The organism is Pseudomonas sp. LAMO17WK12:I5, assembly GCF_900215165.1.
Taxonomy (GTDB): Bacteria; Pseudomonadota; Gammaproteobacteria; order Pseudomonadales; family Pseudomonadaceae; genus Aquipseudomonas; species Aquipseudomonas putida_A.
The window spans coordinates 285,520-400,862 of sequence record NZ_OBDS01000007.1 but is presented as its reverse complement, the minus strand read 5'-3'; the positions used below and the strand labels follow the sequence as shown (position 1 = coordinate 400,862).

At 62.2% G+C, this 115,343-nt stretch carries 74 protein-coding genes (1 of these 74 running past the window's edge); 27 read left to right on the top strand and 47 right to left on the bottom strand.

The features are described from left to right. Positions 1-89: 89 nt before the first annotated feature. The 5 genes from CRO59_RS14945 to CRO59_RS14925 all read right to left on the bottom strand — a co-directional run bounded on the left by CRO59_RS14945 (position 90) and on the right by CRO59_RS14925 (position 4,538). Entirely contained in the window at positions 90-854 is a 765-nt protein-coding gene (locus CRO59_RS14945; RefSeq protein ID WP_097087854.1) for an ABC transporter permease, read from the bottom strand. Beyond that, positions 854-2,053: an ABC transporter substrate-binding protein gene (locus tag CRO59_RS14940; RefSeq protein WP_097087856.1), complete on the bottom strand. Its 1,200-nt coding sequence runs from the start codon at positions 2,051-2,053 to the stop codon at positions 854-856. Before CRO59_RS14940 ends, CRO59_RS14945 begins: the two co-directional genes overlap by 1 nt. Next, the gene (locus tag CRO59_RS14935) at positions 2,019-2,861 is read right to left on the bottom strand and encodes an ABC transporter ATP-binding protein (protein WP_097087857.1); all 843 of its coding nucleotides are present in this window, start codon (positions 2,859-2,861) and stop codon (positions 2,019-2,021) included. The genes CRO59_RS14940 and CRO59_RS14935 overlap by 35 nt, the downstream gene beginning before the upstream one ends. Next, positions 2,858-3,928: an acyl-CoA dehydrogenase family protein gene (locus CRO59_RS14930; RefSeq protein WP_097087859.1), complete on the bottom strand. Its 1,071-nt coding sequence runs from the start codon at positions 3,926-3,928 to the stop codon at positions 2,858-2,860. Before CRO59_RS14930 ends, CRO59_RS14935 begins: the two co-directional genes overlap by 4 nt. A gap of 64 nt (positions 3,929-3,992) precedes the next feature. Beyond that, on the bottom strand, positions 3,993-4,538 hold the full coding sequence (locus CRO59_RS14925) for a carboxymuconolactone decarboxylase family protein (protein ID WP_097087860.1): 546 nt from the start codon (positions 4,536-4,538) through the stop codon (positions 3,993-3,995). A gap of 103 nt (positions 4,539-4,641) precedes the next feature. Between CRO59_RS14925 and CRO59_RS14920 the strand changes: the two genes are divergently transcribed. The 3 genes from CRO59_RS14920 to CRO59_RS14915 all read left to right on the top strand — a co-directional run bounded on the left by CRO59_RS14920 (position 4,642) and on the right by CRO59_RS14915 (position 6,477). After that, on the top strand, positions 4,642-5,553 hold the full coding sequence (locus CRO59_RS14920) for an AraC family transcriptional regulator (RefSeq protein ID WP_097087862.1): 912 nt from the start codon (positions 4,642-4,644) through the stop codon (positions 5,551-5,553). Positions 5,554-5,671: 118 nt separating this feature from the next. Next, positions 5,672-5,833: a hypothetical protein gene (locus tag CRO59_RS28775; RefSeq protein WP_007966374.1), complete on the top strand. Its 162-nt coding sequence runs from the start codon at positions 5,672-5,674 to the stop codon at positions 5,831-5,833. 53 nt (positions 5,834-5,886) lie between these two features. Beyond that, positions 5,887-6,477: a helix-turn-helix domain-containing protein gene (locus CRO59_RS14915; protein ID WP_177325665.1), complete on the top strand. Its 591-nt coding sequence runs from the start codon at positions 5,887-5,889 to the stop codon at positions 6,475-6,477. A gap of 194 nt (positions 6,478-6,671) precedes the next feature. On the opposite strand, the gene CRO59_RS14910 is transcribed toward CRO59_RS14915, so the two are convergent. Further along, complete coding sequence (locus tag CRO59_RS14910; protein ID WP_007966376.1) at positions 6,672-7,181, bottom strand: hypothetical protein; 510 nt, start codon at positions 7,179-7,181, stop codon at positions 6,672-6,674. Between the two features lie 386 nt (positions 7,182-7,567). Here CRO59_RS14910 and CRO59_RS14905 point away from each other — a divergent pair, with 386 nt between their 5' ends. Continuing rightward, on the top strand, positions 7,568-8,029 hold the full coding sequence (locus tag CRO59_RS14905; protein WP_097087863.1) for a DUF3574 domain-containing protein: 462 nt from the start codon (positions 7,568-7,570) through the stop codon (positions 8,027-8,029). Here CRO59_RS14905 and CRO59_RS14900 read toward each other — a convergent pair. The 12 genes from CRO59_RS14900 to ycaC all read right to left on the bottom strand — a co-directional run bounded on the left by CRO59_RS14900 (position 8,026) and on the right by ycaC (position 22,366). Further along, positions 8,026-9,390 (bottom strand): APC family permease, encoded by a 1,365-nt coding sequence (locus CRO59_RS14900; RefSeq protein ID WP_097087865.1) that lies wholly within the window; start codon positions 9,388-9,390, stop codon positions 8,026-8,028. The genes CRO59_RS14905 and CRO59_RS14900 overlap by 4 nt on opposite strands. Before the next feature lie 41 nt (positions 9,391-9,431). After that, positions 9,432-11,819 (bottom strand): TonB-dependent siderophore receptor, encoded by a 2,388-nt coding sequence (locus CRO59_RS14895; RefSeq protein ID WP_097087867.1) that lies wholly within the window; start codon positions 11,817-11,819, stop codon positions 9,432-9,434. 809 nt (positions 11,820-12,628) lie between these two features. Next, positions 12,629-13,294 carry a sulfite oxidase-like oxidoreductase gene (locus CRO59_RS14890; protein ID WP_097087869.1) on the bottom strand — a complete coding sequence of 222 codons (666 nt, stop codon included), beginning with the start codon at positions 13,292-13,294 and terminating at the stop codon, positions 12,629-12,631. A 68-nt stretch (positions 13,295-13,362) separates the two neighbouring features. Then, positions 13,363-14,418 carry a substrate-binding domain-containing protein gene (locus CRO59_RS14885; protein ID WP_007966380.1) on the bottom strand — a complete coding sequence of 352 codons (1,056 nt, stop codon included), beginning with the start codon at positions 14,416-14,418 and terminating at the stop codon, positions 13,363-13,365. Positions 14,419-14,449: 31 nt separating this feature from the next. Beyond that, entirely contained in the window at positions 14,450-15,475 is a 1,026-nt protein-coding gene (locus tag CRO59_RS14880) for an ABC transporter permease (RefSeq protein WP_097087871.1), read from the bottom strand. Then, a complete protein-coding gene (locus CRO59_RS14875) occupies positions 15,468-17,018 on the bottom strand; it encodes a sugar ABC transporter ATP-binding protein (RefSeq protein WP_097087873.1) in 1,551 nt (516 codons plus the stop codon). The genes CRO59_RS14880 and CRO59_RS14875 overlap by 8 nt, the downstream gene beginning before the upstream one ends. An 8-nt stretch (positions 17,019-17,026) precedes the next feature. Continuing rightward, a complete protein-coding gene (locus tag CRO59_RS14870; protein ID WP_097087875.1) occupies positions 17,027-17,698 on the bottom strand; it encodes a methionine ABC transporter permease in 672 nt (223 codons plus the stop codon). After that, positions 17,695-18,495 carry a methionine ABC transporter ATP-binding protein gene (locus CRO59_RS14865; protein WP_097087877.1) on the bottom strand — a complete coding sequence of 267 codons (801 nt, stop codon included), beginning with the start codon at positions 18,493-18,495 and terminating at the stop codon, positions 17,695-17,697. Before CRO59_RS14865 ends, CRO59_RS14870 begins: the two co-directional genes overlap by 4 nt. Continuing rightward, positions 18,492-19,301: a MetQ/NlpA family ABC transporter substrate-binding protein gene (locus CRO59_RS14860; RefSeq protein WP_097087879.1), complete on the bottom strand. Its 810-nt coding sequence runs from the start codon at positions 19,299-19,301 to the stop codon at positions 18,492-18,494. Before CRO59_RS14860 ends, CRO59_RS14865 begins: the two co-directional genes overlap by 4 nt. A 27-nt stretch (positions 19,302-19,328) precedes the next feature. Beyond that, complete coding sequence (locus CRO59_RS14855; RefSeq protein ID WP_097087881.1) at positions 19,329-20,381, bottom strand: isopenicillin N synthase family oxygenase; 1,053 nt, start codon at positions 20,379-20,381, stop codon at positions 19,329-19,331. A 215-nt stretch (positions 20,382-20,596) separates the two neighbouring features. Then, entirely contained in the window at positions 20,597-21,532 is a 936-nt protein-coding gene (locus tag CRO59_RS14850; protein ID WP_097087882.1) for a Gfo/Idh/MocA family protein, read from the bottom strand. Between the two features lie 201 nt (positions 21,533-21,733). After that, positions 21,734-22,366, bottom strand: coding sequence for an isochorismate family cysteine hydrolase YcaC (gene ycaC, locus CRO59_RS14845; protein ID WP_007966399.1), 633 nt, complete (start codon positions 22,364-22,366; stop codon positions 21,734-21,736). A gap of 614 nt (positions 22,367-22,980) precedes the next feature. Here ycaC and CRO59_RS14840 point away from each other — a divergent pair. Further along, a complete protein-coding gene (locus CRO59_RS14840) occupies positions 22,981-23,739 on the top strand; it encodes a helix-turn-helix transcriptional regulator (RefSeq protein WP_097087884.1) in 759 nt (252 codons plus the stop codon). Between the two features lie 60 nt (positions 23,740-23,799). Here CRO59_RS14840 and CRO59_RS14835 read toward each other — a convergent pair whose 3' ends face one another. The 7 genes from CRO59_RS14835 to CRO59_RS14805 form a co-directional block, all read right to left on the bottom strand. Then, on the bottom strand, positions 23,800-24,159 hold the full coding sequence (locus CRO59_RS14835; protein ID WP_097087886.1) for a DUF6124 family protein: 360 nt from the start codon (positions 24,157-24,159) through the stop codon (positions 23,800-23,802). A 141-nt stretch (positions 24,160-24,300) separates the two neighbouring features. Beyond that, positions 24,301-24,672: a DUF6124 family protein gene (locus tag CRO59_RS14830; protein WP_097093093.1), complete on the bottom strand. Its 372-nt coding sequence runs from the start codon at positions 24,670-24,672 to the stop codon at positions 24,301-24,303. A 714-nt stretch (positions 24,673-25,386) separates the two neighbouring features. Then, positions 25,387-27,345 carry a MacB family efflux pump subunit gene (locus CRO59_RS14825; protein ID WP_097087890.1) on the bottom strand — a complete coding sequence of 653 codons (1,959 nt, stop codon included), beginning with the start codon at positions 27,343-27,345 and terminating at the stop codon, positions 25,387-25,389. A gap of 2 nt (positions 27,346-27,347) precedes the next feature. Beyond that, positions 27,348-28,496 carry a macrolide transporter subunit MacA gene (gene macA, locus CRO59_RS14820; protein WP_096797354.1) on the bottom strand — a complete coding sequence of 383 codons (1,149 nt, stop codon included), beginning with the start codon at positions 28,494-28,496 and terminating at the stop codon, positions 27,348-27,350. Between the two features lie 66 nt (positions 28,497-28,562). Beyond that, on the bottom strand, positions 28,563-46,385 hold the full coding sequence (locus CRO59_RS14815) for a non-ribosomal peptide synthase/polyketide synthase (RefSeq protein ID WP_097087892.1): 17,823 nt from the start codon (positions 46,383-46,385) through the stop codon (positions 28,563-28,565). Continuing rightward, complete coding sequence (locus CRO59_RS14810) at positions 46,382-59,395, bottom strand: non-ribosomal peptide synthetase (RefSeq protein WP_097087893.1); 13,014 nt, start codon at positions 59,393-59,395, stop codon at positions 46,382-46,384. The genes CRO59_RS14815 and CRO59_RS14810 overlap by 4 nt, the downstream gene beginning before the upstream one ends. Positions 59,396-59,663: 268 nt before the next feature. Next, positions 59,664-66,077, bottom strand: coding sequence for a non-ribosomal peptide synthetase (locus CRO59_RS14805; protein ID WP_097093092.1), 6,414 nt, complete (start codon positions 66,075-66,077; stop codon positions 59,664-59,666). Between the two features lie 488 nt (positions 66,078-66,565). Here CRO59_RS14805 and CRO59_RS14800 point away from each other — a divergent pair, with 488 nt between their 5' ends. The 4 genes from CRO59_RS14800 to CRO59_RS14785 all read left to right on the top strand — a co-directional run bounded on the left by CRO59_RS14800 (position 66,566) and on the right by CRO59_RS14785 (position 70,091). Continuing rightward, positions 66,566-67,360 carry a helix-turn-helix transcriptional regulator gene (locus CRO59_RS14800; RefSeq protein WP_097087896.1) on the top strand — a complete coding sequence of 265 codons (795 nt, stop codon included), beginning with the start codon at positions 66,566-66,568 and terminating at the stop codon, positions 67,358-67,360. 83 nt (positions 67,361-67,443) lie between these two features. Beyond that, entirely contained in the window at positions 67,444-68,850 is a 1,407-nt protein-coding gene (locus CRO59_RS14795) for an efflux transporter outer membrane subunit (RefSeq protein WP_097087898.1), read from the top strand. Between the two features lie 156 nt (positions 68,851-69,006). After that, positions 69,007-69,612: an SCO family protein gene (locus CRO59_RS14790; protein ID WP_047599796.1), complete on the top strand. Its 606-nt coding sequence runs from the start codon at positions 69,007-69,009 to the stop codon at positions 69,610-69,612. Further along, positions 69,612-70,091, top strand: a complete 480-nt coding sequence (locus tag CRO59_RS14785; protein ID WP_027613130.1) for a copper chaperone PCu(A)C — start codon at positions 69,612-69,614, stop codon at positions 70,089-70,091. The genes CRO59_RS14790 and CRO59_RS14785 overlap by 1 nt, the downstream gene beginning before the upstream one ends. A 69-nt stretch (positions 70,092-70,160) precedes the next feature. Here CRO59_RS14785 and CRO59_RS14780 read toward each other — a convergent pair whose 3' ends face one another. Together CRO59_RS14780 and CRO59_RS14775 are read right to left on the bottom strand one after the other, a co-directional pair. Further along, positions 70,161-70,655: a hypothetical protein gene (locus CRO59_RS14780; RefSeq protein ID WP_097087900.1), complete on the bottom strand. Its 495-nt coding sequence runs from the start codon at positions 70,653-70,655 to the stop codon at positions 70,161-70,163. Between the two features lie 127 nt (positions 70,656-70,782). Then, the gene (locus CRO59_RS14775) at positions 70,783-71,799 is read right to left on the bottom strand and encodes an ABC transporter substrate-binding protein (protein WP_097087902.1); all 1,017 of its coding nucleotides are present in this window, start codon (positions 71,797-71,799) and stop codon (positions 70,783-70,785) included. A 308-nt stretch (positions 71,800-72,107) separates the two neighbouring features. Here CRO59_RS14775 and CRO59_RS14770 point away from each other — a divergent pair, with 308 nt between their 5' ends. Continuing rightward, positions 72,108-74,339, top strand: a complete 2,232-nt coding sequence (locus CRO59_RS14770; protein ID WP_097087903.1) for an LTA synthase family protein — start codon at positions 72,108-72,110, stop codon at positions 74,337-74,339. 42 nt (positions 74,340-74,381) lie between these two features. On the opposite strand, the gene CRO59_RS14765 is transcribed toward CRO59_RS14770, so the two are convergent. Continuing rightward, on the bottom strand, positions 74,382-74,810 hold the full coding sequence (locus CRO59_RS14765) for a hypothetical protein (protein ID WP_097087905.1): 429 nt from the start codon (positions 74,808-74,810) through the stop codon (positions 74,382-74,384). A 289-nt stretch (positions 74,811-75,099) separates the two neighbouring features. Between CRO59_RS14765 and katG the strand changes: the two genes are divergently transcribed. Continuing rightward, on the top strand, positions 75,100-77,370 hold the full coding sequence (gene katG, locus CRO59_RS14760) for a catalase/peroxidase HPI (RefSeq protein ID WP_097087906.1): 2,271 nt from the start codon (positions 75,100-75,102) through the stop codon (positions 77,368-77,370). A 120-nt stretch (positions 77,371-77,490) separates the two neighbouring features. On the opposite strand, the gene pepN is transcribed toward katG, so the two are convergent. The 6 genes from pepN to CRO59_RS14730 are packed head-to-tail and all read right to left on the bottom strand — an operon-like array spanning position 77,491 to position 84,007. Then, positions 77,491-80,148 (bottom strand): aminopeptidase N, encoded by a 2,658-nt coding sequence (pepN, locus tag CRO59_RS14755; RefSeq protein ID WP_097087908.1) that lies wholly within the window; start codon positions 80,146-80,148, stop codon positions 77,491-77,493. Positions 80,149-80,158: 10 nt separating this feature from the next. Beyond that, positions 80,159-80,989: a DUF2797 domain-containing protein gene (locus tag CRO59_RS14750; protein ID WP_027613137.1), complete on the bottom strand. Its 831-nt coding sequence runs from the start codon at positions 80,987-80,989 to the stop codon at positions 80,159-80,161. Next, positions 80,986-81,246 (bottom strand): YeaC family protein, encoded by a 261-nt coding sequence (locus CRO59_RS14745; RefSeq protein ID WP_003224178.1) that lies wholly within the window; start codon positions 81,244-81,246, stop codon positions 80,986-80,988. The genes CRO59_RS14750 and CRO59_RS14745 overlap by 4 nt, the downstream gene beginning before the upstream one ends. Positions 81,247-81,279: 33 nt before the next feature. Then, positions 81,280-82,149: a rhomboid family intramembrane serine protease gene (locus CRO59_RS14740; protein WP_027613138.1), complete on the bottom strand. Its 870-nt coding sequence runs from the start codon at positions 82,147-82,149 to the stop codon at positions 81,280-81,282. Beyond that, positions 82,146-83,120: a metallophosphoesterase gene (locus CRO59_RS14735; protein ID WP_371917819.1), complete on the bottom strand. Its 975-nt coding sequence runs from the start codon at positions 83,118-83,120 to the stop codon at positions 82,146-82,148. The genes CRO59_RS14740 and CRO59_RS14735 overlap by 4 nt, the downstream gene beginning before the upstream one ends. After that, the gene (locus tag CRO59_RS14730) at positions 83,117-84,007 is read right to left on the bottom strand and encodes an NAD(+) kinase (RefSeq protein WP_003224174.1); all 891 of its coding nucleotides are present in this window, start codon (positions 84,005-84,007) and stop codon (positions 83,117-83,119) included. The genes CRO59_RS14735 and CRO59_RS14730 overlap by 4 nt, the downstream gene beginning before the upstream one ends. A 115-nt stretch (positions 84,008-84,122) precedes the next feature. Here CRO59_RS14730 and CRO59_RS14725 point away from each other — a divergent pair, with 115 nt between their 5' ends. Further along, positions 84,123-85,073, top strand: coding sequence for a DUF1853 family protein (locus tag CRO59_RS14725; protein ID WP_097087912.1), 951 nt, complete (start codon positions 84,123-84,125; stop codon positions 85,071-85,073). Between the two features lie 103 nt (positions 85,074-85,176). Here the strand turns inward: CRO59_RS14725 and CRO59_RS14720 are convergent, their stop codons facing one another. Next, positions 85,177-86,460 carry an arsenic transporter gene (locus tag CRO59_RS14720; RefSeq protein ID WP_097087915.1) on the bottom strand — a complete coding sequence of 428 codons (1,284 nt, stop codon included), beginning with the start codon at positions 86,458-86,460 and terminating at the stop codon, positions 85,177-85,179. 160 nt (positions 86,461-86,620) lie between these two features. Continuing rightward, positions 86,621-87,178, bottom strand: coding sequence for an NADPH-dependent FMN reductase (locus CRO59_RS14715; protein ID WP_027613142.1), 558 nt, complete (start codon positions 87,176-87,178; stop codon positions 86,621-86,623). A gap of 183 nt (positions 87,179-87,361) precedes the next feature. Here CRO59_RS14715 and CRO59_RS14710 point away from each other — a divergent pair, with 183 nt between their 5' ends. Together CRO59_RS14710 and CRO59_RS14705 are read left to right on the top strand one after the other, a co-directional pair. Then, positions 87,362-87,592: a hypothetical protein gene (locus CRO59_RS14710; protein ID WP_007965845.1), complete on the top strand. Its 231-nt coding sequence runs from the start codon at positions 87,362-87,364 to the stop codon at positions 87,590-87,592. 85 nt (positions 87,593-87,677) lie between these two features. Then, positions 87,678-88,571, top strand: coding sequence for a LysR substrate-binding domain-containing protein (locus CRO59_RS14705; RefSeq protein ID WP_097087916.1), 894 nt, complete (start codon positions 87,678-87,680; stop codon positions 88,569-88,571). Here the strand turns inward: CRO59_RS14705 and CRO59_RS14700 are convergent. The 5 genes from CRO59_RS14700 to CRO59_RS14680 form a co-directional block, all read right to left on the bottom strand. Next, positions 88,537-89,151 (bottom strand): GNAT family N-acetyltransferase, encoded by a 615-nt coding sequence (locus CRO59_RS14700; protein ID WP_097087917.1) that lies wholly within the window; start codon positions 89,149-89,151, stop codon positions 88,537-88,539. The two genes, CRO59_RS14705 and CRO59_RS14700, sit on opposite strands and share 35 nt — an antisense overlap. A gap of 14 nt (positions 89,152-89,165) precedes the next feature. After that, a complete protein-coding gene (locus CRO59_RS14695) occupies positions 89,166-91,421 on the bottom strand; it encodes an Orn/Lys/Arg decarboxylase N-terminal domain-containing protein (RefSeq protein WP_097087919.1) in 2,256 nt (751 codons plus the stop codon). A gap of 214 nt (positions 91,422-91,635) precedes the next feature. Beyond that, a complete protein-coding gene (gene dnaQ / locus CRO59_RS14690; protein WP_027613146.1) occupies positions 91,636-92,394 on the bottom strand; it encodes a DNA polymerase III subunit epsilon in 759 nt (252 codons plus the stop codon). 183 nt (positions 92,395-92,577) lie between these two features. Next, positions 92,578-93,039, bottom strand: a complete 462-nt coding sequence (gene rnhA, locus CRO59_RS14685; protein ID WP_003224162.1) for a ribonuclease HI — start codon at positions 93,037-93,039, stop codon at positions 92,578-92,580. Between the two features lie 91 nt (positions 93,040-93,130). Continuing rightward, positions 93,131-93,889, bottom strand: coding sequence for a methyltransferase domain-containing protein (locus CRO59_RS14680; protein WP_003224159.1), 759 nt, complete (start codon positions 93,887-93,889; stop codon positions 93,131-93,133). Between the two features lie 66 nt (positions 93,890-93,955). On the opposite strand from CRO59_RS14680, the gene gloB reads away from it, so the two are divergent. From gloB to fabI, 8 genes are all read left to right on the top strand, one after another. After that, on the top strand, positions 93,956-94,723 hold the full coding sequence (gloB, locus tag CRO59_RS14675; RefSeq protein ID WP_097088211.1) for a hydroxyacylglutathione hydrolase: 768 nt from the start codon (positions 93,956-93,958) through the stop codon (positions 94,721-94,723). 99 nt (positions 94,724-94,822) lie between these two features. Beyond that, on the top strand, positions 94,823-96,289 hold the full coding sequence (locus tag CRO59_RS14670; protein WP_007965321.1) for a LysM peptidoglycan-binding domain-containing protein: 1,467 nt from the start codon (positions 94,823-94,825) through the stop codon (positions 96,287-96,289). Between the two features lie 289 nt (positions 96,290-96,578). Beyond that, on the top strand, positions 96,579-98,411 hold the full coding sequence (locus CRO59_RS14665) for an extracellular solute-binding protein (RefSeq protein ID WP_097087921.1): 1,833 nt from the start codon (positions 96,579-96,581) through the stop codon (positions 98,409-98,411). Continuing rightward, on the top strand, positions 98,408-100,249 hold the full coding sequence (locus CRO59_RS14660; protein WP_097087923.1) for an extracellular solute-binding protein: 1,842 nt from the start codon (positions 98,408-98,410) through the stop codon (positions 100,247-100,249). The genes CRO59_RS14665 and CRO59_RS14660 overlap by 4 nt, the downstream gene beginning before the upstream one ends. Before the next feature lie 4 nt (positions 100,250-100,253). Next, positions 100,254-101,327, top strand: coding sequence for a microcin C ABC transporter permease YejB (locus CRO59_RS14655; protein ID WP_095139628.1), 1,074 nt, complete (start codon positions 100,254-100,256; stop codon positions 101,325-101,327). 1 nt (position 101,328) lies between these two features. Further along, positions 101,329-102,348: an ABC transporter permease gene (locus tag CRO59_RS14650; RefSeq protein ID WP_064587187.1), complete on the top strand. Its 1,020-nt coding sequence runs from the start codon at positions 101,329-101,331 to the stop codon at positions 102,346-102,348. A 1-nt stretch (position 102,349) separates the two neighbouring features. Further along, positions 102,350-103,960: an ABC transporter ATP-binding protein gene (locus tag CRO59_RS14645; protein WP_097087925.1), complete on the top strand. Its 1,611-nt coding sequence runs from the start codon at positions 102,350-102,352 to the stop codon at positions 103,958-103,960. Between the two features lie 19 nt (positions 103,961-103,979). Beyond that, positions 103,980-104,774, top strand: coding sequence for an enoyl-ACP reductase FabI (fabI, locus tag CRO59_RS14640; RefSeq protein WP_003202751.1), 795 nt, complete (start codon positions 103,980-103,982; stop codon positions 104,772-104,774). Between the two features lie 818 nt (positions 104,775-105,592). On the opposite strand, the gene CRO59_RS14635 is transcribed toward fabI, so the two are convergent. The 4 genes from CRO59_RS14635 to CRO59_RS14620 all read right to left on the bottom strand — a co-directional run bounded on the left by CRO59_RS14635 (position 105,593) and on the right by CRO59_RS14620 (position 109,832). Next, positions 105,593-106,558, bottom strand: coding sequence for a sensor domain-containing diguanylate cyclase (locus CRO59_RS14635; RefSeq protein WP_097087927.1), 966 nt, complete (start codon positions 106,556-106,558; stop codon positions 105,593-105,595). A gap of 61 nt (positions 106,559-106,619) precedes the next feature. After that, the gene (locus CRO59_RS14630) at positions 106,620-107,198 is read right to left on the bottom strand and encodes a hypothetical protein (protein WP_097087928.1); all 579 of its coding nucleotides are present in this window, start codon (positions 107,196-107,198) and stop codon (positions 106,620-106,622) included. Between the two features lies 1 nt (position 107,199). Next, the gene (locus CRO59_RS14625; protein WP_097087930.1) at positions 107,200-109,362 is read right to left on the bottom strand and encodes a xanthine dehydrogenase family protein molybdopterin-binding subunit; all 2,163 of its coding nucleotides are present in this window, start codon (positions 109,360-109,362) and stop codon (positions 107,200-107,202) included. A 14-nt stretch (positions 109,363-109,376) separates the two neighbouring features. Continuing rightward, positions 109,377-109,832: a (2Fe-2S)-binding protein gene (locus CRO59_RS14620; protein WP_007965305.1), complete on the bottom strand. Its 456-nt coding sequence runs from the start codon at positions 109,830-109,832 to the stop codon at positions 109,377-109,379. Between the two features lie 251 nt (positions 109,833-110,083). On the opposite strand from CRO59_RS14620, the gene CRO59_RS14615 reads away from it, so the two are divergent. Further along, positions 110,084-110,914 (top strand): alpha/beta fold hydrolase, encoded by an 831-nt coding sequence (locus CRO59_RS14615; protein ID WP_097087932.1) that lies wholly within the window; start codon positions 110,084-110,086, stop codon positions 110,912-110,914. 261 nt (positions 110,915-111,175) lie between these two features. On the opposite strand, the gene CRO59_RS14605 is transcribed toward CRO59_RS14615, so the two are convergent. Further along, positions 111,176-111,568, bottom strand: a complete 393-nt coding sequence (locus CRO59_RS14605; protein ID WP_097087936.1) for a GFA family protein — start codon at positions 111,566-111,568, stop codon at positions 111,176-111,178. 91 nt (positions 111,569-111,659) lie between these two features. On the opposite strand from CRO59_RS14605, the gene CRO59_RS14600 reads away from it, so the two are divergent. The 3 genes from CRO59_RS14600 to CRO59_RS14590 all read left to right on the top strand — a co-directional run bounded on the left by CRO59_RS14600 (position 111,660) and on the right by CRO59_RS14590 (position 113,899). Continuing rightward, on the top strand, positions 111,660-112,334 hold the full coding sequence (locus CRO59_RS14600; protein WP_097087937.1) for a bifunctional 2-polyprenyl-6-hydroxyphenol methylase/3-demethylubiquinol 3-O-methyltransferase UbiG: 675 nt from the start codon (positions 111,660-111,662) through the stop codon (positions 112,332-112,334). Positions 112,335-112,525: 191 nt separating this feature from the next. Continuing rightward, entirely contained in the window at positions 112,526-113,029 is a 504-nt protein-coding gene (locus CRO59_RS14595) for a VOC family protein (RefSeq protein WP_096795948.1), read from the top strand. Between the two features lie 36 nt (positions 113,030-113,065). Beyond that, on the top strand, positions 113,066-113,899 hold the full coding sequence (locus CRO59_RS14590) for an AraC family transcriptional regulator (RefSeq protein ID WP_097087938.1): 834 nt from the start codon (positions 113,066-113,068) through the stop codon (positions 113,897-113,899). 14 nt (positions 113,900-113,913) lie between these two features. Here the strand turns inward: CRO59_RS14590 and CRO59_RS14585 are convergent, their stop codons facing one another. Further along, positions 113,914-114,501: a LysE family translocator gene (locus CRO59_RS14585; protein WP_095139638.1), complete on the bottom strand. Its 588-nt coding sequence runs from the start codon at positions 114,499-114,501 to the stop codon at positions 113,914-113,916. A gap of 223 nt (positions 114,502-114,724) precedes the next feature. On the opposite strand from CRO59_RS14585, the gene CRO59_RS28665 reads away from it, so the two are divergent. Further along, a protein-coding gene (locus CRO59_RS28665) for a hypothetical protein (protein ID WP_159988116.1) crosses the window boundary here: on the top strand, positions 114,725-115,343 show its 5' portion. It continues 3,065 nt past the right edge of the window; only the first 619 of its 3,684 coding nucleotides appear in the window; it begins with the start codon at positions 114,725-114,727; its stop codon lies beyond the right edge, outside the window.

Here is a 115,343-nt window from a genome sequence, read left to right as displayed (position 1 = left end):
AGGAGTTGGCGACTGGCCGAGATCATTGTGGGAGCTGGCTTGCCAGCGATGGCGGTGTGTCAGTCAACGTGATGGTGGCGGGAAGAGGCTCATGCCGGCGCCCAACGCCGATGCAGCCAGCGCGCCAACGCATCCAGGGCAAAACCCAGTACGCCGATCAGCAGTACCATCGCCATCAGTTCCGAATACGCCAGACGATCACGCGTATCGAGGATGAAGTAGCCCAACCCGGCGCTGACGCCGAGCATCTCGCACGGCACCAGCACGATCCACAAAATGCCGATCGACAGCCGCACCCCGGTCAGCACATGGCCGAGCACGCCGGGCAGGATCACCTTGCGCAGGGTTTCCCAGCGGGTGGCGCTGAGGCTGCGGCTGAGTTGCAGCCAGCGCGGGTCGAGCTGACGCACGCCGGCCACGGTGTTGAGCAGGATCGGCCACACCGCGGCAAAGGTCAGCAGAAAGTAGATCGGCTGATCGCCAACGCCCATCAGCATCACCACCACCGGCATCCACGACAGCGGAGAAATCATCCGCAGAAACTGAAACGCCGGCGTGGTCGCCGCTTCCAGATGCCGGTAGCTGCCGATCATCAAGCCCAGTGGCACACCGATCAACAGCGCCAACAGCAGACCGACCAGAATCCGCTTCAGGCTGACCAGCACATGCTCGTACAGCTCCGGGCGCAGCAGCAGTTCGCCGAGGCTCGCCAGGGTTGCCTCGGGTGAAAAGCGCAGCGCCAGGCTGTCGTTGCCGCCGAACACGTGTACGCCCAGCCACCACAGCAGCAACAGGCCCAACAGTCCCGCCACACCCAACAAACCATGAACGGTCGAAGAAGATCGCTGACGCATCAGAGGCTGAACTCCTCGCTGCGTTCGAAGCTTTCCGGTAATCCGAATGCCTTCATCCCGCCGACTGTAGCAATGGCATTGCGCACGAAGCGATCGTCTACCAGATCCCGAGCGGTTTGCTGCGGATCGAGGTTGGCAAGGAAACCCTTGTCGCCCTCGATCAGCGTGTCCTTCAGACGTTTGACCAGTTCTTCGGTGTAGCTGGGGAACGGGTACGGCTGAAAATCGATGCGCTGCTCGTCCCAATGGCTGTGCTGGATCGCGCCGCTGGCCAGATACTGCTCGCGGTCGCTAGTGGCCGGCGACAGCACCCGGTCGAGCACCGGTTGCGCGTGCGGCGTGTAGCGATTGGCGCCGTCCTTGGACAACAGTTTCGCCGCCTCGGCGCGGTTGTCGCGGGTCCAGACCTGCGCCTTGACGATGGCGTTCACCACTTTCTGCGACCACTCGGGGCGGTTGTTCAGATCCTGCTCGTGCATGAACACCACGCAGCAGGCGTGATTGCGCCAGACGTCGCCGGTAAAGCGCTGCACGCGGCCAACCTTGAGTTCCTCGGCCAGGGCGTTGAACGGCTCGGCGACGATGTAGCCGGCAATGCGTTTGCTCGCCAGGGCTGGCGGCATGTCCGACGGCGGCAGCACCAGCAGATTGACCTCGTTCGGCGCCAGCACAGCACTCGCGGATTTGCTCACCGGCACCAGCCCGTGATCGCGGAACAGCTGCTGCACCACCACGTTATGAATCGAATACCAGAACGGAATCGCCACCGACTGCCCGCCAAGTTGCTTGACCTCGGTGATGCCCGGCGCCACGGTCAGGCCCGAGCCGCCGACGTGGTTCCACGCCACAACCTTGGCCGGCACCTTGCTGCCGTAACGCGCCCACACGGTCATCGGCGACAACAGGTGAATCACGTTGACCTGCCCGGAAATGAACGCCTCGATCACCTGTGCCCAACTGCGCAGCAGCACCGGGCGTTCGGCCTGAATCCCTTCGGCTTCGAACAGGCCATTGTTGTGCGCGACCAGCAGCGGCGTGGCGTCGGTGATCGGCAGATAACCGATGCGCACTGGCGCGTTCGGCTCGGCAGCGGCGCGCGCGCTGAGACTGTTGAGCAGCGGCAACGCGCCGCCAGCGGTCAGCAGCGCGCTGAGTTTGAGGAAGTCACGACGTGTGTGAGTGAAGTCGTCCAGGCACATGGTCAATCTCCGACATAGCGGGCACAGGTTGAGTAAGAGGATTGCGGCTCGCCCGCCGAAGGGTTTTGAGGATGTCGATGCGCAGCGCGCCCAGTTCCTCGACCAGCTCGGCACGCGGCTGAGGCAGGTCGATGCGCCACTCGCCGAGGATGTGCGCCGGGCTGTTACCCAGTAGCAGAATCCGCTCGGAAAGCAGCAGGGCTTCGTCGATGTCGTGGGTGATCAACACGGCGGCGGTGTGGTGCTCGGCAATCAGTTGCAGGAGCAACTGCTGCATGTCGGCGCGGGTGATTTCATCCAGCGCACCGAACGGTTCATCGAGCAACAGCACCTGCGGCTGCCGCGCCAGACAGCGGGCCAACGCGGTGCGCTGGGCCATGCCGCCGGACAACTGCGCCGGGTGCTGCTGACGTGCATGTTCGAGGCCGACCGCAGCAATGGCGTGGTCGATCCGCGCCTTGCGCTGCTCGGCCGTGAGATGCGGCTGGCGGGCGAAGTCGAGACCGAAGGCAACGTTGTTTTCCAGGGTCAGCCACGGCAACAGGCTCGGATCCTGAAACGCCACTGCGACCCGTGGATGCGCACCGGTCAGCGGTTCGCCAAGCAGGCTCACCCGCCCCTGTTGCGGTGCCTGCAAACCCGCCAGCACTCGCAGCAGACTGGATTTGCCGACACCGCTGGGGCCGAGAATGGTCACCACTTCACCGGGCTGCAATTGCAGGTCGAAGTGTTCCAGCACCGTGTGCCAGCCCTGCTCTCGCGGGTAGCCGAGGCTGATGCCCTGCGCTTCCAGCACCGGCGCCGTCATGCCGTCGCTTCCCGTTTCTGCCGCTGCAATTCGGCGCGCAGTTGCACCAGGCTTGGGGTGACAATCGGCACGAACGCCGACTCGCGCCAGCGCCGGGCGAAACCGCTGCCGTGCTCGGTCAGATAGGCCTTGCCGCCGCTGGATTGCAATTCCAGTTGCACGGCATTGGCGGCGGATTCGGCCAGCGCGATGCGGATCTGGAACAACGCGCCCGGCTGGGTCAGGAAACGCCCGTCGTGCAAACCTTGCTTAAGCGCATCGACGCTCTGCGCCAGTTGCTCGCGTTGTTCCTGCAACGGCTCCAGCAGAATCGAACGGCCGTCCTGCAAATGCCCTTCGACCTCGGCCAGCGCCCGTCGCGCCAGACCAATCGCCATGCCGCACTGCAAGCCAAGGAACGCCGGGCGCACCGCTGGCAGAAACTTGCGCGCATCGTCATGCAGCAGCCATTCGCGTCCGACCGCCACTTGCGCGAAATCGATCGCAGCGGTGTTGCTCGATTGCAGCCCCATCAGTTGCAGATCGGCGGAACGTTGTACGCCGGCAGCGTCATCGGCGATCGCCAGCACGAACGGCGAACCACCCTCCTTGTGCTCTATTGCCGCCGCCACCACGAAACCGCTTTGGCGCAGATTGGTCACCCAGTGCAGACGCCCGTTCAAGGTCCAGCCGTCTGCGGTATTGGCGGCACGCACTTGCAGGGCCTCGATGCCCGACAGGTATTTCATCGCGTTGGACAAACCGGTAGCCCCGGCCAGCTCTCCGCGGAGCAACGCCGGCAGCAGTTTTTCCCTCAGCGCCGCGTTGGGGCTGTGCAACAGATATTCGATGAAGGCCCGTTGGCCCCAGAACACAAACGCCGCCGCCAATGAATGGCTGGCGACGGCAGCCAGGGTTTCCACGGCATCACTGACGTGACCACCGCTGCCGCCCAGCGCCGGGCTGATGCCGACCCGTAGCACGCCGGCCTGCGCCAGTTGCGTCAGCACCTGTTGTGGATCGCCGTCGCCCGCATCCAGGGCCTGGGCGTTGTGTTCCAGCCATTGCGTCAATGCCTGATTGAGCATGTCGTTTCTCTCCTTGTAAGCAGCCGCATCAACCATAGACGATGCGGCCTGAAGCGCTGGCCGATTACGCGCGATACGGCGCCAGCTCGGGGTTGAGCGGCGTGTCGGCGAACACGTTGGCGAAGTTGCACAGGGTCGCCAGGCTGATGCCGAGGATCACTTCCAGCGCATTGCCTTCGGTGTAGCCGGCAGCCTTGAATTGGTTGAAGGTCTGGTCGCTGACCTTGCCCCGGGTGGCGATCACTTCGCGGGCAAACGCGGCCAGGGTTTCCAGTTTTTCCACGGGCAAGGTGGCTTTCTCACGCAGCGCACTGACCACTTCCGGCGGCAGTTTGGCCTTATTCAGCGCCACGGCGGTATGACCTGCGACACAGAAATCGCAACCATGGTTGGTCGCCGCAATCAGTTGCACCACTTCGCGCTCGGCAAGGCTGAGTTCGGACTTGCCATTGAGCGCCGATACCGTAACGTAGGTTTCCAGCGCGGCCGGGGCATTGGCCAGCACGGCCAGCAGGTTCGGAATGAATCCGGAGTTCTTCTGAGCGTTTTCCAGAAACGGTCTGGCGGCTTCGGGAGCGCTTTGCACGGTGTGAAGAGTGACGCGCGACATGGAGTGGACTCCTGTTGTTGAGTGTCCGGCCAGTCTGTTGGTTATAAAAATTTCGATCCATATTCTAAAGTAGCGATTACTTGCTCTTGAGTGTTTCCATTAGATGATTTCGTCCAGCCCCCTGGTTGATTGGTTATTAGAAAGCCTCGAACTCGATGCCAGCCTGTTTCACGTCGGGCGCTATTGCGGTGGCTGGCATGCAAGTACACACGAGCTGGCGCGCGCCAGTTTTCACTTGATCGTGCAGGGCAGCTGCTGGCTGCACATTGACGGGCAGGAGCAGTCGGTAGCGTTGAACGCCGGAGATGCGGTATTTCTGCTGCGCGATCTGAACTACCGCCTCTCCAGCGCCGAAGAGCCGGCCATCGCCCAAACGCTGCCGCGAAGGGCCATGACCGCGCTCGACAGTCAGGCACAGGATGGCGTCGGGCTGGTCTGCGGGTTCTTTCATTTCAAGTCCGGGCTGTCGTCGCTGATCACCGAAGGCCTGCCGGACTGGATCATCCTGCGCGCGGGCGATCCTTCTTCGAGCGCCGCGCGAGCCTTGTTCGAGTTGATCCTGCAAGAGTGCGAACGCTTGCCGGCGCCCTCCTCGGCGCTGCTCGAACGCTTGAGTCATCTGCTGTTTTTGTATGTGTTGCGCCAACAGATGGCCGACAACCAGAGCCTCGGCGGTCTCGTGGCTTTAGCGCGCAATCCGCAGTTCGCGCCGTTGCTGGACCAGTTGATCGAACAACCGCAATTACCGTGGTCGCTGGAGAGCATGGCGGCGAGTATCGGCCTGTCGCGCTCGGCGTTTTTCAAACGCTTCAACGAACTGGCCGGGCAATCGCCGGGGCAGGTATTGCTGGCGTTGCGCATTCGGCATGCCTGCCAGTTGCTGCGGGCCAATCACACGGTGGAACAGGTGTGCGCGGCCGTGGGCTATCAGTCGATCGCTGCATTTACCCGAGCGTTTGCCAAGTCGGTGGGGGTGCAACCGGGGGCTTATCGCAAGCAGCATGAGGGGCGCTGAGCGACGCCCTCGCCAAAGAACTTAAAAGCATTAATAAATACAAAATCATTATTTATCGTTATAAAAATTATTGCGTACTCTCTGAGTCAATCCCTCATTGATCACAGTGAAGTGCGCCATGAACCCGACTGCCAACCTGATCGACTTCGTCGCCTACCGCAAACGCCGCCAGGCCCAGCAAGCTGCTCGGGCCATGTGGGAAATGTATGCGCGCAACGCCGGTTACCAGGCCTTTCAGTGGGTGCAAGCCAGTCGTTCGACCGAGCCTCGCCAAGCGTGAACGCGCGTGATCCCTCGCGCTTTCTGGCGAGCGCCGACGAACCTGTGCTGGATCTGAACAGCCTCGAAGCACTGGAAGAAGACCCGATCTGCGAACGGGTCGCGCAGAATTTGCAACGCTTGCGCGCCAAACGGCATTTGTCGCTTGATGCACTGGCGCGTCAATGTGGTGTGAGTCGGGCAATGCTGGCGCAGATCGAGTCCGGGCGCAGCGTGCCGTCAATCAAGGTGCTGTGCAAAATCGCCAAGGGCTTGAAGGTGTCGGTGGCAGCGTTCCTCGAACATCGTGCCTTTGAGGGCGTGGCGGTGTTGTCGGCGAGCCAGAGCAAACGGCTGGTGAGTGCCAGCGGTGCTTTTGTCAGCCGTGCGCTGTTCCCGTTCGACGTGGCGCGGCAGTCGGAATTTTATGAACTGCGTTTGAGTCCATTGGGCGAGGATCTGTCCGAGGGCCATGGGCCGGGCGTACAGGAAAACCTGGTGGTGGCTCAAGGTGTGCTGGAAATCAGCGTCAATGACGAACGCTATTTGCTCTCCACCGGCGACTCGATTCTGTTTTACGCCGACCAACCCCACCGCTACCGCAACCCCGCGGACAGCGAGGCCGTGGCCTATCTGGTCGTGACCTACCCCGAACGCCTGGACTGACCGCCCCTTTGTGGGAGCGAGCCTGCTCGCGAAAAGGTCGGCACATTCAGCATTTGCGTTGCCTGACTCACCGCTATCGCCAGCAGGCTGGCTCCCACAGGGGTTTGTGGTGATGGCTGGATAAGTGTTGGTCAACAGAATGAAAAAGCCCCCGAGGCCTGAGGCCGTCGGGGGCATTTTTTGCGCTGCCGGGATCAGCAGGTGCAGCACATCATCGGCATGCCGTTACAGCTCATCATCATCGGCATGCTGCAGTCGTTCATCATTTTCATCATCAGAGCACAGCAGTTTTTCATCATGTCCATGCTCATGCCGGGCATCGGCATGATTTTGCACATCATGCAGTCAGCCATCATGGTGCATTCCATCACGCACTTCATCGATGGCATCGGCATGCCCATCATCGGCATCGGCATCATCATGTTCATCATCGGCATGGCCATGGCCGCCTGAGACATGCACATCATGCTCATGTTGCCGCAATGCATCATCATCGGCATGCCGCAGTCCATCATCATCTGCATCATTTCGCCGCTGTTCTTGAACATGGCCATGTCCATGCCGGCGGCAGGCATCATCTTGCACATCATGCCGTCGTCCATCATTTCGCAGCTCATGGTCGCCATCATCATCGGCATGCCGGTCATTGGCATCATCGGCATGTTGGCGTTCATTGGCATTTGCATCTGCATGGCGTTCATCATGGTGTAGCTCCCTGAGGATTTAAGAACTGGATGAAAAGTTGATGGCGCTGATTCTATGGACTGGAGCAACCGGAACAAGATGCCCATCGAACAGCAAAATCCGATGTTCAAACCGCTCAAGCGCAGCGTTCCGCGCGCGTTGAACTGTTGGAGCAGCAGAGTAGACGCCATGACAGAAAGAGCAAATGTACTGACAGCGAATCCGACATCATGGATATGTAAAACAACGCTATATAAATAACCGAAAGAAATTATCGGTCTAACACGGGCGATTATTTTTCTTATTCCATCAATCAATCAGAAAACCACTTTTTAATCTTTTATCGCTATTAACCTCGCCCCTTATAATTGCGCGTCTGCACTTAACTCATAAAAAGGGATGTTCCATGCAAAGACGCCTGTTACTGGCTGCAATATTTGTCGCTGTCGCCGGGTGCGCCAGTCCTCCTGCTATTTCGGTGCACACCAAAGACCCTGCCAGTTCGACCCTGCAAGGCGACGCCTCGCGCCCGGCGCAGGCGCAATGGATTCGCACCGAACTGTACTTCTCGGTGGGCACCGTGGATGGCAAGGACGGTGCAGTGAGCCCGACGCGCTGGCGCGAGTTTCTCGACAAGGAAGTGACGTCGCGGTTTCCCGACGGTTTCACCGTGTTCGATGCCTATGGGCAGTGGCGTGATCATGGGGCGAAGGAGCCGGAGAGGCTGAGCACCAAGGTGATTGTGATCCTGCACGAGAACAATCCGCAGAACGCCGGAAACATCGAGGCGATTCGTCTGGCGTACAAACGCATTACCGGGGACCTGTCGGTACTGCGTCTGTCGCAACCGGCCGACGTATCGTTCTAATCGCTGATCTGGCCGAGAGCTTGCCGAGGCGTCGACGCCAGGCGGCTCAATCCCGCCAGCAGCAGCGCGCCGACCAGCAACACGCCAATCCCCAGAAACGCGCCCCACCCCACCACCGTCACGCTCGAATAGAGCATGTACAGGCACAGTCCGAAAAACAGCAGCGGCACCAGAGGATACAATGGCACCCGGACCGGCCTCGGCACATCGGGAAAACGCCGGCGCAGGATGATCAGCGCCAGGCTGCTGAAGCTCAGAAACAACCAATACACTGGGGTCAGGTACTCGACCATGGTGTTGAAGCCGCTCTGGGTGAAACTGCCGAACAGCACCAGCAACAACGCCACCGCGCCCTCCGCCAGCAAGGCCTTGCGCGGCACGCCGTCGCGCTCGTGCCACTCACCGAAGCGACGCAACTGCGGCACATCGCGAGCCGCGGCATAGGTGGTGCGGGCGCCGACCAGCAAGGTCGAGTTGATAGTGGCGATGGCCGCGATGCCGACCATCAGCAGAATCAGCAGCACCCCCGGCGCGCCGAATGCATGGTTCAACAGTTCCACCGCCGGTGCATTGCTCGCCGCCAGTCCAGCGAATCCCAGGCCTCGCACAAACGCCCAGTTCAGCGCCAGATAAATCGCCATCAGCACCGTCAGCGCACCGAGCATGGCGATGAATATTCCGCGTCGGCCATCGCGCACTTCCGCCGACAAGGTCGCCGCATCGCTCCAGCCGCCGAACGCCAGAAACACAAAAATCATCGCCGCCGAAAACCCGGCCATACCGGTGTTTTCCGGCGTGACCGAAATGTTCGGTGGCGCTGCCTCAATCCCCTGCCACGCCAGCCACACACCGGCGCTGGCGATGCTCAGAAAGCCCAGCGCCAACAAGCCAACCAGCAAGGTCTGGGTGATGAAACCGATGTGCTTGCCAGTGAGATTGAGCAATACCAGCGCAGCGATGACTCCGCCAGCAAACAGGCCCGAGCCGTACCGACCGAGCGGCACCACGGCATTGACGTAATCGGCAAACATGAACGCCGACAAGGCGATCCAGCCGGTGTGCATCACCGAAAAGCGCGACCAGGCGAACAGGAAACCCATGCGCTCGCCATAGGCCGTGCGCAGAAAGTGATAGTCGCCGCCAGGATGTGGAAATGCCGTGGCCATTTCGGCAAAGCACAACGCCCCGGCCATCGACGCCAGGCCGCCGAGCACCCAGATCCAGTAGAACCAGGCAGGCCCGACGTTCAGCGCCACGGTCGGCGCGGTCTTGAGGATGTCGGTGGTGATCACCATGCCCAGCGTGATCAGCAACGCCTGCATTACCGGCAGGTGACGCTTGGGACCGTTGGAGTGATTCATGCAGAGTCCCGCAGAAGATCCGCCATCCATGGCGAATCGGCTCAGAAGCCGTAAGTGGCGCTGGCGTAGTAATAAGCGCCGTTGGTGCCGATCGGCGACAGCACGTCATACGGCAGGTTGCCGCCGTAATTGATCGCCGAGCCGGAGCGCTCCGGGTAGTTGTCGGTGAGGTTGTTGCCGCCCAGGGCGACGCTGAATTTCGGGGTGAATTTGTAGGTCACCTCGGCATCCAGTTGCCACACCGCGCCATAGGTCTGCTCCGGTTGCGAGTCGCCAAAGTCGAACACGCGAGTGGTCTCGCCCTGACGGGTCAGACGCCCGAGCAGGCCCCAGTGTTCGCTGGCCCAGTTGGCGCTGAACACGAAGCGATCCTTGGGCGCGGCGTCGGTCAGGGTGTTGGTTTCTTCAACGCCGACCAGTGCATCGTTGCCGATGCCCAACGCCGTCAGTTGCGATGGAGTGCCTTTGGTGCTGGTGACTTTGGTGTGGTTGTAGGTGTACGCGGTGGTCAGGCCCAGTTGCCCTTCGTATAGCGGCTGATGGTAGTTGAGCACCAGTTCGGCACCGTGGGTGCTGGTGTCGGCGGCGTTGGTGAAAAAGTTGACGTCATGGACCCCGGCCACGCCGAAGTTGTCGTTGATGTATTGCTCCATGGCGTCGCTGCCAATGCGCTGCGACAGGGTGATGCGGTCCTTGACGTCGATGCGGAACACATCGAGCGAAGCGTCGAAGCGTTCGTTGAGCTGGAAGGTCACGCCGAGGCTGAAGTTCTTCGAAGTCTCCGGATCGAGCTTCTCGGCCCCCAGCGCGCGGGCGATCGGATCGTTGACCGAAAGCACACGGATGTCGGTGAGTGTGCCGCCTTCACCAAAGTTGCTGGTGGTGTTCTGGAACCCGCTCTGCGCCAGCGACGGCGCGCGGAAGTTGTTCGACACCGCACCGCGCAGCGCCCACTGCTCGGTCAGTTTGTAGCGACCGCTGAGCTTGCCGGTGAGTTTGCTGCCGGCATCGTCGTAATGTTCCCAACGCGTGGCGGCGTCGACGAAGAAGCGCTCGGTGAGATCGCCCGACAACTCGGCGTAGGTAGCAAACACGTTGCGGTCCAGGTCCGACTCTTCGCTGGGGCGCAGACCGTTGGCACCGTCAGCGCCGGAGCCGATGTAGGAGGCCTCGTCACCGGCGTAGGTCAGGTAGTTTTCGTAGCGATATTCGCCGCCCAGCGCCAGCACGAACGAGCGTCCGCCCAAGCGCAGCTCGCGACTGAAATCGAGGTTGGTGGTGGTCTGGCGCAGCTCGTAATCGCCGGTGTCGAATTTCGTCGGCGAGTCCTCGCCGAGGCTGACGTTAAGGGTGCGGCGAGTGGAGCCGTCGAAGCGGTTACGGCCATGGGTAACGCTGCTGTCGAAGTCCCAGTCTTCGCCGATCATGCCTTTGAAACCGGCGGTGGCGGAGACGTCCTTGTTGTCGCCCAGCGACTGCGGCAGGTAGCCGTTGGGATAGAACTGCGGCTGCTCGTAGGGGTAGCGATAGAATTCGGCGCCGGTGGTGTGGCGCTGGTTGTAAGTGCCGAAGCTGTAGGCTTTGCCGCCGGCCAGCGGCAGCTCGCTGTTGAACCACAGGTTGACGTCCCGCGCCAGGCCGTCGCCCATCACGTAGTTGCGCTGGTCCGGGGTATCGGCAAAACCGTCGAAACCGGCGCGGTTGGTCGGGTTGCGATTTTTGTACTCGGTGCCGCCGCGAATGAACCCGCCCTCTTCTCCCAGGCGCGTGCCGATCTTCGCGGTGGTCACGCTGTTCTGGCCGTCGGTGGTGGTTCTGCCGATGGCGTCCTGATGGGTGTGAAACGCGCCGTAACTGGTGGACACTTCCCCGCCCTCGGGCGCGTCGTCGAGGATGATGTTGATCACCCCGGCAATCGCGTCGGAACCGTACTGCGCCCCGGCGCCGTCGCGCAGCACTTCGATGCGTTTGATCGCGCTGATGGGGATCGAGTTGAAGTCCACCGGCGCCGTACCGCGACCGATTTTCGACGAGTCGTTGACCACCGCCGAGGTGTGACGGCGCTTGCCGTTGACCAGCACCAGCACCTGATCCGGACTCATGCCGCGCAACTGTGCGGCGCGCACATGGTCGGCGCCACCGGAGTTGGACTGACGCGGCATGCTGAACGATGGCAGCAACGTTTGCAGCGCCTGGCCCAGCTCACCGTCGGCCGCGCCGGTGGACTTGAGATCGGCGGCGGTCAACACGTCAACCGGCACTGGAGAGTCGAGCACCGTACGCGCGGTGCCACGGGTGCCGGTGACCAGCACGGTACCCAGCCGTGTGTCATCGTCAACGCGGGTGGAAGTGTCTTCGGCTTGCGCCGGAACTTGCCAGATCGCACCGACCACCGCGATGGCCAGTAATGAACGGGAACGCTGATACATGGGACAGCTCCTTTATCGCAGCTAATACCCGGCCGTTGCCGACAATAAAGGGTCGGCAATCAATGCACGGCAATGTCTGCTGTAGTTTTAGAAATCAGGAAGGCGGTGAAGGCTGGTTAAACGTATTGAGTTGGTTAAGCGCAGAATCCCCAAAGTTAGTTATTTCCCCTTCAACACCGATGCTAGACGGGCTGAGGCTTGCCGTAAAAGAACCAATAACACTTAGGTTAGATCGGGCCGATTATTTGTTTTTAGAGCAACACAAGTGTTGCTGGACAAACACTTAAACCCTAACTAACACCCACTAATTCAAGATCAGACAAAGATCTTTTGTAGGAGTGAGCCTGCTCGCGATAGCTATCGTTCAGTCACCGAAAATATCGACTGGGCTGGCCCCTTCGCGAGCAAGCCCGCTCCCACAGGTTTGACTGGGTGAACACTGACTTCTCATCCACCACAGATCCAATGTAGGAGTGAGTCTGCTCGCGATAGCGGTGTATCAGCCACCAAATTAGTTGAATGTCCGGGCCCCATCGCGAGCAGGCTCACTCCTACAGGTTGATCGGGGTAAACGCATAGTTATCATCCATCACAGATCCAATGTAGGAGTGAGCCTGCTCGCGATAGCGGTATATCAGCCACCGAAGCAGTTGAATGTCCGGGCCCCATCGCGAGCAGGCTCACTCCTACAGGTTGATCGGGGTGAATACATTGCTTTCATCCACCGCAGATCCAATGTGGGAGCGGGCTTGCTCGCGAAGGGGCCAGTCCAGTCACCCGAGATGTTGACTGCAAACATGCGCAAACCTTTAGTCGAATTCCTTTTCCAGCCAGGCATCCTCGGCAATGTCCAGGGCCTGCGCACTGAAGCGTTGTTCCGCAAACGGGTCGGCGTGCAGGTGAAAGCCGTTGCGCTCCCAGAAGCCGGGTTGTTCTTCGTCGACAAACTCCAGACCGCGCAGCCATTTGGCGCTTTTCCAGAAGTAGCGCCCGGCGACCACCAGCCGCAGCGGCCAGCCGTGCTGGGCGGTCAAGGGTTGGCCGGCGTGATGGGTGGCGAGCAGGCTGTCCGGGTGCAGCAGGTCGTCGAGTGACAGGTTAGTCTGGTAGTCGTGATCGGCGTGGGCCATGACGAAACGTGAAGCGGGCTGGATCCCGAATGCGCTCAGCAGATCCTGCAGATGTACCCCGCTCCACTGCATGTCGAACTTCGACCAGCGTGTCACGCAATGAATGTCACATTGCAACTCGCGCTGCGGCAACCTTTGCAGGTCAGCAAAACTCAACTCGACGACACGCCCGACCTTGCCGAACAGGCGCAATGACCACGTTGCCAATTCATACTCCGGCACCGTGCCTTCGTGGAGGATCGGGAAGCGCTCCGTCAACACCTGCCCCGGCGGCAAGCGTTGACCGAGCGCCGGGTCAGCCTTAGGTGCGCGGCTGTTGCGCAAACGCATGGCTTTGTTGTGCATGTTCACTCCCAAGCGCGTCAGGATGCCTGCCGCGCATACAGCGCATCACCCGGTGATAACGGCTGCATTCAGTTCGCCACAGGAATCCACTCGGCCCGCGCCACATTGGCGGTATCGCCGAACGCCGGGAGTTTCTGCGCCAGGTCGCGGACGTTTTTCACGTCCAGATCGAGCAACTGTTGGCGTGTGATCAGGGTCGGTGGCACCAGCACTTGATGCCCAGGATTTTCGCCGGCAATCAACATCGCCAGACTGCGCACGCTGATCGCCCCCGCCACTTGCGGATTGACCGCGGCGGTCGCCGCCCAGGCGCTGTCAGGTTCTTTCATGATCTGGATGTCGGCGGTGGAGATGTCGGCGCTGTAGATCTTCACCTTGCGCCCCAGCCCGGCCTCGTCGACGGCGATCTTCGCGCCTTTGGCAAACTCGTCGAACGGCGCGAAGATCACGCTGATATCCGGATTGGCGCGCAACACCGCGCTGGCCTGATCCGCCACCGAGTTGGCAATCGGCGGGTTGAGCGTGCCGAAACGCGCCTTCTCGATGATGCCCGGATTGGCCTTTTTCACCTGACTCCAGATCTCGTCGCGGCGCTCCATCGGGGTGAAGCCGCTGATGTACACGTAACCGGCATCGAACCGCGTGCCGTTGTCCTTCACCGCCTGATCCAGCGCCAGTCGCGCCAGTGCATGGTGATCCTGCTCGACCTGAGTCACTTGCGGGCTGTTCAGATCGACGTCGAACGCCACCACCTTGATGCCTTTGGCGATCGCCCGGTCAATCGGTCCCTTGAGGGTTTCCGCCAGGCCCAGTTGCACGATGATCCCGTCGACGCCGAGGTCGATTGCCTGATCGATCATCTCGCCCTGACTCGCCGCTTGCTGGCGCGCATCGAACACCCGCAGATTGGCCCCCAGCGCCTCGGTCTGTTTCTCCACGCCGCGCAGGTACGCCTCGGGAAAGTCCCCGGAAAACAGATAGCCGACCAGCGCGATCTGCACCTGACCTTTATCGAACGGCGCCGGAGCACCTGGCAATGCCTTGGCCTGAGCGCTCAAAGCCAATGCCGAGAGCACCGCGCCGGCGAGGCAATGGCGTGCGAACTGCTTGATTGAACCGTGCATAGATCTTCCTTGCAGCGACAAATGAACCGGCTCAGCGCGCCCGATGCGCGAGGCCGAAGGTGAACATCAGGGCCAGCACCAGCACCAGTCCCTTGACGAAATCCTGCGCGTAATACGGCGCGTTGAGCATGGTCAGGCCATTGAGCAGCGACGCCACCAACAGTGCGCCGACCAACGTGCCGAACGCATTGGGCTTCTTCGCTCCGAGCACGGCAAAACCAATCAGCGCCGCGCCGAGGGCGTCGAGCACCAGACCGTTGCCGGAGCTGACATCACCCCGACCCAGGCGCGCCGCCAACAGCAACCCGCCAAGTGAAGCGAGCAATGCCGACAACACGTAAGCGAGCAACTTCAAGCGCTGTACCGGCGCGCCTGCCAATCGCGCCGCCTGCTCGTTGCCGCCAATCGCATAAAACAACCGGCCGATGCGCGTACGCTCGAGAAACAGCCACACCGCCAGCGCCACCAGCGCCGTGATCGACACCGGCACCGGCACCATGTCCCACAAGCGTCCGCGGCCGAGGGCGAGAAACGCCGTACTGAACGTGCCTTCGGTTTCCACTCCACTGGGCAAGGTCATGCCCACCGCAATCGAGCGTCCGCCCGTGGGAATCAGTTGCACGCCGATCACCAGAAACATGCTGCCCAGCGTCGCGAGAATGTCCGGCACCCGCAGCTTGACGATCAGCCAGCCATTGAGCAGCCCGACCAGTGCGCCACCGGCCAGACTGATCAGCACCGCCGGCACCGCGCCCCAACCGAGCACCACCATCACGTAACTGGAGATCATCAGGCTCATCGCCGCCACCGCACCAATCGACAGATCAAGTCCGCCGACGGCCATGGTCAGCGTCACGCCAAGGGCCAGCAGCGCGACGATCGACACCGACTGCAAGATGCTGAACAGATTGCCGACGCGCAAAAACGCCGGCTCCGCGACACTGAAAAACACCACGATCAGCGCCAGCAGCCACAACAGGCCGTAGCGGATCAGCGCTTGCAGCAGGCGCTCGGCGGGTGCCGTAGCGGACGACAACAATGAACTCGAATCAGGCACTCGCTCTGCTCCTTGGCGTGGCATGAAAGGGATTTTCGCTAGCGTCGCTGCCGGCCAGCGCAGCGACCAGGGTCGCGCGCTCAAGACCGGCGCGCGGGTATTCGGCGACCACGGCGTGATCGCGCACCAACAGAATCCGGTCGGCGATTTCCAAGGCTTCATCGACATCGGCGCAAATCACCAGGGTCGCGCGGCCGCCGGCACTGTCGCGCAGCAGTTGGCCGATCTCGCGGCGGGCGCGCACGTCGACCCCCTGAAACGGCTCGTCGAGGATCAACACCCGCCCTTCTCCGAGCAGCCAGCGGCCAAGCACGACCTTCTGTTGATTGCCGCCGGACAGCGCGCTCATCGGCACCTCGATGCCGGCGGTCTTGATCCCCAGCGCCGCGACTTGCGCCTCGACCGCTGCCGCTTCGGCGCGGTTGCGAATGAACCCGGCACGGGTGAAGCGCTGCAGAAACGGCAGCGTCAGGGTCCGGCGCAGGGAGAAATCCGCCACCAGCGACTGACTGGCGCGATCCTCCGCCGCGAGAAACACACCGCTGCGAATCGCCGCCCTTGGCGAACCCGGCAGCCAGTCCATGCCATCCAGTTGCAGGCTGCCGGCGACGGCTTTGCGCAAGCCGAACAGCACTTCGGCAATCTCACTTTTACCGGCGCCGAGCAGCCCGGTCAGCACCACCACTTCGCCTTGGTGCAGGTCGAAATCGAAGCGCCTGGAGCGTGGCAAAATCTGCAAACCTCGCGCACCCAATACTTTTTGCCCCACGCTGCCGGGCGTGTAGACATGCCCGTCCAGCGCCTGCCCGAGCATGGCGTGCACCGCCTCGGGCAACTGCCGCGCGCTGAACTCTCCGGCCAGTCGCCCATCGCGCAGGACAATGGCGCGATCCGCCACCCGTTGCAGATCGGACAAGCGATGAGAGATGTAAACAATCGCCACGCCACGGCTGCGCAGGGTGTCGATCAGGCCGAACAGCCGTTGCGCCTCGGTCTCCGACAAGGCTGCGGTCGGCTCATCGAGAATCAGCAGACGCGGCTGCAAGGCAAAGGCCCGCGCCAGCACCACCAACTGCCGTTCGGCCTGGCCCAGGTGTTCAATCGGCTGCTCCAGCGGCAACACCAGACCCAGCCCGGCGGCGATACTCGCGGCGCGTTCCAGCAAGCGTTGGCGATTGAGCCAGAAGTCCGCGTCGGGTTTGCACAGTTCATCGAGCAGCAGGTTCTCCGCCACGCTCAAACCGGGCGCAATGCCCTCGTTGATCTGCTGATGCACCGCGATAATCCCGACCCGACGTGCCGACAGCGGCGAGCTGAATTGCCGGGGCTGACCGTCGATGTAAATCTCGCCGCTATCGGCGCACTGGCTGCCGGCGAGAATCTTCACCAGCGTCGATTTGCCGGCACCGTTGGCACCGAGCAACGCCACCACTTCGGCGGGATGAATCTGCAGGCTGACGCGATCCAGTGCGCGGTTCGAGCCGAAGCTCTTGCTCAGATCACGCACTTGAATCAGCGGCGCGCGGGCCACGACGACACTCATAAAATTCCTTAACGTCGATGGGCCAGCGAACGCACCAGCCGGTCGCCCAGGCTCTGCACGCCCTGCACCAGAATGACCAGCACCACCACGGTGGCGACCATCACTTCATTGTTGAAACGCTGATAGCCGTAACGGATCGCCAAATCACCGAGGCCGCCACCGCCAATCACCCCGGCCATGGATGAAAAACCGATCAGCATCACCAGCGTCAGAGTGATCCCCGCCAGCAACGCGGGTAGCGCTTCGGGCAACAGCACTTTGAAAATCACATGACGGATGTCGCCGCCCATGGCGAGGATCGCTTCGATGCGGCCCTTGTCGACTTCGTCCAGCGCGTTCTCGACGATCCGCGCAAAAAACGGAAACGCGCCGATGGTGATCGGCACTACCGCAGCGGTGCTGCCGAGGGTGGTGCCGACCACCAGTCGGGTCAGCGGAATCAGCGCAATCAGCATCACCACAAAAGGCAGCGAGCGCCCCAGATTGACCAGCGAACCCAGCGCGGCATTGAGCCGTGGCAGCGGCCACAGTCCGTCGCGGCGACTGACAAACAGCAACACCCCGAGCGGCAAACCGATCAGCAGCGTGAACAGCCCTGCGAGCAAGACCATGTACAGGGTTTCGCCGGTGGCGTTGAACAGCAGTTGCAGGATTTCATTCCACTCGATGCTGCGGTTCATGACTGAGCCGCCCGCACGCCGTATTGCTTGAGGAAGCTGAGCCCGGGGATGTCGTGGCCCAGCGGCAGGCCGCAGGTCGGACGCAACGAAGTGCCGAGACTCGATTGCGCATCGGCGAGCAAACGCGGCACCGGGCCGGACTCGACCAGACGCCCGTCCGCCATCAACGCCGCGTGATCGCAGATCGACTTGACCACCTCCAGCTCATGGGTGATCAGCACGATGGTCACGCCCAATTGCCGGTTGATATCGCGCAGCAGGTCAAGAATCGACGCGGTGGTTTCCGGGTCCAGCGCGCTGGTAGCTTCGTCCGACAGCAGATACGCCGGCTCGGCGGCCAGGGCGCGGGCAATCCCCACCCGCTGTTTTTGCCCACCGGACAACTGCGAGGGAAAGGCTTGCGCCTTGTCAGTCAAACCGACCAGTTCCAGCAGTTCGCGCACCCGCACATGGCGCCACGGTTTGCCGACGTTGGCGATTTCCAGCGGCACGGCGATGTTGTCGAACACGGTACGCGAATGCAGCAGATTGAAGCCCTGGAAAATCATGCCGATGCGCTGCCGCTGGCGGCGCAGGTCGCTGGCGGACAGGGTCAGCAGGTCTACGCCGTCGATGAGAATTTGCCCGCTGTCCGGGCGTTCGAGCAGATTGAGACAACGCAACAGGGTCGACTTGCCTGCGCCGCTGCGCCCGAGAATGCCGTAGATCGCGCCGTCGGGAATACTCAGCGACACCTGATCCAGTGCTGGTGCCGGCGCCGACGGGTAGGTCTTGCTCAACTGCTCGACGACGATCATGGCTTGCCATCCTCCACCGGAATCACCGACCCCTTGAAGTTATCGGTGATGTATTTCGCCACTTGCGGCGAGGTCAGGTCTTTGGCCAGTTGCGCAATGCGCGGATCGTTCTGCAGTGTCGGCGTGGTCACCAGAATGTTGGCGTACGGATTGTGCTCGGCCTTCTCCAGCCCCAGCGCATCCTGGGCCGGCACCAGTCCGGCTTCCAGCGCGTAGTTGCCGTTGATCACCGCAAGGTCGACGTCGTCCAGGGCCCGAGGAATTTGCGGCGATTCGATTTCAAGGATCTTCAGCTGTTTCGGGTTCTCGGCGATGTCCTTGGGCGTGGCCTGATCGGCTGCCGGATCCTTGAAGCCGGGCTTGAGTTTGATCAGGCCGTTGTCCTGCAACAGGTACAGCGCACGGCTCAGGTTGGTGACGTTGTTGGGCACGGCGACGGTGCCTTTTTCCGGCACCTCGGCGAAGCTTTTGTGCCGGCGCGAATAGATGCCCAGCGGCTCGATATGCACCGTGGCGGCCACCGCGAGTTTCTGCCCCAGCGCTTGTTCCTGGGATTTCAGGTACGGCAGATGCTGGAAGTAATTGGCATCGACATCGCCATGCACCAACAGCTCGTTGGAGTTCACGCCGTTGGGAATCTCGATGACCTTGAGCTTGAGTTGCGGATCGATTGTCTGGATGTACGCGAGAATCTGCGCGTGGGGCACCGGGTCGGCAGCCACGCGCAACGGCTCCAGTGCCTGCGCGCCGAACGAAGTCACCAGCGCGCCGAGCACGGCCAGGGTCAAACCTGCTTTTTTCAACATGTGCGGAGTCCTTGAGCGAGTGATGAATCAGGCGTTGGCGGTTTTACGAGCCGGTGCGGCGGGCATCAGCGCGTCGGCATAGAAGCGCCGGGCGACGTCGGGGTGCGAACGCAACCGACCCTTGAGGTAGTTCCAGCCGACATCGCGAAACAACGGATTGAGCGGATCACTCGCCGGGCCACGCGCTTCGCGCAGCAGCGCAGTGGGCAACGGATACAGCGGCACCACGGCATCGAGTTGTGCGCCGAGGAAGAAGGCGATGGACAAGCGTTCGCTGCCTGCGGGCGGCGAAACCACGCGGTGTACCGTGGCGCGAAGATAACCGTTGGTGGCCAGCTCCAGCAGTTCGCCGATGTTCACCACCAGCGTGTTGTCGCGGGGCAGCGCATCGATCCAGCGCCCTTCCTCGACCTCCACTTGCAGACCGGCCTGCTGGTCTTGCAGCAGAAAGCTGAGGAACCCGGAATCCTTGTGCGCGCCGACGCCCTGCTGGCTCGCGTTGGCGGCCTGGCCTGGGTAGCGCATCAACTTGATGTGTTCGTTGGGTTTGTCGCCGTACAACTGATCGAACGCGTCCGCCCGCAGCGACAGGGCCTGGGCGAAGGCGCGCAGCAGGCGCAACGCCATGCGCGTCATCGCCTGTTGCCATTCGTGCAGCAGGGGTTTTAGTTCTGGCAGCGCCGCCGGCCATTGGTTGGGCCCCTGCAAGCGAGCCCACAACGGGCTGTCTGCGTCCAGCGGCAACGCTTCGCGCTCGGCCCCGAGATCGAACTGCTCACGCCAATCGGGTTGACCACGGGTGATCTCGGAAGCGGCACGGTTGTAACCGCGAAAATGCGGCGAACTGATCATGCCGACGGCGGTCTTTTCGTGCTCGGACAAGGCGAAGAACTGCCGGGCGTGATCCTGCACCTGCTTGAGCAGGTGGCTGTCGATGCCATGGCCAGTGAGATAGAAAAAGCCGACGTCACGCGCGGCGTGACGCAGGTTTTCAAGAAATTCATAACGCTGCTGCGCGGTGCCTTCGAACAACGAAAGGTCCAGCGTCGGCAGCGTGGTGATATCGAGGGTATGCGGCATGATTCACTCCCGTGTGAACCAAACCTGAAGAGCCTTTGATCGATTCAGCGTGTGCCGTCATGGCAATCGGGGGTCTATCGGTTTGATGCGTTTGATTCGTCGTGAGACAAAACTAAACGATCTTAAAAACCACGAACAAATACCCTTTTTGCATTAGCTTAGGCCTGACGCTCAAGTTCGCTGTCATCACGCGACAGCTCTCCCGCTTCAACTGATCAACGTGCCGGGTCATAAAACGGTTCGACTGCCACCCGGCTGCCGACAAAGAAACTGTCAGCCACCAGCCGCAGTGGCTGCAGATCGACGTCGCTGGCCCGATCGCCAATCAGTTGCTGAAAGTGCCGATACACCGCGGTGTACTCGCCCTCTTCCGATACCGCCTGGCGCACGCCGTCGATGCTCAGCAGCGCCCCGCCGTTATCCAGGCGCAGCACCCCTTCGGCGCAGCGAATCTCGATGCTCCAGAGTTCGTCGTGACCGTGGTCGAAATCGAACTCGGCCTGCACGTCGAGTCGGTTCGCGTCGGACATCTTGATCGACGCGGCAATCGGCGACTGGCAGTTTTCCGGTACGCGCAGTTCGGCGGCTTCGACAAACAATGGCTGCGCCAGCAAACGGGTGACTATCGATAAGGCATTGATGCCCGGATCGAAAACGCCCAGACCACCGGGTTGCCAGATCCACGTCTGCCCGGGATGCCACTTGCGCACGTCTTCCTTCCAGTCGATCTGCACGCTTTGCAGCGTGCGGCCGGCGAGCCAGTCGCGGGCGGCTTCGATACCGGGGGCGTAGCGCGAATGCCAGGCGAACAACGCACTGACACCCTGTTGCTGCGCTTGACTGACCAGGGCCAGCGCCTCACCCAGCGTGGCGCACGGCGGTTTTTCCACCAACACATGTTTGCCGGCGGCCAGCGCCTGCTGCACCAGTGCGAACCGACCTTGCGGCGGCGTACAAAACGCAATCGCATCCACCTCGGGGCCGTTCTCCAGCAACTCGCTCAACGAGTGAAAGTTCTCCACCCCGGCACAGGGTTTACCTTGCGTGGCGACCGCCACCAGACGAAATCCGGGATTGGCGTTGATCGCCGGAACATGTTGATCTTGGGCAATCTTGCCGTAGCCCACCAGACCGAGACGGATCGGTTGCATCAGTGACTCCTGTTTTTGTTTTGTTGTCGTCAGCGAGTGCGCAGATTAGCCGTAAACGTCAGGGAATACCCAGCTGAGTCTGATCAAAAAACCGCAGAAGCCAGCGCTCGGTTCATCGCGCCGGGTAGTAACGTTGATGCCGCGGCGCAAACAAAGAAAGCCTGCTTTTCAGGGCAGGCTTTCACGTTCACAACGCTGCAATCACTTCTGCTGCGCGGTCAACGCCGAGTAACTGTTCATCAGGTTCCGGTAGTTCGGAATCCGCTGCGACAGCAGATTGCCCAGCCCTTCGATGTCGTTGCGCCAGTCGCGGTGCAGCTCACAGGCGACCGAGAACCAGTTCATCATTTGTGCGCCGGCCTGGGTCATGCGGCTCCACGCGGCTTGCTGGACGGTGGTGTTGAAGGTGCCGGAGGCGTCGGTGACGACGAATACGTCAAAGCCTTCGGCCAGTGCCGACAGGGTCGGGAATGCGACGCAGACGTCGGTCACGACACCGGCGATGATGATCTGTTTGCGGCCGGTGGCCTTGATCGCCTTGACGAAGTCTTCGTTGTCCCAGGCGTTGATCTGGCCTGGGCGGGCGATGTACGGCGCGTCCGGGAACATTTCTTTCAGTTCCGGGACCAGCGGGCCGTTGGGGCCTTGTTCGAAACTGGTGGTGAGAATGGTCGGCAGGTTGAAGAATTTTGCCAGGTCGGCCAAGGCCAGGACGTTGTTCTTGAACTCGTTCGGCGAGAAGTCCTGAACCAGAGAAATCAGACCGGTCTGGTGGTCGACCAGCAGGACTACGGCGTCGTCTTTGTTCAGGCGGTTGTAGGTTGCAGTGCTCATGTTTGAATCCCTTTTCTTGGTTGAGGTAGTGGGCGTTGCGTTGAACATGGGCACAGATTACGGATACCGCCTGAACGGATAAATCGGTTGAAAAGCGTTTCACTGTCAACTCATAACGGACAATCCTGGCGACACAACACAGGCTTGCCAGCCTCCAACTCAATCCGCCTCGGGAATTGGTTTGGCGATCATCAAACTGTACGGTGCCCGGTTCAGGACCCTCTCCACCGTTGCGCCAATCAAGTTGAGGCCTTGCGGGTAGGCGGTGCCCCATAACTCTGTGGGAGCGGGCTTGCCCGCGAAGGGTTCATTCCAGGCAACATCTCAAATGGCTGACACACCGCTTTCGCGAGCAAGCCCGCTCCCACACTGGATCTCGGCAGGCCGTCATTCCTGAGTTCACCGCTCCCACAATGATCTCGACAAGCCGACAACCCTGGGTTCACCGCATAACCCTGTGGATGAAGTTATGAGCTAATAACACCTTCATTAAACCGTCTTTCAAACGTTGTACTAGGATAGGATCCACATCCTGACATTTGCGCCGACCAGGGAACATGCTCGACGCAGCTCAGGAATGGGACTGTTTCACCTGCAACTCATGGATGATGTTTATGAATTCACACCTGTTTCCCCACATCGGTAAAGTCATTGCGAGCACCGGCAGCCGGCACTTTCCGCGGATGCTGCATGACCTGATCCAGACACAACTGGCGGTCGACGCCACACACATTCGCCAGATGCGCGTCGAGCCGGTGGGCCGCCCCGCCCATCGCCACCCGCCGGAAACCGGCCAAGACTCGGCCCAGCAGGCTGAAACGGTATTCTGCGAACAGATTGCCGCACGCTCGAGCGAGCCAATGGAGCCGCCAGCCGGGGCCAGCGCCGACGCCTCACAATTGCACCTGACCCGGCGCAAGGACGGCTACCGCTACGTGATTTCGGTGTATCGCAACGACCAGTCGCAACGCTTCTCGGCTCAGGAGCAGAGTTTGTTGCAGGACATTTCTCCGGTGCTGTTGCCGATGGTGGAAAAACACATTCACGCCCTGCAACCCCAGCAGACCAACCCAGAAGACCCGTCGCCCGGCGCTGACGGCGCGCAACAGGGCCTGGAAAACCTGCGGCTGCGCTTCAACGAGCGTTTGCAGCAACTGGGCCTGAGGCTGTCCAATCGCGAAACCGAAGTGTGCATCGGCCTGCTCGCCGGGCGCACCGCGCCGGAACTGGCCGAGCAATTGCAGTTGAAGGTCAACACGGTGGAAAGCTATCTCAAGCGCGCCGCGATCAAACTGGGGATCAGCGGCCGGCATTCGTTGATGCGCTGGATGTATTCGCCGGAGGACACCAGCCACGCCACCAGCGCAGCCTGAGTCCGTAGCTGAACAAAAAACTGCCGCCCTCCCCGGGCGGCGGTTTTTTACATTGGGGGCCTAATCCTTCGGCACAACTCTATCCAGCGCCTGATTCACCGCCAACTCCCCCAGCATCACCACCTGCGCAATGCCCAACACCGTATTACGACTCGGCCCCTCCAGCGTCCCGGCGAAATCGCCGAGCATGACCGTGGCCGAGGCCAGGGATTCGCAGGCGTTGGCCAGCAGGGATTCGGTGTCGGTTTGTGGGTTGACCAGAAACATGCTGCTGGGGGTGTACGGCGTTGCCATGATGTTCGCGGGCGCGAGGTAATGGTCGAGGGCGCGTTCGGCGGCTTCGTGGAGCTTTCTGGAGTTGAGGGATTCGTAGGGTGATACCGACTCTGTGGCCGGCGGGTTGGGCTTGGGTTCGGGCATCAGCTGGAACTCCGATCGGGGCACTTTGAAAGGATTACTCACTGTAGGAGCTGCCGCAGGCTGCGATCTTTTGATCTTGATCTTGAAAAACAAAATCAAAAGATCGCAGCCTGCGGCAGCTCCTACACGGGGACCGGGCAGTTAGTTCGGCACGCGGCGGCCATCGAGTATCCGGTTGACCATCAGTTCACTGAGCATGATTACCTGATGCAGCATCAGCATCGCCCGGCGCTGCGAGTTGTCGACGGTGTCGCCGATATCTCGGGCCATGTCACTGGCGGCGGCTAAAGATTCGCAGGCTTCGACGAGCAAGGTTTCCTCGTCCACGGTGCGGTCGATGAGGAAGATTCTGTTGGATTTGCTTGAGGGTGTTAAAGGGATCGAGATCTTCAGTGCGCCGGGGTTGAGGTAGAAGTTGATGGCGCGGTCGGTGGCCGCTTTTATCTTCTGCGGGTCGAGGGCTGGGTCGTACGGGATTGAGGTGTCCGGGGGGTTGGGTGTGGCTTTGAACATGGATGAAGCTCCTGCTTAGCAAAAGTAAGGAGCCATCACTCTCGCTACCAAACGAGGGTGGCGGCCATACGCGGGTTGGTAGACCGGTCTAAGCAGGAAAACCCGGCGCTCCCGAAGGAGCCCCACGCATGGCCACCATAAAATCGAGCCCCTGAAAAGGGACTGCACACGGTGTCGCCATCACACTTAGAAACGGGCTACCAAACCCGATCACTGATTTTCAGTGACAGGGAAACGATATAGCCCGCCCCATAGCCGTGTAAGCCGGCGGATTCTGGCGTACGTGTAGGTAACGGCGCAAGGCGTTGTAGCCGTTATGGCGTAACGGGTCGTGTATTTTAAACGTGGTTGCGGCGATGCGTTTATGGTGCGTGTAGAGAACCGGGATTGCTCCTGTAGTTTTGATGTCGTCTGGCAGACCGCTTTCGCGAGCAAGCCCGCTCCCACAGTTGGATTGAGTGCATTCAGGTGGGAATTGGTCGGCTTGTAGGCCGTCATCGCTGGCGAGCCAGCTCCCACCATTTGATCGAGTGCACTCAGTCAGGGACTGGTCGACTGTGAGGCCGCTTTCGCGAGCAGGCTCGCTCCCACAGTTGGAATGAGTGCATTCAGTTGGGAGGGTGATCGGCTTGACGAAAAACAGGGACGGGTTCATGACCCGTCCCTTTCGATTTGTGCGCTTCAGGCACGAGCCCGGCCAATCAGCTTCGGCAATCAGTCCCGCGCCAGCGCCTCGATCGGATCGAGGCGCGATGCATTGCGCGCGGGGACGAAGCCGAAGACGATGCCGATCAGCGTCGAGCAGATCACCGCCGTCAGCACCGAGGCCATGGAGAACACCATCTCCCATTCCTTGATGAACAGCGAAAACAGATGGCCGATGGCATACGACAGGGAAATGCCGATGGCCCCACCAAGCAGGCAGACCATCACCGCCTCCACCAGAAACTGCTGACGAATGTCCGACTGGCGTGCGCCGACCGCCATTCGAATGCCGATCTCGCGGGTACGCTCGGTGACCGACACCAGCATGATGTTCATCACCCCGATGCCGCCGACCACCAGCGAAATCACCGCGATCAGCGACAGCAGCAAGGCCAGCGATCGGCTTGTTTTCTGCACGGTCTGCATCACGCTGTCGAGGTTGTTGGTGTAGAAGTCCTTGATGCCGTGGCGTTGCAGCATCAATTGGGTGACGTGATTTTCCACCACTTTGCTCGACTGGCCGTCCTTGATCCGTACGCTGATGCTGTCGAGAAAACGTTGGCCCAGAATACGGCCGGCGGCGGTTTCGTAGGGCACCCAGACGTTGAGGGTTTTGCCCGAGGCAAACAGGTTCTTGTTCTCGGCGGCCACGCCGATCACGGTGCATGGCAGGTTACCGATCAGGATCACCTGCCCCAGCGGATCGACGCCCTCGCCGAATAACCGATGCCGGGTGTTGAAGTCGATCACCACCACCTGCGCCTGACGCCGCGCGTCGCTCTCGCTGAAGGTGATGCCCGCCTCCAGTTTGATTCCGCGAACCTGGAAATACTGATCACTGACGCCATTGATCTGCGCGTCGAGGTCGATGTTGCGATAACGCAGAAGCATGCTGCGACCGACCACCGGGGTGGCGCTGTCGACGTAATACAGTTGATTCAGCGCGGTGACATCCGCCGGCACCAGTGTCTCGATCGAGGCGGCGCGCTTGTCGCCGAAACTGCTGCCGGAATAGATGTCGATGGTGTTGCTGCCGATCGCCGAAATATCCTTTAGCACGTAGTTTTTCGCGCCCTCGCCGATCGCCGAAATCGACACCACCGAGGTGATGCCGATGACAATCCCGAGCATGGTCAGCAAGGTGCGCATGCGGTGCGAAATCAGCGCCACCCAGGCCATGTTGAAGGCCTCCTTGAACAGCCCGAGGCTGGCGACCAAACGGCGTGTCGCCGGTGGTTTGGGCGGCACCTCCTCTTCGTCCGACAGTTGCCCGGTGTCGCGCTGATTGCGCCGGTCGCTGAGGATTTCACCGTCGCTGACTTCGATGATGCGTTCGGCGTTGGCCGCGACTTTCGGGTCGTGGGTCACCAGAATCACCGTGTGCCCGGCCGCGTGCAGCTCCAGCAGGATGCGCATCACTTCCTTGCCGCTGGCGGTGTCGAGGGCGCCGGTGGGTTCGTCGGCGAGAATCACTTCACCGCCATTCATCAAGGCCCGGGCGATACTCACCCGCTGCTGCTGACCGCCGGAGAGCTGACTCGGACGGTGCGTCAGGTGCCCATCGAGACCCAGTCGCGCCAGCAGCTCACGGGCGCGGGCGTGGCGTTGCGGCGCGGGGATGCCGGCGTAGATCGCTGGCATCTCGACGTTGTGCATCGCGCTCAGGTGCGGCAGCAAGTGATAGCGCTGGAAGATGAAACCGAAGTAATCGCGGCGCAGTTCGGCCAGCGCCTGATCGTCAAGGTCGCGGGTCTCTTGGCCGTTGATCTTGTAGCTGCCGGCGGTGGCGTAATCGAGGCAGCCGAGGATGTTCATCAGGGTTGATTTGCCGGAGCCGGAGGCGCCGATGATCGCCACCATTTCCCCGGCACTGATCGTCAGGTTGATGTTCTTCAGTGCGAGAAATTCACGGTCGCCGGCGGTAAAACTGCGGGTGATGCCGGTCAGTTGCAGTAACGGCTGCGTCATGCTCAAGCCCCCGCCACGGCGGGCAACGGATCACCGATCACCACCCGCTCGCCTTCGCTGAGGCCCTGATTGATCTGCACTTTGACGTTGTTGTTGATCCCGGTCTGCACGTTGCGCGACTGCGCCTGGCCCTTAGCGTCCAGCACCCGCACCGGAAAGCTGCCATCGGCGTTACGTGGCCCGAGCGCGGCCACCGGCACGGTCAGCACCGATTGCGCGGTATCGAGGACGATGCGCACTTGCGCGGTCATCGAGATGCGCAAGCGATGGTCGGGATTGGGCACCTCGAACAGCGCGTTATAGAACACTGCGGTGTTTTGCTTCGGGGTGCCGGCCGGCGGCGTTTCGAGGAAGTTCTGCGGCGCCGGCTCAGTGCCGCGCAGCTTGCCGTAATAGCGTTTGTCTTCGCCGAGAATGGTGAAATACACCTGCTGCCCCGGCGCGATATGAATCACGTCGGCTTCCGACACCTGGGCCTTGATGGTCATGGTGTCCAGATCCGCCAGTTTCAGCAGGATCGGCGCCAACTGGTTGGCGATCACGGTCTGGCCTTCCTGGGTGACGATGCCGACCACGTCGCCATCGATCGGCGCGACGATCCGCGTATACGCAAGGTTGACCTTGGCGGTGTCGATCTGGATGTGCGCACTTTTGATCTGCGCGTCCAGCGACAGCAGATTGGCCTGCTGCACCTCGTAGTCCGATTGCGCGGTTTCGAAGTCCTGACGCGAGATCGACGCGTCTTCCTGCAGGTTCTGATAGCGCTGGTAAATCGCTTTGGTCTGCTTGAGCTGGGCTTGCGTGGCGCGCTTTTGCGCCTGCAGGTTTTCCTCATCGACCTGCGCCTGACGCAGGGTGTTCTGCAGCACCAGCGGATCGATCTCGGCCAGCCACTGGCCCTTCTTCACCTTGTCGCCCACCTTGACCTTGAGCGACTTCAACTGCCCCGACACCTGGGCACCGACGTCCACCTGCTTGACGCCTTCCAGCAAACCGGTGGCGAGCACGGTGTTTTCGATATCCGAGCGTTCGACCGGGGCGGTCTGGTATTTCGGCGCTTCGGCCGGTGCCTGCACCGTGTACAGCACCAACCCGGCCACCGCCGCCAACGCCAACCCCATACCGACTTTGCGCAACTTCGACTTTTCCATAAATAACCACAAGTCCGTTCAGGGATGAACCCGGCCGGCGGCCGGGTCTTGATAGAACAACCATACTCAGGACAGCACTTCGCCGACCGCCAGCGCCAGACCGTCATGCCACCACGCGGCGAAACTGAAGACGTTGGGCGCCTTGAGAATCGTGAAGTGGTTGCCCGGCCCGTACCACACCGCCAGATCGCTGACCTGCCGCTGCCAGCCTTCAAGCACCGCCGCCTGTTCGCGCTGATTGCCCCACTCATCCAGCGTCGGGTCATCGACCAGCACCAGCCGCACCGGCCCGGTGTAGGCCAGACGCGGTTGATAGACCGTGCGCAAGGCGCTGGCGAATGTGCGTACCGGGCCGTGCATCGCGTCCGGCGCCGCGCGCTCCGACAACACCCCGGCGCGCACCATGCCTGCGTGCAGCAGACGCAGTTGCGTGGTGTCGTCGGCGTTGGCGAAGGTCGCAGGATCGATACCCAGCGATTTGCCACAGGACAACTGCAGGGTGTCAATCAGCCGTTGCAGCGCGGCAGTGGCCGTGTACGGCTTGCCCGCCGTGCCGTCACCGCCCGGTGCCTCGCTGTCGATCAACGTCAGCGAAGCCACCTCGCGCCCGGCCGCCTGCAACTGCGCAGCCATGGCATGCGCGACCCAGCCGCCGAACGAATGGCCGATCAGGTGCAGCGACCCTTGCGGGTGAATCTGCTCGATGGCCTGCAGGTAGAACGCGGCAGCGGCTTCGACCGCGCTGTGCGGCACACTGACGCCGTCCAGCCCGCGCGGTTGCAAGCCGATGATCGGCCATTCCGGGCCGATGGCCTCGGTCAGGTGAATGAACCCGGTGACACTGTCACCCGCCCCCGGCACACAGAAAATCGGCGCATGCCCCGGCTGCCCGGTCTGAATCGTCAGCAGCGGTTGATACAGTGCCGGTTCCGGCGTCACCAGGGTTTCCAGCGCCTGGGTGATGGCTTGGCCAAGCGCTTGGATGTGCGGGTGCTTCATCATGGTCCGGTGATCGCCGGGGATGTCGATGCAACGCAGCAAGCCAATGTTGAAGCGCTCTTCCCAGCCGCGCGTCGGGCTCGGCAATGACTGGCCTTCCATCAGTTCCTGGGCACGGAACAGGTGGATCGGCTGGCTCGCCGGGCTGACCCGGTAATGCGCCAGCGCCAGACGATGCGCCGCTTCGCGATCAAAGTAATGCCAGGCGTCCGCCGCGCTGACCGTCGCCAGCTCCGGATCGGTCAGTTGCTGCGCCTGACAGCGCTTGAACAGCTCGGGGAAATCCAGTTGTTCGACTTGCGCTTCCAGCGCTTGCACCGCCGCCAGCGCCGCCTCGCTTTCGGCACCCAGCATCAGCGAACGCCCTCGGCAATGGCCAAGTAACTGGCGCTTGTCGAGGCCCTCGCCGCTCCACATTGCCTTGTCCTGGGCGAGCGGGTTTGGCGCATAGCTGTCGAGCATGCCGATGAATTCCACCGGCTCATCGAGACCGAGCAATTGCTGCGCGACCTCATGCGCCAGCACCCCGCCGAACGACCAGCCCGCCAGCCGATACGGACCGTGAGGCTGTACCGCGCGGATGATCCCGACCATGCGCTGCGCCATGCACTCAAGCGTGCGCAATTGCGGCTGACCGAGCGTCACGCCAGGCAGGCCGTAAATCGGGAACTCGCCACCGATGTGCTGGGCCAGGGTCGGGAAGTACACGTCCCTGCCGCTGAATTCATGCAGCAGGAACAGCGGCGTACCGTGCGCCCCGGCACGCACCACGACCAGCCCGTCAGGCTGACTGAGCGCCTCGCCCTGACTGAGCAGCGCGGCGGCAGACTCGATGCTCGGATGCTGGAACAGCTCGGCCAGCGACAGTGGCAGCCCGGCCCGTTGCAGCAGATTGACCAGCTTCACCGCCAGCAACGAATGCCCACCGAGTTCAAAGAAGTTGTCGTGCCGTCCGACCTGTTCGACGCCAAGCACCTCGCCCCAGATCTGCGCCAGCGCGGTTTCGACTTCACCCTGTGGCGCCACGTATGGGCGGTTGATCACCGCGTCTGCACCCGGTTCCGGCAAGGCTTTGCGATCAATCTTGTCGTTTGGCGTCAGTGGCAACGCGTCGAGCAGCACAAACGCGCCCGGCACCATGTACTCCGGCAAACGCTCCAGCACATGGCTGCGCAAGGTTTCCAACGATGGCGCGTCGATGCCGGCGCGCAAGCTGTACCAGGCCACCAGACGCTCATCGCGCACCATCACCACCGCTTGGCGAACCGCCGGATGTTCGATCAGCCGCGCCTCGATTTCCCCCGGCTCCAGACGCAAGCCACGCAGCTTGATCTGGAAGTCATTACGGCCGAGGAATTCCAGTTCCCCATGATTGTTGTAGCGCGCCAGATCGCCAGTGCGGTACAGGCGATCCCCCGGCACAAACGGGCTGTCGATGAAGCGCTCGGCCTGCATCTCCGGCAAGCCGTGATAACCACGTGCCACGCCGACGCCGCCGATGTGCAACTCACCGCTGACGCCTTGCGGCACCGGTTGTCCGTACGCGTCGAGCACGTACAGGCGTGTATTGCTCAAGGCTGTACCGATTGGCACCACGTTGTCCGGCACCGGCATGTCCGGCTCCAGCGTCCAGCCCGTGCTGTCCACCGTGGTTTCAGTCGGGCCATAAACGTTGTGCAAACGCACCCACGGCAGGCGAGTACGCACTTGGCGGGCCAGCGCCGCGCTGAGTTCGCCACCGCCGTTGAGCACATCGGTCAGGCTGGTGCACTGCTCGACACCGTCCTGTTCGATGAACTGCTGCAACAGCGCCGGAACGAACTTGACCACCGTCACCTGCTGCTCGCGAATGGTCTGCACCACATACGCCGAATCGCGGTTGCCGTCCGGTCGCGCCAGTACCAGACGCATCCCGGAACACAGCGGCCAAAAGATCTCCCACACCGAGCTGTCGAAGCTGAACGGCGCCTTTTGCAGCAGCGCACCGTGCTCGGTCGGCGGGCTGAGCTGCGAACCCCAATGCACCATGTTGCAGGCGCTGCGATGCTCGATCATCACGCCTTTAGGCAACCCGGTGGAGCCCGAGGTGTAGATCATGTAAGCGAGGTTCGAGGCGCTGAGACCAGGCACCTGCAAATCATGTTCCGGCAGGTGCTGCCAGGTACTGCGGTCAAGGTCGATCACCATGGCGACCGCGTCATCGAACAGCCCGCGAGTAGCGGTCTGCACCAGCACCGCGGTCGGCGCACTGTCCTTGAGCATGTAGGCCAGACGCTCTACCGGATACCCTGGATCCAGCGGCACATAGGCACCACCGGCCTTGAGAATGCCGAGCAAACCAACGATCAGATCCAGCCCACGCTCGACGCAGATCGCCACCCGCGCATCCGGCTGCACACCGAGTTCGCGCAGATGCTGGGCCAAACGGTTAGCACGCTGATTGAGCTCGCGGTAGGTCAGGGTTCCTTGCGCGGATTGCAGCGCGACAGCGTCCGGTTTGCGCCGCACCTGCGCTTCGAACAAGCCATGCAACGGCTGCTCCAGCGGACAATCAACGGCGCTGGCATTGAAATCGACCAGCAAACGCTGCTGCTCCTGCGGTGCGAGCAACGGCACTCGCGCAAGCACGGCCTGATCGTCGTTGACCAGCGCCGCCAGCAGCCGCTGGAAGTAGCCGACAAAACGCTGCACCGTTGACTCATCGAACAAGGCCGTGGCGTAGCGCAATGAGCCGCGAATCCCGTCGGGCGAATCGCCGAGGCTCAGCGACAGATCGAATTTCACAAAATGGCTGTCGCCGGCCACGCCTTCCAGGGTCAGGTCGCCGAGGCTCAGGCTCGGGCCGTCGTTGTTGTCCCAACTGAGCATGGTCTGGAACAACGCGCTGTGCGACAGGCTGCGGACAGGCTTGCTGATGTCCACCACTTGCTCGAACGGCAGATCCTGATGCGCCTGAGCGTCCAGAGTCCGCGCCTTGACCCGCGCCAGCAGCGCCTCGCCGCTCGGTTCGCCCGAGGTGTCGATGCGCAGCGCCAGGGTGTTGACGAACATGCCGATCAGGCCTTCGATCTCGGCCCGGGTACGGTTGGCCACTGGCGAGCCGATCACCACGTCGCTCTGCCCGGACAACCGACTGAGCAACATCGCCCATGCGCTCATGATCACCATGTACGGCGTCACCGCGCGACGCTGACACAAGGCTTTCAAACCGGCGCTCAAGTGTTGATCGAGCAGCATGTCGACGCGGCTGCCGGAATAGTCCTGCTGTGGCGGACGCGGACGGTCGGTGGGCAGGGTCAGCAGGGCTGGCGCGCCGGCCAGCGTCTGCTGCCAGTAATCACTCTGACGCTGCAGCACCTCGCCACTGAGCCAGCGCCGTTGCCACACCGCGTAGTCGGTGTATTGCAGCGCCAGCGGCGGCAGCGGATCGTCTTCGCCACGGCTGAAGGCCTGATACAACGCCGCCAGCTCGCGGGTCAGCACGCCCATCGACCAGCCATCGGCGATGATGTGGTGCAGCGTCAGCAACAGCACATGATGGTCGTCGGCCAGACGCACCAGACGTCCGCGCAGCAGCGCATCGTGCTGCAGATTGAACGAGGCGCAGGCCTGTTCCTCGATCAGGCCGCGCAAGGCATTGTCAGCCTGTGGGTGTTGACGCAGGTCTTCTACCGCCAGCAACAGACCGCTCTCGGCCGGCAGGATCAGCACCTGCGGCTGATCGTCGATCTGGCGGAAGCGGCTGCGCAGGGTTTCGTGACGCGCAACGATGCGTGCCAGTGCCCGTTGCAGCGCGTCTTCATCCAGCCGACCGCGCAGGCGCAGACCGACCGGGATGTTGTAGGCGCTGTGGCCGCCGTCCATCTGCGCCAGGAACCACAGGCGTTGCTGGGCGAATGACAGCGGCAATAGCAGGTCGCGGGGCGCCGGCAAAATCTCCGGCAAGGTGCTGCGCCCCGCCCGGCTCAGCACTTCGGCGACAGCGGCCAGCTCGGGATTGGCGAACAACTCGGCGAGTGTCAGCTCGACGCCCAACTGCTGGCGCACCTGCGACAGCATGCGCATTGCCAGCAACGAGTGCCCGCCCAGTTCGAAGAAGTTGTCGTGACGACCGACCTGTTCGAGCTGCAACAAGCCAGCCCAGATCCGCGCCAAATGTTGTTCCAGCGCCGAGATCGGCGCGACATACACCCGACTGAGCATCGCTGCCTGCGTCGGCGCCGGCAGCGCCTTGCGGTCGACCTTGCCGTTGTTGTTCAACGGCAGGACATCCAGTTGCACCCAAGCGCTCGGCACCATGTATTCCGGCAGTCGCGCCAGCAACTGCGCATGCAGATCGGCGCTGTCCAGGCGCCCGGCGTGCGCGGTGTAGTAGGCCACCAGACGCGTGATGTCCTGACCATCGCGGCGCGCCAGCACCACGGCTTCCTTGATCCCCGGGCAGTTGAGCAGGCGGTTTTCGATTTCGCCCAACTCGATACGGAAACCGCGAATCTTCACCTGATCGTCATTGCGCCCGATGCAATCGAGCTGCCCCGGTGCCAGCCAGCGTGCGAGGTCGCCAGTGCGATACAGCAGCGCGCCCGGCTGCTCGCTGAACGGATCACGCAGGAACTTCTCGGCGGTCAGATCGGCGCGATTCAGATAACCCAGCGCCACGCCCTGCCCGCCGATGTACAACTCGCCGGTCACGCCCATCGGCACCGGTTGCTGATGCGCGTCGAGTACATAAACCTGCGTGTTGGAGATCGGCGCGCCAATCGGCACGCTCTCGGCGTTTTCCGCCACTTCACGCACTTCAAACGTCGTCGCGTAAGTGGTGGTTTCGGTCGGGCCGTAGCAATGCACGATGCGCAGCGCCGGCGCCTCGGCCAGCAGTCGACGAAACGCCGCCGGATCGCCACGCTCACCGCCACACAACAGAATGCGCAGGCCTTTCAGCGCCTGCGGAATCAACTGCACGTACTGATTGAACAGCGCGGTGGTGACGAACAGGATCGTCGCCCCGCTGGCGCTCAACTCATGGCCGAACGCGTTTGGATCAAGCAGGGTCTGGTGATCGATCACCACGACGCGCCCGCCGTTGAGCAGCGGCCCCCAGATGTCCATGGTGCTGGCGTCGAACGCCGGGTTGGAGGCGAAGACCACGCGGTCCTGCGCATTGAAATCGGCGTAGCCGTTGTTCAGCACCAGGCGGCCGATGGCGCGGTGCGGCACCATCACGCCTTTCGGGGCGCCGGTGGAGCCGGAGGTGTACATGATGTACGCCAGCGACTCCGAGGACTGCGCCAGATTCGGGTTGTGCGTCGGTTGGCCGCTGAGGGTCAAGCGGTCGAGGTCGATGCGTGGCGCGGCGTAGTCGATGACTTCACCGCTGAGGGTCAGCAACGCCGCTGCCTGACAGTCCTCGACCATGAACGCCTGCCGCTCGCTCGGCGCATTGATATCCAGCGGCACATAGGCCGCCGCGCACTTGGCAATCGCCAGCTGCGCCGCCAGCAATTCCAGCGAACGCGGCAACAGGATCGCCACGTGGTCGCCCGGCTGCACGCCTTGGCTGATCAAGTGATGCGCCAGACGGTTGGCCTGGGCGTTCAGCTCAAAATAGCTCAGCGAATGCTCGCCATGCACCGCCGCCACCGCCTTCGGATGCGCCGCTGCCTGCTGCTGGAAAATCCCGTGCACGGTCAGCGCTTGCGGGTATTCGCGCGCGGTGGCGTTGAACTCGTAGAGCAAGCGCTGACGCTCAGACTCGGCGAGCAATTGCACCCGCTCCAGCACCGTCTGCTCATCGTTGACCATCGCCGCCAGAAGGCGCTGCAGGTAGCCGACATAACGCTCGACGGTCGCTTGATCGAACAACGCCGTGGCGTATTCCAGCGATCCGCGAATCACCCCGTTGACCTCACCCAGGGTCAGGGTCAGGTCGAACTTGGCCACCCGCCCCGGCGCGGCCACCCCTTCAAGGCTCAGATCGCCCAGCGCCAGGTTCGGCCCGACGCTGCTGTCCCAGCTCAGCGTGCTCTGGAACAACGGGCTGTGCGCCAGACTGCGCGCTGGCCGGGTGATTTCCACCACTTGCTCGAACGGCAGATCCTGATGCGCCTGCGCCTCCAGCGTGCGCGCCTTGACCCGCGCCAGCAGCGTGGCCACGCTCGGCTCGCCCGAGGTGTCGATGCGCAGGGCCAGGGTGTTGACGAACATGCCGATCAGGCCTTCGATCTCGGCCCGGGTGCGGTTGGCCACCGGCGAGCCGATCACCACGTCGGACTGCCCGGACAGACGACTCAGCAACAGCGACCAGGCACTCATCAGGGTCATGAACAGAGTCACGCCGTGACGCTGACTCAAGGCTTTGAGCCCGGTGCTCAGATGCTCATCCAGGCGTACTTCGACGCTGCTGCCGGCGAAATCTTGCTGTACCGGACGCGGACGGTCGGTGGGCAGGGTCAGCAAGGCCGGCGCGCCGTCGAGGGTCTGCTGCCAGTAATCGCTCTGCCGCTGCAGCACTTCACCGCTGAGCCAGCGCCGCTGCCACACGGCGTAGTCGCCGTATTGCAGCGCCAGTGGTGGCAACGGATTCGGTTGCCCGTGACTGAAGGCTTGGTACAGCGCCATCAGCTCACGGGTCAGCACACCCATCGACCAGCCATCGGCGACGATGTGATGCACGGTCAGCAACAGCACATGATGATCGTCAGCCAGACGCAGCAGGCGTCCGCGAATCAAGGGATCGTGCTGCAGATCGAAGGCAGTCGCGGCTTCCTGCGCGAGCAGTGCCTGCACCGTGGCTTCGGCCTGTGGATCCTGGCGCAGGTCTTCCACCTGCAGCAGCAGGCCGCTATCGACCGGTGCAATCGTCACCTGCGCCTGATCGTCGACGCTGACGAAGCGGCTGCGCAGGGTTTCGTGCCGCGCAACGATCTGCGTCAGTGCGCGCTGCAAAGCTTCGACATCGAGCCGCCCGCGCAAGCGCAGGCCAAGCGGAATGTTGTACGCCGAGTTGCCGCCGTCCATTTGCGCGAGGAACCACAGGCGTTGCTGGGCGAAGGACAGCGTGCCGTCACGCGGCACCGCTACGATCTGCGGTTGGCTACTGACCTGCGCTACGCACAGGCATTCGGCGACCGCCGCCAGTACAGGGTTGGCGAACAGATCAGCCAGCACCAGCTCCAGTCCCAGTTGCTGACGCACCTGCGCGACCATGCGCATAGCCAGCAGTGAATGCCCGCCGAGTTCGAAGAAGTGATCATGGCGGCCAACCCGCTCGACCTGCAGCACCTCGGCCCAGATCTGCGCCAGCGCTGTTTCCAGCTCGTCTTGCGGCTCGATGTATTCGCGGGTGAATAGCGCAGTCAGGTCAGGTTTCAGCAATGCCTTGCGATCAACCTTGCCATTGGCGGTCAGGGGTAACGCGTCGAGCCGGACAAACGCCGCCGGCACCATGTACTCAGGCAATTGAGTGAGCAGGTGCGCGCGCAGATCAGCGACGCTCAGTGCTGCGCCCTGCTCGGTGTAATACGCCACCAACCGTGACTGACCGGGTTCGTCCTCGCGGGCCAGCAACACCGCATCCTGAACACCGGGGAGCTGATTGAGCCGGGTTTCGATCTCGCCCAACTCGATACGCACGCCGCGGATTTTCACCTGATCGTCGTTGCGCCCGAGGTATTCAAGCGTGCCGTCCTCGCGCCAGCGCGCAAGGTCACCGGTGCGGTACATACGTGCATTCGGCACGCTGCTGAACGGATCGCGCAGGAAGCGTTCGGCGGTCATCTGCGGACGGTTCAGGTAACCACGGGCCACGCCGGCACCTCCGACATACAACTCGCCGATCACCCCCAGCGGTACCGGGCGTTGCCGTGCGTCGAGCAGATACACCGTGGCATTGCTCACCGGTTTACCGATATGCAGCACCTCGCCCGCCGCAATCAGGCCCGAGGTAGCGACCACCGTAGCCTCGGTCGGGCCATAGTTGTTGATCACCCGGAACGGCTGGTTACGGTTGAACTGACGCAGTCGATCGCCGCCGATCAACAGGGTTTTCAGGGTTGGATGCGCCGGCTCCTGACTGAAGGCGTATTCGGCCACCGGGGTCGGCAGGAAGCTCACGTCCAGCGGCTGCGCACGCCACCAGGCAAGCAGTGCGTCGATGTCTTCGTTGCCTTCGTGACTCGGCGCCAGATGCAGCGTCGCTCCGCAGCACAATGCCGGCCAGACTTCCCAGGCCATGGCGTCGAAACCGAACCCGGCCAGGCTCGAGGTATGGCTGCCGGCGTGCAGATCGAAGGCCGCGCAGTGCCAGTCCACGAGATTGCTCAGCGTCTGGTGCTCGACCATCACGCCTTTTGGCAGACCGGTGGAGCCGGAGGTATAGATAACGTAAGCCAGGTGCTGCGGGGTCAGGGCCGGCAGCGACGGGTTGTCGATTGGCTCGTTTGGCCATTGGTGCAGATCAAGCTCGATCAGCGGCACCGTCAATGCCGGCAGGCGTTCACGCAGATCGCTTTGGCTCAGCACCACGACGGGCGCACTGTCTTGCAGCAGATAGCTCAGGCGCTCCGCCGGGTGCGCCGGATCCACCGGCACATAACCGGCGCCGGCCTTGAGAATCGCCACCAGCCCGACCAGCGTATCAAGGCCGCGTCGGGCGACGATGGCCACGCGATCGTCAGGCTGTACACCCGATGCAATCAGATGATGCGCCAGACTGTTGGCCTGCCGGTTCAACTCGGCATAGCTCAGCGAAGCATCGGCAAACACCGCCGCCAGCGCCTGCGGTCGCTCAAGCGCTTGCTGCTCGAAACGCTGGGCAATCGTCAGTCCCTGTGGGTAATTGGCGCGAGTCGCGTTGAAGCTGTGCAACAACTGCTCGCGCTCCGCGTCCGGCAGGATCGACAGGTGCTCGAAACCTTGATGCGGCGCGTGCTCCAGCGCATCCACCAGCCTGTGCAAGGCGCATTGCAGATAGTCGCAGGTGCGCTGTGCATCGATACCGGCACCGGCCAGTGCGGTCAGGCTGAAGTCTTCGCCGAGATCGTCGACACTGAGGGTCAGGCGATAGTTGCTGTGTTCTTCGGCCTCAAGCAATTGCATGCCTTGCCAGGCCGTTTGGGCCTCGGCAGAACCGCCACCCGCCGTGGCCCCGTGGCGATAATTGAACAACGTGCTGAACAATGGCGTGGTCGGCGCCATCGCGCTGCAATGCTGGATGCGCGCCAGTTGCGCGTGTTCGTGTTGCAGCAACTGGCTCAACCGTTGATGCGTCGCCAGTGCCGCGCCCTTGACGCTGTGCGCACGCAGATCGATGCGCAATGGCAAGGTGTTGATGAACACCCCGAGCGCCCGTTCCGCGCCCTCGCCGCCCTGCAAGCGACCAAGCAATACCGTGCCGAACACCACGTCATCGCGACCGGACAACTGCCCCAGCACCTGCGCCCACGCCAGGTGCATCAGGCACGCCGCGCTGACACCCAGACGCCGCGCCTGACTGCGCAGGTTGCGGCTCAGCGCGGTGTCGAGGCTCAACTGTGCCTGCGTGGCCAGCCCTTCCGGCGCCGGGTTCTGCCCGTAAGGCAAGGTTGGTTCGTCGACGTCACCGAGCATCTCGCGGAAGAACGCTTCGTGCTGCTGGTCACTCAAGCCGGACAGGGTGTGCGCCACATAATTGCGATACGGCACCGGTTCGGCCAGACGTTGCGGCTGGCCGCTGAGGAACGCCTGCATTTCGTGTTGCAGCACCTCCAGTGCCACATGGTCCATCACCAGGTGATGGAACAGCAACAACGCCACCACCCGCTGATTGGCTGAATCCCACGCGTGCACCACGCGCATCAGCGGCGCCTGATTGACGGCCATGCGGTACTGCGCAGCGTCGAAACGCCGGCGCAATTGCTCGAGTACATCGCCGTCCGTGCCATTCAGCTCCAGCGCTTCGCACGCCAGCGGCGCCTCACGCCAGACCACTTGCACGGGGTCTTGCAGCCCGTCCCAGAACAGCGAAGTGCGCAGGATGTCGTGGCGCTGGATTACGTTCTGCAAGGCTTGGGTGAAGCTGTTCAGGCGTTGCTCATCGGCAAACGCGAACTGCGCCTGCAACACATACGGATCGCCTTGGGCGGCGGACAGGTGATGAAAGAGGATGCCGGTCTGCAACGGCGCCAACGGGTAAATATCCTGCACGTTGGCCACGCCGCCGGGGATGCTGGCGACGATGCGGTCAATGCTCGGCTGGTCGAGCGCCACCAGTGGCAGCAGCTCGGGAGTGATGCGCATGCAGTCCGCCGGGATGAGGTTGGCCGGGACTTCGGCTTCCGGTTCACCGCCCACGGCAGCGGCCAGTGCGGCGAGGGTCGGCTGGTTGAACAGCACGCGAATGTCGGCGCTCAGGCCGGCACGGCGCATCCGCGCCACCAGATTCACCGCTAGCAGCGAGTGACCACCGAGTTCGAAGAAATGGTCGTGGCGCCCTACCCGCTCAACCTTGAGCAATTCAGCCCAGAGCTGCGCGAGCGCGGTTTCCACTTCGCCGACCGGGGCTTCGTATTCACGGGCGGTCTGCGCCGCCAGATCGGGGGCCGGCAGCGCCTTGCGGTCAAGTTTGCCGTTGGGGCTCAGCGGCAATGCTTCGAGATGCACGAACACGGCGGGCACCATGTAGTCCGGCAGGTTTTCCAGCAAGTGGCCGCGCAGTGTTTCAATTTCCAGCTGTGCGCCGGTGTAGTACGCGACCAAACGCTTGTCGCCCGGCACGTCTTCGCGGGCCAATACGGCGGCTTCCTGCACGCCATCGATCTGGGTCAGGCGTGCCTGGATTTCACCGAGTTCGATGCGCAGGCCACGGATCTTCACCTGATCATCGTTACGGCCCAGGTATTCGATATTGCCGTCCGGCAGATAGCGGGCGACGTCGCCGGTGCGGTACATCCGCCCATTGGCCTGGAACGGATCATTGAGGAAACGTTCGGCGTTCAGCTGCGGACGATTCAGATAACCGCGTGCGACCTGCACGCCACCGATGTACAGCTCGCCGACCACGCCGTGCGGCACCGGTTGTTGCTGGGCATCGAGAATGTACATGCGGGTGTTGGCGATCGGTTTGCCGATCGGCGTGTTGTCCGGGGTGCTTTCCAGCGGCCCGGCGCAATTCCACGCGGTTACGTCCACCGCGGCTTCGGTCGGGCCGTAGAGGTTGTGCAGTTCGCTGTCCGGCAGTTGCTGCTTGAAGCGCCGCACCACGCTGCCCGGCAACGCTTCGCCGCTGCACATGACTTGCCGCAGACTGCTGCAACGTGCGGTGTCGGCGTGAGCAAGGAAAACATCGAGCATCGACGGGACAAAGTGCAGCGTGGTGATGTGTTCGCGCTCGATGATTTCGCTGAGATACAACGGATCCTTGTGCCCCTCGGGCCGGGCCATGACCAGACGTGCACCAGTCATCAGCGGCCAGAAGAACTCCCACACCGAGACGTCGAAGCTGAACGGGGTTTTCTGCAACACCGTGTCGCTGGCGGTCAGTTGATAGGCGTCCTGCATCCACAGCAGGCGGTTGACCACCCCGCGATGTTCGTTGATCACGCCTTTTGGTTGGCCGGTGGAGCCGGAGGTGTAGATCACGTACGCGGTGTGATTCGGGGTCAGCTCATTGACATGCAGGTTTTCCGTTGGCAGCGACTGCCAGTGCGGCTGATCCAGGTCGATCACCGGCACCGAAACGTCACCGAGCAACGAGCGCGTCGTTCCCTGCACCAGCACCGCCAGCGGCGCGCTGTCTTCCAGCATGTAAGCCAGACGCTCCAGCGGATACGCCGGATCCAGCGGCACATAACCGCCGCCGGCCTTGAGGATCGCCAGCAGCCCGACCACCATGTCCAGACCGCGCTCGACGCAGAGCGCAACCCGCGCATCCGGCCCTACGCCCAATTCACGCAGGTGCCGTGCCAGTTGATTGGCCCGGGCATTGAGCTCGGCATAAGTCAGTTGCTGTTCATCAGCAACCACCGCGGGAGCCCAAGGCGTACGCGCTACTTGCGCTTCGAACAGACCATGAATGGTCTGCTTAAGGTCGTAATCGACGTCCGTGGCATTGAACTCGACCAGCAAACGCTGCTGTTCTTCCGGCGCCAGCAGCGGCGCCTGTTGCAGCAGCGCCTGATCGTTGGCGACCATCGCCTGCAACAGGCGCAGGAAGTAACCGACGAAGCGCTCGACCGTGCTCTGATCGAACAACGCTGTGGCGTATTCCAGCGATCCGCGAATGATGCCGTTGGACTCACTGAGGCTCAGCGAGAGATCGAACTTGGCGAAGTGGCTCGGCTCGGCCACGCCCTCCAGCGTCAGTTCGCCGAGGGCCAGCGCCGTGCTTTCGAGGCCATCCCAACTGAGCAAGGTCTGGAACAACGGGCTGTGGGCCAGGCTGCGCACGGGCCGGGTGATTTCCACCACTTGCTCGAACGGCAGATCCTGATGTGCCTGCGCTTGCAGGGTTTGCGCCTTGACCCGCGCCAGCAGCGCTTCGACGCTCAGCTCGCCCGAGGTGTCGATGCGCAGCGCCAGGGTGTTGACGAACATGCCGATCAGGCCTTCGATTTCGGCGCGGGTGCGGTTGGCCACTGGCGAACCGATCACCACTTCCGCCTGTCCGGACAAGCGGCTGAGCAGCATCGCCCAGGCACTCATCAGCGTCATGTACAGGGTCACGCCGTGGCGCTGGCCCAAGGCTTTGAGCCCGGCGCTCAAGCGTTCGTCGAGCACGACGGCAACGCTGCTGCCGGCATAGTCCTGCTGCGCCGGACGCGGCCGATCGGTCGGCAGCATCAACAGCGCCGGGGCGCCAGCGAGGGTCCGTTGCCAATATTCGCTCTGGCGTTGCAGCACCTCGCCGCTGAGCCAGCGCCGTTGCCACACCGCGTAGTCGGTGTATTGCAGCGCCAGCGGCGGCAGTGGATCCGGCTGGCCGTGACTGAACGCCTGATACAGCGCCATCAGTTCACGGGTCAAAACACCCATCGACCAACCGTCAGAGATGATGTGGTGCAGGGTCAGCAACAGCACATGGTGATCGTCGGCCAGGCGTACCAGTCGCCCGCGAATCAACGGATCGTCCTGCAAGTCGAACGGCCCGGAGGCTTCGCCCTGAATCAGCGCTTGCAAGGTTTCCTCGGGTTGCGGGTGCTGGCGCAAGTCCTCGACACGCAGCAGCAGACCGGTGTCCACCGGGGCAATCAGCACTTGCGCTTCGTCGTTGAATTGCGCAAAGCGACTGCGCAGGGTTTCGTGCCGGGCGACGATCCGTGCCAGTGCGCGTTGCAGCGCCGCGTCGTCGAGACGGCCACGCAGCCGCATCGCCACGGGAATGTTGTAGGCGGTGTTGGCGCCTTCCATTTGCGCGAGGAACCACAAGCGTTGCTGGGCGAACGACAGCGGCAACGCGCCGTCACGCGGTACCGACACGATCTGTGGTTGCGCACAGCGTCCGGCCTCGCTCAGCACTGCCGCGACCGCCGCCAGTTCGGCGTTGGCAAACAGATCGCTCAGCGCCAGCTCGACGCCCAGACGCTGGCGCACTTGCGAGACCATGCGCATCGCCAGCAACGAATGCCCGCCGAGTTCGAAAAAGTGATCCTGGCGCCCAACCCGCTCGACCTGCAGCACGTCGGCCCAGATCTGCGCCAGCGCGGTTTCCACCTCGCCTTCGGGCGCTGCGTACTCGCGAGTGAACAGCGCCGCCAGATCCGGCGCTGGCAAGGCCTTGCGGTCGACCTTGCCATTGGCGGTCAGCGGCAACGCGGCGAGTTTGACGAACGCGCTCGGCACCATGTATTCCGGCAAACGGCTGAGCAATTGCGTGCGCAACTCGCCCACCGGCAGCGCTTCGACCTGCGGCTGCTCGGTGAAGTAGGCCACCAGGCGCGGCTGGCCGGGTTGATCTTCGCGGGCCAGCAGCACCGCTTCCTGAATCCCCGGCAACTGGTTGAGGCAGGTTTCGATCTCGCCCAATTCGATGCGCACGCCACGGATTTTCACCTGATCGTCGTTGCGCCCCAGGTACTCGATGTTGCCGTCCTCGCGCCAGCGTGCAAGGTCGCCGGTGCGGTACATCCGCGCGTTCGGCGCGCGGCTGAACGGGTCACGCAGAAAGCGTTCGGCAGTCATGTCCGGGCGATTCAGGTAGCCACGGGCAACCCCGGCACCGCCGACGTACAGCTCACCGGCAACGCCAAGCGGCACCGGGCGCTGTTGTTCGTCGAGCAGGTACACCGTGGCATTGCTCAGCGGTTTACCGATGTGCAGCGCGTCGCCGCTTGCTACCCGCCCTGAGGTCGCGACCACTGTGGCCTCGGTCGGGCCGTAGTTGTTGATCACGTCGAAATGCTGGTTGCGATTGAACTGCCGCAAGCGGTCGCCGCCGATCAGCAGCGTGCGCAGGGTCGGGTGTTCGAGGTTCTGGCTGAAGGCGTATTCGGCCACCGGGGTCGGCAGGAAACTCACGTCCAGCGGCTGCGCGCACCACCACGCGAGCAAGGCATCGATGTCTTCGCCGCCCTCGTGAGTCGGCGCCAGATGCAGGGTCGCGCCCACGCACAGCGCCGGCCAGACTTCCCAGGCCATCGCATCGAAACCAAAGCCGGCGAGGCTTGAGGTGTGGCGCCCGGCGCAGAGGTCGAACGCCGTGCAGTGCCAGTCGACCAGATTGCTCAAGGTGTGATGCTCGACCATCACGCCTTTGGGCAAACCAGTGGAGCCGGAGGTGTAGATCACGTAGGCCAGGTTCGCGGTGCTCAGGCCCGGTACCTGCGGGTTTTGCGTAACCGTCAGCGGCCAGTTGCAGTGATCGAGGTCGAGCACCGGCACGTTTAGCGCCGGCAGTCGCTCGCGCAAATGACTTTGGGTCAGTACGGCGACTGGGGCGCTGTCGTCGAGCAGGTAGTTCAAACGCTCGGCCGGGTGCGCCGGATCAATCGGCACATAACCGGCGCCGGCCTTGAGGATCGCCACCAGTCCGACCAGGGTGTCCAGCCCACGGCGGGCGACGATCGCCACGCGGTCATCCGGTTTCACGCCCAGGCCGATCAGGTGATGCGCCAAAGCGTTGGCCTGACGGTTGAGTTCGGCGTAGGTCAAATGCGCATTGGCAAACACTGCCGCCAGCGCCTCAGGCCGCTCGGCCACCTGCGCCTCGAAACGTTGCTGGAGGGTCTGTGCCGTCGGGAAATCCACATGGGTGGCATTGAAGTCGAGCAGCACCTGCGCAAGCTCCGCCGCCGGCAGGATCGGCAGTTGATTGACCGGTGTCTGCGGCGCCTGCTCCAGCGCAAGCACGAGGTTTTCCAGCGCGCAGTGCAGGTAGTCGCAGATACGCTGCGGATCGGTCTGGGTGCTGGCCAGCAGGGTCAGGCTGAATGCATCACCGAGGTCATCGACACTCATCGTCAACGGATAGTTGCTGCGCTCTTCGGAGTGCAACGTGGAGATACCGTCCCACGCCGCGAGGGTTTCGGCACTGGCGGTGGCGACGTTGTGGCTGTGGCGATAATTGAGCAGTGTGCTGAACAGCGGCGTCGGCGCCACCACGTGACTGCAGCGCTGAGCCAGGGCCAGCGGTGCGTGTTCGTGCCGCATCAGCGTGGTCAGCCGGGCGTGGGTGGCGTTGACTGCCGCGCGCACATCCTGGCCGTCGATATTCACCCGCAACGGCAAGGTGTTGATGAAAATCCCCAGCGCCCGATCAATCGCTTCGGCGCCTTGCATACGACCCATCAGCACCGTGCCGAACACCACTTGCTGCTTGCCGGTCAGCGCGGCCAGCACCTGCGCCCAGCCGAGATGGAACAGGCTGGCGACACTCACGCCAAGGGTTCGCGCCTGCGCCCGCAGACGCTGGCCCAATAACGTTGGCACCGGCACGCTGAGTTCGACGATTTCACTGCCGTCACCCTGCACATCCTGCAGACCATAAGGCAGCGTCGGCTCGTCGATATCGCTGAGCATTTCGCGGAAAAACGCCTCGTGCTCGGCTTCGCTGACGCCCAGACGCGCCTGCGCCACGTAGTTGCGAAACGGCACCGGGCGCCCGAGCCGTTCACGCTGCCCGGTAAGGCAGGCGCGCATTTCGTGGCGCACCACGTCGAGGGCCGAGTGGTCGAGGGCCATGTGATGGAACAACAGCGTGGCGATCACCCGTTGCCCGGCCTCATCCCAGGCGTGGGCCAGACGCATCAGCGGCGCCTGGGTAACGTCGAGGCGGAAATGCCGGGCGTCGAAGCGCTCGTGCAGATACGCCAGCACGTCGCCATTTGCATCAGGCAACGTCACCTCTTCCACTGGCAGTTCGGCCCGGCGCCAGACCACCTGCACCGGCGCGTCCAGCCCTGCCCAATGCACAGCGGTGCGCAGAATGTCATGGCGATCGATCACGTTTTGCAGCGCTTGAGCGAACGCTTGAAAACGCTCGCGGCTGGCAAAGGCGAAATGCGACTGCATGACATACGGATCACCGTCACCGCCACTGACGTGGTGATACAGGATGCCTTCCTGCAACGGCGCCAGCGGGTAGATGTCCTGCACGTTGGCCGCGCCGCCGGGGGCTTGTGCGACGAGGTGGTCGATGGTCGCCTGGTCGAGTTCGACCAGCGTCAGCATCGCCGGGGTGATGCGCGTGGTGCCCGAGACGATGCCATTGGCCGGCACTTCGACCTGGCCATGCTTGCTGGCCGAGTACTGCCCGGCCTTGATCAGTTCGATCAGCGCCGGTTTGTGCTCGCGCAACAGCGCCAGCAACGCCGGGTCGTTCAACGCCTGTTTGTTGCCGTTGACCCGCAATTGGTCGTCCGCGACCGCCAGCTGAATATCTTTAGCCTTCAATGTGGCCAACAGTTCGATCACGTTCACAGGACGATCTCCATTCGTTCGGTAATTGCGGCGTAGCCGGCCAGGGTCGGATGTTCGAACAGCGACCTGACATCGGCTTCCATGCCTTCCTGACGCAGCCGGCCGATCAGACTGACCGCCAGCAGCGAGTGACCACCCAGTTCAAAGAAATGATCGTGGCGCCCTACCCGCTCGACGTTGAGCAACTCGGCCCAGAGCCGTGCGAGGGTGATTTCGACGTCGCCTACCGGGGCTTCGTATTCGCGCACCGGCAATGCCGCCTGATCCGGCGCCGGCAGCGCCTTGCGGTCGAGTTTGCCGTTGGGGCTCAGCGGCAGTGCATCGAGATGCACGAACAGCGCGGGCACCATGTAGTCCGGCAGGTTTTCCAGCAGATGACTGCGCAGCACGTCGATTTCCAGGCGTGCCCCGGTGTAGTACGCCACCAGACGCTTGTCGCCGGATGCATCTTCGCGGGCCAGTACGGCGGCCTCCTGAATGCTGTCGATCTGGGTCAAACGCGCCTGAATCTCGCCGAGTTCAATACGCAAGCCACGGATCTTCACCTGATCGTCGTTACGGCCCAGGTATTCAATGTTGCCGTCCGCGAGATAACGGGCGACGTCGCCGGTGCGGTACATCCGCCCGTTGCTCTGGAACGGGTCGTTGAGGAAGCGTTCGGCGTTCAGTTCCGGGCGATTCAGATAACCGCGCGCCACTTGTACGCCGCCGATGTACAGCTCGCCGACCACGCCGTGCGGCACCGGTTGTTGCTGGGCATCGAGTATGTACATCCGGGTGTTGGCGATCGGTTTGCCGATCGGCGTGTTGTCCGGGGTGCTTTCCAGCGGCCCGGCGCAATTCCACGCGGTCACGTCCACTGCCGCTTCGGTCGGGCCGTACAGGTTGTGCAATTGGCTGCCCGGCAGTTGCTGTTTGAAGCGCCGCACCACGCTGCCCGGCAAGGCTTCGCCGCTGCACATGACTTGCCGCAGACTGCTGCAACGTGCGGTGTCGGCGTGAGCAAGGAAAACATCGAGCATCGACGGTACGAAGTGCAGCGTGGTGATGTGTTCGCGTTCGATGATTTCGCTGAGATACAGCGGATCCTTGTGTCCCTCGGGCCGGGCCATGACTAATCGGGCGCCAGTCATCAACGGCCAGAAGAACTCCCAGACCGAGACGTCGAAGCTGAACGGGGTTTTCTGCAACACCGTGTCGGCAGAACTCAGTTGGTAAGCGTCCTGCATCCACAACAGGCGGTTGACTACCCCGCTATGTTCGTTGATCACGCCTTTCGGTTGGCCAGTGGAACCGGAGGTGTAGATCACGTACGCGGTGTGCTGCGGGGCCAGTTCGGCTATCGCAAGATTGTCTGGCGGCAGCGCTTGCCAATGCGGCTGATCCAGGTCGATCACCGGCACGCCAACGTCACCGAGTAACGAACGCGTGGTTCCCTGCACCAGCACCGCCAGCGGCGCGCTGTCCTCGAGCATGTAGGCCAGACGTTCCAGCGGATACGCCGGATCCAGCGGCACATAACCGCCACCGGCCTTGAGGATCGCCAGCAGCCCGACCACCATGTCCAGACCACGCTCGACGCAGATCGCCACCCGTGAGTCCGGCCCTACGCCCAATTCGCGCAGGTGCCGCGCCAGTTGATTGGCCCGGGCGTTGAGTTCGGCATAAGTCAGTGGCTGTTCATCAGCGGCCACCGCTGGTGCCCAAGGCGTGCGCGCCACTTGCGCCTCGAACAAGCCGTGAATGGTTTGATCGAGGTTGTAATCGACCTCCGTGGCGTTCAGGCCGAACAGCAACTGCTGGCGCTCGGCATCCGCCAGTACCGGCAGGCGATTCAACGCCTGCTGCGGTGTCTGTTCCAGCGCCTCGACCAGCCCCGCCAACGCCTGCTGCATGTAGCCACACACCCGCGCCGCGCCAATCCGCGAAGGGGTCATGGCCGTGAGATCAAAGCCCTGGCCCAGGTCATCGACGTTGACGCTCAGCGGATAGTTGGTGCGCTCCTCGCTGGACAGGTTTTCGATGCCTTGCCAGGCCAGGCGATTGGCCTGCAACTGTTCTGCGCTGACGCTGTGCCGGTAATTGAGCATCGCGCTGAACAGCGGCGACGGCGCGGCCACCCCGCTGCACCGCTGGGCCAATGCCAGTGACGCATGTTCATGGCCGAGCAATGCGGTCAGTTGCGCATGGGTGGCGCGCACCCCGGCACGCACCGAAACATCACCCAAATCTACCCGCAGCGGCAGCGTGTTGATGAACATTCCCAGACCGCGATCAGCGCCGGTACCGCCCTGCATCCGCCCCAGCAGCACGGTGCCGAACACCACGCGCTTATGTCCGGAAGTCGCCGCCAATACCTGGGCAAACGCCAGATGGAACAGGCTCGCGACGCTCACGCCCAGCTGCCGCGCCTGGCTGCGCAGGCGCCGCGCCAAGGCTTCGGGCACGCGCTGACGGACTTCTTCGATGTCATGGCCGTCACCGTGCACATCCAGCAGACCGAACGGCAGCGTCGGCTCATCGATCTCGCCGAGCATCGTGCGGAAGAACGCTTCATGCTCCTGCTCGCTGACGCCCAGCCGGGTCTGCGCCACGTAATTGCGATACGGCACGGCAGGGATCAGGGCTTCGCCGTGACCGAAGAGCAGCGCCTGCAGTTCCTGCTGCACCACTTCCAGCGCCGTGTGGTCCATGGCGATGTGATGGAACAGCAGCATGGCGACCACTCGATCATTGGCCGGGTCTTGTGCATACACCAGGCGAATCAACGGCGCCTGACTGAGGTCGATGCGGTAATGCCGCGCGTCGAAACGCTCATACAACTGCGCCAGAACATCACCGGCGGCCGGGTCGAGTGCGACTTCCTGCACCGGCAGTTGAGCTTCGCGCCAGACCACTTGCACCGGCGTCGACAACCCTTCCCAGACCACTCCGCTGCGCAGAATGTCGTGACGTGTCATGACCTGGCGCAGCGCGGCGGCAAAGGCGTGCAAGCGTTCAAGGCTGTCGAATGCCAGGCGCGATTGCAGCAGGTATGGATCGCCCTGCGCGGCGCTCAAGTGGTGATAAAGGATGCCTTCCTGCAACGGCGCCAGCGGATAAATGTCCTGCACATTGGCGGCACCGCCCGGCACCGTGGCCACGATACGCTCGATGCTGGCCTGATCCAGTTGCAGCAGGGTCAGCATGTCTGGAGTGATATGCGTGCAACCGAGTGGAATCAGGTTATCTGGCACCGCGACTTCGCGACCGCTGCCGACGGCGGCCGCCAGCGCGGCGAGGGTTGGCTGGCTGAACAGCACGCGCACGTCGGTGCTCAGGCCGAGCTGACGCATGCGCTCGATCAGGGTCACCGCCAGCAGCGAATGTCCGCCCAGTTCAAAGAAGTTGTCGTGCCGCCCAACCTGTTCGACCTGCAGCACCTCGGCCCAGACCTGCGCCAGCGCGGTTTCCACCGGCCCTTGCGGGGCTGCGTATTCGCGGCTGAGCCAGGCGTCCTGATCCGGTTCGGGCAAGGCCTTTCGGTCGAGTTTGCCGTTGGCGGTCAGCGGCAGCGCCGGCAGGCGCACGTACGCGGCGGGCACCAGTGCCTGCGGCAAACGTGCTTGCAGATGCTGGCGCAGCTCTTCGATATCGACCGCTGCGCGGGCAGTGAACCAGGCGATCAACCGCGCCTCGCGCACCAGCACCACCGCGTCCTGCACCGCCGGATGGCTGGTCAGTGCCGCTTCGATTTCCCCCAGTTCCACCCGCACGCCGCGCAGTTTGACCTGATCGTCGTTACGCCCCAGGTACTCGATATTGCCGTCGGCCAGCCAGCGCGCGAGGTCACCGGTGCGGTACATGCGCGGCTGCGGTTCGTCACTGAACGGGTCTTCGAGGAAGCGTTCGGCGGTCAGCTCGGGACGGTTCAGATAACCACGGGCCACACCCGCGCCACCGACGTACAGCTCGCCCGCCACGCCAACCGGCACCGGACGTTGTTGTTCGTCGAGCAGGTAAACCCGGGCGTTGCTGATGGGCCGACCGATATGCAGCAGCTGTCCGGTATTGATTTGCCCGGAGGTCGCGACCACCGTGGCCTCGGTCGGGCCGTAGTTGTTGATGACGTCGAACGTCTGCCCACGCGAGAACTGCCGCAACTTGTCGCCACCGATCAATAGCGTGCGCAAGGTCGGGTGACCCAACTCACGACTGAAGGCGTATTCGGCAATCGGCGTCGGCAGGAAGCTCACTTGCAACGGCTGCGCGCGCCACCAGTCGAGCAGGTCATCGAGGTGTTCGTTGCTGATCGACGGCGGCGGCAGGTGCAGGGTCGCGCCGACACACAGCGCCGGCCAGACCTCCCAGGCCATCGCGTCGAAACCGCAACCGGCGACGCTGGCGGTGTGGCTGCCGGCGCGCAGGTCGAACGCCTCGCAGTGCCAGTGCACAAGGTTTTCCAGGGTCGCGTGTTCGACCATCACGCCTTTCGGCTGGCCGGTCGAACCCGAGGTGTAGATCACGTAGGCCAGATGCGCCGGGCTCAGTGTTGGCAGTTGCGGATTGCTGTCCGGCAGATGCTGCCAGGTGTCATTGTCCAGATCGATCACCGGCACCCGGCCCAGCAGCTCGCGGGTCGATCCCTGCGCCAGCACCGCCACCGGATCGCTGTCCTGCAACAGGTAGACAATGCGTTCGGCCGGGTACGCCGGATCGACCGGCACATAACCGGCGCCGGCCTTGAGAATCGCCAGCAGCGCCACCAGCATCTGCGGGCTGCGTTGCAGGCACACGGCAATCCGGTCGTCCGGTTGCACGCCGAGGCCGAGCAAGTGATGGGCCAGGCGATTGGCCTGCTGATTGAGCTGCGCGTAGGTCAGTTGCTGCGTGCCCTGCACCACCGCCAGTGCCTGTGGCTGCTGCTCGGCCTGCACTTGCACCAGCGCCTGAATCGTTGCACCGCGCGGATACGCAGCCGCAGTCGGGTTGAAACCGACCACCAGGCGTTCGTATTCCTCGACCGAAAGAATCGGCAAGCGGTTGAGCGGACGTTGCGGCGCCTGTTCCAGTGCGTGCACCAGATGCTCCAGCGCGGTGTGCATGTAGCCGCAGATCCGTTGCGCGCCGATCTGCGCCAACGCCAGCACGGACAGGGAAAAGTCTTCGCCGAGATCGTCGACGCTGAGGGTCAGCGGATAGTTGCTGCGCTCTTCGCCGCCGAGCAATTGCACGCCTTCCCAGATGCCCTGACCGTCACGCGGCTGCGCTTCGGCAGCGGTATGCCGGTAGTTGAGCAAGGCGCTGAACAGCGGCGCCCCGGACACCGCGCTGCAACGCTGGGCCAGCGCCAATGGCGCGTGTTCATGGGCCAGCAACGCGGTCAGCCGTGCGTGGGTAGTCTTGACCGCAGCGCGCACGCCTTCGCTGACATCCACCCGCAGCGGCAAGGTATTGATGAACACGCCGAGGGTCCGATCCGCGCCTTCACCGCCCTGCAAACGACCCAACAGCACCGTGCCGAACACCACGTCGCGGCGGTTGGCAAGCACGCCCAGCACCTGCGCCCAGGCCAGATGCATCAGGCTCGCCGGGCTGAGACCCAACTGCCGCGCCTGTTCCCGCAGGCGCAGGGTCAACCCGGCATCGACGGCTTGCTGCGCCTCCTCGATGTCGCCGCCATCGCCTTGCACATCGTGCAGGCCGAACGGCAGGGTCGGTTCATCGATATCGCCGAGCATGTCGCGGAAGAACGTTTCGTGCTCCTGCTCGCTGGCGCCCAGACGCGCCTGCGCCACGTAGTTGCGGTACGGCATCGGCGTGCCGAGGCTGTCGGCTTGGTTGAACATGAACGCGCGCATCTCTTGGCCCACCACCTCCATGGCGGTGTGGTCGAGAATCAGGTGCTGGAACAGGATGATCGCCACCACCCGTTGCTGCGCCGGGTCTTCGGCGTAGACGATGCGCATCAGCGGCGCCTGGCTCAGGTCGAGGCGGTTGTGCCGGGCATCGAAGCGCGCGTGCAACTGGTCAAGAACGTCGCCCTGCGCCGGGTCCAGCGGCACCGCCTGCACCACCAGCGGCGCCTGACGCCAGACCACTTGCTGCGGACTCGCCAGCCCTTCCCAGACCACACTGGTGCGCAGAATGTCGTGACGCGCGATGACCTGCTGCAAGGCTTGGCCGAAGGTGCGCAGGCGCTCGACGCTGTCGAAGATCAGCCGCGATTGCAGCAGGTACGGATCGCCCTGCTCGGCGCTCAAGTGGTGGTAAAGAATGCCTTCCTGCAGCGGTGCCAGCGGATAGATGTCCTGCACGTTGGTAGCCCCGCCCGGCACGGTGGCGACGATGCGCTCGATGCTGGCCTGATCGAGTTCAGTCAGGCTGAGCATGTCCGGGGTGATGTGCGTGCAGCCCGGCGGAATGCGGTTGGCCGGCACCTCGATTTCGCGACCGCTGCCCACAGCGGCGGCCAGTGCGGCCAGGGTCGGCTGATTGAACAGCACGCGCACGTCGGCCGCGAGGTCGATCTGGCGCATGCGTTCGATCAGGCTCACCGCCAACAGCGAATGCCCGCCCAATTCGAAGAAGTTGTCGTGGCGCCCGACCCGCTCGACTTTCAGCACGTCGATCCAGATCTGAGCCAACGCGGTTTCCAGCGCACCCTGTGGCGCTTCATATTCGCGGCTTAGCCACGCGCCGTGCTCCGGCTCAGGCAAGGCCTTGCGATCAATCTTGCCGTTGGCGGTCAACGGCAATGCGTCCAGCCGCACGTATGCCGACGGCAACAGCGCATCCGGCAAGCGAGCCTGCAAATGCGTGTGCAACTGTTGAATATCGACCGCCGTGCGCTCGGTGAACCACGCAATCAGCCGCCCGTCGCGGACCAGCACCACCGCTTCCTGCAGCGCAGCGTGGCTGCCGAGCGCGGCTTCGATTTCACCGAGTTCGATACGCACGCCACGCAATTTGACCTGATCGTCGTTGCGCCCCAGGTACTCGATGTTGCCGTCGGCCAGCCAACGCGCCTGATCGCCGGTGCGGTACATGCGCGCCTGCGGCTCGTCGCTGAACGGATCGAAGAGGAACTGCGCCGCGCTAAGCTCGGGGCGATTCAGATAACCGCGCGCCACGCCGGCCCCGCCAACATACAACTCGCCCGCCACGCCCACCGGCACCGGACGCTGCTCGGCGTCCAGCACATAGATTTTGGCGTTGGCAATCGGCCGGCCGATATGCAACGGCTGGTCAAGCTCTACCCGCCCCGAGGTGGCGACCACCGTGGCTTCGGTCGGGCCATAGTTGTTGATCACGTCGAAGGTTTGCGCACGACTGAACTGACGCAGTCGGTCGCCGCCGATCAGCAGCGTGCGCAAGGTCGGGTGCTGCAACTGCCGGCTGAACGCGTATTCGGCCACCGGCGTCGGCAAGAAGCTGACCTGCAACGGCTGCGCGCACCACCAGTCGAGCAACTCGTCGAGGTGCTCGTTGCGGATCGACGGCGGCGGCAGGTGCAAGGTCGCGCCGACACACAGTGCCGGCCAGACTTCCCAGGCCATCGCATCGAAACCAAAGCCGGCGACGCTCGCGGTCTGGCTGCCGGCCTGCAAGTCGAAAGCTTCGGCGTGCCAGTGCACAAGGTTTTCCAGGGTCGCATGCTCGACCATCACCCCTTTAGGTTGGCCAGTGGAGCCGGAGGTGTAGATCACGTAAGCCAAGTGGTTCGGCGTCAATGCCGGCACCTGGGGATTGGCATCCGATAGGTGCTGCCAGAGGTCGTTGTCCAGATCGATGACCGGCACGCCACCGAGCAGATCGCGAGTCGATGCCTGCGCCACGACCGCCACCGGGGCGCAGTCCTGCAACAGGTAGGCGATGCGTTCCGCCGGATACGCCGGATCGACCGGCACATAACCGGCGCCGGCCTTGAGGATCGCCAGCAGCGCGACCAGCATGTCCGGACTGCGCCGGGCACACAGGGCGACCCGGTCATCGGGCTGCACCCCAAGGCTGATCAGGTGATGCGCCAGACGATTGGCCCGCTGATTAAGTTCGCCATAGCTCAACTGCTGCGTACCTTGCACCGCCGCCAGGGCTTCTGGGTGCGCGGCCGCCCGGGCCTCGAACAAACGCTGCACGGTTTGTGCCGGCGGGAAGTCGCGACCAGTGATATTGAAGCCGACCAGGACCCGCTGCCGTTCGCTCGGCGACAGCACCGAGATCTGCCGCAGCGGCGTGGCCGGATTGTGCTCCAGCGCCGTCAGCAGATTGTGCAGCGCGGTCTGCAAGTAATCGCAGACCCGCGCACCATCCACCTGCGGCACCGCCTGCACGCTCAGACGGAAACCTGTGCTGAGGTCATCGACGCTTACCACCAGTGGATAGTTGCTGCGCTCGCGCGAGCTGAGAATCTCGATCCCGTCCCAGGTCACACCTGCCGTTTCGGTCGCGCTGTGGCGATAGTTGAGCAAGCTGCTGAACAGCGGCAGCGACGCGGCCACACCGCTGCAACGCTGGGCCAGCGACAGCGAGGCCTGCTCATGCGCCAGCAGTTGCGCCAGACGTTCATGGGTAGCGCGCACGCCTTGCTGCACGTCGGTCGCGCCAACACTGACCCGCAACGGCAAGGTGTTGATGAACATGCCGAGTGCGCGATCGGCGCCCTCGCCGCCCTGCATGCGTCCGAGCAACACGGTGCCAAACACCACCTCTTCGCGTCCCGAAATCTGCGCCAGCACCTGACCCCAGGCCTGGTGCACCAGACTGGCGGCGCTGATACCGAGGCGGCGCGCCTGCTCGCGCAAGCGCTGGGCCACGCTCGAATCCAGCGCCTGCTCGCTGTCGACAATGGTGCTGCCGTCGCCATGTACGTCCTGCACACCGAAGGCCACGGTCGGCTCGTCGATGTCGCCGAGCATGTCGCGGAAGAACGCTTCATGCGCCTGAGTATCGGCGTGCTGTTGCGCCTGCGCCACGTAGTTGCGGTACTGCACCGGCATCGGCAACTCGGCACCGCTCGGCTGCAGGCTGTCGTTCATTTCCGCCAGCAGCACTTCGAGTGCGGTGTGGTCGAGGACGATGTGGTGCAGCAACAGGATGCCGACCCAGCGCTGCTGTTCACGGTCTTCTGTGTAGGCCAGACGCATCAGCGGCGCGCGGCGCAGGTCGAGGCGATAGTGACGCGGATCGAAACGTGCCTGCATCTGCTCCAGCACATCGCCTTCGAGCAAGTCGGCATCGACCCGTTCCAGCGCCAGCGGCGCCTCGCGCCAGACCACTTGCACCGGTTCTTCAAGTCCCTCCCAGACCACGCTGGTGCGCAGAATATCGTGGCGCTCGATCACCGCATTCAACGCACGGACGAAGGCCTTGATCTGTGCCAGACCGGCGAAGGCGAATTGCGCCTGCAATACGTAGGGATCACCGGCGCTGGTCGCCAGATGGTGGTAGAGAATCCCCGCCTGCAACGGTGCCAGGCCGTAAATGTCCTGCACATTGGCGACGCCGCCGGGCACGCTGGCGACCACGCGGTCGATGGCGGCCTGATCCAGCGTGGCCAACGGCAGCATGTCCGGGGTGATCCGCGTGCAATCGAAAGGAATCAGATTGTCCGGCACCCGCAGGGTATGACTGTGACTCAGGGTCGCCGCCAGCGCCGCGACGCTCGGCTGGCCGAACAGCACGCGCACGTCGCACTGCAAGTCGTGCTGGCGCATGCGTTCGATCAATTTCACCGCCAACAGCGAATGGCCGCCGAGTTCGAAGAAATTGTCATGCCGCCCGACTTGCTCGACACCGAGCAGGCTCTGCCAGATTCCGGCGATCAGCGTTTCCACCGGCCCCAGCGGAGCTTCGAAGCCGCGCCGGGCGAACGCATCGCTGTCCGGTTGTGGCAAGGCTTTGCGATCAAGTTTGCCGTTGGTGGTCAGCGGTATGGCGTCGAGGCGCACAAAGGCGCTCGGCACCATGTACTCGGCCAGCGATTGCAGCAACGCGTCGCGCAATTGCGCGGCGCTCGGTTCAGTGCCTTCGGCGGCCAGCCAGTAGGCGACCAGACGTTTGTCACCGGGACTGTCTTCGCGGGCGATCACCAGCGCTTCGCGCACACCGGCGCAGGCTGCCAGGCGAGCTTCGATTTCACCGAGTTCGATGCGGAAACCACGGATCTTCACTTGATCGTCGTTGCGCCCGAGGTATTCGAGGCTGCCATCCGCTGACCAGCGCGCCAGGTCACCGGTCTTGTACAGACGCGCCTCGGCACGGCCGCTGAACGGGTCGGCGATAAAGCGTTCAGCAGTCAGCGCTTCACGATTGAGATAACCCCGGGCAACCCCGGCGCCGCCGACGTACAACTCGCCGATCACGCCGGCCGGCACCGGCTCGCGCTGCGCGTCGAGCACGTACAGCTGCAGGTCGGGAATGCCCACACCGATCGGGCTGCGCCCGACCAGTAGCGCGTCCGCTGCCTCCAGTGGCCGATAGGTCACGTGCACCGTGGTTTCAGTGATGCCGTACATGTTCACCAGCCGCGTACCGGCATTGCCGACCCGCGCGTACCACGGTTTGAGCAGGCCCGGTTCCAGTGCTTCGCCGCCGAAGATCACTTCGCGCAACGAGTGCTGCAACGGGCTGCGGCCCTGCGCGGCGATCAGTTGACGGAAGGCGCTCGGGGTCTGATTGAGCACGGTGACGCCAGTGCGGCACAGCAGCGCGTAGCAGTCGTCCGGCGAGCGGCTGACGGCCTGCGGCACCAGCAACAACTGACCGCCAAACGCCAGCGCGCCCCAGATTTCCCAGACTGAAAAGTCGAAGGCGAAGGAATGGAACAGCGCCCACACGTCCTGCGGGTTGAAGTTGAACCAGTCGTGGGTCGCCGAAAACAGCCGCACCACGTTGCGGTGTTCGACCATCACGCCCTTGGGCAGCCCGGTGGAACCGGAGGTGTAGATCACGTAGGCGAGGTGATTTGGGGTCAGCTCGGGAATCTGCGGATTGCTGCTGAGTTCAGCCTGCAACTGCAGGCTGTCCAGATCGATGATCGGCACGTTGAGCGCGCCAACCCGATCCAGCGTATCGGCCTGGGTCAGCACCGCCACCGGGGCGCTGTCCTGCAAGGTGTAGGCGATACGCTCCAGTGGATACGCCGGGTCGATCGGCACGTAACCGGCGCCGGCCTTGAGGATACCGAGCAGGCCGATGAGCATTTGGGGGCCGCGCTCGACACAGATCGCCACGCGCTGATCCGGACGAATCCCCCGCGCCAGCAGGTGATGCGCAAGCTGATTGGCGCGGCGATTGAGCTCGCCGTAGCTCAGCGTCTGCTCCTCGAACAGCAGCGCTGTGGCCTCGGGGCGTGCCGCCGCGTGGGCCTCGAACTGCTGGTGAATCAGCGGGGTTTCCGGGAACTGCGGCAACGGCGAGTTGACCCCGTGCAGCAGATATTCGCGCTCGGCCGCCGGCAGGATATTCAGGCGTTGCAGCGGTGCATCCGGGGTCGATTGCAAGGCCTGCAGCAGGCTGTGCAACGCGGTGTGCAGGTAAGCGGCGATGCGTTCGGCACCCAGCGCCGCATCCGCCAGCGCGGTGATGCGCAAGTCTTCGCCGAGGTCGTCGATGTTGATCGTCAGCGGGTAGTTGGTGCGTTCGCGGGCGCCCAGCACTTGCACGCCGGGGGCCAGTTCGCTGACCTCGGCGATCTCTTCACTGCTGCTGTGGCGATAGTTGAGGATCGCGCTGAACAACGGCGTCGGCACCGCTACCGCGCTGCAACGCTGGGCCAGGGCCAGCGAGGTCTGTTCATGGCCGAGCAACGCGGTCAGGCGTCGATGGGTGGCCAGCACCCCGGCACGCACGCCGTCCTGCCCGACATCCACCCGCAGCGGCAAGGTGTTGATGAACATCCCCAGCGCCTGTTCGCCGCCCTCGCCCGCCTCCATCCGCCCCAGCAGCACGGTGCCGAACACCACCGCCGTGCGCCCGGACAGTTGGCCGAGCACCCGCGCCAGCGCCAGGTGCATCAGGCTCGCCACGCTGACGCCGAGCTGACGCGACTGGCCGCGCAGTTGCCGGCTGAAATCGGTGTCGAGCATCAGCAAAGCTTCTTCGATGCCTTGGCCATCGCCCTGCACATCCTGCAAACCACAGGGCAAGGTCGGCTCGTCGATGTCGGCGAGCATCTCGCGGAAAAACTGCTCGTGAGTCTGTTCGTCCAGACGCAGACGGGCCTTGGCCAGGTGATCGCGGTATGGCACCGGCGGCCCGACCTGCGCGGTCTGGCCCAGCAGATGCGCGCGGGTTTCACGGCGCACCACGTCGAGCGCAACGTGGTCCATGATCAGGTGATGGAACAGCAACAGCGCGACCACGCGCCCGTTGGCCGGATCCGTGGCGTACACCAGACGCAGCAGCGGCGCCTGCTGGATGTCGAGGCGGAAGAACCGTGGGTCGTGGCGCTCCAGCAGTTGCGTCAGGACATCCGAGCCCGGGTCGAGGGCGATTTCTTCGCAGTGCAGACGAGCCTGCCGCTGCACCACTTGCAGCGGTTCGTCCAGGCGTTCCCAGACGAACGAGGTGCGCAGAATGTCGTGGCGTTCGATCATCCATTGCAGCGCCTCGGCGAAAGCCTCCAGACGTTCGCGGCTGTCGAAGGCGAATCGCGCTTGCGACACGTAGGGGTCACCGGCGGGCGCCGACAGGTGCAGATAAAGCATGCCTTCCTGCAGCGGCGCCAGCGGGTAAATGTCCTGCAGGTTGGCGGCGCCGCCGGGTACTTTGGCGACCAAGCGATCGATGGTCGGCTGATCCAGAGTCACCAGCGGCAGCATGTCCGGGGTGATGCGAAACGCCGGGCTCAGCCAGTCGCCACCGTTTTGCGCGACCAGTTCCAGCAGTTGCGCCTTGTGTTCGCTGAGGCTGTCCCACAACGCATCGTCCAGCGCGTCGTCGCTGCCCAGAATGACCAGGTCTTCATCTTCCTGTTGAAGGCGGATCGCATGGGTGGAAAGAACAGCCATCAGTTCGCTGAAATGCATGGGATAACCTGCTGTAAATACGAGAAAAAGGAGCGCGCAGCGGCGAGTCCGTGCCTGCTGTGCGCAGCCTGGAAAAACTAAAACATCGGGGCTTGCGGGGCTGACATGGGAAGCGGGGACAAGCCGCCGGCTCGGTCACCGCAATACCCCTGTGGGAGCGGGCTTGCTCGCGAATACGGTGTAACAGTCGCCATCAACATCGACTGATCCACCGCATTGGCGAGCAAGCCCGCTCCCACAGGGTTTGGTTTACACAATCAGTTCCGGGTCAGAGCCGCCGTTTGCGGGTGAGGCTCGGGATGGTGGTTTGCGGAATGACCACGTGCTGCGCCTCTGGCGTGGTGCTGAGCGCCAGCGCCGCCAGCGTCGGCTGGCTGAACAGCGCTCGGGCGTCGGTGTGCAAACCGCTCTGACGCATGCGCGCCACCAGACTCACCGCCAGCAACGAATGCCCGCCCAGTTCAAAGAAGTTGTCGTGCCGTCCGACCTGTTCGACGCCAAGCACCTCGCTCCAGATCCGCGCCAGCGTGGTTTCGACTTCACCCTCGGGCGCCACGTATGGGCGGTTGATCACCGCATCTGCCCCCGGTTCCGGCAGGGCCTTGCGGTCGATCTTGTCGTTTGGCGTCAGTGGCAAAGCGTCGAGCAGCACAAACGCGCCGGGCACCATGTACTCGGGCAAGCGCTCCAGCACATGGCCGCGCAAGGTTTCCAACGATGGCGCGTCGATGCCGGCGCGCAGGCTGTACCAGGCCACCAGACGTTCATTGCGCACCATCACCACCGCTTCGCGAATCGCCGGATGTTCGATCAGCCGCGCCTCGATTTCCCCCGGCTCCAGGCGCAAGCCCCGCAGCTTGATCTGGAAGTCATTGCGGCCGAGGAATTCCAGTTCCCCATGATTGTTGTAGCGCGCCAGATCGCCCGTACGATACAGGCGATCACCCGCAACAAACGGGCTGTCGATGAAGCGCTCGGCCTGCATTTCCGGCAAACCGTGATAACCACGCGCCACGCCGACGCCGCCAATGTGCAACTCACCGCTGACACCTTGTGGCACCGGTTGTCCGTACGCGTCGAGCACGTACAGCCGGGTGTTGCTCAAGGCTGTGCCGATCGGCACCACGCTGTCCGGCACCGGCATATGCGGTTCAAGCGTCCAGCCCGTGCTGTCCACCGTAGTTTCAGTCGGCCCGTAAACGTTATGCAACCGCACCCACGGCAGGCGATCGCGCACTTGGCGGGCCAGCGCCGCACTGAGTTCGCCACCCCCGTTGAGCACATCGGTCAGGCTGCTGCACTGTTCGACACCGTCCTGCTCGATGAACTGCTGCAACAGCGCCGGGACGAACTTGACCACCGTCACCTGCTGCTCGCGAATGGTCTGCACCACATACGCCGAATCGCGGTTGCCGTCCGGTCGCGCCAGTACCAGACGCATCCCGGAACACAGCGGCCAGAAGATCTCCCACACCGAACTGTCGAAGCTGAACGGCGCCTTTTGCAGCAGCGCGCCGTGCTCGGTCGGCGGACTGAGCTGCGAACCCCAATGCACCATGTTGCAGGCGCTGCGATGCTCGATCATCACGCCTTTGGGCAACCCGGTGGAGCCCGAGGTGTAGATCATGTAAGCGAGGTTCGACGCACGCAGGCCCGGCACTTGAAGATTGTCTGACGACAGCTGCTCCCAACTGCCGTGCTCCAGATTGATCAGCGGCACACCCGGTTCGCCGAGCAATTGCCGCGTGGCGTCATGCACCAGCAGTGCGACCGGCGTACTGTCCTGCAACATGTAGTTCAGGCGCTCCAGCGGATAGTCCGGGTCCAGCGGCACATAGGCGCCGCCAGCCTTGAGGATGCCGAGCAAACCAACGATCAGATCCAGTCCGCGCTCGACGCAGATTGCTACGCGCGAGTCCGGTTGCACGCCGAGTTCACGCAGGTGATGGGCCAGACGATTGGCGCGCTGATTGAGCTCAAGGTAAGTCAGGGTTCCCTGCGCGGATTGCAGCGCGATGGCCTCCGGCTTACGCCGCACCTGTGCTTCGAACAACGCGTGCAGTGGCTGGTCCAGCGGACAATCGACCTCAGTGGCGTTGAAGGTGATAAGCAAGCGTTGCAACTCTTCGGGCTGCAGGATCGGCAAACGGTTCAACGGCTGTTGCGGCGTCTGCTCCAGGGCCTGCACCAGGCCACTCAACGCCGCTTGCATGTAACCGCAAATCCGTTGCGCGCCAATCTGCGCCACAGCCCTGCCGGTCAGGCGCAAGCCGTTGCCAAAATCATCCACGCTCATGGTCAGCGGGTAATTGGTGCGCTCCTCGTTGGCCAGGGTTTCGATGCCTTGCCAGGCATGGCTGGATGGCTCCAGCAGTTCGGACTCGTCACTGTGCCGATAATTGAGCAGCGCGCTGAACAACGGTGACGGCGAGGCGACGCCGCTGCAGCGCTGAGCCAGTGCCAGCGACGCGTGCTCATGCCCGAGCAGCGCGGTCAGCCGCGCATGGGTGGCGCGCACGGCGTCGAGCACCCCCGCATCGACATCGATGCGCAACGGCAAGCTGTTGATGAACACGCCCAAGGCCCGGTCAGCACCCTCGCCCCCCTGCATGCGCCCCATCAGCACGGTGCCGAACACCACACGCTGCTGGCCGGACGTCGCTGCCAGCACCCGCGCCCAGGCCAGATGAATCAGGCTCGCCACGCTGACTCCGGCCTGTCGCGCCTGGGTGCGCAAGCGCTGATAGACGTCAGCCGGCAACGCCTGCTGCGCTTCGTCGATGCCGCGCCCGTCGCCCTGCACTTCCTGCAGGCCGAATGGCAGGGTCGGCTCATCAATGTCCGCCAGTTGCGCGCGGAAAAACGCCTCGTGTTCCTGCTCGCTGACGCCCAGCCGCGTCTGCGCCACGTAATTGCGATACGGCACCGGCGGCGCCAGCGCCACGACCTGCCCCGACAGACTGGCCTGCATTTCGCTGCGCATCACTTCGAGGGCGATGTGATCCATCGCCAAGTGATGGAACAGCAGAATCCCCACCACCCGATCCAGCGCCGGATCACGGGCATACACCAGGCGCATCAGAGGCGCCTGGCTGACGTCGAGGCGATAACGCCGGGCGTTGAAGCGCGCGTGCAACTGCTCGATGACCGGGCCGTCGGCCGGGTCCAGCTCGACCTCCTGCAACGGCAGAATTGCCGCGCGCCACACCACCTGCACCGGGGTGTTCAGGCCTTCCCAGAGCACCGAAGTGCGCAGAATGTCGTGGCGCGCCATGACTTCTCGCAACGCTGCGGCGAAAGCCTCGACGCGTTCAAGACTGTCGAACGCCAGTTGCGATTGCAGCAGGTACGGATCGCCCTGCTCAGCGGTGATGTGGTGATAGAGAATGCCTTCCTGCAGCGGTGCCAACGGATAAATATCCTGCACGTTGGCCGCGCCGCCCGGCACCGTGGCGATGATTCGCTCGATGTCCGCCTGCTGCAGTTGTACCAGCGGCAGCATCTCTGGCGTGATGCAGGTGCAATCGGCGGCAATGCGGTTGGCCGGCACTTCGATTTCCCGACCGCTGCCGACGGAGGCCGCCAGCGCCGCCAGGGTCGGCTGACTGAACAGCACGCGCACGTCGCTGCTCAGATCGAGCTGACGCATGCGCTCGATCAAGATCACCGCCAGCAACGAATGCCCGCCGAGTTCGAAGAAGTGATCGTGACGCCCGACCCGCTCGACTTGCAGGACTTCGGCCCAGATCTGCGCCAGGGCGATTTCGACCTCACCCTGCGGCGCCTCGTATTCGCGGCGGATCAGATCGTCCGGCCCGGGCGCCGGCAGTGCCTTGCGATCGACCTTGCCGTTGGCGGTCAGCGGCAGCGCCGACATACGCACATAGGCGCTCGGCAGCATGGCGCTGCTCAGGCGAGTTTTCAGTTGCGCGTGCAGCTCATTGATGTCCAGCGGCGCCTGCTCGGTGAACCACGCCAGCAATTGCCCGTCGCGCACCAGCACCACCGCTTCGCGCACCGCTGGATGGCTGGCGAGTGCGCTCTCGATCTCCCCCGGCTCGATCCGGATGCCACGGATTTTCACCTGATCATCGTTGCGCCCCAGATACTCCAGATTGCCGTCGGCGCGCCACCGCGCGAGGTCGCCGGTGCGGTACAGGCGCGCGCCCGGTTCAGCACTGAACGGATCACGCAGGAAGCGTTCGGCGCTCAGCTCTGCGCGGTTCAGGTAACCGCGCGCCACCCCGGCCCCACCGACGTACAACTCGCCCGTCACGCCAAGCGGCACCGGTTGCTGCTGCTCGTCGAGCAGATACACCGTGGCGTTGCTCACCGGTTTGCCGATGTGCAGCGCCTGCCCGGCGTCGATGCGCCCCGAGGTCGCCACCACGGTGGCTTCGGTCGGGCCGTAGTTGTTGATCACTTCGAACGATGGCTGACGCGGGAACTGGCGCAGGCGATCGCCACCGATCAGCAGCGTGCGCAACGTCGGGTGATCGAGCTGGCGGCTGAACGCGTATTCGGCGATCGGCGTCGGCAAAAAACTCACGTCCAACGGCTGCGCACGCCACCAGTCGAGCAGCGCATCGATGTCTTCGCTACCTTCACTGGCCGGCGCCAGGTGCAGGGTCGCGCCCACGCACAGCGCCGGCCAGACTTCCCAGGCCATCGCATCGAAACCGAAACCGGCCAGGCTTGAGGTATGGCTGCCGGCATGCAGGTCGAAGACATCAGCGTGCCAATCGACCAGATTGCACAGGGTGCGGTGCTCGACCATCACCCCCTTGGGCAGGCCGGTCGAGCCGGAGGTATAAATCACATAAGCGAGGTTGGCCGGGGTCAGCCCCGGCACCTTCGGCGCGTCGACCCGGCCAGCCGACCAACTCGGCTGATCCAGCTCGATCACCGGCACCGACAACGCCGGCAAATGCCCGCGCAGCGCGCGCTGGGTCAGCACCGCGATGGGCGCGCTGTCCTCCAGCAGGTAGCTCAGGCGCTCGGCTGGATGCGCCGGATCCAGCGGTACATACGCGGCGCCAGCCTTGAGGATCGCCAACAGTCCGACCAGCGTGTCGAGGCCGCGCCGGGCAACGATCGCCACCCGGTCATCCGGGCGCACCCCGAGATCGAGCAGATGATGCGCCAGCGCGTTGGCGCGTTGATTGAGTTCGGCATAGGTCAGGCTTTGCCCCTGATCAACCGCCGCCAGCGCGTGCGGCCGTAGCGTCGCCTGCGCTTCGATACGTTGCTGAAGGGGCGTCGGCGCCGGGTAGTCCACCCGCGTGGCATTCCACTGTTGCAGCAACGCGGTTTCTTCCGGCGTGCTCAGATCGAAATCCGCCACCGCCAGATTCACCGCTTCCAGTCCCTGCTCCAGAATCAGCAACCAGCGTTCGGCCAGTGCCTTGACTTCATCGGCGTTGAAATACGCCTCGCTGTAGATCAGGTACAGCCGCGCGTCATCATTGGCCAGATTGCTCAGCAAGTGCACCGCCAGCGGTGTGGCCTCTTCGACGTTCGAGGCCTTGATGATCCGTCCCGACGCCTCGCCGTAGCGATAATCATGAGTGCCCTGCTCGTAGGAAACAGTGACTTCGAACAGCTGCGAGCGCTCCTCCCGCAGCAGGCCGAGGGCGCGATTCATCTCACTCACGGGGAAGCGCTGATGGCGGAAATCCTTGCGCAGTTCCTCACGGATCGTACTCACCAGTTCAGCGAACGTGCAGTGGCGACCGAAGCCCATACGCACCGCACTGACCTGGGCGAACAGCCCAAGCGTGGATTTGAAGCGCGCGCCGGAGCGGTTGAGAATCGGCAATCCAACCACCCATTCGTCACGTTGTGCGGTGCGGCTGAAGTAGACATGCAGCGCCGCCAGCAACACATGGAACGCCGACGCGCCGAACGCTCGGGCCACCTGCTGCATGCGCTCGTGCAGCAACGCCGGCAAGGGCTGCGCGTAGACCTGCGTCTGCGCGGTCTGGCCGGCCAGGCTCTGCTGATGCCGTGGCAGCAACAGCGGCTCGGGCAATTGTCGGTACTTGTCCAGCCAATAGGCGCGATCCTGCGCATAACGCGGCGACGCTTGATAGCGCGCATCGTCCTCGATGAAGTCGATGTACGACGGCGCCGCGACCGGTGCCGGTTGGCCGTGCGCCAGCGCGTTGTAGATCTCGTCCAGCGACTTGAACATTTCGCCGAAGCCCCAGCCATCGACGATCAAGTGATGCGCCTGCACGGACAGCCAGTGTCGCTGCTCATCGAGGCGGATCAACAGAAAGCGCAACAGGCAGCCGCCGTCCAGCACAAAGGGCTGATCGATGCGCGCCTGCACCAATGCCCGCGCCGCCGATTCCGGGTCGCTGTGCGCCGACACATCGTCGATCGGCATCGGCACCGCTACTGACCGGGCGAACTGCTGCAAAGGCAGGCCATCGGCGCCAGCGCCCGGCAGCAGAATCGTGCGCAGCGCGTCATGCCGGGCTACCAGTGCTTCCAGCGCAGCCTGCATCCGCGCCGGATCCAGCGGCCCGCTGAGGTCCAGGTAGCCGCCGATGTTGTACAGCGGCGAATCCCCGCGACTCAGCTGATCCAGCCAGATATCCAGCTGCGCAGCGGTCAGCGGATACGTCTGGAGCGATGCGGACGGCGTGGCCACCGCAGGGGCAGAAATAGGCGGCATAAGATCCTTCTCATGTGATTTTGCGCCTATTCAAGCATCGGCCCCGATGCCGACATGACACGTAAAACCCGGACAACCCCGCCCCGGGCGCTGGCCTGTCAGCGCTTGTAGCCCCTGATTGGGTGGGAACCCACTAAAAGTTCGGAGAGGAAACACTGAAAATTCTGTAGGAAAAATGCCACACACCAGCGCTGCCATCGACCTGCGTTGTGACCTCAAAAAAACGCCACTGCCCCGGTTTTCAAGGTCTTGCCGTGACCAAACAGTCACGCGATGCGCAACACCTGTAGCAAATGGCGTCAGAAGCCCGGCGCCAACTTTCAGGAATGATGGCACTTTGTGTCCCTGTTTTCCCCTACAGACGTAGGACAAATCCATAGGCTTAAATCCCGCCCCAGATCAGTTTCAAGGAGAGACGATTACGTGGGCGGCTTTTGCATAAACAGCGGACGACTCGGTGATGACTCGGAACCAGGGATGACAAGGATATGAATCTGACCGGCAGCATTCGCAACATGGAAAACCCGCATTTCTACTGGCAACTGGGGGAACTGATTGCCAGCACCGGCGACGATCATTTCGCCAGCAACCTGTTCCAGTTGGTCGACACCCTGGTGCCGGTCAATCGCGTCGATCTCAGCGAATGGACGCTGGACGAGCGCCAGGCCAGCGTGGTCGAGATCAAGGCGCTGGGCAGCGCTGGCCTGCCGCAGACCTTCCCGCCGCCGGACTCGTTGCCGCGCCCGGACGATCATCCGCTGTTGCAGAAGATGATCGAGATGAATGACTCCCTGCTGATTCAACTCAAAGCGTCGCTCCAGCCGCAACATCCGCAGCACAGCGTGCACCAGTGCAATCTGGTGTCCCGCACCTCTAATCGCCGCTGTGTCATCTCGTTCTACCGACCGCATACGCAACGGGTGTTTTCCCTGCCGGAACTGTCGTTTCTCAAAAGCCTGTCCGACACCCTGTTGCCGCTGATCGAACGGCACGCGCAGCTCAGTCGGCAGATCGTCGCCAAACAGCCGCGCCTGCCCTTGGCCGATCTGGAGCAGGCGCCGTTGCAGCAGGTGTTCGACGAACGTCTGGCGCTGGGCGGCATCGTGCTGTCGGCCCGAGAGAAAGAAGTCTGCCTCGGTTTGTTGACCGGCGGTACCGTGCCGCAACTGGCCGAGAAGCTGCGGGTCAAGAGCAGTTCCGTCGAGACCTACCTCAAGCGAGCGACCGCCAAACTGGGGGTCAGCGGACGGCATGGTCTGGCGCGCTGGATGGCCGGGGCGTAACCGCACAGTCGTGTTCAACAGTGTTCGATGGTGGTGTGGGGACGCGGTTCCCGGCACGTGTTTTTTCTGCATGAGAGCGTTCGATGCTGCGCATTTCCCTGCTGTCCTTCGCCGTCCTGCTGGCCGGTTGTTCGTTGATTCCCGAGTACCAGCGCCCTGCCTCACCGAGCGCTGCGCAGTACCCGCAAGGCGCGGTTTACCCGGCACCGACATCCGCCGCAGCGCGCACTGAAGACTGGCGCACGCTGTTCAACGACCCGGCGCTGCAACAGTTGATCGAAAGCGCGCTGGTGAACAATCGCGATCTGCGGGTGGCCGCGCTGAACGTCGAGGCGTTTCAGGCGCAGTACCGCATCCAGCGCGCCGATTTGCTGCCGGCGGTGTCGGCCAATGCCAGCGAGTCGCGCCAGCGCATGCCGCCCAGCGTGACCCGCAGCAAAGCCATGATCAATTCGACCTATGCGGTGAATCTGGGTGTCAGTGCCTATGAGCTGGATTTTTTCGGCCGGGTGCGCAGCCTCAGCGAACAGGCGCTGCAAACCTGGCTGGCGACCGAACAGGCGCGGCGCAGTGCCGAGCTGAGTCTGGTGGCCAACGTCGCCAATGCCTACCTGACCTGGCGCGCCGATCAGGAGTTGCTCGAACTGACGCGCCAGACCCTGGCCGCGGATGAGCAAAGCCTGCGCCTGACCACGCGCAACCGTGAGGCCGGCAAGTCTTCGGCGCTGGAACAGGCGCAGGCCAGGACCAGCGTTGACAGTTCGCGGGCCAATCTGGCGCGATACAAACGCCAGGTGGCGCAGGATCTCAACAGCCTGACGCTACTGGTTGGCGCTCAGGTCCCCGAGCAACTGCCGGCGCAACCACTGGCCAGCGATCTGGTTCAGCAATTGCCGGCCGGGTTGCCGTCGGACCTGCTGCAACGGCGCCCGGACATTCTGCAGGCCGAGTACAAACTGAAAGCGGCCAACGCCAACATCGGTGCAGCGCGCGCGGCGTTTTTCCCCAGTGTCAGCCTGACCGCCAGCGCCGGCACTTCCAGCCGCGATCTGTCCGGACTGTTCAGCGGCGGCTCCGGGGCGTGGACGTTCCAGCCGCAAATCAACCTGCCGATTTTCAACGCCGGCAGCCTGCGCGCGAGTCTGGATTATTCGAAGTTGCAGAAGGATGTGGCGGTCGCCGAATACGAAAAATCGATTCAAACCGCGTTTCAGGAAGTCGCCGACGGCCTGGCGGCGCGCAGCACTTATCAGCAGCAATTGCAGGCGCAACGCGATCTGGTGCAGGCGACTCAGGACTACTACAACCTGGCGCAGCACCGCTATCAAAACGGTGTCGACAGCAGCCTGACGTTTCTTGATGCGCAACGTTCACTGTTCAGTTCACAGCAGGGGCTGATTACTGATCGCCTCGCGCAACTGGTCGCCGAGGTCAACCTGTACACCGCGCTGGGCGGCGGCTGGCAGGCCAATGAGGCCCGGGTTCAGTAGCCCCTCGTCACTTTTTCTTACACCTTTTGTCGCCCGATCCTGCGCCGCGCGGCGATCCGTGGCCGGCGTCTGCCGTCAGTTTGGTATCATGCGCCGCTTTTACGGTTAACCCCCCGCCAGTCCTGCCGACTGACGGGCTGCAAAAGGCGGTATTAGATGACGGCTTTGTTGACTCGCCGCAAGGTGCTTGCGGGAATGGGCGTGCTGGGCCTGGGCCTGCTCGCGGGCTGCGACACCCGTGGCCAACTGTCGTACAAGTACGGCAAGGACCTGAGTGACAAGATCCTCGGACGCACCTTCAAGCTGAAGAACACCGACGGCGAAACCATGACGCTGTCGAGCTTTCGCGGGATGATGCCGATGATCTTCTTCGGCTTCACCCAATGCCCGGCGGTGTGCCCGACCACCCTCGCCCGCGCCGCGCAAATCAAGAAGCTGATGGGCAAGGACGGCGACCGTCTGCAGGTGATCTTCATCACCCTCGACCCGGAACGCGACACGCCGCAGATCCTCGACGCCTACGTCAAAGCCTTCGACCCGAGCTTCGTCGCACTGTACGGCACGCTGGAAGAAACCCAGGCCACCGCCAAGGAATTCGACGTGTTCTTCGAGAAGGTGCCGGCCGGCGACACCTACACCATCTCCCACACGTCCACCAGTTACGTCTACGACTCGCGCGGCCAGTTGCGCATGGGTCTGTCTGTATCGCTTTCGGCACAAGAGTGCACGGAAGATTTGCTCACCGTTATGGAGGTCTGCTGATGCACCCCGTTTTGAACAACATCAAACGCGCCGTTTTCGCCCTGTCCCTGCTGGGCCTGGCGTTTCAAGCCTCGGCTCAGACCAAGGTCGATGATGCCTGGGTGCGTGCGACCGTGCCGACCCAATCGGCCAGCGGCGCGTTCATGACCGTCACCGCGGACAGCGACAGCAAACTGCTGAGCGTGGCCTCGCCAGTGGCCAAGGATGTGCAGATCCACGAAATGTCGATGAAGAACGACGTGATGAGCATGGGCCCGGTCAAATCGGTTGACCTGCCAGCCGGCAAAGCCGTCACCTTCGACCCGAACGGCTACCACGTGATGCTGATGGGCCTGACCGGCCAGCTCAAGGAAGGCGAAAGCGTACCGCTGACCCTGACCGTGGAAAACGCCAAGGGCGAGAAAGAAACCGTCGAAGTCAAAGCCGAAGTGCGTGCGCTGACACACATGGAAGGCCACGATCACAGCAAGATGCATTGATCTGACTTGGCGGTAATAAAAAGGGGCGGCCTGATTGATGATCAGGTTGCCCCTTTTTTATCGCGCATGTCAGCCGCGCTTGCGGGCCAGTGCATTGCGCACGCTTTCTCTCGACATCCCCGAGCGCGATGCCGCTGCAGTTTTCTCCACGGGCGCCACAGCCAACTGCTGCTTGCGCTTCAACACCTGACTCCAGCGATAACCGAGATAACCGGCCGCCGCAAAAAATCCCAGCCAACCAGTGATCAGGTTGACCACTGTCCACAGCCCAAGGGTGATCAGTACGGTTTTCCAGGTGAACAGCTTCAGGTTGTTGTCGACGGGCACCGTTTCAACCGGTGCCTGCTGCGCCACTGGAATCTGCTGCACTCCATCCAGATCAAAGCGCAATGAGAAGTCCGCCCCCGGTACCTGGACATTTATCTGATTGCCTTCAGCGGTATGCACCCGCACTTCGCCATTGACGACCGACACCGAGCTGAAACTGATCTGGGTTTCGTGATGAATCTCGCCGTTGACCAAGGTCACGACCGTTCGTTGTTCGCCATTGGGGGTGTCGCGCATGTCGATTCCTTGAGAACTCCACGTCGGACGACGTGCGAAGGGAAAATCCGTTGAGCGCGGATGCTACTGAGTGGCCATCAGGCTGTCCAGAAACGACCACAGGCTTCAACTCTTTGGCGAGCCGTTATCAGCTCCCCGCGCCACCATGCGCCTCTTCAAAAAAGTAATCCTTCCAGCTGCCAGCCTTGTTCTTCAGCACGCCCAGTTCCTGCAATTTCTCGGCATAGATAAACGTGCGCTGCGGCACTACCGTGAAGTCGATTTCCGGGTCTTTGACGATCTGCTCGACCAGCGCCAGCGGCAGCTTCGACTGTTCGACGCGGATGTACGCCTGGGCGGCGGCGAGCTTGTCGGCCTTGATGATTTTTTCCGCTTCGGCCAACGCGTCGTAGAACGCCTTGTAGGTCCTGGGATTTTCGTCGTGGAATTTTTCCGTGGTGTAGAGCACGTTGAACGTGGCCTGACCGCCGAGCACGTCGTAGGAACTCAGCACTTTGTGCACATTGGGGTTTTGCAACGCCTGATACTGGAACGGCGGGCTGGAGAAGTGCGAGTTGATTTCCGAACCACCGGCAATCAGCGCCGCCGTGGCGTCCGGATGCGGCAGGCTGACCGAGATGTCGTCAAATTTTTTGTACTGGTCATTGCCGAATTCCTTGGCCGTTTCGATCTGCAGGGTCCGCGACTGGAACCCCACGCCCGCCGCCGGCACGGCGATGCGATCCTTGTCGCTGAAATCCTTCAGGGTCTTGATGTTCGGGTTGTTGGTCAGCAGGTAATTGGGCATCGAGCCGAGCGAGGCAATCGCCTTGACGTTCTGTTTGCCCCGGGTGCGATCCCACACGGTGAGCATCGGCGGCACCCCGGCGGAGACCACGTCCAGCGCGCCGGTCAGCAGCGCTTCGTTCATCGCAGTGGCGCCGGAGATGCTGTTCCAGTCGACCTTGATCTCCAGCCCCTGTGCCTTGCCGTGTTTTTCGATCAACTGCTGATCACGAACCACATCGAGAATCAGATAACCGATGCCGAATTGCTGGGCGATGCTGATCTTGCCTTCGGCCTGGGCGCCGGCGCTGAACAGCAGACTGCCTGCCAGGGATGCGGCCAACAGAGTCAGCGCAGAACGGTTGAACGGTATGGCCATGACAACCTCGCAGCAGGGTGGATTGCTGAAAGGCCGAACTCTATCGCTATAAAAAACAGAAATTAAATACCGTTATCGAATATCCATAGCACGCTCACGTTTGCCATCGTGCGCCGGTTTAAACAGCCTGAAACAATAAATCTGCCACCGGTTACAAGCTGGGCGTCCGTCGCTAGCGGGCTGACACCAACGCCAGTCACGGCCTCAAGCCCTGCGCCGTGCCTGCGAGAGCGGATCAGCCGGTAGTTTAAAAGGGCGATCAGACAGCCCACCCTTGGTATCATCGCGCACACTTTTATGACGGTTTGATGGCTGGAAGGTCTTTGTTTGTGAGCGTTCTTTTGCGTTGGTTGCGGCAGCCGCATGCCCGCCTGTTTTCCCTGATTCTGCTGGTGCTGATCGTACCGGTGTGCTTGCGCGCGGCGTTGGGCTGGTCGTCGTCGTTTGGCTATTTATCCGACCTGGCGATTGGCAGTTTGCTGGTGCTGTTGCTGCATCGCCGTGCGTGGTGGCTGGCGTTGCCGTTGCTGCTGTTCTGGGGGGTGCTGGCGGTGGCGACGGCGGAGTTGGTCAGCGCTGTCGGCCGACTGCCGAATCCTGCCGACCTGCATTACCTGATTGACCCGCAGTTCGTGGAGAACTCCACCGGTGGCGGCTTTGCCCATCCGGCGCTGGGCGTGGCCCTGTTGCTGGCGCTGCTGCTCTGGTTGCTGACGCGTTTCGCCAATCGCGCGCAGCCCGCTGCTGCTCTGCACCGTGCCGTGTGGGCCGCACCGGCGCTGCTGTTCGCCGCGCACTGGGGCGTGCAAAACCAGTGGCCGAGCGAGGAGGATCCGTGGCGCCTGTACAACCTGCCGCATCAGTTGCTCGCCTCGCAAGTCGCCGATCTGCAGTTGCAGGCCGAGGAATGGCTGGACGGTGACGTCGAAGAACCCGCGCCACAGATGGCCGGGTTGACCGATCTGGATCTCAATGGCCACAAGCTGCTGGCCGCACCGGGTCAGGCGCGCAATGTGCTGATCATCGCCCTGGAAGGCATTCCCGGCGCTTACATCCGCGCCAATCGCGAGGCCATCGGCAGTCATTATCAGGAAGACCTTATGCCCAATCTCAGCCGCTGGGCCGAGCGCGGCATGAACACCCCGGATTACGTGCTGCATACGCACCAGACCATTCGCGGCCTGTACGCCATGCTCTGTGGCGATTACGACAAGCTCAACAACGGCACGCCCAAAGGCGTGGAAATGCTCACCCAGCAGGAGCGCAATCAGGCCTGCCTGCCGGCGCAGCTGCGGCAGAACGGCTTCAGCACTCATTACCTGCAAGGCGCCGGTCTGCGTTTCATGGCCAAAGACAAGATCATGCCGCACATCGGTTTCGATGCGACCCATGGTCTGGAGTGGTTCAGCAACGCCAACTATCTGGAGTTTCCGTGGGGCAAGGATGACAAGGCGTTCTTCGAAGGCGCGCTGGATTACGTCGGCCAACTGAAGAAGCAGAAGCAACCGTGGATGCTCACTCTGTTGACCGTCGGCACGCACCAGCCCTACTCCGCACCGGAAGACTATCTGGCGCGCTACGAGACGCCGAAACAGGCTGCCGTCGGTTATCTCGATGATGCGCTGGAGCAGTTTCTCAGCGGTCTCGAACGCCAGGGCGTACTGAAAGACACGCTGGTGGTGATCACCTCGGACGAATCCCACGGCATCGATGGCGTGCGTCTGGCGTCGTCCTGGGGTTTCAACCTGACCTTGGCCCCGGAACACGAGCAACTGCCGCGACTGAATGCCGGGGTCTACGGTCATGTCGATCTGAGCGCGTCGATCCTCGACTATTTCGATCTGCCGGTGCCGTCGGCGCTGAGCGGCCGTTCGCTGTTCCGCGACTACGACAGCGGACGCGAAATCATGTCCTACACCAACGGCAAGCTGCGCTACCACAACGGCCAGGGGATCTTTTCCGAGTGCGACATGCCGCGCCGCTGCCGCTACTACGAAAGCGCCGGGTTCATTGCCGAGCGGGCCACCTTCAAGGGCAATGAAAGCAGCCAGCAGGCCCGGCAGATTGCCGCGCGGGCCATGGCGCTGGACCTGTCGCTGCTGCGCACCCCGCTCAATCAGCGTTACCAGTTCGGCAGCAACAACGTCATCCCGCTGCAGGCGCAGATCAAGGATGACTGGGCCGATAACCTGATCGGTGCGCAATACCTGGAAATGCCCAAGGGTTCGCACACCCGCGTGCGCCTGACCGTGCGCTCGGTGGACCCGCAGCAGGCGGCGTACATTCAGCTCAAGGCCAAGGAGTTCGAACAGGACGTGCAACTGGGCCTGCCGACCGAGATGGTCGCCACGGCGGATCAGCCGCTGAAGATGGATTTCAGTTTCGACAACCCGCAACAGCGCAAGGCTTTCTCGTTTCATTTGCTGGGTTATGGATTGGGTGCGGTCGAGGTCACGGATTTCAGTGTGATTACTGAATTGCCGGGGCAGGAAGATCCGCTGGATGCGTTGCCGGATGATGAGACTGTGCAATCGAGTTGAAATCAGGGAAGGGACGGATTGGTTGGATCCGTCCCTTTACGTTTACTCACGGAGCTTAATTTCAAATTTACCTGTTATTTTCCCTACTCGAGGCAAACTAAAATCGATTTCACCTTTAACACCGTATTTATATTCGCCGCTTTGTAAGAACGTCACAGTTGCCACCCCTTGTTGAATCTCGTGAAAATCGCCGCCCTTACTAACGCTCCAAACCAGACCACCTTTGTACCACTTCACCTCGTGAGGGCCTTCTTTTATAGCCCATGGAACACAGAAGGCTACGGAGTTTTTATTATCTCTATCAGCCCCAACAATGTAATATTCCTCTCCTGCCCTGTGAAACACCACGTTCGTATCCGCGAACATGAACTCTACGTTATCAACGCTAGCTTTAAACGTGCCTTTATATTTACCGCGACCTTCATGAATCAGCTTAAGAATTTGCTCTTCTGGTTTAATTGAATTTTTCATGCAAATACACTCCCGACTCGATTGCCAACAAAGGTTTGTGATTCATCAGGCCCTTAACATGCAGCCAATATATTTTTTATTAATTCCTCCGCGCACTGTCAGAAATGACAGTCGTTTAGTCGATTTCGAGCTAAAAACCTTTCAACTCATTCCATAGCATCATTCATTGAAGAGTTTGCCTATCAGCCTCCAATAGTCGGCCTATTAGCTGACTGCCCGAGTCGGGTCTAGCCTTACTAGTCCGAAGTCGGCATGAGCCGGCCGCACAAGACCTGATAAGGACTCGAACATGGCAAACGAATCGAAATGCCCGTTCAACCACGCCGCCGGTGGTGGTACGACAAACCGTGACTGGTGGCCGAATCAACTGAACCTGAAGATCCTCAGCCAGCACTCGCCCAAGTCCGATCCGCTGGGCAAGGACTTCGACTACGCCAAAGCCTTCCATAGCCTGGACTTCCAGGCCCTGAAACAAGACCTGCGTGCGCTGATGACCGACTCCCAGGACTGGTGGCCGGCGGACTTCGGCCACTACGGCCCGCTGTTCATCCGCATGGCCTGGCACAGCGCCGGCACCTATCGCACCGCCGATGGCCGCGGTGGCGCCGGCTCCGGGCAACAGCGTTTCGCTCCGCTCAACAGCTGGCCGGACAACGTCAGCCTCGACAAAGCGCGGCGACTGCTGTGGCCGATCAAACAGAAATACGGCCGCAATATTTCCTGGGCCGACCTGATCGTGCTCACCGGCAACGTTGCACTGGAGTCGATGGGCTTCAAGACCTTCGGCTTCTCCGGCGGACGTCCCGATGTCTGGGAACCGGACGAAGACGTGTATTGGGGTTCGGAGCGCGAATGGCTCGGCGGCGACAGCCGCTACGGCAAAGACAAGTCGGCCATGCAGGAACCGGGTGACGGTACGCTGGTGGCCGAACCGGACTTGCACGGCAAAGAGCAAAGCCGCACCGATCAGGGCGAACGTAATCTGGAAAATCCATTGGCCGCCGTGCAGATGGGCCTGATTTACGTGAACCCGGAAGGCCCTGAAGGCAATCCCGACCCGGTCGCCTCCGGTCGCGATATCCGCGAAACCTTCGGCCGCATGGCCATGAACGACGAAGAAACCGTCGCGCTGATCGCCGGCGGTCACGCCTTCGGCAAGACCCACGGCGCCGGCCCGGCCGACAATGTCGGACCTGAGCCGGAAGCGGCCGGCCTGGAAGAACAGGGCCTCGGCTGGCGCAACGCATTCGGCACCGGCAAAGGCGCCGACACCATCACCAGTGGCCTCGAAGTCACCTGGACCACGACCCCGACTCAGTGGAGCAACAATTACCTGGAAAACCTGTTCGGTTTCGAGTGGGAACTGTTCAAAAGTCCGGCCGGTGCGCACCAGTGGAAACCGAAAAACGGCGCGGGGGCTGGCACCGTTCCCCATGCGCACGATCCAAGCAAAAAACTCGCGCCAACCATGCTCACCTCCGACCTGGCGCTACGCTTCGACCCGATCTACGAGCCGATCGCCCGCCGTTTCCTGGCCAATCCTGATCAATTGGCCGACGCCTTCGCCCGCGCCTGGTACAAACTGATCCACCGAGACATGGGTCCGCTGTCGCGCTACCTCGGCCCGGAACTGCCGAACGAAGAACTGCTGTGGCAGGACCCGATTCCCGATGCCACTCACCCACTGATCGACAGCAATGATGCGGCGGCGCTGAAAAGCAAAGTGCTGGCGTCCGGTCTGTCAGTGTCGCAACTGGTGTCCACCGCTTGGGCCGCGGCATCGACATTCCGTGGTTCGGACAAACGGGGGGGCGCCAACGGCGGACGTCTGCGTCTGGCCCCGCAGAAATTCTGGCAGGCCAACCAGCCGGAGCAACTGGACAAGGTGCTGAAGACCCTTGAGGGCATTCAGAACGAGTTCAACGCCGGATCATCCGGCAAGAAAGTCTCGCTGGCGGATCTGATCGTGCTGGCGGGTAACGCCGGGGTCGAGCAAGCGGCGAAAAACGCCGGGCACTCGGTCTCTGTGCCGTTCAATCCAGGACGCACCGACGCGACTCAGGAGCAAACCGATGTCGAGTCGTTTGGTTTCCTCGAACCGATTGCCGATGGTTTCCGCAACTACAGCAAGGGCAAATACACCGTGTCGGCCGAAGCGCTGCTGATCGACAAGGCGCAACTGCTCACCCTCTCCGCTCCGGAAATGACCGTACTGGTCGGTGGTCTGCGGGTATTGGGGGCGAATGTCGGGCAGAGCCGGCATGGCGTGTTCACCTCGCGCACGGAAACCCTGAGCAACGACTTCTTCACCAACCTGCTGGACATGGGCGTGGAGTGGAAGCCGACGTCAGCGGCAGCGGACGAGTTCGAAGGACGCGATCGCAAGACCGGTAGCGTGAAGTGGACCGCGACGCGGGTCGATCTGGTGTTTGGTTCCAACGCGATACTGCGCGCGCTGGCCGAGGTGTATGCGAGTTCTGACGCGAAGGAACAGTTCGTCAAAGACTTCGTGGCGGCGTGGGCCAAGGTGATGGAGCTGGATCGATTCGACCTGAAATAACCGAGTAACCGCGCTCCCATGTGGGAGCGGGCTTGCTCGCGAATACGGTATACCAGTCGACATCTCCGTGTCTGACACACCGCTTTCGCGAGCAAGCCCGCTCCCACATTTCGTTATGCGTTACGCCAGGCTTTTGCTCACCACTTCATATACATCGCTGGACAGCTGACCGGAAGCCAGAATCCGCTCAAGCTCAGCCTTCATCAGCGCCTGACGGGCGCTGTCGTATTTACGCCAGCGAGTCAGCGGCGCCAGTTGCCGCGAAGCGATCTGCGGGTTGAAGCCGTTCAGTTCGATCACCAGATCCGCGAGGAAGCGGTAGCCGGAACCGTCGGCGGCGTGGAAGTTGATCAGGTTCTGCCCGGCAAACGCACCGACCAGCGCACGCACCTTGTTCGGGTTCTTGATATTGAACGCCGGGTGCTGCATCAACGCCTTCACCCGCGCCAGACCGCCCGGCAGTGTGCTGCCGGCCTGCACGCTGAACCACTGATCCATGACCAGCGGATTGTCCTTGAAGTGCTCGGCGAACGTCGCCAGCGCTTTGGCCTTGTGTTCTTCGAACGGCGAGTTGACCAGCACCGCCAGCGCGGTCAGGCGCTCGGTCATGTTGTCGCTGTTTTCGAACTGTTCCTGCGTAGCGGCCAGCACTTCCGGCTTGCCGCTGAGCATCAGGTACGACAGCGCAATGTTCTGCAGCGCGCGACGGGCAAAGTGCTCGGCCTCGGCCACATACGGCGTCTGCTTCGACAAGTCGCGGTTGGCCTGATAACGCAGCCACAGCGCTTCGAACAGATTGTCCGCCAGTTGCTTGCGGGCAAACTCGCGAGCGGTGTGGATCGCCTCGACATCCGCCACTTCGCTGATTTCGGTCAGATACGCTTCGCTCGGCAGCGAAAGCATTTCGGCGACCATGGCCTGATCCAGCGACTCATCGGACAGCACGGTTTTCAGCGCCGAGATCAATCGCGGATCGAGCACCAGGCTCTCGCCCTTCTGCTGCTGCGCGATCAGTTCTTGCAGCACCTGCACCGACAGTTGCTGACCGGCGTCCCAGCGGTTGAAGCCGTCGCTGTCGTGCTGCATCAGGAACATCAACTGGTCGCGGTTGTACGGGAAGCTCAGTTTTACCGGTGCCGAGAAACCACGCAGCAACGATGGCAGCGGCTGTTCAGCGATGTCGACGAAGGTAAAGGTCTGCTCAGCCTCGGTCACCGAGATCACGCGGGTGGTGCCCTGGGCCGACGTTTCACCGGCCAGACGCAGCGCGATCTCGTTGCCTTTGCTGTCGAGCAGACCGAGTTCGACCGGGATCACGAACGGCAGTTTTTCCACCTTGTCCGGGGTTTCCGGGCAGCTCTGGCGGAAGGTCAGGCTGTAGGTTTTCGCCGCGGCGTCGTAGGACTCGCTGACCGCCAGACGCGGCGTGCCAGCCTGGCTGTACCAGCGTTTGAACTGGGTCAGGTCGACACCGTTGGCGTCTTCCATGGCCTTGACAAAGTCGTCGCAGGTCACGGCCTGGCCGTCGTGGCGTTCGAAGTACAGGTCACTGCCCTTGCGGAAGCCTTCGGCACCCAGCAAGGTATGGATCATGCCGACCACTTCCGAGCCTTTTTCGTACACGGTCAGGGTGTAGAAGTTGGAAATCTCGATGAAGCTGTCCGGGCGCACCGCGTGGGCCATCGGGCCGGCATCTTCGGCGAACTGGTGGGTACGCAGGTACGCTACGTCCTGAATGCGCTTGACCGTGGCCGAGTTCATGTCCGAGGAGAAACCGGCGTCACGGAACACGGTGAAGCCTTCCTTGAGCGACAGCTGGAACCAGTCGCGGCAGGTCACGCGGTTACCCGACCAGTTGTGGAAGTATTCGTGGGCGACGATTGCCTCGACCCGCTGGTGCGCGGCGTCGGTGGCGGTTTCTGCGCGAGCCAGCACGGCGCTGGAGTTGAAGATGTTGAGGCCCTTGTTCTCCATCGCGCCCATATTGAAGTCGTTGACGGCGACGATCATGAAGATGTCCAGATCATACTCGCGACCGTAGACCTCTTCGTCCCAGCGCATCGACTTCTTCAGGCTGTTCATCGCGTGCTGGCACTTGTCGATGTTTTCCGGCTCGACGTAGATGCGCAGCGCGACATTACGGTTGGTCATGGTGGTAAAGGTGTCTTCGACACACCACAAATCACCGGCCACCAGCGCGAACAGGTACGCCGGCTTCATGAACGGGTCTTCCCAGGTCGCCCAGTGTCGGCCGTCTTCGCCCGGGCCGGAGGCAATCGGGTTGCCGTTGGACAGCAGCACCGGATAGCTGTGCTGCTCGGCGACCACCGTGGTGGTGAACTTGCTCATCACGTCCGGGCGGTCGAGGTAATAGGTGATCTTGCGGAAGCCTTCGGCCTCGCACTGGGTACAGAACATCGTGCCGGACTTGTAAAGGCCTTCCAACGCGGTATTGGTTTCCGGGTGAATCCGGACGCTGGTGTCGACCGTGAAGCTGGCGCTGGCCGGCTGCAGGGTCAGGGTATTTTCGCTCAGCTGATAATCGCCGGCGCTCAGTTCCTGGTCGGCCAGGGTTACCGACAGCAGTTCCAGTTGCTGGCCGTCGAGCACCAGCGGCGGCAGGCCTGGGCCACGCTCCGGGTTGCGGCGCATCACCAGTTGCGCGTGGACCAGGCTGTGGTCCTCGAACAGCTCGAAGGTCAGGTGCGTCTCGTCGATCAGGTACTCGGGCGCCTGATAGTCCTTCAGGTAAATCATCTTCGGTTGTTCGGTGCGCATGCTGGAATCCTTATTGATGCACGGCGAGCTGATAGGCCGTGTATTTACGAATGTTGATCACGCCGGTGTCAAAAATCAGGTACTGACCCTTGATACCCAGCAGCGTGCCTTCGGCAATCGGGTTCTTGTCCAGGTTGAAGCTGACGATTTTGGCCGGGTATTGCTCGACCGGATAGCGGATTTCGAGAGGTTCTACATCGGCAATCGTCTGAATTGCTTGTAGGCCGAATCGCTGCTGCAGGCCTTGCAAGCCCTCGGCGCAGCTTTCAAACAGTTGATCGCGCACTTGCGCCAGATCCACCGCCGCCGCATCGCCCTTGAGCAACGCGCGCCAGTTGGTCTTGTCTGCCACCTGGCTGCGGAACAGGTCTTCGACGAAGCCCGACTGCTGGCGCGTCGATACGCGCATGATCGGCAGCGCCTGACTCGCGCCCTGATCGAGCCAGCGGGTCGGCAACTGCGTGGCGCGGGTGATACCGACCTTGATCCCCGACGAGTTGGCCAGATACACCACATGATCAGTCATGCAGAACTTCTGCCCCCACTCCGGCTCCCGGCAGGTACCGGCCTCGAAGTGACAACGCTCCGGGCTCATGATGCACAGATCGCACTGCGCCAGTTTGGTCATGCACGGGTAGCAGTAACCCTGACTGAAACTGGTTTTGGTCTTGCGCCCGCAATGGGTGCAATGAATCGCCCCCAGGTACTCCAGACGCACCGTGGTGCCGATCATGGGGTTGACCGGGACCTCGACGTCATCCAGACGAAACGCGTATTGCACATTCGGCCCGTCCAGGCGCGCCGACATTTTGCTGATTGCACCGCGGCCAATCTCGATCAATGGATGGCATCCGACTTGAACAGGATGTTCGGCACTTCGATCGACTTCGACGCACATTCCTGCGGGCCCATGTAACCGGTGCGCTGGTCTTCAGGCAGGTTCTGGATTTCCCAGGCGATCATCGCCTGCAGCGAAAGCTCGCGCTGTTCGGCGGTGAGTTTGCCACCGTCGGACCACTTGCCGATTTCCACGGCCAGTTTCAGGCTCTCGTAGATGTCCGGGGTGATGTTTTTGATCATGTCGTTAAAAGAGGACATCAGGGTCTCCGTGCTCTTTATTCACTTAAAATTTCAGGCGGCCAGTTTACGGCGGTTATACAAACCGCCCAACAAACCGGTGAAGCATCCGATGAGTAACCCGCTGACGTGCGCGGCGTTGGCGATCTGGCCGAAACCGATCATCGAGACCAGTCCGGACATGCAAATCACCAGCCACACCAGCATCATCACCAGCACGCCTCGCGGCAGGCGATACGCCGGGTTCGGCGCCAGCAACTGGAAAATCCAGCAATGGCCGAGCAAACCGTAGAGCACGCCAGACAAGCCGCCAAACAGGCTCGGGCCGCTCCAGGCAAACTGCGCGTAGTTCGACACCAGGCTGAACAGCAGGGTCAGACCGAGCAGGTTGATGCTGCCCTGACGTGACTCGATGCGCCGCCCCAGTTCCCAGTACCACATGCCGTTCATGGCCAGGTGCAGGATGCCGAAGTGCAGCAGCATCGGCGTGAACAGGCGCCACCACTGCCCCGCCGCCAGGCTGTCGGCCAGCGGCGTGAACTGGATGTACTCGCCGACCACGCGGAAGTCGAGGAAGGTCAGCCAGCGAATGGTGTCGAGGTTGTCGCCCAGATAGGTCAGGCCACCGACCAGCAGGCTCAGCAGCAGGATCAACCCGGTGGCCTTGGCGTGTTTGAGTTGCTCGGCGAAGCTCGGACGCTTGAAAGTCGGCGCCAGCGGGATGTCCAGTTGCTGATCGGGGTCACCGGCCGGGAAGCGCTCGTACAGCGAACGTACGTCTTCGCTGATTTCCGAAGGTGCCCACAGCACCTGCTCGCCCGCCTCTTCGCTGACCCGATGCGGCACCTGCATCCGTTGCAGCAGCTTGACGAAACCGCTCAGGTCCACCGCCAACGGCAGACGCAATACCGCTACCGCACTCATTGCAGCACCTCCGGCCGCTCGACATCGACCCAGACAAATTTATGCGGATCCAGGCGTGTTTCCTGATCCAGACGATAGGCCACCAGTTTGCCGTAGAGCACCGCGCTGTAATCGAGACACGCGAGGTTCGGGCGGATCGGCGCCGGTTTGCCGCTGCGCCAGTAGTGGCCGACGAACAACAACGGCTCGTCAATGCCGTAGCGCAGCAGATTGTTTTTTTCGCTGGAGGTCAGCGGCTTCTGCGCCACCGGCTCCGGCAGCGCATCTGGCTGGAAGACGATGTCGCCGTAGGTTTTCGGGTCGTCTTCCCAGAATTTGGTGCGGAAGAACGAGCGCACCAGACCGTCGCCGCTGGTCATGGTCAAGCCATCCGGCAGGCGCATGTCGGTGCCGCGCAGCAAGCGGTCGAACACGGTGCAGGCGAAACTGCCGGGCACGGCCGAGGCCTGGAGAAAATGCTCGTCGATGCGCGCATCGGGAAACAGCCCGCGCAATGGTTCGATCAGGCTGGCATCCCAACAGGCGTGCACCACACGGAAGCGCCCGGCATCAACCACCAGCGGCAGCTCGTAGAACCAGTTGAGGAAGTCATGCCAGTCGCCCGGATGGTCTTCGAACTGGGTCAGGGTTTCCTGCAGCAGGCGTGCATGGCGCGGCGTGTGCTCTCGGACGAACTGCTTGCCGCTGCCCGGCAGCGCCGGCGTGCTCCAGCCCAGTGCGTTGAATTCGTGATTGCCCATGATGCACAGCGCCTGCCCGGCCTCGACCATGTCGTGGACGATGTGCAGCGCCTCGCGGATTCGCGGGCCACGGTCGATGATGTCGCCGACGAACACGGCCATGCGCGATGGATGCCGCCAGACCCCGCCCTGCTTGTGATAACCGAGTCGGTCAAGCAAGTGTTCGAGGGTCAGGGCGCATCCGTGCACGTCACCAATCAAGTCATAACTGCGCGCGGGATCGAGCATCAGTCGCCTCCACCACCCAACTTGCTGCCCCAGCCGAGCTTGGTCCGGCAGACTTCGTAGTAGTTGTGGTCGAGCGGGTGAATCAGCCGCAGCTTCTGGGCTTTCTTGCTGACGGTGATGGTGTCGCCCGGCGCGCAGGTGAAGTGGTTCTGCCCGTCGCAAGAGACTTGCGGGTAGATCTGCATGTTTTTCGACACGACGATTTTCAGCTCACTGTTGCCATCGACCACAATTGGCCGACTCGACAACATATGGGGGTACATCGGCACGATCACAATGGCATCGAGCTTGGGATGCATGATCGGGCCACCAGCGGACAGCGCGTACGCGGTGGAACCGGTCGGCGTGGCGACGATCAGGCCGTCGGCCTTCTGGCTGCAAACGAACTGGCCGTCGATGTACAGCTCGAACTCGATCATCCGCGTCGATTTGCCCGGGTGCAGCACCACGTCGTTCAACGCATCGCCCTGGCCGATGGCCTCGGCATGGCGGCGAACTTCGGCTTGCAGCAGGAAGCGGTTTTCCACCAGATAATGGCCGTCGAGCACCTTGGCCACTTCGACTTCCAGCTCATCGGGACGAATGTCGGTGAGGAAACCAAGGCTGCCACGGTTGATCCCCAGCACCGGAATATTGTGCTTGGCCAGCGCCCGCGCGGCGCCGAGCAGGCTGCCGTCACCGCCGACGACGATGACCATGTCGCAGACTTCGCCGAGCATCTTGCGCGACGAGGTTTGCAGGCCGTGGCCCGGCAGGACTTCGGCGATGGTGTCTTCGAGAATCACGTGCAGGTGACGATCGAGCAGAAAGCGTTTCAGTCGGCGGACGGTATCCAGCACCTGGGAACTGCCCAGGCGACCGATGATGCCGATATTACGAAATTGCTCCATGGGACCTCTGCGGACAATCGAAAACGCGAAAAACACGATTATGGGCGAAAGCCCGCGATAGACAAAATCCTTTCAGCCTCAAGGGTGCGCGCGTGTTTAAGGCTATGCTCGCAAGATGATCCTGTTTCCCGACCTGCTCCAGTTACCACACCAATTACGCCATCCGGAAGTGCGTGACCTGGCGTGGGTGATTCTCGCCCCTCCGATGCTGGCCGCAACGCCGTGGCCGCAGCGCCATCCGCTGGCCGGCAGCGACTGGGTCAGTGATCCGCAGCGCCTGGAGCACTGGCTGCGGCAACTCGATCGCGACAGTTATGGCTTGTTGCATTGGCTGTCGCAGGCGCGCACGCGGCGGCTGGGCCTGTATTACGAACGGTTGTGGCAGTTTGCCGTGGAGCATGCGCCGGGCATCGAACTGATTGCCGCCAACCTGCCGATCCGCCGCGAAGGCCACACCCTCGGTGAACTCGACATGCTGCTGCGCGACCGCGACGGCGTGCATCACCTGGAACTGGCGATCAAGCTCTACCTCGGCCCGCAGGAAGGCGACGGCCACGACCCGGCGCAATGGCTGGGGCCGGGTTGTCATGATCGACTGGACCGCAAACTGGCGCATCTGGCCGAACACCAACTGCCGATCTCGGCGCGCCCGGAAAGCCGTGAGGTGCTGGCGAAGCTGGATATCGAGGTGTTCAGTGCGCAGTTGTGGCTGGGCGGATACCTGTTGTACCCGTGGCCCGGCACGTCTGCATCACCGAGCGGCGCGCATCCGCAACATTTGCGTGGGAGCTGGCTGCATCAGAAGGACTGGTCGGCATTCGTCGCTCAGCGTCCGGCCGGGCGCTGGCAACCCCTGCCCCGCCATGCATGGCTGGCGCCGGCACACTACCCGGCGGATCAGACCTGGAGTGCTGAACATCTGCAGATGTGGCTGGACGACCTGGAACCGATGGCCCCGGCGCAACTGCTGGTGCGCCTGACCGAGAATGCGCGGGGCGAATGGGAAGAGGCGGAGCGGTTGTTTCTGGTGGCGGATCTTTGGCCGAATGTGCCGGGGCAGGTGTGAGAGTTGTAGTGCCTTAACCGGCCCTATCGCGAGCAGGCTCACTCCTACAGGGGAACGCATTCCAAGGTAGGAGTGAGCCTGCTCGCGATTGGGGCAACTCGGTCTAAAGGGATAACCGCAGCGCCAAAGCCGCCAAGGTAATCAACAACACCGGCACCGTCAGCACAATCCCGACCTTGAAGTAATAGCCCCAACCAATCCGGATATTCTTGCGCGCCAGCACATGCAGCCAGAGCAAGGTCGCCAGACTGCCGATCGGGGTGATTTTCGGCCCCAAGTCGCTGCCGATCACGTTGGCGTAGATCATCGCTTCCTTGATCACACCGCTGGCCTGACTGGCATCGATCGACAACAAGCCGATCAGCACCGTCGGCAAGTTGTTCATGATCGATGACAATAGCGCGGTCAGCACCCCTGTGCCCAGCGCCGCGCCCCACACACCGTACCCGGCAAACACATCCAGCCAGCCGGCCAAGTAGCCGGTCAGCCCGGCATTGCGCAGGCCATAGACCACCAGATACATGCCCAGCGAGAAAATCACGATCTGCCACGGCGCTTCTTTCAGCACCTTGCGCGTGGAAATCTTGTGGCCACGGGCGGCGATCCCCAGCAGCAGCGCCGCGCAGACCGCCGAGATCGCGCTGATCGGGATGCCCAGCTGTTCGAGGAAGAAGCAGCCGATCAACAAAATCACCAGCACCACCCAGCCGGCATAGAACGTGGCTTTGTCGTGGATCGCCGTGTGCGGCTGTTCGAGCTGTTCGGGGTCGTAGGCCTTGGGGATGTCGCGGCGGAAAAACCACATCAGCACGCCTAGCGTCGCGGCCACGCTGACGAAGTTGACCGGCACCATCACCGCCGCATAGCGGTTGAAGCCGATGTGAAAGAAGTCCGCCGAAACGATGTTGACCAGGTTCGACACCACCAGCGGCAGGCTCGCGGTGTCGGCGATGAAGCCGGCGCCCATGACGAACGCCAGGGTCGCCGCCGGGGAAAAGCGCAGCGCCAGCAGCATCGAAATCACGATCGGCGTGAGGATCAGCGCCGCGCCGTCATTGGCGAACAACGCCGACACCAGCGCGCCGAGCAGCACCATGAAGGCAAACAGCTTGCGCCCACTGCCCCGCCCCCAGCGCGCCACGTGCAGCGCGGCCCAGGCGAAGAACCCGGCTTCGTCGAGCAACAGGCTGATGATGATCAGCGCAACGAACGTGCCGGTGGCGTTCCAGATGATCTGCCACACCAGCGGAATATCGCTCAAGTGCACGACGCCGAAGATCAGTGCCAGCACGGCGCCGAGCGTCGCGCTCCAGCCGACCCCGAGGCCTTTGGGTTGCCAGATGACAAGGGTGATGGTCAGCAGGAAGATCAGTGACGCAGCGAGCATTCGCGACAGCCTTCAATTATTCAATGAGTGGAGATCCAAACGTGGGAGCGGGCTTGCTCGCGAAAGCGGTGTGTCAGATGACAACTTTGTGTCTGACACACCGCCTTCGCGAGCAAGCCCGCTCCCACAGGATCTCTGTTTTATCGCAGCTCTGACCAGATTATTTTTTGTGTTGTTCCACAAATTTCCCATACGCATTGATGAAATTCTGCAGGAACGGTTTCACCGACTCGCTCAACTTGCCCGCCTCGTCAAACGCCGAACCCGCGCCCCCCAGATACGCTTCCGGCTGCTGCATGCACGGCACATCGAGAAACACGAAAGACTGGCGCAAATGCTGGTTGGCGCCAAAACCGCCAATCGCCCCCGGCGACACGCTGATCACCGCACCCGGTTTGCCGCTCCAGACGGCTTTGCCATACGGCCGCGAACCCACGTCAATCGCATTCTTCAAAGGCGCCGGCACCGAGCGGTTATATTCCGGGGTGACGAACAGCACCGCGTCGGAAGAACCGACTTCCTGGCGGAAAGTGCTGTAGGCTGCCGGCGGTGAATCGCCGTCGATGTCTTCGTTATAGAGTGGCAGGTCGCCAATCTCGACAATCTTCAGTTTGAGGTTCGCCGGTGCCAGTTCGGCCAGCGCCAGCGCGACTTTGCGGTTGATCGATGCTTTGCGCAGGCTGCCGACGACTACAGCGACGTTGTAGACATTGCTCATGGAAGACTCTCGACTGTCGGTGGGAAGAGCCAGTAGTTATAGATGATTCGATGACAGTTTCACCAGCGAGCAAGGGAAATTCCTGCGCGCTGATTATTTTTTTCCTGTAGGAAAACTTACAGGGCTTGATGACGGTCTACCAAGCCGCAAATCAAGCGTTTTATCTCCAGAGGTTCTAAGCAGATGGCAGCAGTACTCGTCGGTCAGTTCCATGCAAGAGATGCGGAAGGCCGCGTTTATTCCGTGCATGAGTTCCAGGAATCCACCCCGTCGGCAGACGGTTCCACTGGCTCGGAGCCGATTTACAAACTGGCCATTGGCGATCGCGTCAACAAAGTCAGTGACACCGAGTTTCTCCTGGTTCAGTCAGGTATTACCCTGACCCGTGAGCCTGAGACAACCGTCGCGTCATAACTGGCCGTTATGAGCAGAAGTCATATGCGCAGACTTGGGGTAGGATTCAGCCACTGACCCCACCTGCTGAACATGGACTTCACGCATGCGTTTACGTCATATCGAAGTGATTCAGGCGCTCTTGCAGACCGGTCACCTGGGCACCGCCGCCGAATGGCTGCAGCTCCCGGTGACCGAGGTCGAAGAGCGTTTGCGCGAAGCCGAGAGCGAGTTGGGGTTCATGCTGTTCGCCAGCGTACGCGGCCGGCTGCAATCGACGCCTGAAGCGCGGGCGTTGCAGGTGGAAATCGCTCACGTCTATCAGGCGCTGGAGCCGGTGCAGCGCTTGGCCAGCAGCCTCAAGCAATACCTCGCCCCGCCCCTGCGCATCATCGGCACCCCGCCGCTGGCGCAACAGCTGTTGCCGCAAAGTATCGCGCTGCTGCGCCGACGCTTGCCCGACGCTCCTTGCCGCTTGCTCAGCTCTCCGACCTGCGACATCGTCCGCAGCCTGCTGCTGCGCGAAAGCGATCTGGGCCTGAGCCTGCACGATCCGGAACACCCCGACATCCATTGCCAGCCATTGGCCCACGGCAAGCTGCAACTGCTCGCGCCCCACGGCTGGCTGCAACCGAAGCAGAAATACATTTCCCTGCAGGATCTCGCTGGCCAGGCAATGGTCGGCCTCGAAGGCCACGACCCGTTGAGCCCGGCGCTGGAGCACAAACTCCAGGCCCTACGCCCGGCGCCGAGCATCCAGACCCGAGTACAAACCCATCAGATGATGCGCAGCATGGTCGAGGCCGGCGAAGGCCTGGCCATCGTCGACCCGTTCACCGCCCTCGGCGCGCGGACGAGCGGACTGGATGTCTGCCCGTTGTCACCGGCGGTGCCGATCAGCCTGTATGCCCTGACCTACCGACACAGCGCCACGCCGACAGCGGTTCAGACCCTGCTGACGATCATCACGGAACAAGCCGAGGCGATGCTGGCGAGCTGAGTGGGTTTTCCAGCGGGTTATCGAACAGCCGGTACCAGAACAGCGCAATTTCCGCAGTGTTCGGATCAATCCCGCGATAACGCAAATGGTCGATACCACCAATCTCGTAGCCACAACGCTCATACAGGCGACAGGCACCGAGGTTATTGTTCTGGGTTTCGAGCATGATCCCCGGCAGTTTTTTCTTGCGACTCCAGAACTGCGCGACATCCAGCAGCGCCTTGGCCACACCATGCCGGCGCGCCGGTGCGTGTACCGCCAGCTCATCGATATGGGCAAAGCCGTTCCAGTTGGTGCTGATCACCAGATGACCGACCGGCTCATCATCGAGATACGCCATGAAAATCGCGCTGTCGGCGGCATCGCGATAGCTGCTGAACTCTTCAGGATCAATGCCGTAGCACTTGCGGTACGGCACGATCGGCGTCACCGCCCAGCGCTCGACCGGTTGACCAATGAGGGCGGCACCGTACGCGGCCACCTCGAAACTGAAGTCGCTGCCCCAGATGTACGCCGCGAAACCATCGTCGGCGACGCGCACCGACAGCCCTGGGTATTTCGGATTCATGACCGGTTGCATACTCGGAAAAGTCCTCATTCCTTGACGCAATCGACGGTGTACTGCCGTCCATTGCCCTCGTCTTCATGTTGCAGTCCATGCACATCAGCGACAAAACCGGGGAAGCTGCTATCGAACGTGCGGGCGAACTTCAGGTAGTCAATGATCGAGCGGGTTGCCTCGGTAAAGCGCTCGCCGGGCATGATCAATGGAATTCCCGGTGGATACGGCACCAGCATCACCGCCGCGATCCTTCCTTCCAGCTCATCGATCGGCACCGCCTCGACTTCGCCGCGCACCAGATGATCATAGGCATGGGCCGGCTTCATTGCGATTTCCGGCAGCACCGTGTACATGCGTTTCAGATGTTTGGCGGTGGCGTTGCTGCGGTAACAGGCGTGCAGTTGATCGCACAGGTCACGCAGGCCCATGCCGCGATAGCGCGCGGTGTCTTGCTGCGCCACGCACGGCAGGCAGGTCGCGAGACTGATGTTGGCGTCGTAACTGCGCTTGAACTCCAGCAACTCGGTGAGCAGCGTGCTCCACTTGCCTTTGGTGATGCCCATCGAGAACAGCACCAGGAACGAATACAGCCCGGTCTTCTCCACCACCAGCCCGCGCTCCCAGAGAAACTTGCTGACCACCGCTGCCGGGATGCCCTTCTCGCTCAGCGCGCCACCGGCATTCAACCCGGGCATGACCAGGGTCACTTTGATCGGGTCGAGCAGCACATAGTCGTCACTGACTTCGCCGAAGCCGTGCCAGTCGGCGTCCGGCTGCAGCAGCCAGTCTTCAGTCTGCACCCGGTCGATGCCTTCGACGCCGGGCGGCTGCCAGATCGAGAACCACCAGTCGTCCGCCGCAATGTGCTGGCGCAGATTGGCCAGCGCCCGGCGAAAACTCAGCGCTTCATCGAAGGTTTCCTGCAACAGCGAACGCCCGGCCGGGCCTTCCATCATGGCCGAGGCCACATCCAGCGAAGCGATGATGCTGTACTGTGGCGAAGTCGAGATGTGCATCATGAACGCTTCGTTGAAACGGTCACGGTCCAGTTGCCGCGCTCCGCCGTCCTGCACATGAATCATCGAGGCCTGGCTGAACGCGGCGAGCAGCTTGTGCGTGGAGTGAGTGGTGAACACCAGCGGGCTGTCCTCGGTGCGCGAGGTGGCCATGCCATAACGCCCGGCGAAGAACTCGTGAAACGCCGCGTAGGCGTACCACGCCTCATCGAAATGCAGCACTTCAACGCTATTGCCCAGGCTCTGTTTGATCAGCTCGGCGTTGTAGCACAGGCCGTCGTAGGTCGAATTGGTCACCACCGCCAGTTTGACTTTCGGCGCCCGGCCCTTGGTCAGCGGGCTGGCGTCGATCTTCGCCTGAATCGATTCGCGGCTGAATTCGCTCAGCGGAATCGGGCCGATGATCCCCAGCTCATTGCGCTCCGGGCACAGGTACAGCGGGATCGCGCCGGTCATGATGATCGCGTGCAGCACCGACTTGTGGCAGTTGCGATCGACCAGCACCAGATCATCCCGACCGACCATCGAGTGCCAGACGATCTTGTTGGCGGTCGAGGTGCCATTGATCACGAAAAACGTGTGATCGGCGCCGAAGTTGCGCGCGGCGCGCTCTTCGGCTTCGGCCAGCGGCCCAGTGTGATCGAGCAGTGAACCGAGTTCCGGCACCGATACCGACAAGTCCGAACGCAGGGTGTTTTCGCCAAAGAACTGATGAAACGCCTGCCCCACCGGACTCTTGTGATAGGCCACGCCACCGCCATGCCCGGGGGTGTGCCAGGAATAGTTGGAGTCGGCGGTGTGCTGCACCAGCGCCTTGAAAAACGGCGGCAGCAGACCGTCCAGATACTTGCGCGCCGCCCGCGCCACTTGCCGCGCCAGAAACGGCACAGTGTCTTCGAACAGATAGAGAATGCCGCGCAGTTGATTGAGCTCGACCATGGCATCGGCGGGGGCGTTTTCCAGAGTGACCTGTTCGCCGAGGGCAAAGATCGGCAGATCCGGCGCGCGCACCCGGGCCAGACCGATCAGTTCGGCCATGTTCTGCAGCAGATGCGAGTGGGTGCTGGCGTCTTCGGCAGCGATCAGCATGCACGCCAGACCATGATGGGTGGAGGCCACCAACCGCCCTTCGGTGTAGTCGATGGCCGAAACGATATTGAAACCTTCCTGCTCCAACTCCCGGGCGATGCCACGGATACGGTCACCGGCGACCGTGTCGGCCTTGATGTCGCGGTGGACGATCAACACCGGAAACTTCAAATCTTTGTACATGAGGCTCAGTGTCCCGAGGCGGCGGATCAAAGTCTGCCAATGCACTCAGGGTAGAGGGTTGCAGCGAAAGTGGCGAGGGTGGCCAGTTGGCTTCATCTCGTCAAAAGCAAAAGATCGCAGCCTGCGGCAGCTCCTACAAAGAAATGCGATCCCCTGTAGGAGCTGCCGAAGGCTGCGATCTTTTGATCTTTTGATCTTTTGATCTTTTGATCTTTCAGGCCTGAGCATCAGCCTCGGCAATCTGTGTCCACAACGCCGGCCCACCCGCCGACTTGGCAATGATTTCGAGTCGCGCCATATGCGCCGCCAGTTCCTCTTCCGTCGCCCGAATGATCCGCGCAGGCTGACGACTCGCCGGCAGACGACGGATTTCGGTGGCGGAGTTGTCCGCGCCCTCGCCCGTGCCATTGCCGTCGGAAGCGTTGCCGGCCAGCGACAGACTGGTCTGGCCACCGGTCATGGTCAGGTAGACGTCGGCGAGAATCTCCGAGTCGAGCAAGGCGCCGTGCAGTTCACGGCCAGAGTTGTCGACGCCATAACGTTTGCACAAGGCGTCGAGGCTGTTGCGCTGCCCCGGGTGACGTTCCCGAGCCATCATCAGGGTGTCGAGGATGGTGCAATGCTGGGTGATGTCAGCGCGATCGTGCTGACCCATCAAGGCAAATTCGTTGTTGATGAAGCCAACGTCGAACGCCGCGTTATGGATGATCAGTTGCGCGCCGTTGATGAACTCGAAGAACTCGTCGGCCACTTCGGCGAAGCGCGGTTTGCCGACGAGGAATTCGTTGGTGATGCCGTGAACGCCGATCGCGCCCTCGTCACTCTCGCGATCCGGTTGCAGGTAGACGTGAAAGTGCCGGCCCGTCAGGCGCCGACCGATCAGTTCGACACAGCCGATCTCAATGATCCGGTGACCATCGGTCACCGGCATGCCGGTGGTTTCGGTATCGAGTACAACGGATCTGGTGGCCATCAGTGTTCAATTCTCAACGGGGTCAATCGTGCAAAAGCGGCGATGTTAACACGCTCGGTGGGGGTGTTTCAGTCAGACCGTGTCGCCCCATTCGCGAGCAGGCTCGCTCCCACAGGGAAGCGCATTCCAATGTGGGAGCGAGCCTGCTCGCGAATGGGCCGTACCACAGTGCAGCGCCGTTAATCAGCTCTGCTTGTACCCGCGAACTTCATCCACCCCACGGTTGGCCAACTGGTCAGCCCGTTCGTTACCGTGATGACCAATGTGCCCGCGCACCCACTTCCAGGTGACCTTGTGGCGATTGACCTGCTCATCCAGCTCTTTCCACAGATCAGCGTTTTTCACCGGTTCTTTCGCCGCCGTCTTCCAGCCGCGTTTTTTCCAGTTGGCCATCCACTCGTTGATGCCCTTCATCACATATTGCGAGTCGGTCACCAGCAGCACTTCGCACGGACGCTTCAAGGCTTCGAGGCCACGGATGGCGCCGAGCAGTTCCATGCGGTTGTTGGTGGTATTGGCTTCGCCGCCCCACAGTTCCTTTTCGACGCCCTTGCACACCAGCAAGGCGCCCCAGCCGCCTGGGCCGGGGTTGCCCTTGCAGGCACCGTCGGTGAACAGTTCTACGCTATCGACGCTTTCGCTCATGCCACTCTATCCAGAAAAATGCCTGGCCCCGTCAATCGCGGATCGACGATGGCCGCGGCCGGAACAAGTCCGGCCACTATAAAAAGAAGGTTTACGGTTCGATACGACGGCGGTTGACCTTGGCCATCGGCAGCGGAATCAGCTTGCCCATCGGCTCGCGACGCTCCTGACGCACCGGGCGCAGGCCGACCACGATCTTGCGCGCGACCAATAAATAGAAGCCACCGCCCGACAGTTGCCAGTCGCCGGCCTTGCGTTCCCAGCCGGCCAGTCGGGCCTGCCACTTGGGCGACGCGAGCGGCGGACGATAGCACCCGAAGCGGCGTTTCTCCAGCGCAAACCCCAGCAGATTGAGCCAGTCGGCGACCCGCGACGGCGAGATGCAGCGTGCCTGGCGCAAGGCGTCGTGAGCGAAAACGTGGCGCAAGCCCCAGGTGCTCCAGGGGTTGATGCCGATGATCAGCAGATGCCCGCCGGGGCGCACGCTGCTCGCCGCTTCGCGCAGCAAACCGTGGGGCGACAGACAGAAATCCAGACCGTGCTGCAATACCACCACGTCGGCGGCGTGCTCACTCAATGGCCAGGCCTGTTCCTCGCAGACGATCTCGACACCCGGCAACGGCGCGCCGAGCCGCACGTTGCGCTGTACCTGCGGCGCCGACGGCGGAGTCTGGGCCGACGGCCCGTAATGCACCAGATAGCCGCCGAAGAACCGCCCCAACTCGTCTTCGAGCATGCGCCGTTCTTCATCCAGCAGAAATTGCCCGAGCGGGCCGGCCAGCCATTCTCGGGCCGCGCCGATCAACGCCAGCCAGTCGGGATCGGCCTGAGCGAACGCTTTATCGGTCATGTCATTCTCCAACGCCGCTAGAAGCTCTAAGATGCGCCAATGTTTTCCGCTTGGCGAATTCCGACGATGATACAGATCAGTGCCCTGCCCGCGTTCACCGACAACTACATCTGGTTGTTACAGGATCACCGCACCCAGCGCTGCGCCGTGGTCGACCCGGGCGATGCCGCGCCGGTGCAGGCCTGGCTGGCCGCGCACCCGGGCTGGGTGTTGAGCGACATTCTGATCACCCATCACCATCACGATCACGTCGGCGGCGTCGAACGCCTGAAAACGGCAACCGGCGCTAAAGTCTCCGGCCCGGCCAGCGAAAACATCCCGGGGCGCGACGTGGCGCTCAAGGACAACGACACGGTCAGCGTGCTCGGCTGGGATTTCGATGTCTATGCGGTGCCCGGTCACACCCTCGGCCACATCGCCTATTACCACCACGGCCTGCTGTTTTGCGGCGACACCCTGTTCGCCGCCGGTTGCGGACGCCTGTTCGAAGGCACGCCGGAGCAGATGCACCACTCGCTCGGCCGTCTCGCTGCCCTGCCCGAGGATACGCTGGTGTATTGCACCCATGAATACACCCTGAGCAATCTGAAATTTGCTGCGGCAGTCGAACCGAGCAACCCGGACATTGCCGCCCGTCTGGAAAAAGTCACCCGGCAACGGGAAAAAGGCGTGATGACCCTGCCCTCTACCCTGGCCCTGGAAAAGCTCACAAATCCGTTTTTGCGTACCGCTGAAACATTAGTTACACAAAAAGTGGACGAACGGGCAGGCGCTCAAAACCGGGCGCCGAGTGAGGTTTTTGCGGCTCTGCGGGCATGGAAAGATAAGTTCTAAGTGACTCACCAGTTGGTACAAAAATTCTGAATGGTTGACCGCAGGGGGTGCGCTTTCTAGAATCGCCCGACATTTTTGCCCGGAACTTACTTCCAGCCAATGTCGTCATCCATACGTAAGTCCGTCAATTCAGACACGCTGACCCGCCTGGCGCAAGCCATCGCGGTGGCTGTGTCCGCCACGTTGGCGGGCTGTTCCAGCCATGCTCCGCAACCTGAAGCGAGCCATACGCCGAACATTGCTGCGCGAGCCAAGCAGAAACCGATCTGGCTCAGCGAAAAGCCTAGCCCGCAGGTGCCTCAGGACATCTGGGAGCGCATGCGCGGTGGTTTCCAGCTGCAGGACGGCCTGGGCGTCAACCCGCGCATCGAGCAGCAGCGGCTGTGGTTTGCCAGCAACCCGTCCTTTCTGGAGAACGCCGGCGAACGCGGCAGTCTCTACATTCATTACATCGTCGAACGCCTCGAAGAGCGCAATATGCCGCTGGAACTGGCCCTGCTGCCAGTGATCGAGAGCGCCTACAACCCGATGGCCTATTCCCGGGCCGACGCATCGGGCCTGTGGCAATTCATCCCGTCCACCGGTCGTTACTACAACCTGCGCCAGACCCGCTTCTATGATGGCCGTCGCGATATCACCGCCTCGACCACCGCCGCGATGGACTACCTGACTCGCCTGCACGACATGTTCAACGGTGACTGGCTGCTGGCCCTGGCGGCGTATAACGCCGGTGAAGGCACGGTCAGCCGCGCCATCGAGCGTAATGAGAAGCTTGGCCTGCCGACCGACTACTGGAACCTGTCGTCGTTGCCGGCGGAAACCCAGGCCTACGTGCCGAAGCTGCTGGCCCTGTCGCAAGTGGTGCTGGCCCCGGAAGCCTACGGGGTGAACCTCAACCCGATCGCCAACGAACCCTATTTCCAGGTCGTCGAAATCAACCAGCGCATGGACCTGTCCAAGGTTGCGGCGGTGGCCAACATCGACGAAGACGAGCTGTTCCAGCTCAACCCGGCCTTCAAGCAGCGCACCACCATCGACGGCCCTCAGCATCTGCTGGTGCCGACGTCCAAGGCGCAATTGCTGACCGCCAGCCTGCAGACCATGCGGCCTGAAGAGCTGATCAGCCCGCGTTCGCTGAAGCCGGTGTTCGACGGTGCCGACCCGACTGAAGTGGCGAAGCTCAAGCGCGCTTACCGGGTCAAACGCGGCGACAATCTCGGTTCCATTGCCAAGGCCAACAAGGTCGAAGTCAAGGATCTGCAGCGCTGGAACAAGCTGACCGGCAAGAACCTCAAGGTCGGCCAGACCTTGGTGATGCAGGACAACACCAAGCGCACCCCGGCGCGCAGCGGTGGCCGGGTCAACACGGTGATCGCCGCCAACAGCAAGAGCAAAGGCAAAGCCGACAGCCAGCAGCAGACCCAGTACAAGGTCAAACGTGGCGACACCCTGTACGTGGTGGCCAAGCGTTTCAACGTCGAGATGCAGCATCTCAAGCGCTGGAACCCGGGTGCCGGCAAGGCCCTCAAGCCTGGGCAGATGCTCACGGTCTACCAGCCGCACTGACAGAAGAGCCCCTGACTTTTCAGGGGCTTTTTTATTACCAGAATATTGTCCCTGACGGATTCCTTGTGGTGAGGGGATTTATCCCCGATGGGGCGCGAAGCGACCCCTGCCTTCCAAAAACCACGGGGACTGCTACGCAGTCCATCGGGGATAAATCCCCTCGCTACAATGCAAACCGGGCAAGCATTGCACGCCGATTAACAGCGCATTAACCCGCTATCTTTTTCCTGTCCAGACAAGCTGTTACTGTACGGCCCACAAAGCCCAAGCCGCCTGGATCGGATCTGACTTGAAGCGTCCCCTCCTCCTGCTCCTGATCAGCCTGGCCTTGAGCTCACCCGCAAGCGCGACGATTACCGAAAGTCACGGTTATGCGCAGTTCGGCACGCTCAAGTACCCGGCCAGATTTACCCACTTCGACTGGGTCAACCCGCAAGCGCCCAAGGGCGGTACGTTGCGGGTGATGGCGTTCGGCACCTTCGATACGGTCAATCCATACACGTTCAAGGGCACCAGCCCGGTCACCACACCGAATTTCCTGCAGTACGGCATCAACGAGCTGAACGAGCCGCTGATGGTCGGCACCGGCCAGTATTCGCCGTCCGGTGACGAACCGGCGTCCAGTTATGGCTTAATCGCGCAATCGGTGGAGTACAGCGAAGATCGCAGCTGGGTGGTGTTCAATCTGCGCCCGGAAGCACGCTTTCACGACGGCACCCAGATCACCGCTTACGACGTGGCGTTCTCCTACCGAACACTGCTCAAGGACGGCCACCCGCTGTACCGCACCGCCCTGCAGGAAGTGTCGCGGGTCGACATCCTCAACCCGCAGCGCATTCGTTTCGTGATGAAACGCTCGGGCAATCCGTTACTGATCCTGCGCCTCGGCGAGTTGCCGGTGCTGCCACAGCATTACTGGAAGGATCGCGACTTCAAGGCCACCACCTTCGAACCACCGCTGGGCAGCGGCCCGTACCGCATCACCTCAGTGACGCCGGGGCGGCAGCTGATTTTCGAGCGGGTCAAGGATTACTGGGGCAAGGACCTGCCGGTCAATCGCGGCAAGTACAACTTCGATCGCATGGAAGTCGAGTTCTACCGCGACAGCGACGTGGCCTTCGAAGCGTTCAAGGCCGGCGAATTCGACATCTACATCGAGCATCAGGCGAAGAACTGGGCCAACGGCTACAACTTCCCGGCGGTACGCCGTGGCGAAGTGATCAAGGCGCAGATTCCGCACCAGATCCCGACCCAGAGCCAGGGCCTGTTCATGAACACCCGACGCGCGACCTTCAGCGACGTCAAGGTGCGCGAAGCGCTGGGCCTGATGTTCGACTTCGAATGGACCAACCGTGCGCTGTTCAGCGACGCCTACCAGCGCACCACCAGCTACTACCCTAACAGCGAGTTTTCCGCGACGGGGCTGCCGGTCGGGCATGAATGGCTGATGCTCAAGCCGTACAAGGAGCAACTTCCGGCCAAGCTGTTCACCGAGCCGTTCACCCTGCCGCAAACCGATGGCCGTGGCATCCCGCGAGAGACCATGCGCAAGGCCCTGGCCCTGCTCGCCGAGGCCGGCTGGAAGCTCAACGGCCAGCGCCTGCAAAACACCGCAGGGCAGCCGCTGAGCTTCGAACTGTTGCTGGTCAATCCGAACCTTGAGCGGATCCTCCAGCCCTATATCGAGAACCTCAACAGCATCGGCATCGACGCGCGCCTGCGCACGGTGGATCGCGCTCAATACAAACAGCGCCTGGACCAGTTCGATTTCGACATGATCCTGATGACCCTCAACCAGACCCTCAGCCCGGGTCTGGAGCAATGGCAGTACTTCCATTCCAGTCAGGTCGGGGTCAAGGGCAGCAAGAATTACGCCGGCATTGCCAACCCGGTGGTCGATCACCTGCTCGAACAATTGCTCGCCGCGCAAACCCGCGACGAACAGGTCGCCGCCGGCAAGGCGCTCGACCGCGTGCTGCTCTGGCAGCACTACAGCATTCCCAACTGGTACCTCAATTATCACCGACTGGCCTACCGCAACCGGTTGGCCTTCGTCACCACGCCGCCCTACACCCTGGGCCTGAGCGCGTGGTGGCTGAAATCTTCGGAGAACAATAAATGACGCCCATCCGCGCCCTGCTCGTGCAGGCCAGCGGTCTGCTGTTCGCCGGGCTGGCGATTGCCGCCCCGCAACACGCTGTGACCCTGTACAACGAGCCGCCGAAATACCCGGCGGACTTCAAGCAGTTCGATTACGTGAACCCCGACGCGCCCAAGGGCGGGATCTTCCGTCAGGCCGGGTTCGGCGGCTTCGACAGCCTCAACCCGTTCATCAGCAAAGGCGTGCCGGCCGATGACGTCGGGCAGATCTACGACACCCTGACCAAGCACAGTCTCGACGAACCGTTCACCGAGTACGGCCTGATCGCCGCGAAGATCGAGAAAGCCCCGGACAACAGCTGGGTGCGTTTCTACCTGCGCCCGGAAGCGCGTTTTCACGATGGCCATCCGGTGCGCGCCGAAGACGTGGTGTTCAGCTTCCAGACCCTGACCAAGGACGGCTCGCCGCTGTTTCGCGGCTACTACAGCGATGTTGAAGAGGCCATCGCCGAAGACCCGCTCAAGGTGTTGTTCAAGTTCAAGCACACCAACAATCGCGAGTTGCCGCTGATCCTCGGTCAACTCCCGGTGCTGCCGAAACACTGGTGGGCCAATCGTGATTTTTCCAAGGGCAATCTGGAGATCCCGCTGGGCAGCGGCCCGTACAAGGTCGCCGAAGTGAAAGCCGGGCGCTCGGTGCGCTATGAACGGGTCAAGGACTACTGGGGCAAGGATCTGCCGGTCAATCGCGGGTTCTACAACTTCGATGTGATGACCACCGATTACTACCGCGACAACACCGTCGCCGTCGAAGCGCTGAAGGCCGGCCAGTTCGATTACTGGCTGGAAATGACCGCGAAGAACTGGGCCAACGCTTACAACATCCCGGCGGTCACCGAAGGCCGCTTGATCAAGGAACAGATCGCCAACAGCAACCCGACCGGCATGCAGGGCTTCGTTTTCAACCTGCGCCGTCCGGTGTTTCAGGATGTGCGGGTGCGTCAGGCGCTCGGCCTGCTGTTTGATTTCGAGTGGACCAACAAACAGCTGTTCAACGGTGCCTACTTCCGTACCCGCAGTTATTTCGAGAACTCGGAAATGGCCGCCACCGGCCTGCCCGACGCCGAGCAACGGGCGATCCTCGAACCGTTTCGCAGCAAACTGCCGGCGCAGGTGTTCAGCGAAGCCTTCGAGAACCCCAAGACTGACGCCAGCGGCATGATCCGCGCCCAACAGCGTGAGGCCTATCAACTGCTGCAAGAGGCTGGCTGGAAGATCGTCGATGACAAAATGGTCGACCCCAGCGGCAAACCGGTGGTCATCGAGTTCCTTCTGGCGCAGACCGAATTCGAACGCGTGCTGCTGCCGTTCAAACGCAATCTGGCCGACCTCGGCATCGATCTGGTGATCCGCCGTGTCGACGTTTCGCAATACATCAACCGCGTGCGCTCGCGGGACTTCGACATGATGGTAGGCAGCTTCCCGCAATCCAACTCGCCGGGTAACGAGCAGCGCGAATTCTGGATGAGCGCCGCCGCCGACAAACCGAGCAGCCGCAACACCATGGGCCTGAAGGATCCAATCGTCGATCAACTGGTGGAGAACCTGATCAACGCCGACTCGCGCAGCAGCCTGGTGGCGCATGCGCGGGCGCTGGATCGAGTGCTGCAATGGGGTTACTACGTGGTCCCCAACTGGCACATCAAGACCTGGCGCGTGGCGTACTGGAACCACATCGGTCACCCGAAAGTCTCGCCCAAATACGACATCGGGATTAACACCTGGTGGGTCAAGCCTGACGCGAAGCCCGCCATAGAAGTCGAAACCAAACTGCAAGCCGACCCTGTGGGCACGGAGTAATCAGATGCTGGCGTATATCTTTCGGCGACTGCTGCTGATCATCCCGACCCTGTTCGGCATCCTGCTGATCAACTTCGTGATCATCCAGGCCGCGCCCGGCGGCCCGGTGGAGCAGATGATCGCCAAGCTCGAAGGCTTCGAAGGCGCCACCAGCCGCATCGCCGGTGGCGGTGCCGAGGTCTCGGTGGCCGGCTCCGCGTATCGTGGCGCACAGGGCCTGGACCCGGCGCTGATCAAGGAAATCGAGCACATGTACGGGTTCGACAAGTCGGCCCCGGAACGTCTGTGGATCATGGTCAAGAACTACGCGCAGCTGGATTTCGGCGACAGTTTTTTCCGTGACGCCAAGGTCATCGACCTGATCAAGGAAAAGATGCCGGTGTCGATCTCGCTCGGGCTGTGGAGCACGCTGATCATGTACCTGGTGTCGATCCCGCTGGGGATCGCCAAGGCCACGCGGCACGGCAGCCACTTCGACGTGTGGACCAGCTCGGCGATCATCATCGGCTATGCGATTCCGGCGTTCCTGTTTGCGATTCTGCTGATCGTAGTGTTTGCCGGCGGCAGTTATCTGGACTGGTTCCCGCTACGCGGGCTGACCTCGAACAACTTCGATGAGCTGAGCCTGGGCGGCAAGATCCTCGACTACTTCTGGCACCTGGCGCTGCCGGTGACCGCGCTGGTGATCGGCAACTTCGCGACCATGACCCTGCTGACCAAAAACAGCTTCCTCGACGAGATCAACAAGCAGTACGTGGTCACCGCCAAGGCCAAGGGCCTGACGCGCAATCGCGTGCTCTACGGCCATGTGTTCCGCAACGCCATGTTGCTGGTGATTGCCGGGTTCCCGTCAGCGTTCATCGGCATCTTCTTCACCGGCTCGTTGCTGGTGGAAGTGATTTTCTCCCTCGACGGTCTGGGTCTGATGAGTTTCGAAGCGGCGATCAATCGCGATTACCCGGTGGTGTTCGGCACTCTGTTCATCTTCACCCTGCTCGGTCTGGTGGTGAAACTGATCGGCGATCTCACCTACACCCTGGTCGATCCGCGCATCGACTTCGCCAGCCGGGAGCATTGAGATGAATCTGTCCCCTCTCAACCGCCGCCGGTTCGAACTGTTCAAGGCCAACAAGCGTGGCTGGTGGTCGCTGTGGCTGTTTCTGATCCTGTTCGGCCTGAGCCTCGGCGCCGAGCTGATCGCCAACGACAAGCCGCTGGTGGTGCATTACGACAACAACTGGTACTTCCCGGCGATCAAGCGCTACCCGGAAACCACCTTCGGCGGCGAATTCCCGCTGGAAGCCAACTACAAGAGCCCGTACATCCGCGAACTGCTCAAGGCCAAGGATGCGTGGGTGTTGTGGGCGCCGATCCCCTACAGCTACCAGAGCATCAACTACGACCTGAAAGTCCCGGCCCCCGCCCCGCCCTCGGCGGACAACCTGCTGGGTACCGACGATCAGGGCCGCGATGTGCTGGCGCGGGTGATCTACGGCTTCCGCATTTCGGTACTGTTTGCCCTGACGCTGACCGTGCTCAGCTCGATCATCGGCGTGATCGCCGGCGCGCTGCAGGGTTTCTATGGCGGCTGGGTCGATCTGGCCGGGCAACGCTTTCTGGAGATCTGGTCGGGCTTGCCGGTGCTGTACCTGCTGATCATTCTCGCCAGTTTCGTCCAGCCGAATTTCTGGTGGTTGCTGGGGATCATGCTGCTGTTCTCGTGGATGAGCCTGGTCGACGTGGTGCGCGCCGAGTTCCTCCGTGGCCGTAACCTTGAATACGTGCGCGCCGCGCGGGCACTGGGCATGCAGAACGGCGCAATCATGTTCCGCCACATCCTGCCCAACGCGATGGTCTCGACCATGACCTTCATGCCGTTCATTCTTACCGGCGCCATCGGCACCCTGACTGCGCTGGACTTCCTCGGCTTCGGCTTGCCGGCCGGCAGTCCGTCGCTGGGTGAACTGGTTGCTCAGGGCAAATCCAACCTGCAGGCGCCGTGGCTGGGCATGAGCGCGTTCGCGGTGCTGGCGCTGATGCTGAGTTTGCTGGTGTTTATCGGCGAGTCCGCTCGCGATGCCTTCGACCCGAGGAAGTGAAATGAATCAGGACAATCTGATCGAAGTGCGCGACCTCGCCGTCGAGTTCGGCTTCAACGAGCGCCTGCACCGGGTGGTCGAGGGCGTGAGCTTCGACATCAAACGCGGCGAAACCCTGGCCCTGGTCGGCGAGTCCGGCTCGGGCAAATCGGTGACGGCGCACTCGATCCTGCGCCTGCTGCCCTACCCGCTGGCCCGCCATCCGGCCGGCAGCATCAACTATGCCGGGCAGAATCTGCTCGGCCTGAGCGAAAAGACCATCCGGCATATTCGCGGCAACCGCATCGCGATGATCTTTCAGGAGCCGATGACCTCGCTCAACCCGCTGCACTCGATCGAGAAGCAGATCAATGAGGTGTTGGGCATCCACAAGGGCCTGAGCGGCAAAGTCGCGACCACACGCACCCTGGAGCTGCTGGAGATGGTCGGCATCCCCGAGCCGCACAAACGCCTCAAGGCCCTGCCCCACGAATTGTCCGGCGGCCAGCGCCAGCGGGTGATGATCGCCATGGCGTTGGCCAACGAGCCGGAGCTGCTGATCGCCGACGAACCCACCACCGCACTGGACGTGACCGTTCAGCTGAAAATCCTCGATTTGCTCAAGGAATTGCAGGCCAGATTGGGCATGTCGCTGCTACTGATCAGTCACGATTTGAACCTGGTGCGAAGAATTGCGCATCGCGTATGTGTCATGCAGCGCGGTTGCATCGTCGAACAGGCATCGTGCGCAGAGCTGTTCCGTTCTCCGCAGCATCCGTACACTCGGGAATTGCTCGGCGCGGAGCCCAGCGGAGGCCCGGCGAGCAATAAAATCGGGGCGCCGCTGCTCGAAGTCGAGAACCTCAAAGTCTGGTTCCCGATCAAGAAAGGCCTGCTCAAGCGCACGGTGGATTACGTCAAGGCAGTGGACGGCATCAATTTCAGCCTGCCTCAGGGTCAGACCCTGGGGATCGTGGGGGAAAGCGGTTCCGGCAAATCTACGCTGGGTCTGGCGATTTTGCGGCTGATCGGCAGCAAAGGCGCCATTCGCTTTGAGGGCAAACAGCTAGACTGCCTGACGCAGAACGAGGTTCGCCCGTTGCGTCGGGAGATGCAGGTGGTGTTTCAGGACCCGTTCGGCAGCCTAAGTCCGCGGATGTGCGTCAGCGACATCGTTGGCGAAGGCCTGCGGATTCACAAGATGGGCACCGCCGCCGAGCAGGAAGCGGCGATTATTGCGGCATTAAAGGAGGTAGGTCTGGATCCGGAAACCCGGCACCGCTACCCTCACGAATTTTCCGGTGGGCAACGGCAACGTATCGCCATTGCCCGGGCTTTGGTGCTGAAACCGGCGCTGATCCTGCTGGACGAGCCAACTTCTGCGCTCGACCGCACGGTGCAGCGGCAAGTGGTGGAGCTGTTGCGTTCACTGCAAGCCAAGTACAACCTGACGTATTTGTTCATCAGCCATGACCTGGCTGTCGTCAAAGCGCTGAGCCACCAGTTGATGGTGGTCAAGCATGGCCAAGTGGTCGAACAGGGAGCTGCGCAAGATATTTTTGCCGCCCCCAAACATCCGTATACACAGCAGTTGCTGGAAGCCGCTTTTTTGGCACCAGCCACTGCGCAATAACCTGAAAGAGGAGCAACACATGGGTTTTCTCGCCGGTAAGCGCGTACTGATCGTCGGTGTCGCCAGCAAGCTGTCCATCGCATCCGGCATCGCTGCCGCCATGCATCGCGAGGGCGCTGAGCTTGCCTTCACTTATCAGAACGACAAACTGAAAGGTCGTGTTGAGGAATTCGCTCAAGGCTGGGGTTCGAGCCCTGAGCTGTGCTTCCCGTGCGACGTGGCCAGCGATGAAGAAATCGCCAAGGTCTTCGAAGAACTGAGCAAGAAGTGGGACGGCCTGGACTGCATCGTGCACTCCGTCGGCTTCGCCCCGGGCGACCAACTGGACGGCGACTTCACCGAAGCCACCACCCGTGAAGGTTTCCGCATCGCTCACGACATCAGCGCCTACAGCTTCGTGGCCCTGGCCAAGGCTGGTCGCGAAATGATGAAAGGCCGCAACGGCAGCCTGCTGACCCTGTCGTACCTGGGCGCCGAGCGCACCATGCCGAACTACAACGTGATGGGCATGGCCAAGGCTTCGCTGGAAGCTGGCGTGCGTTACCTGGCCGGCTCCCTGGGCCCGGACGGCACCCGCGTCAACTGCGTATCGGCTGGCCCGATCCGTACCCTGGCAGCCTCGGGCATCAAGAACTTCCGCAAGATGCTGGCCGCCAACGAAGCGCAAACCCCACTGCGCCGCAACGTCACCATCGAAGAAGTCGGCAACGCCGGCGCCTTCCTGTGCTCCGACCTGGCGTCGGGCATCAGCGGTGAAATCATGTACGTGGACGGCGGCTTCAACACCACCGCCATGGGCAACATCGAAGAGTAATCTTCGGTCTGCCGATAAAAAACCCGCCAATCGGCGGGTTTTTTTGTGCCTGCAATGTCTTGAACACCCCAAATCCCCCTGTAGGAGTGAGCCTGAATTTCGTGAACAGCGGATAAACCTGTGGGAGTGGGCTTGCTCACGAAGAGGCCGGCACATTCAACATCGCTATCGCCTGACCGGACGCCATCGCTGGCAAGCCAGCTCCCACAAGGTTCTGCAGTGTGCCGGGATTTCGTGAGCACCTGATAAAACTGTGGGAGCTGGCCTGCCAGCGATGAGGCCGGCACATTCGACATGGATATCGCCTGACCGGACGCTTTCGCGAGCAAGCCCGCTCCCACAGGGTTCTGCGGTGTATCTGGATTTTGTGGGCAGCCGACAAACCTGTGGGAGTGGGCTTGCTCACGAAGAGGCCGGCACATTCAACATGGATATCGCCTGACCGGACGCTTTCGCGAGCAAGCCCGCTCCCACAGGGTTCTGCGCTGCACCTGAATTTTGTGAGCACCCGATAAACCTGTGGGAGTGGGCTTGCTCACGAAGAGGCTGGCACATTCAACATGGATATCGCCTGGCCGGACGCTTTCGCGAGCAAGCCCGCTCCCACACTGTTTTGCGATGCGCCTGAACTTTGTGGGCAGCGGACAAACCTGTGGGAGTGGGCTTGCTCACGAAGAGGCTGGCACATTCGACATGGATATAGCCTGACCGGACGCTTTCGCGAGCAAGCCCGCTCCCACAGGGTTCTGCGGTGTGCCGGGATTTCGTGGGCAGCCGCTAAATCTGTGGGAGCTGGCTTGCCAGCGATGAGGCCTGAATCAGCGCCGTTTCAACGCCTGCTTGTGCGCATACATCGCCTCGTCGGCATCGGCCAGCAGTCGATCCACCGTTTCATGGCGTTGCGGATCGTATTCGATCTGGCCGACGCTGAAGCGAATCTCGTAGCCGCGCTGCAACATCGCATTGCGCTCGTCGAGGATTTCCTTGAGCCGCGCCATGATCGCTGTGGTTTCGACGTGACTGGAGCCGGTCAGCAGCGCCACGAACTCGTCACCGCCCAATCGCCCGACCACGTCGCTCTCGCGAAAAGCGATGCGCAGCACATCGGCAAAGGTCTTCAGCGCACTGTCGCCCTCGGCATGGCCGTAACGATCGTTGATCTGCTTGAAGTCATTGAGATCGAAAAACAGCAGCGTCGCCGGTTTATCCCGGTGTTTGCAGGCGTCCAGCGCATGCTGGGCCAGGGTCTTGAAGCCGCGGCGGTTGGACAGCAGCGTCAGCTCGTCCATGCTCGCCATCTGCACCGCCATCAACTCCTGCTCGGCCATGCCGGCCAGATCGCGCAACAGCCCGCGCTCCTCGTCGTCGAGTTCGCGTGGCTGGGTGTCGATCAGGCACAACGTGCCCATTTTGTTGCCGTTGGGCACGGTCAGCGGGTAGCCCGCGTAGAAACGGATGTTCGGCTCGCCGGTGACCAGCGGATTGTCATGAAAGCGTTTGTCCCGCTTGGCATCTGGCACCAGCAGCAATTCGTCCTGAAGAATCGCGTGCCCACAGAACGACACATCACGCGGGGTTTCGTTGACGTCGAGCCCGACGCAAGACTTGAACCATTGCCGATCCTTGTCCACCAGCGTGACCAGCGCAATCGGCACGTTGAACAGGCGTTTGGCCAGACGGGTCAAACGGTCGAAACGTTCTTCGGGCGCCGAATCAAGTACATTCAAGCCGTGCAGCGCTTGAATTCGGGTGGCTTCATTGGCGGGTTTGATCGGGGCCAGCATCACGCACTCCATCAGGGTCAACGACCCTTAGAGTAGCTTGATTCGCCAGCGACTCACACACTCAACCGCCCGCAACCGGACATGGTCCGCCAGCGTCGGCCCAAAGCTTGAACTGGGCCACAAAAATGTCATGCGGTACCGGCACCGGCGCACGCCCTGCCCCGGGATTCCAGCCCCACAGCACCAGTTTGTCGTCGCTGACATGTTTGATCAGCGCGGCGAAGTCACGGTCACCATTGCTCGAACGATCCTTGATCATCGCGCACAACTTGTCCGGCGGCAGGCCGATCCAGGCCATCTTGTGCGCCGCCGGCGGCAGGCTCCAGTGCGGCGCCCCCGGTGGCGCATGCGGGCCATAACTCTCCGGCGGATTGCTCTCGGCGTGGCAGGTGGCGCAAGGCAAACCGGCGGCGCCCTTACCGTCCATGCCGCGCACCACATTCATCGCGTGCGGTTTGCCCGCATCGAACTGCAGCGGCGAGTCGCCGGGGATGTGGCAGTTCTGGCAGCGCGGGCTCTGGAACACCTTCTGCACCGTGCCGAACGCCTTGAGTGCCTCCTGATCGTCGGCGAACAGGTCCGAGGCGTAGCCGCCCAAACCCAGCAAAATCACCGTGCCCAACAGCAGATGTCGTTTCATCTCACACCCCCGACAGTTGCAGCGGCAGTTCACGCAGGCGTTGCCCGGTCAGCGCATACACGGCATTGGCCACCGCCGGCGCGGTGGGCGGAACCCCGGCTTCGCCGATGCCGCCGGGTTTGTCGCTGCTGGGTACGATATGCACCTCGACCAGCGGCATCTCGTTGAGCCGCAGCACCTGGTAATCGTGATAATTGGACTGCACCACCGCGCCATCCTTGAGCGTCAGTTTGCTGTGCAGCGCCATGCCCAGGCCAAAGGTGATGCACGATTCCATCTGCGCCGCGATGCTCTGCGGGTTGACCGCTATCCCGCAATCCACCGCACACACCACGCGGTGCACGCGGATCGCCAGATTTTCCTGCGAGACCTCGGCCACCTGCGCCACATAACTGCCGAACGACTCGTGCACCGCCACGCCCAATGCATGCCCGTCAGGCAACGGCGCTGTCCAGTTGGCCTTCTCCACCGCCAGATTCAGCACCCCGAGATGCCGCGCATGGTCCTTGAGCAAGGTGCGTCGATATTCGATCGGGTCCTTGCCCGCCGCCGTGGCCATCTCATCGATCAGCGACTCCATGACGAACGCGGTGTGGCTGTGCCCCACCGAACGCAGCCACAGCACATTGATTCCGGTCTGCGGCGAATGCAGCTCGACCTGTTGATGGGCCAGACCCTTGATATACGGGCTGTCGGCCACACCTTCGACCGAAGTCGCGTCGATGCCGTTCTTGACCATGGTCTGTTCGAGCATGGTGCCGGCCATGATCGACTGGCCGACCAGCACATGCTGCCAGCTCAGCGGCATGCCCTGCCCGTCCAGGCCTATGCGTGCCTGATGCAGGAACATCGAGCGGTAATACCCGCCGCGAATGTCGTCCTCGCGCGACCACACGGTTTTCACCGGCAGCCCCGCGGCTTTCGCCACTTGCACCGCTTCGGCGACGAAGTCCGAGGTCGGATTGGCCCGCCGCCCGAATCCGCCGCCAAGAAATTCGGTGTGAATTTCCACCTGTTCCGGTTTGAGTCCGGTGATCTTGCCGGCGACCATCTGATCGAGGGTCTGGAATTGCGTGCCGGTCCAGATCTCGCACTTTTCGGCGCTGATCTTCACTGTGCAGTTCAGCGGTTCCATCGGTGCGTGCGCCAGATACGGCACGCTGTATTCGACGTCGATTTTCTTCGCCGCCTTGTCGAAGTTGCCTTTCGGATCCCCAGCCTGGCTGGCGGAAGTGCCCGGTGTCGCTGCCAGTTTGCGGAAACTGTCGAGCAGGCCCTGGCTGCTCAGGTCAACGTGCGGCCCGAGATCCCAATCGACCTTCAGCGCATCGCGACCAAGTTTCGCCGCCCAGTAATGATCGGCAATCACCGCCACACCGGTCGGCACCTGTACCACTTTGTGCACACCGGGCACCGCCAGTGCCTCGGCGCCCTCGAAGGATTTGACCGTGGCACCGAACACCGGCGCACGGGCGACCATCGCGGTCATCAAGCCCTCGAATTGCACGTCCATGCCGAACTTGGCGCGGCCGGTGATTTTCTCCGGGGTATCGAGGCGTTTGGTCGGTTTGCCGATGACTTTCCAGTCCTTGGCCTCTTTGAAGGTGATCGACTTTGGATCTGGCACTGGCAGTTGCCCGGCGGCGTCCGCCAGTTCGCCGTACGTCGCGCGTTTATCGCCGGCGATCACTACGCCGGACTCGGTGCGAATCGTCGACGCAGCGACGTTGAAGCGCTTGGCCGCCGCTTCCACCAGCATCTGCCGCGCCGTGGCCCCGGCCAGCCGGTAGCGATCGAACTCCATCCAGGTCGAGGTCGAGCCGCCGGTGATCTGCATCCCGCCAAACGCCGGCATGCCGTAATTGGCGGCCGAGGCCGGCGAGTGCTCGACGCGGATCGTCGACCAGTCGGCGTCCAACTCTTCGGCGATCAGCATGGTCAGGCCGGTCCAGATGCCCTGGCCCATTTCCGAGTGCCCGAGCAACACCGTCACGCTGTTGTCGGCGCCAATGCGCAAAAACGCATTCGGCGCGAAGACCTTGCCTTCATTCTCCGCTGCCAAGGCAAATCGATGGGCACCGGGCACGACAAACGCCACTACCAGGCCGCCACCCAGCACGGCACTGCCCTTGAGAAATCCGCGACGCGATACAGGACTGTTCATCGTCTATCTCCCGATCAGCCGATCTCGGCCGCACGTTTCACAGCCGCGCGGATTCGCGGATAGGTACCGCAGCGGCAAATATTGCCGGAGAGCGCCTGATCGATATCGCTGTCGGTGGGCTTGGGGATTTTCGCCAGCAGCGCGGCGGCAGACATGATCTGCCCCGACTGGCAGTAGCCGCACTGCACCACATCAAGTTCGGCCCAGGCCTGCTGCACCGGGTGCGAGCCATCGGTCGAAAGGCCTTCGATCGTGAGAATCTTCTGGCCGTGGGCCACGGCGGTGGCGGGCGTGATACAGGCGCGCAATGGCGCGCCATCGACGTGTACGGTGCAGGCGCCGCACTGGGCCATGCCACAGCCGAATTTGGTACCGGTCAGGTGCGCAACGTCACGCAGGACCCAGAGCAACGGCATGTCGGCCGGCACATCGAGCTCCTGATCCTTGCCATTGATATTCAAGGTCAGCATCGGGGGATTTCCTCAGACTCACGGTGTTCTGAAGGGGCGTCGCTACGGCCATCGAAGCCTGTGCGCGCCTCGGCTTATCCCTTTCAGCAAAGCCTAATTTGCGCGTGAAGCCAGACATGGCGACCACCGGTCATGCCCTATCGCAAAAATGTCGACTTTAATCTTCTGGCTGATAACGGCGCTTATCCGAACCGTCACGACCGGTCTGCGACGAGCGCGGTAACCCATCACCTTGGTCAGGAGTCGCGAACATGGGATTTGTCACCACCAAAGACGGCGTCGATATTTTCTACAAGGACTGGGGCCCGAAGGACGCCCCGGTGATCCACTTCCACCACGGCTGGCCGCTCAGCTCGGACGACTGGGATGCGCAGATGCTGTTCTTCCTGGGCCAGGGCTTTCGGGTGATTGCTCACGACCGTCGAGGCCACGGACGGTCGAGCCAGGTCTGGGACGGCCATGACATGGACCATTACGCCGACGATGCGCTGGCGGTGGTTCAGCACCTGGGGGTGAAGAACGTGGTGCATGTCGGCCACTCCACCGGCGGCGGCGAGGTCATCCACTACATCGCCCGGCATGGTCAGGACAACGTCGCCAAAGGCGTATTGATCAGCGCGGTGCCACCGTTGATGGTGCAGACCGAAAGCAATCCCGGTGGATTGCCGAAATCGGTGTTCGACGATTTTCAGGCGCAACTGGCGGCCAATCGTGCGCAGTTCTACCGCGATATCCCCAGCGGGCCGTTTTATGGCTATAACCGCCCCGGGGCCAAGCCGTCTGAGGGGATCATCGGCAACTGGTGGCGTCAGGGCATGATCGGCGGCGCCAAGGCGCATTACGACGGGATCGTTGCGTTCTCGCAGACCGATTTCACTGAAGACCTGAAGAAAGTCACCGTGCCGGTGCTGGTGATGCATGGCGAGGACGATCAGATCGTACCGTATGCGAACTCGGGGCCTTTGTCGGCGAAACTGCTGCCAAATGGCACGCTGAAGTCATATCCGGGGTTTCCGCACGGGATGCCGACGACTGAGGCGGCGACGATCAATGCCGATTTGCTGGCATTTATTCGCGGCTGACACACATCATTGTGGGAGCTGGCTTGCCAGCGATGGCGGTGGATCAGGCAACATCAATTGTGGATGTGCCGGCCTCATCGCTGGCAAGCCAGCTCCCACAGGTTTTCAGGTGGTTGCTGAATACTCGGTCACACCAGGGACCGTGTGGGAGCCAGCCTGCTGGCGAAGGCAATCGGTCAATCAATGATGGGTTGGCTGACCCAGAGCATTCGCGAGCAAGCTCGCTCCCACAGGGGGCTGGGTGGCTGTCTTGACTGTGTACTACGCCTCGGTGCGCCCCGTGCGTTCGCGATCACGTTCATAGTGGTGCGCCAGTGGCAGCGCGGGCAACCATGACTCGCGCCGCACAGTCCACAGTTCATAAGTCGGCTTGAGCTGGTTCGGCGCGTCCAGCGAGCCGACATTCACTTCAATTTCATCCCCCGAACGCGCCAGTACCGGCGAACCACAGCGCGGACAGAACACCCGCCCTTGATATTCGCCGGTCTTGCCACTGACGGTCACGGCATTCTCAGGAAATATCGCCGAGGCATGAAACAACGTGCCATGGTGTTTGCGGCAGTCGAGGCAGTGGCAGATCCCGACGCGGTAAGGTTGGCCCGATGCTTCGAAACGCACATCGCCGCACAGGCAACCGCCAGTTAATGGGTTCATGGTGTCTATCCTCTGCCAGACTCTGTTCAGCCTTTGAACATAGCAGCCAACAAGCGAACGCCCACAATCGGCTTATACCGGAGACAGCGCCATGCCCTCCCCTGAATCCATCTTGTTACAGAGCTGGCACACCAACGCTGATGCCTGGATCGACGCGATCCGCAGCGGTGCCATCGAAAGCCGTCAGCAGGTCACCGATCAGGCGATCCTGCTGGCGATCATGGGCCGCCAACCGGGACGCGTGCTGGATCTGGGTTGCGGCGAAGGCTGGTTGTTGCGGGCGCTGGCGGATCGCGGTATCGATTCGGCGGGCGTCGATGGCGATGCGACGTTGATCGAGGCTGCACGCGCGGCCGGTTCAACCAGCGTGCACGTCGCCAGTTACCAGACGCTGGTCGAGGACGAAGTCGACATCGGTCGTGATTACGATTTGATCTGCGCCAACTTCTCGCTGCTGCATCAGGACATCATTCCATTGCTCGCCGCGATGCATGCGTTGCTGGCTCCCGGCGGTGCCATGATCATTCAGACCCTGCATCCGTGGGCCGTGGCGGCCGGCGATTATCAGGATGGCTGGCGTGAAGAGTTCTTCGCCGGGTTCAAGGGCCAGTGGCAGCCGATGCCGTGGTATTTCCGCACGCTGTCGAGCTGGTGCAACGCGCTGGACATGGCCGGGTTTCAACTGGTCAGCCTGCAGGAGCCGCAGCATCCGCAAAGCCCGGTGCCGCAGTCGCTGTTGATGATTGCCGAGCGGCGCTCCTTGTAGGAGTGAGCCTGCTCGCGATGGCGTCGTCGCAGCTTGCATAGGCGTTGCCTGACCCTACGCCATCGCGAGCAGGCTCACTCCTACAGGGTTTGGCGGCAAGCGACGCACTTGTCGATCTACGGCACCGCCATTCGACCAAGGACTGACTACGCTGTAAATCCTGCGTGTCTAACCTGCCGAGGATGACTGCCATGCAACGCTTTCAAAAACTCACACCGTGCCTGTGGTTCGATGATCAGGCCGAAGCCGCCGCGAAGTTCTATTGCTCGATCTTCGATCATTCGAAAATCACCGGCCTGACCCACTACAGCAAGGTCGGCCAGGAATTTCACGGCAAGCCGGAAGGTGCGGTGATGACCGTCAGTTTCGAACTCGACGGCCAGACCTTCACCGGCCTCAACGGCGGGCCGATGTTCAAGTTCAGTGAGGCCATTTCGTTTCAGGTCAATTGCCAGAATCAGGAAGAAGTCGACCACTTCTGGGGCAATTTGTCGGCCGGTGGTCCGGTCGAGGCCCAGCAATGCGGCTGGCTCAAGGACAAGTTCGGGGTGTCGTGGCAGATCGTGCCGGTGGCGTTCATGCACATGATGCTGGACCCCGACACCAGCAAGTCGCAACGGGCAATGCAGGCCATGTTCAAGATGAAAAAACTCGACATCGCCGAACTGGAGCGGGCCTTCGCCGGCCAGAGCTAATACACTCCGGTGTCTGGCCCGCCGGGAACCATAACTATGAAACACGCTGCCGCCAAAAATCCTGAAAAAGCCCCTCGCTTCTGGCGCGACGATGCCCTGCCCTTCATCGAAGCGCGGGCCATCGCCGATGGCCGTGAGGTCTGCTACTCACGCCATTCCCATGCGCATTTTTCGATTGGCGCGATCACCGCCGGGCGGAGCATTTATGTGCATGAGCAATCGACGTTCGAAGTCGCCGCCGGCACCGTGGTGCTGATGAATCCCGGCGACGTGCATGCCTGCAACCCGCTCGATGATCAGCCGTGGTCGTACTTGATGCTGTATGTCGAGACGTCGTGGCTGACGGATCTGCAGCATCAACTGGGGTTCAGTGCCGAGCTTGAGTTTCGGCGGTTCTCCACTACTCATCTGGATGACCCGCGACTGTTTCGTGACCTGCAAGGGCTTTACGCCACCCTTGTCGACGAGCAGCAGGACGTACTGCGCAAACACAGCGCAGCGGTGGAGTTTTTCAGCGATCTGCAACTACGCCTGAACCCGGCTGAACCACCGTTGCGCGAACCGAATTTCAAGCTCGAACGCGCCGCCGACTTCATTCGCGAACACTGCACCGACCTGCTCAGCCTGGAGGACATCTGCACGGCGGCGCAGTTGTCCCCGTCGTATCTGATCCGTGCGTTCAAGCAGCATTACGGCATGACCCCGCATGCATTTGTGGTCAACCAGCGCATCCAGTTCGCCCGCGAACGCCTGCGCAGCGGCCAGTTGATTGCCGATGTCGCACTGGAAGCGGGGTTTGCCGATCAGGCGCATTTTCAACGCGCATTCAAACAGCATCTGGCGGCAACCCCCGGCCAATATCGCGGCTGACCCTGGCGCCGGGCTCACGGCAACAGCAGATAACCCGCGCTCGCCGCCAGCAACAAGGCCATCAACCGGTTGAACAGGCGCATCCCCTTCGGATTGCCCAGATACCCACGCAGAAACGTCCCGGCATAGACCCAGCAACCGACCGACAGATAACAGATCACCAGATACACCGCGGCGAACTGCCAGACCAGCCGTGCCTCGCCATCGGCGACAAACGCGCCCATCCCTGCCACACACGCCAGCCATGCTTTCGGGTTGAGCCATTGCATCACCGCGCCGTACAACATCGACGGCGCCCGACCCGCCTCGCCGGCATGCAACTGGCCGTCATCGGCAGCCAGTTTCCAGGCCATGAACAACAGAAACGCCACCCCGGCCAATTGCACCACCCGGGTCAGAAATGGCCACAGTTTCAGGACCTCATGCAGCCCCAGGCCCATCAGCACCAGCAACAGCACAAAACCCAGCGTCGCTCCTGCCACGTGCCGCTGACTGGCCCGAAAGCCGAACTGCGCACCGGAACTCAGCGCCACTATATTCACCGGCCCCGGGGTTATGGACGCCACCAGCGCAAACGCCGCCATCGACACAATCAGACTCATTACGCACCTGCTGCAGAGTGGGGAGAAAGAGACTCAGGTTAACTAAGGCACGGCCTGCTGTATTGAACAAAATTGCCCTCGTATCGACCGACAGGAAACATACATTGAAACCAATACTGCAGAACAAACCCTGACTGCGCCGATATAGTCGCCATGCGAAAACAAAACTTCGCTATACCCGTTTATTGACCCACCTATATAGCCATGGATGGACTGACACCCAATGACGACTTCAACCAATCTTTTTCCCCCGGCACCTCTATCAAGTGAGCAACTTGAGCGACGTGATATTGCGCAGACAATGAGAGCCATGCTCGGAAAGTGGGAAAAGGCCAAGGCCAGCGACAACTATGCCTACCCCACCAACCGTGTTAATAACAAACAATTGTGCATATCGACTCTTGAGGGAAGTCTATTCAATCAAGCGCATTTTTCGGCACACATCGTCCTGCGCCAACTGGTACGTCAGCCACAATTCGTTGCAATCGTCGATACGTTAGAAATCAATGATGACAACTGGACACTGGTCAATAAAAAGGGCGAAATCTTTCAAGTCCATGAAATCCAAACAACTGTCGGGACGTTTATCGAGCGCATTGATATCACCCAGCAGATCAACGAGATTGATTCGTTGAAAGCCGACCTGCAACTGCTGGCCAGCAGTGCAGTCATGACAGGTGGCATCGTGTCTTCAAGCGACCGTCTGCCGTTGCTCAACTGGCTGCAGTTCCAGCAACTGCACCTGCCCGAGACCGCAGACCAGTTGCAAAACCTGATTGCCTGGCTCGAACTGACGTTGCCGCTGCCACCGACGCATGGCAACTACTGGGGGATATCGAACG

Excerpts from the sequence above, each read along its gene's own strand:
- CRO59_RS14940 (WP_097087856.1), bottom strand. The coding sequence starts at position 2,053 with ATGTGCCTGGACGACTTCACTCACACACGTCGTGACTTCCTCAAACTC.
- CRO59_RS14870 (WP_097087875.1), bottom strand. The coding sequence starts at position 17,698 with ATGAACCGCAGCATCGAGTGGAATGAAATCCTGCAACTGCTGTTCAAC.
- CRO59_RS14875 (WP_097087873.1), bottom strand. The coding sequence starts at position 17,018 with ATGAGTGTCGTCGTGGCCCGCGCGCCGCTGATTCAAGTGCGTGATCTG.
- CRO59_RS14770 (WP_097087903.1), top strand. The coding sequence starts at position 72,108 with ATGGCTGGAAGGTCTTTGTTTGTGAGCGTTCTTTTGCGTTGGTTGCGG.
- CRO59_RS14725 (WP_097087912.1), top strand. The coding sequence starts at position 84,123 with ATGATCCTGTTTCCCGACCTGCTCCAGTTACCACACCAATTACGCCAT.
- CRO59_RS14900 (WP_097087865.1), bottom strand. The coding sequence starts at position 9,390 with ATGAATCACTCCAACGGTCCCAAGCGTCACCTGCCGGTAATGCAGGCG.
- CRO59_RS14805 (WP_097093092.1), bottom strand. The coding sequence starts at position 66,077 with ATGCCGCCTATTTCTGCCCCTGCGGTGGCCACGCCGTCCGCATCGCTC.
- dnaQ (WP_027613146.1), bottom strand. The coding sequence starts at position 92,394 with ATGGCCACCAGATCCGTTGTACTCGATACCGAAACCACCGGCATGCCG.
- CRO59_RS14895 (WP_097087867.1), bottom strand. The coding sequence starts at position 11,819 with ATGTATCAGCGTTCCCGTTCATTACTGGCCATCGCGGTGGTCGGTGCG.
- CRO59_RS14720 (WP_097087915.1), bottom strand. The coding sequence starts at position 86,460 with ATGCTCGCTGCGTCACTGATCTTCCTGCTGACCATCACCCTTGTCATC.
- CRO59_RS14590 (WP_097087938.1), top strand. The coding sequence starts at position 113,066 with ATGAAACACGCTGCCGCCAAAAATCCTGAAAAAGCCCCTCGCTTCTGG.
- gloB (WP_097088211.1), top strand. The coding sequence starts at position 93,956 with ATGATACAGATCAGTGCCCTGCCCGCGTTCACCGACAACTACATCTGG.
- CRO59_RS14795 (WP_097087898.1), top strand. The coding sequence starts at position 67,444 with ATGCTGCGCATTTCCCTGCTGTCCTTCGCCGTCCTGCTGGCCGGTTGT.
- CRO59_RS14695 (WP_097087919.1), bottom strand. The coding sequence starts at position 91,421 with ATGTACAAAGATTTGAAGTTTCCGGTGTTGATCGTCCACCGCGACATC.
- CRO59_RS14740 (WP_027613138.1), bottom strand. The coding sequence starts at position 82,149 with ATGAGTGCGGTAGCGGTATTGCGTCTGCCGTTGGCGGTGGACCTGAGC.
- CRO59_RS14775 (WP_097087902.1), bottom strand. The coding sequence starts at position 71,799 with ATGGCCATACCGTTCAACCGTTCTGCGCTGACTCTGTTGGCCGCATCC.
- CRO59_RS14790 (WP_047599796.1), top strand. The coding sequence starts at position 69,007 with ATGACGGCTTTGTTGACTCGCCGCAAGGTGCTTGCGGGAATGGGCGTG.
- CRO59_RS14860 (WP_097087879.1), bottom strand. The coding sequence starts at position 19,301 with ATGTTGAAAAAAGCAGGTTTGACCCTGGCCGTGCTCGGCGCGCTGGTG.
- CRO59_RS14890 (WP_097087869.1), bottom strand. The coding sequence starts at position 13,294 with ATGCACAACAAAGCCATGCGTTTGCGCAACAGCCGCGCACCTAAGGCT.
- CRO59_RS14600 (WP_097087937.1), top strand. The coding sequence starts at position 111,660 with ATGCCCTCCCCTGAATCCATCTTGTTACAGAGCTGGCACACCAACGCT.
- CRO59_RS14835 (WP_097087886.1), bottom strand. The coding sequence starts at position 24,159 with ATGCCCGAACCCAAGCCCAACCCGCCGGCCACAGAGTCGGTATCACCC.
- CRO59_RS14865 (WP_097087877.1), bottom strand. The coding sequence starts at position 18,495 with ATGATCGTCGTCGAGCAGTTGAGCAAGACCTACCCGTCGGCGCCGGCA.
- CRO59_RS14650 (WP_064587187.1), top strand. The coding sequence starts at position 101,329 with ATGAATCTGTCCCCTCTCAACCGCCGCCGGTTCGAACTGTTCAAGGCC.
- CRO59_RS14830 (WP_097093093.1), bottom strand. The coding sequence starts at position 24,672 with ATGTTCAAAGCCACACCCAACCCCCCGGACACCTCAATCCCGTACGAC.
- CRO59_RS14595 (WP_096795948.1), top strand. The coding sequence starts at position 112,526 with ATGCAACGCTTTCAAAAACTCACACCGTGCCTGTGGTTCGATGATCAG.
- CRO59_RS14715 (WP_027613142.1), bottom strand. The coding sequence starts at position 87,178 with ATGAGCAATGTCTACAACGTCGCTGTAGTCGTCGGCAGCCTGCGCAAA.
- CRO59_RS14585 (WP_095139638.1), bottom strand. The coding sequence starts at position 114,501 with ATGAGTCTGATTGTGTCGATGGCGGCGTTTGCGCTGGTGGCGTCCATA.
- CRO59_RS14655 (WP_095139628.1), top strand. The coding sequence starts at position 100,254 with ATGCTGGCGTATATCTTTCGGCGACTGCTGCTGATCATCCCGACCCTG.
- CRO59_RS14765 (WP_097087905.1), bottom strand. The coding sequence starts at position 74,810 with ATGAAAAATTCAATTAAACCAGAAGAGCAAATTCTTAAGCTGATTCAT.
- CRO59_RS14925 (WP_097087860.1), bottom strand. The coding sequence starts at position 4,538 with ATGTCGCGCGTCACTCTTCACACCGTGCAAAGCGCTCCCGAAGCCGCC.
- CRO59_RS14905 (WP_097087863.1), top strand. The coding sequence starts at position 7,568 with ATGCAAAGACGCCTGTTACTGGCTGCAATATTTGTCGCTGTCGCCGGG.
- CRO59_RS14855 (WP_097087881.1), bottom strand. The coding sequence starts at position 20,381 with ATGCCGCATACCCTCGATATCACCACGCTGCCGACGCTGGACCTTTCG.
- macA (WP_096797354.1), bottom strand. The coding sequence starts at position 28,496 with ATGGAAAAGTCGAAGTTGCGCAAAGTCGGTATGGGGTTGGCGTTGGCG.
- CRO59_RS14710 (WP_007965845.1), top strand. The coding sequence starts at position 87,362 with ATGGCAGCAGTACTCGTCGGTCAGTTCCATGCAAGAGATGCGGAAGGC.
- CRO59_RS14705 (WP_097087916.1), top strand. The coding sequence starts at position 87,678 with ATGCGTTTACGTCATATCGAAGTGATTCAGGCGCTCTTGCAGACCGGT.
- rnhA (WP_003224162.1), bottom strand. The coding sequence starts at position 93,039 with ATGAGCGAAAGCGTCGATAGCGTAGAACTGTTCACCGACGGTGCCTGC.
- CRO59_RS14920 (WP_097087862.1), top strand. The coding sequence starts at position 4,642 with ATGATTTCGTCCAGCCCCCTGGTTGATTGGTTATTAGAAAGCCTCGAA.
- CRO59_RS14785 (WP_027613130.1), top strand. The coding sequence starts at position 69,612 with ATGCACCCCGTTTTGAACAACATCAAACGCGCCGTTTTCGCCCTGTCC.
- CRO59_RS14930 (WP_097087859.1), bottom strand. The coding sequence starts at position 3,928 with ATGCTCAATCAGGCATTGACGCAATGGCTGGAACACAACGCCCAGGCC.
- CRO59_RS14935 (WP_097087857.1), bottom strand. The coding sequence starts at position 2,861 with ATGACGGCGCCGGTGCTGGAAGCGCAGGGCATCAGCCTCGGCTACCCG.
- CRO59_RS14885 (WP_007966380.1), bottom strand. The coding sequence starts at position 14,418 with ATGCACGGTTCAATCAAGCAGTTCGCACGCCATTGCCTCGCCGGCGCG.
- CRO59_RS14670 (WP_007965321.1), top strand. The coding sequence starts at position 94,823 with ATGTCGTCATCCATACGTAAGTCCGTCAATTCAGACACGCTGACCCGC.
- CRO59_RS14680 (WP_003224159.1), bottom strand. The coding sequence starts at position 93,889 with ATGACCGATAAAGCGTTCGCTCAGGCCGATCCCGACTGGCTGGCGTTG.
- CRO59_RS14945 (WP_097087854.1), bottom strand. The coding sequence starts at position 854 with ATGCGTCAGCGATCTTCTTCGACCGTTCATGGTTTGTTGGGTGTGGCG.
- CRO59_RS14825 (WP_097087890.1), bottom strand. The coding sequence starts at position 27,345 with ATGACGCAGCCGTTACTGCAACTGACCGGCATCACCCGCAGTTTTACC.
- CRO59_RS14605 (WP_097087936.1), bottom strand. The coding sequence starts at position 111,568 with ATGAACCCATTAACTGGCGGTTGCCTGTGCGGCGATGTGCGTTTCGAA.
- CRO59_RS14850 (WP_097087882.1), bottom strand. The coding sequence starts at position 21,532 with ATGCAACCGATCCGTCTCGGTCTGGTGGGCTACGGCAAGATTGCCCAA.
- fabI (WP_003202751.1), top strand. The coding sequence starts at position 103,980 with ATGGGTTTTCTCGCCGGTAAGCGCGTACTGATCGTCGGTGTCGCCAGC.
- CRO59_RS14730 (WP_003224174.1), bottom strand. The coding sequence starts at position 84,007 with ATGGAGCAATTTCGTAATATCGGCATCATCGGTCGCCTGGGCAGTTCC.
- CRO59_RS14615 (WP_097087932.1), top strand. The coding sequence starts at position 110,084 with ATGGGATTTGTCACCACCAAAGACGGCGTCGATATTTTCTACAAGGAC.
- CRO59_RS14630 (WP_097087928.1), bottom strand. The coding sequence starts at position 107,198 with ATGAAACGACATCTGCTGTTGGGCACGGTGATTTTGCTGGGTTTGGGC.
- CRO59_RS14645 (WP_097087925.1), top strand. The coding sequence starts at position 102,350 with ATGAATCAGGACAATCTGATCGAAGTGCGCGACCTCGCCGTCGAGTTC.
- CRO59_RS14660 (WP_097087923.1), top strand. The coding sequence starts at position 98,408 with ATGACGCCCATCCGCGCCCTGCTCGTGCAGGCCAGCGGTCTGCTGTTC.
- CRO59_RS14810 (WP_097087893.1), bottom strand. The coding sequence starts at position 59,395 with ATGCATTTCAGCGAACTGATGGCTGTTCTTTCCACCCATGCGATCCGC.
- ycaC (WP_007966399.1), bottom strand. The coding sequence starts at position 22,366 with ATGAGCACTGCAACCTACAACCGCCTGAACAAAGACGACGCCGTAGTC.
- CRO59_RS14635 (WP_097087927.1), bottom strand. The coding sequence starts at position 106,558 with ATGCTGGCCCCGATCAAACCCGCCAATGAAGCCACCCGAATTCAAGCG.
- CRO59_RS14700 (WP_097087917.1), bottom strand. The coding sequence starts at position 89,151 with ATGCAACCGGTCATGAATCCGAAATACCCAGGGCTGTCGGTGCGCGTC.
- pepN (WP_097087908.1), bottom strand. The coding sequence starts at position 80,148 with ATGCGCACCGAACAACCGAAGATGATTTACCTGAAGGACTATCAGGCG.
- CRO59_RS14620 (WP_007965305.1), bottom strand. The coding sequence starts at position 109,832 with ATGCTGACCTTGAATATCAATGGCAAGGATCAGGAGCTCGATGTGCCG.
- CRO59_RS14800 (WP_097087896.1), top strand. The coding sequence starts at position 66,566 with ATGAATCTGACCGGCAGCATTCGCAACATGGAAAACCCGCATTTCTAC.
- CRO59_RS14910 (WP_007966376.1), bottom strand. The coding sequence starts at position 7,181 with ATGATGAACGCCATGCAGATGCAAATGCCAATGAACGCCAACATGCCG.
- CRO59_RS14625 (WP_097087930.1), bottom strand. The coding sequence starts at position 109,362 with ATGAACAGTCCTGTATCGCGTCGCGGATTTCTCAAGGGCAGTGCCGTG.
- katG (WP_097087906.1), top strand. The coding sequence starts at position 75,100 with ATGGCAAACGAATCGAAATGCCCGTTCAACCACGCCGCCGGTGGTGGT.
- CRO59_RS14840 (WP_097087884.1), top strand. The coding sequence starts at position 22,981 with ATGAATTCACACCTGTTTCCCCACATCGGTAAAGTCATTGCGAGCACC.
- CRO59_RS14780 (WP_097087900.1), bottom strand. The coding sequence starts at position 70,655 with ATGCGCGACACCCCCAATGGCGAACAACGAACGGTCGTGACCTTGGTC.
- CRO59_RS14745 (WP_003224178.1), bottom strand. The coding sequence starts at position 81,246 with ATGTCCTCTTTTAACGACATGATCAAAAACATCACCCCGGACATCTAC.
- CRO59_RS28775 (WP_007966374.1), top strand. The coding sequence starts at position 5,672 with ATGAACCCGACTGCCAACCTGATCGACTTCGTCGCCTACCGCAAACGC.